We start from the raw sequence: 115,343 nt of genomic DNA on the forward strand, positions 1-115,343 counted from the left end.
GCCGCCGTCTGGCCGAAGGTCTTGAAATCCCAGAATGGTTCAGCTTCCCCGAGGTTGTGGCAGAACTGCGCAAAACCAAACCGCCGCGCAGCCAGCAGGGCTTCACCGTTTTCTTCACCGGTTTCTCGGGCTCGGGCAAATCCACCATCGCCAACGCGCTTATGGTCAAGCTGATGGAGATGGGTGGCCGTCCGGTCACGCTGCTGGATGGTGACATCGTTCGTAAGAACCTGTCGTCGGAACTGGGTTTCTCGAAAGAACACCGCGACCTGAACATTCGCCGCATCGGCTATGTGGCCTCCGAGATCACCAAAAACGGCGGCATCGCCATCTGTGCGCCCATCGCGCCTTATGCCACCACCCGCCGGGCAGTGCGCGAAGACATCGAACAGTTCGGTGCCTTCTGCGAGGTCCACGTTGCGACCAGCATCGAGGAATGCGAACGCCGCGACCGTAAGGGTCTGTATAAGCTAGCGCGAGAAGGCAAGATCAAAGAGTTCACCGGCATCTCGGACCCTTACGACGTGCCGCAGAACCCTGAGCTGTCCGTCGAGACCGAGAATGTCGACGTCGACAACTGCGCCCATCAGGTGCTGCTCAAGCTGGAAAGCATGGGCCTGATCGCAGCGTCCTAAGTTCTGTAAATAATTGATGAACGGCCTCCGACTCTCGGGGGCCGTTTTTCATTGGGTGCGATTGACATCACCTGCTTCTGTTGATGCAGTTGCAGGACATGATCAGGCCAACCCCTAACCTGCCCACCATTGCCAGTTTCTGGTTCGGCTCTGACCTCAGCTGGCTGGAGGCGCTGTGCATCCAATCCTATCTGGACCGCGGGCATCCATTCGTCCTTTACACTGCGCATCCGGTCAACGGCATTCCCAAAGGGGTCGAAGAGCGCCCCGCCAGCGACATACTCTGGCCCGCACCGTTTGAGTTACGCGCCGAGGACAGGCTGGGCGTTGCCGTGTTTTCAGATATCTTTCGGCTGCACCTGATGCAGAAAACGGACTTTGTATGGGTCGATCTCGACGCTTATTGCGTGAAACCTTTCGACTTTCAGACGCCGTTTGTTTTCGGCCAATCGCACACCGGCAACTACCCGACTGGCGTGCTGCGTCTGCCGCGCGGCTCTGAAACCCTGTCACGAATGTTGGAATTCGTGACGTCCGACAACCCAACCCAGCCCTGGCGCGGCGCTCGGATGCACAGGCTCAACCGACAGCGCGTCCGAAACGGTGAGACCTGGGGGATCGAGACGCTGCCCTGGGGCAGTTCCGGCCCCAAGGCTTTTGAGTTCTTTCTAAGTCAAACCGGCGAATGCAGGCATGCGCTGCAGGCCGACATGTTCTATCCGTTGACGCCGAAAGAGCTGCGGAAGCTGCACGATCCCCGCGTCCCCACGACAGAGATCGAACGGGACGGCGTTCATTCAGTACACATATATGGCCATCAGAAACGCGTGATGGCGCAGAGCTTAGGCGGCCTGCCTGTAGTCGGATCTTACTTGCAGAGGCTGTGCAACCGGCACAGCATTGATCCCACCGCCAATCCGATTTTGCCCATAGGATGGTTGGCACCAAAGGATTAAACCGCAGGTCTGACCGAAGTTTACTCGGGCAGATCAACTTGGCCGCGCATCAAAACGTGACCAAAACCGGCGACCTTAATGCCCGTCATCGCGTCAGCCGGACCAACCCGCGTAACGGTGGCCTGGCCAGGCCGGCCCATGTCATGACCCTGTTCGGCAATGAAACTATCCTTTGGCATCAGCCCGTATTTCCACAGGTAAGCCGCCATCGCACCGGTCGCCGACCCGGTGAAGGGGTCTTCGGGCGGGCTGGGCGGGGCCATCAGCAGGCGCGAGAACGTGTCGCCCGCCTCGGTCGCACCCTTGAGCGTCACAAGAAAGGGTTCGGCCATGTCCGACCCCGAGACCCCGGCTTTGGCCGCAACATCGCGCAACACCTCAATATCCAACCTCGCCGCGCGCAGGGCGACGTGATCGCGTAAAACGGTGATGCAGAATGGCAAGCCGGTCGACACGAATTGCGGCGGCGAGATGATCCCGTCTTCGGGCAGGTTGATGGCGGCAGCGACCAGATCAGTGGGGACAAGGTTGCCAAATTGCGGCGCGACCTGTGTCATCTCGATCTCATCCCCGTTCAGGCGGATCGTTACAATCCCCGCACCTGTCTCCAACGTCAGTGTATCGCCTTCAAACAGCCCGCGTGACTGCATCGCCGCGACGGTGGCAATTGTCGGATGCCCGGCGAAGGGAATCTCGCGGCTGGCAAGGAAATAGCGCACCCGAATATCGGCCACATCCGAAGGCCCGGTAAAGGTGCATTCGACCAGAGAGGTTTCTCGCACATAGGCCATGCAGGTCTCTTCGGACAGAGCTGCTCCGCCATGCACCACGGCGCAGCCGTTACCGCCAAAGGCGCGGTCGCTAAAGGCGTCTACCCAGTCAAAGTCAAACCAGCTCATGTCTTGCCCCTTTTCGATATGCGAACCACTTTAGGTCCGCATATCTCGCCTGCGGGGCGGCAGATGTCACGGAGAATTCACGTGACTTAGTGTACGGCCACCGGAGAAAAATCGTGCTCGCGCGCCAGCACAAAGGCCAGCTTGCGGTCGGCGACCAGCGCCAGTTGCTGACCATCCGAGTCATGGACTGCATAAAGCTGATCGAGATCACCTGCCTGTTCACGCACTTCCCGAGGCAGATCAGCAACGTCTACAGCTTTGACATAGACGATCCGATCACCTTCGGCGTTCAGTTCAATCGGTGTATTCATAGCTCTTACCCCTTTCTTATGTTGATCGTTTGCACCACGGTTTCCGGCACGGCGCGGGTCAGATCCACATGCAGCAGACCGTTTTCCATGATCGCCTCGCCCACCTCGACACCGTCGGCCAGCACGAACATGCGCTGAAACTGACGCGCCGCGATGCCACGGTGCAGGAAAATACGCCCCTCGCTGTCGTCGCGTTGACGGCCCCGGATCACCAGTTGGCGATCCTCGATGGTGATCGCCAGATCCTCTTCCGCGAACCCAGCTACGGCCAGAGTGATGCGGTACGAAAAGTCCGAGGTCTGTTCGATGTTATAGGGCGGGTATCCTTCGTTGCCAGCCTTTGCAGACCGCTCCAGAAGGCGTTCCAACTGCTCGAACCCCAAAAGATGCGGGTATGAGCCAAGAGTAAGTTTTGACACGTATTTTCGTCCTTTATTGCCAAAGCGACGTGTGGTGCGGCCCCATTCTGGCAGCCGCGTAGAATAGAATATGGGAATATGCAGGGATGTCCACAAGGTCTGGCCGGATAAACCCTGACACACTATCTTGTGTGACAAGCACCACAAAAGGCACTGAGTCGCACATGAACGCGCCCACCGATCTTTCGATGAAAACAGACGAGGTTTTGCGGGTTGAACTGGAGGTTTTCCGCCGCCAGCACCGTGATCTGGACGAGGCGATTGAGGCACTGCAATCCACCGGAACCGCCGATCAACTGACGATCAAGCGGCTGAAAAAGCAGAAATTGCGACTGAAGGACATCATTCGCCTGATCGAAGACCGTTTGACCCCTGATATCATTGCCTGACGCATTGCCACGAAGTTCGATTTGGCTATAGTGCGCGCTCTTTCGAACGGCAGGGACGCAAGCGGATGAGCGATGTGAAAGTGGGGATCATCATGGGCAGTCAGTCGGACTGGCCTACGATGAAAGAAGCCGCAAATATTCTGGATGAACTGGGCATTGCGTATGAAAAACGCATCGTCTCGGCGCATCGCACCCCGGATCGCTTGTGGGAGTATGGCAAAACCGCCGCATCGCGCGGGCTGCATGTGATCATTGCGGGGGCCGGAGGGGCCGCGCACTTGCCCGGCATGATGGCCTCGAAAACACGGGTGCCGGTGATCGGCGTTCCGGTGCAGACGCGGGCGCTGTCGGGTGTCGACTCTCTGTATTCCATTGTGCAGATGCCCAAAGGGTTTCCTGTGGCGACCATGGCGATTGGTTCGGCAGGTGGCGCAAATGCGGGTCTGATGGCGGCTGGAATTCTGGCTTTGCAGGACGACGCTCTGGCGCAGCGGCTGGACGCGTGGCGCGAGGCGCTTTCGGCCTCGATCCCCGAGGAGCCTGTCGATGAGTGAAGCACTGAAACCCGGCGCAAGGATCGGAATTCTCGGCGGCGGACAGCTGGGCCGTATGTTGTCGGTTGCAGCCGCGCGTCTGGGATTTGTGACCCATATCTATGAGCCCGGCGCCAACCCGCCCGCAGGTCAGGTGGCCGACCGTGTAACCACGGCGGCCTATGACGATGCTGAGGCGCTGAAGGCTTTTGCCGAGTCGGTCGACGTCATCACATATGAATTTGAGAACATCCCGACCGAGGCGCTGGATATTCTCGAAGCCCACCGCCCGATCCGCCCGGGGCGTGAGGCTCTGCGTGTCAGTCAGGATCGCCTGACCGAAAAGACCTTTTTGCAAGAGCTCGGCCTGCAAACCGCGCCCTTTGCCGACATCACCGATCTAGACAGCCTGAACGCAGCGATTGAACAGATCGGCACGCCCGGCATCCTGAAAACCCGCCGTTTTGGTTATGACGGCAAGGGACAGGCCCGGCTGCGCGCGCCCGAGGACGCCGAGGCCGCGCTGGCCGATATGGCGGGCGCTCCGGCGATCCTTGAAGGGTTTGTGGATTTCAGCCACGAGGTCTCGATTATCGCGACGCGGGGGCTGGACGGTCAGGTTGCCTGTTTCGACCCCGGTGAGAACGTACACCGCGACGGCATCCTGCACACCACGACGGTCCCTGCCCGATTGCGCCCGGCACAGCGCACCGATGCGGTGCTACTGGCGGCCAATATTCTGAACGCGCTGAACTATGTTGGTGTCATGGGTGTTGAGCTTTTTGTCACCTCCGGCGGGCTGATTGTGAACGAAATCGCGCCGCGGGTGCATAACTCTGGCCATTGGACCCAGAATGGCTGCGCGGTGGATCAGTTTGAACAGCATATCCGCGCGGTGACCGGATGGCCTTTGGGTGACGGCCAGCGGCATTCGGATGTGGTAATGGAGAATCTGATCGGCGCAGACATGGACCGCGTACCCGAACTGGCGCAAGAGCGTGATGTAGCCTTGCATCTGTATGGCAAAGCCGAGGTCAAATCAGGCCGCAAGATGGGCCATTTCAACCGCATAGCGCGCTAGGGAACATCGTACATGCGCGCGGGATCGCTCAGTTGACGAACCGCGTGGCGATGTCTCCGGCCATGTAACTAACGCGCCCACCCGCCAGTGTGGCAGAGACGCGGTGGGATTTTGCGTCGAGGATCACCAGATCGGCGCGTTGGCCGGGTGCCAGCGTGCCCCGATCCTGCAACCCCAGCACCCCTGCAGGACCCGAAGACACCAGAGCCCACGCATCTGCCAGATCAAGCAGGCCCGAGCGGGCTATCATCAAAGCAGCGCGGCGTGGACTGGGATAGTGATAGTCCGAAGCCAGCGCGTCGCAATACCCCATCGCGATCAGGTCCAGCGCGCTGGCATTTCCCTTGTGCGACCCGCCACGCACGACGTTGGGTGAGCCAAGGATGATATGATCTCCGGCGGTACGTGCGGCCTCGGCGGCCTCAAGGGTTTCGGGGAATTCCGAAATTTGCGCCCCACGTGCGCGCCACTCTGCGCGGGTTTCAGCGGTGCCGTCATCATGACTGCCCAAACGGATGCCCTGCGCGGTAAGGGTTGCGCATAGTGCGTCCAGTGCGGCTGGAACTTCAGCACGACGGGCGTGCATGGATAGCAGCATGTCGAAATGTTTGTCAGGGTTTCGCCCAGCCTTCAGGGCCTGACCTGTAAGACGGGGCGGCTTGCGACCTTCTGCCAGCCGATCATGCGGAAGGTGGTCATTGAACACCACATATGGCACGCACCATTCAGCGATGCGCTGAGGCAGGCCCGCGTAATCATCCAGCATATGCGTCTCGAACCGCAATTGCGGCATCAGGTCGGTGACAACGTGATCCCTGACCGACGCAATCGCACCGAACACCTGTTCGGCGAATTCGGGGCCGCGCACGCCGCCTTCCCAGCTGTGGAACTGGGCCAGAACGGCGGTGGTGATGCCATTGGCGGCAAGTTCAGCCTCGACTGAGAGGATGCCCTCTTCCATCTGTTTCATCGCCCCACGGCGCGGCGCGATGTGGCGTTCAAACCCGTCGCCATGCAGGTCGATTATGCCAGGCAGCACAAGATAGCCCGACAGGTCTATGGTCCGCCCACTACGCCCGGATTGGACAACCCCTTCCGCCAGCGACAGGTCAGCCGGTACAAGGCCTTGCTCTGGCAAAAGCACATCTGCACCGGTCAGGGTCAGATCCAATGCAGTCATTGGGTCGGCTCCGATGCGGGTTCCGAGCAATCCTGCCCGATGCAAATCTCGTCAATAATATCCAACACACCGTCCAGCCAGGTGATCTGGGGATCGAACTGCCCGAATTCTATGAAGTGCAGCGCTTGCGCCATCACCCGCGGGTTGTTCATCATGAAGGTGTGGGTCACAGGCAGGACAATGTGATCCTTCATACCCTCGACCTTTGTGGTTTCGACCGAGACCTTCCCATCATCCTTGCCGTCAATGATCGACGAAAACACCGGATTCAACGAGTTCTTGCCCGCAATCACGCCCAGCTCGAAATCCACGGGTGGGAGTTGCCGTGGAATGCCCTCGGGACCAGTACCCAGCGCCTGCCCGGCAGGGCCGTGCAGCATGCCGAACACCTCATAAGCGCCCAGCTCATCCACCAACTGACTGCCCTGATTGGGCGGACCAAGCATGACGACGCGGCCCAGATTCTCAGGGTGATGGTCCTGCAGCCAATACCGCAACAGGATGCCGCCCATCGAATGCGCCACCACGTTTACCGTGTCGCCACCACACGCTGCAAACGCGCCCGGCAGGGTCCGATCGGCCAACTCGGGAATGGGCAGATCTGTCGACGGATAGCCTGGACGCACCACGGTGTAGTCGTGCGCTTTGAACAATTGCTCCATCACCGTGAAGGAGGCTTCGGTGCGTGCGAGACCGTGCAACAGCACTACACATTTCGCGTGGGCCGCGACCGGGACGAGCAACAAGAAAAGGGCGAGCAGGTATCTCATAGCCGCCAGATAAAGCCTAACCAGAACCGATTAAACCCCCTGACGCGGTTTCAGCCGCAGAACGGCCAGAGCAATGCCCCCAAGAACCAACACGGTACCAAGGATCAGGCGTAGATTGATGGCTTCGCCCAAAATGGCAACCCCTCCGGCGATGGCGATAATCGGGACGCTCAGTTGAACAACTGCCGCTGTGGCGGGCGCCAGCTGCGGCAGGACGCGGTACCAAAGCGCGTATCCCAGACCTGATGTAACACCGCCAGACAAGGTCGCCAGAGCATATCCGGCCAGCGACATATGCCACTCAATCCCTGTTGCGAACAAAGCCAGCGCTGTTATCGGCAAGGCAACCACAAAGTTGGCCGCCGTTCCGGCCAGCGCATCCGGCTCGAACCGGCCCACCAGAGTATAGATCGCCCAGCCAATCCCCGCCGCTACCATCAGCGCGGCTCCAACCGGATTGACCTGCACCGCGCCCGACGGCCAAAGCACATATGCCAACCCTGCCAGAGCAATCACGGCACCGCTGGCCTGACGAACCTGCGGCATATTCCCTGCAATCGACGTGACCGTGAACATGGCGATCTGCACAACACCGAACAGGATCAGCGCGCCAAGCCCGGCATCCAATGTCAGATATGCCACTGAGAACCCGATCATATAGAGCGACAATGCCCCTGCCCCCGCGATGCGGCGACGGCTCAACAATGGCAAGTGTCCGCCACGCAACCAGACCAGAAACGCCAAAACCAAAGCCCCTGCCAAAACCCGGACGACGGCAAAACCGGCGGGATCACTGGCGCCGCTGTCAATAGCCAGACGGTTCAGGATCGAATTCGCCGCAAAGGCGCACATGGTCAGGGCGGTCAGCAGAAACAATCTCATATCAACCGCATAACCCGATCCGCATGGTTTGCACACTCACATTCCTGCGCCATGCGCCATAGGCTTCTTCTATTCCAAAGTTCCTCTGCCAGAGGCATAGGCGCATAGCAGCTATTCAAAACGAAACGGGGCCGCCCAAAGGCGACCCCGCTATTCTTACCACTAGGCGTGGGCCGATTACATCATGCCGCCCATGCCGCCCATGTCGGGCATGCCGCCTGCAGCAGGCGCATCTTTCTGCGGCTTGTCAGCAACCATTGCTTCGGTGGTGACCAGCAGGCCAGCAACCGATGCCGCATCTTCCAGAGCGGTACGGACAACTTTGGCCGGGTCAATCACGCCGAACGAGAACATGTCGCCATATTCTTCGGTCTGCGCGTTGAAGCCGAATGCTGCGTCGCCGCTTTCGCGAACCTTGCCAGCAACAACCGCACCGTCGACACCTGCGTTCTCGGCGATCTGGCGCAGAGGTGCTTCGATTGCCTTACGAACGATGTTGATGCCTGCGTTCTGGTCAGCGTTTGCGCCTTCCAGAGTTTCCAGTGCTTTACCGGCCTGAACCAGAGCAACACCACCGCCGACGACAACGCCTTCCTGCACAGCAGCGCGGGTCGCGTTCAGAGCATCGTCCACACGGTCCTTACGCTCTTTCACTTCAACTTCGGTCATGCCGCCGACGCGGATCACGGCAACACCACCTGCCAGTTTGGCAACGCGCTCTTGCAGCTTCTCACGGTCGTAATCCGACGAGGTTTCTTCGATCTGAGTGCGGATCTGAGCAACACGTGCTTCGATCTCGGCTTTCTCGCCTGCACCGTCAACGATGGTGGTTTCGTCTTTGGTGATCTCGATCTTCTTGGCGGTGCCCAGCATGTCCATGGTGACGGACTCAAGCTTCATACCCAGATCTTCCGAGATGACCTGACCACCAGTCAGGATCGCGATGTCCTGCAGCATGGCTTTGCGGCGATCGCCGAAGCCCGGTGCTTTGACAGCAGCAATTTTCAGGCCGCCGCGCAGTTTGTTGACAACCAGAGTTGCCAGCGCTTCGCCTTCAACATCTTCCGCGATGATCAGCAGAGGTTTCTGCGACTGGATCACCTGTTCCAGAAGCGGAACCATCGGCTGCAGCGAGGACAGTTTCTTTTCGTGCAGCAGGATCATGCAATCGTCGAGTTCTGCGATCATCTTGTCTGCGTTGGTGACGAAGTAAGGCGACAGGTAGCCGCGGTCGAACTGCATACCTTCGACAACATCGGTCTCGGTTTCCAGACCTTTGTTTTCTTCGACGGTGATAACGCCTTCGTTGCCAACCTTCTGCATCGCGTCTGCGATCTGCTGGCCGATTTCGGCTTCGCCGTTGGCCGAGATGGTGCCAACCTGAGCAACTTCGGCCGAGTCTTTGACTTCGCGCGACGCGTCTTTGATGCCTTCAACAACCTTGGCGGTCGCCAGGTCGATGCCGCGCTTCAGGTCCATCGGGTTCAGGCCCGCTGCAACCTGCTTCAGACCTTCGCGAACGATGGCTTGAGCCAGAACGGTTGCGGTGGTGGTGCCGTCGCCGGCTTCGTCATTGGTGCGGCTGGCGACTTCTTTCACCATCTGCGCGCCCATGTTTTCGAACTTGTCTTCCAGTTCGATTTCCTTGGCAACCGAAACACCGTCTTTGGTGATGCGCGGCGCGCCGAAGGATTTATCCAGAACCACGTTGCGGCCTTTGGGGCCCAGGGTCACTTTAACAGCATCGGCCAGGATGTTTACGCCTGCCAGCATGCGGTTACGGGCATCGGTGTCGAACTTGACGTCCTTTGCAGCCATGTCGTTTCTCCTTGAGAAATAAGTTTGGAATGAAGATCAGAAGAAGCGCGACGGCTTACTCGATGATCCCCATGATGTCGCTTTCTTTCATCATCAGCAGCTCTTCGCCGTCGACCTGAACCTCGGTGCCCGACCATTTGCCGAACAGGATCTTGTCGCCAGCTTTAACAGCCATTGCGATCAGCTCGCCGCTGTCCTTGCGCGCGCCTTCGCCGGTTGCGACGACTTCGCCTTCGCTGGGCTTTTCTTTTGCGCTGTCAGGAATGATCAGGCCGCCTGCGGTTTTCTCTTCGCTTTCGGTACGGCGAACCAGCACACGGTCATGAAGCGGTTTCAATGCCATCTTTGTAGCTCCTTGGGCTCAAAGTTTATCTATCCTCCCCTCGCCTTCCGACGAGGCGTTAGCACTCGGAGTGTGTGAGTGATAACGACGCATAGCTAGGGAGTTCAAATCCCCGAGTCAACAAGCTGTGATGGATTTTTTGGCAATCAGCGTCAGACAGGCTGCTCCCAGCTGTAGGCCCAGTGTTTCAAACCCTCTTGCCCGGCTTCGGTCAGGCCATAGACGCCCTTTTCAACCTTGTCGAACCACCCGTAGTGATTGTCACGCATCAGGCGCGTGGCCTCAGCGACTCCGGTTGCCTTTGCCACCTCGGACCCTTTGGTGGCACCGCATTCCGCCAGATGAGCCGCGCATTTCAACGCGTCCTGCCGATAGGCCGTGACAATCCCGTGCCGGGTTGCTCCGCCTGCGTTGGGGTCGCCCTGCAACCGGTCGAACTCTCGCAGCAACCGCGCCGCGCGAGCCTTCTCTTTGCGTGGGGCATAGGGTCCGGGATCGCACTGCACCTCGACCGTACCGTCCGCACGCACCGTGATCAGGCCAAGCCCCAGACGTCGGCACAGGGCAAGATTGTCTTTCAAAGCCCGTCGGGCGGTGCGTCCCTTGGGTTTGCAAACAGCGATATAAACCTGATCGGTGATTTTCAGCCGAGTGATGGCCTGATGGAACAATGCCAGTGAAAACCGAAGCTTAAGCTCGACAATCACTGGCTCATCTTCACCGCGCACGGCCACGATATCGGCCGGACCGACCTCGCCTTTGACGGTATAGCCCTGACGCTCTAACAGCGCCTTAATGGGCGGATAAAGATCCTGCTCACGCTCCATGGCTTCATGCTAGGGAAATTGCTGTGGAATGCCAGACACAGTTGCAACCGCCCTGTCCCTCGCCGCTTGCACCCATGCCTTTGCCACGGCAAGGTCGCACCATATTCCAATTGCAAGTTCAACCGGTGGCCCTGATGCGTTTTCTGTTCTTCCTTTTCTCTTTACTGCTGCCCATCAGCGCCCACGCCGCGTGCGAGGGGCAGGATTTGCGGGCGAACCTGACGCCGGAAATTCAATCCGAACTGCAAGCGGCCATTGCCAACACTCCGTTCACCGAGGGCAATCACTGGATCGCAACCAAAGACGACGCCGTCCTGCACCTGATCGGAACTCTGCACACCAGCGATCCGCGTATGGGCGCCGTGGTCAAACGCCTGACGCCAGTCCTGAGCGAAGCCGACGCCTTCTATTTTGAAGTGACGCAAGACGAAATAAAGGCGTTCGAGCAGAGTCTGGCAAAGGACATGAGCCCGGTCATGATCACATCCGGCCCGACCCTGATCGAACTGATGCCCGAAGAGGACTGGGCCGCCCTCTCTAGCGGACTGGCCGATCGTGGTATTCCCAGCTGGATGGCCGCGAAAATGCGCCCATGGTTCCTGAGCATGATGCTGGGCATCCCACCCTGCATGACCCAGGACCCGGATGCCGACTATGGAATGGACGCGCGCCTGACCGATATGGCCAATGAATATGACATTCCGCAGCACTCGCTTGAACAGGTCGAGGATCTGATGACCATGTTCAACAGCCACCCGATTGAGAAACAGGTGCAGTCCCTCGTCCGCATGGCCGACGCCTTTGCTGGCAGCGAAGACCAGCTTGCCACCATGGCCAACGCCTATATCGAGGAACAACATGGTCAGATTATTCAACTCGCACGTTTGCAGGGCCGTGAAACCTCGGGCTTATCGCAAGAGATTTTTGACGAGGAATGGGACGGGTTCGAGAACCAGCTGCTGATTGAACGCAACAACAACTGGATGAAGCACATTCTGAACATTCAGGACCAAACCGCAGTTATCGCGGTCGGGGCCGGACATCTGAGCGATGAGCACGGTTTGCTGAACCAATTGCAGTCGGCGGGCTACACGCTGACCCGTGCTCCGTTCTGACCAATCGGGCGATCTCAGACCAACCGTCGCAGCGTGATCACTGCCGGGTGACAACCCCGGCAGACCGACCTATAAGGCGCGCAAATCTACCATCCTCAGGACGCTGACATGACAACCCTAGTTTTTGGCCACAAATCCCCCGATACCGACTCCACAGGCTCGCCGATCCTGTGGTCCTGGTATCTGAACGAAGTCAAAGGCGAACAGGCCGAGCCTGTTCTGTTGGGCGAACCCAACACCGAAGCCGCTTTCATGCTGGAAAACTGGGATCTGCCCAAGCCGCGCATCCTTGGCGATCTGGCCGCAGACACTCCGGTGGTGATCGTGGACACCAACAACCCGGCCGAGCTGCCTGCCAATATCAACGACGCTGATATCCGCGCCATCATCGACCACCACAAGCTGGTTGGCGGGATTGAGACCAAAGGCCCGATCGACATCACCGTGCGCCCTCTGGCCTGTACCGCAACCATCATGGTCGACCTGATGGGCGATGACGCCGCCAAGATGCCCGACGCCATCAAAGGCGCGGCACTGACCTGCATCCTGTCCGACACGCTGGAATTCCGCTCGCCCACCACCACCGCGCATGACCGCGAAGTGGCCGAAAAGCTGGCGGCGGAACTGGAACTGGATATCTCGGCCTATGCGGCAGAAATGTTCGCAGCGAAATCGGACGTATCCTCGTTCTCGGATGCCGAACTGATCCGCATGGACAGCAAGGAATACGAAGTCGACGGCACCAAGTTCCGCGTTTCGGTTCTGGAAACCACTGCACCGGGCGTTGTGCTGGACCGCAAGGCCAGCCTGGCGGACTCGATGGTTGATGTTGCCAAGGAAGACGGCGTCGATCAGGTTCTGCTGTTCGTGGTCGACATCCTGAACGAAGAAGCCACCCTGCTGGTGCCGAACGATCTGGTGAAGGGCGTTGCCGAGAAGAGCTTTGGCGCATCCGTCGACGGCGATGCCGTTGTCCTGCCCGGCGTCATGAGCCGCAAAAAACAGATCATCCCGAACCTTAAGGTCTGATCAATACACAACTGCTTTTAAAAGGCGTCCGGTTTGGCCGCCTTTTTCCTTTTTCCGAGGCTCTGGAAAATCGGCTCAAGCTCTGCCATAGCCTTGGCAATACGCAGTCCTGTGCCGAAAGAGACCCAATGACCCAGATCATCCATTCGCTTTCAGAAGTATCCGACCGTTACAAAGCACTGTTCGTCGATCTTTGGGGCTGCGTCCACAATGGCATCACAGCGTTCCCCGAGGCCGTCGCTGCATTGCAGGATTACCGCGCGCGGGGCGGGGTTGTTGTTTTGGTCACAAATTCTCCGAAACCGCGCGCTGGCGTGGCCGTGCAGTTAGGCCAGTTCAATGTGCCGGCTGACGCCTATGACACCATCGCCACCAGCGGAGATTCCGCGCGGTCCGCGATGTTCCGCGGGGCCGTCGGTCACAAGGTCTATTTCATGGGGGAGTGGCAGCGCGACGCCGGTTTCTTCGAGCCTCTAAAAATACTGCATCACCCGATCCATATCGAACGAGTCCCTCTGGATGAGGCCGAGGGCATCGTCTGCTGTGGCCCGTTTGATCCGATGGCGGACCCTGCGGTGAACCGCCCGGATTTCCTATATGCCAAGCAGAAGGGCATGAAACTGCTCTGTGCGAACCCTGACATTGTGGTCGACCGGGGCGAGGTTCGGGAATGGTGTGCTGGCGCTCTGGCAAAGCTTTACACCGAGATGGGTGGTGAAAGCCTGTATTTCGGCAAACCGCATCCGCCGATCTATGATCTGGCGCGCCGCCGGTTGCAGGAACTGGGTCACGACATCCCCGATGGCGACATTCTGGTGATCGGAGATGGCCCGCATACCGACATTCTGGGCGGTATGGGAGAAGGGATTGATTCTCTGTTCATCTCGGGTGGATTGGCGGCCGCAGAAACAAAAACTGAGCACCATCCGCACCACGAATCCCTAACCGATTATATCGCAAGGGAAAATATCAATCCCACGTATACAATTGGCCGCCTTCGCTAAGCAGAAAAGGCTTGATTTTCTGCGCTTGCGAAGTAATAAAGTTGCCGAACAGGGGTAACTTTGATTGTTTTGTTGCCCAACGGATTTAAGTGAGGGCGACATGTTGGACAATCTTCCGCGCGGCACGATCTGTATCGAGGACATCGAGATGGGCATGACCCGTTACCTGCGCAAAGTGGTGACGGACGAGGATATCGAGATGTTCGCTCAGGTCTCAACCGACCGGAATCCGGTGCATCTGGATGACGACTATGCCCGCGACACGATCTTCGAGGGGCGCATCGCGCATGGCATGCTGACGGCAGGTCTGATCTCGGCCGTGATCGGCGAACAACTACCGGGTCACGGCACGGTCTATATGGGCCAATCGCTCAAGTTCCTCGCTCCCGTGCGCCCTGGCGACATGGTCTATGCCGAGGTCAAGGTGATCGACATTGATTTTGCCAAGCGTCGCGTGAAGCTGGATTGCCACTGCGCCGTTGACGGCAAAAAGGTTCTGATCGGCGAAGCGATGGTTCTGGCACCATCACGCAAGTTCGACTGATCTACGTGAAAATTAAGTCAAAAGGCGCCCGTTCGGCGCCATTTTTGTTTGATGCCCGCATATCACTCACGTCGCCACTGAGGCCCATCAGGTTTTGCGTGTACGCTTGCGCCCCTTCAAAGCACCGGATTCCATTATGATTTCAGAAACCAAGTGTTCGCGCCGGTAGGCCATAACATGCACCCCTGAAACCCCGGCGATTTCCTGAATCTGCTGGATCAGCTCAACGCATATTTTCTTACCCTCGTCGGCTGACTTGTCAGCTTTCTCCATCCGTTCAATGACCGTATCCGGAATGTGAACTCCGGGCACATTGCTGCGCATCCATCGCGCTGCACGTGCCGATGCAATCGGACCAACCCCTGCGATTATGAAAACCTTTTTGTCCAAACCGCTATCCCGCACCCGAGTCATGAATTTTTCAAACAGCGGAATGTCATAGATATAGTTGGTCTGAATATACTCTGCCCCGGCCTCAACCTTCTTTGCCAGCCGGTCCGGACGCCAGTCATAAGGCGGAATGCAGGGGTTCTCTGCCGCCCCCAGAAACAGTTGCGGTGGACGTGTGATCTTGCGACCGGACAGAAACGTTCCGTGGTCGCGCATGGTTCGAATAGTGCGCAACAACGTAAGTGAGTCAAAATCGAACACCGGCTTAGCCCCGGGCTGGTCTCCGACGCCAACGCCGTCTCCCGTCAGGCATAAAACATTGCTAACACCCAGAGCAGCCGCCCCCAGCACATCGCCTTGAATTGCGATCCGGTTCCGGTCGCGGCAGGAGATCTGATAGACCGGCGAATATCCCGCCCGTGTCAGTAGCGCGCAAATCCCGATCGACGACATATGACAGTTGGCCCCCGAAGCGTCGGTCGCATTGATTGCATCTGCCACTTCGCCCAGAGGCTGCGCGGCCTGGAACACATCCTCTGGATCGGCGCTGTCGGGTGGGTTCAATTCTGCTGTCACCGCAAAACGGCCCGAGCGCAAGACCCTCTCTAACCGACTGTGCGACACGTATCCCTCGGGCACCGGGACATAGCCTGTGGCTTCTACTTCACCATGTCGCGTATCGCTCATTTCTTCAGTTCCCGGTTCACCGCGTTAGGCGGTTCGGCGGCCAGTGGCGCAGCGGACGGTTCGTTCTTGCGTGCCTCGGGAAACGCCTGAGCCAGCGTCTCGCGCGCTGCATCCCGGGCCTTGCGTTCTTTCGCCGCGATTTCCCGACTGACCCGCAGCCAAGAGGACGAGCCGCGCAATGTATGCTCAACCGGCGGCAACACTTCCTTTATCTTGTCAGATCCGTCGCGCATTCGACTGGCCCCGTCCCACGCCAAGGCCCAAACGCATTTCATGTCGGGCTTCACTTCGCAGAACTCGCCGGGCCTCACGCCGCCGCATGGGCCGTTGCGCAATTGCTTCGGGCAGTTCATCGGGCAGGACATTCCGGTCGAAGACAAAACGCATTGTCCGCACATTTTGCAGTCGAACAACAGAGTCTTCACACCTTTTTCGACCAACGCAATGGGGCGTTCCACGCGGTTGTACCCGATTTTTGCGAATACCGGATCCAGCGCGACCATGCCCCGTTCGACACACTTGTATATCCACTCGAAAGAACGGGCATGGCGTATCGCGAACAATCGCAATCTGTACACAGCTATGCCTCCTTTGCCGGGTTCCCCTGAACCGCGTCAGGTTCCCAACCCGGAACACCGCGTTCCCGTAGGTCAGGCTTTCAGTCTACACTTAGAATTTTTTTGAACTCAAGCAGTTGTCGGCAATCAGAATTCACGGTCGACGCTGCCCAATCGGGAAGCGGTTGTTGGTATGTGTGCTCCAGCATCGTCAAAATTCATTCTGACGCTTGAACATGTTCCCCAGCCCCGCTACGCAAACCCTCATGCGCATCATCCGGGATTTTCAATTCACCGAGCCTCAGGACCGCGGCGCCAGTGTGGCGATCGGGAATTTTGACGGCGTTCACATCGGCCACCAGTCGGTGATCGAACTGGCGCGGAAGGCCGCGCCCGACGCACCGCTGGGGGTGTTGACCTTTGAGCCGCACCCGCGCGAGTACTTTGCCCCCGACACCCCGCCCTTTCGCCTGATGCGCGGCAACGCGCGTGCGCACCGTTTGGAAAAGCTGGGGGTTCAGAAACTGTACGAACTGCCCTTCAACGCCGCTCTGGCAGGGCTGACACCGGACGAGTTCGCCCGCAACGTTATCTGCGACGGCCTGGGCCTGTCGCATGTGGTCGTCGGAGCCGATTTTTGTTTCGGCAAAGGCCGCAGTGGCACGGCTGAGGACATGGTTCGATTTGGGCAAGAGATGGGCTTTGGCGTCACGATTGCGCCGCTGATGGAGCGGTCCGAGAATGTTGTGTCCTCTACTGCGATCCGTACTGCGCTTACCGAGGGTCGCCCCCACGACGCCGCCTCAATGCTGGGTCACTGGCACCGGATCGAAGGCGAAGTGATCGGCGGGGAACAGCGCGGGCGCGAGCTGGGCTTTCCAACCGCAAATATGTCAATCGAAGGACTGCACCCGCCGAAATTCGGCGTCTACGCGGTGCTGGTTGATGTATTGGACGGCCCGCATCAGGGCAGCTACCACGGGGCGGCCTCGGTCGGCACGCGGCCGATGTTTAATGGCGAAGTGCCCAATATCGAAACCTTCCTGTTCGATTTTTCAGGCGACCTTTATGGCTCCACCCTATCTGTCGGGCTGGTTGAGTACCTTCGCCCCGAAATGACCTTTGATGGTCTGGACGGCCTGATCGCGCAGATGGACGCTGATTGCGACAAGGCCCGCGCCCGGCTGGCAGCGGTATGACCACAGACCCGATTGACCGCAACGGCCTAAGCGCGCGTTTCTGGGAGCGCAAGCCGCTGACCAAGATGAACCAGCGCGAATGGGAAGCGCTGTGCGACGGCTGCGGCAAATGCTGTCTGAACAAGCTGGAGGATGAGGACACCGGCGAAGTCGCCCTCACCTGCGTCGCTTGCCGCCTGCTGGACGATGAAAGCTGCCGCTGCACGCAATACGACATCCGTCACCAATTCGTGCCGGAATGTATCGTGATGAAGCCCGATAACATCGACGACCACGCCTATTGGCTGCCGCAAACCTGCGCCTATCGTCTGCTGTGGGAAGGGAAACCTCTTTACGACTGGCACCCTTTGATATCTGGTACGCCGGACAGCGTGCATGCCGCCGGAGTCTCGGTTCAGGGACGCACGGTGTCTGAGTTCGAAACCCCCATGGAAGAGTGGGAAGACTATATAATCGAGGAGCCCAACTGATGTACTTCGCCTCTGACAATTCCGGCCCGGTTCACCCGCAAGTCATGGCCGCATTGAACGAAGCCAATCAGGGGTATCAGATGGCCTACGGGGCCGACACTCTGATGAACGAGGTGCGGGATCGCATTCGTGGTATTTTTGAGGCTCCGGGCGCAGCGGTATATCTGGTGGCCACAGGGACGGCAGCCAACGTGCTGGCGCTGTCGACGCTGACAAACCCGTGGGAGACGATCTTTTGCTCTCCGGTCGCGCATATCCACGAAGATGAGTGCAACGCGCCGGAATTCTACAGCGGTGCAAAGCTGACGCTTGTTCCGGGCGACGACAAGATGGACCCCGAAGCCTTGCGTCGGTCGATTCTGGCCGAGGAAACTCGTGGCGTGCATGGCCCGCAGCGCGGCCCTGTGTCGATCACGCAGGTGACCGAACGCGGCTCAGTCTATTCGCTGGGCGAGTTGCAGGCACTGTGCGGTGTGGCGAAGGAATACAACCTGCCCGTCCATCTGGATGGCGCGCGGTTAACCAATGCGCTTGTCGCGCTGGACTGTTCCCCGGCTGAGATGACCTGGAAATCGGGTGTGGACGCGGTCAGCTTTGGCGGTACCAAGAACGGACTCATGGGGGTTGAGGCGGTCGTCTTCTTTGACGAAGCCAAAGCCTGGGAATTCGAGCTGCGCCGCAAGCGCGGTGCGCATCTGTTTTCGAAACACCGATACCTGTCCGCCCAGATGGCAGCTTATCTGAAAGACGACCTGTGGCTGCAAATGGCCCGCCAAGCAAACGACAACTGCGCGCGTCTGGTTGATGGTCTGCGTGCCAAAGGCGCGTCCTTTCTGCATGAACCGCAGGCCAATATGGTCTTTGCTGAGTTTTCCCGCGCCCGGCACAAACAATTGCACGAGGCCGGAGCGGTCTATCACCTATGGGGCGCTGAATTGAACGGGGCAGATGACGAAGAACCCCTCGCCTGCCGCCTCGTCTGTGACTGGTCGATCAGCGCAGACGATATCGACCAGTTCCTCGCCCTGCTTTAAGCGCCCTTCATAGTGGCCAGATGCCGGTCCAGATCGTCCAGTCGATCCTGTCCCCAGAACCTCTGATCATCTTCGGTGATGTAGAACGGCGCGCCAAAGACGCCGCGGTCCACAGCCTCTTCCAGATTGGCGGCATAGGTTTCGGCTCCGACCAGCAGTCCACTATCGGCGAGGCTGGGATCAAAACCCGCTTGCGTCAGGCAATCGCGGATCACTTCATCCTGCGCGATGTCCTTTTCCTCGGCCCAGCAGGCGCGCAGGAAGGATTGGACCAGTTTGCCCACATCGCCAGATCCATCCTTGACTGCCGCAATCACCGCGTATGAAGACGGCGCCATATTCGTCGGCCAATGCGCCGGTTGCAGGTTGAACGGCAGCCCCAGCGTGCCGGACTGCCGCACCAATTCCTGCGCACGGTACTCAATCCGGGATTTGTGCCGATCCTTGGGCGGAGTGCCCCCGGTGCGCGCAAACAGCGCCATGATGTCCAGCGGTTTGTAGTTGATTGTTGCGCCATGTTTGGCCGCGATTTCTTCCAGCCTGGACCCTGCCAGATATGTGAATGGCGAGAGTGTCGCAAAATAGTAATCAATGTCGGCCATGAGCACTTTTCTCCGCTGCAAAATCTTTGCTGGACGGTAAGGCCATGCTAAGCGGTGTCAACATCACGAATCTGTCACATTTGCCATTGCTGCCCGGGGACCTTCAGCCGATGCCGACACTCAACGAACCCAAGCTTATCGCTGGGAACGCAAACCTTCCGCTTGCCGAATCCATTGCCCGCCGACTGAGCCTGTATCGGGGCATTGATCAGGGTCTGGTCGATGCACGGGTCGAACGATTCAACGACGGCGAGATTTTCGTCGAAGTGTTCGAGAATGTTCGGGGCGAGGATATGTTCATCGTTCAGCCGACTTCGAACCCGGCCAATGACAACCTGATGGAGCTGTTGATCATCGCCGACGCTTTGCGCCGGTCGTCGGCTCAGCGTATCACTGCTGTAATTCCCTATTTCGGCTATGCCCGTCAGGATCGCCGCACCAAGGCGCGCACGCCCATTTCCGCCAAACTGGTCGCTAACATGCTGACCGGAGCGGGAATTGAACGGGTTCTGACCATGGACCTGCACGCTGCCCAGATTCAGGGTTTCTTTGATATCCCGGTGGACAACCTCTACGCCTCGCCAATCTTTGCCTTGGATGTGAAACATCAGTTCAAGGATAGTCTGGATGAGATCATGGTCGTCTCGCCCGACGTCGGCGGTGTGGCCCGGGCCCGCGAACTGGCCAAACGTATCAATGCCCCCCTTTCGATCGTGGACAAGCGCCGCGAAAAGGCGGGTGAAGTGGCTGAGATGACCGTGATCGGCAATGTCAAAGACAAGATCTGTCTGATCGTCGACGACATGTGCGACACCGCCGGAACGCTCTGCAAAGCGGCTCAGGTTCTGCTGGATAACGGCGCCAAAGAGGTCCACTCGTACATCACTCACGGCGTCATGAGCGGCCCCGCGGTCGAGCGTGTGACGAACTCGGTCATGAAGTCTCTGGTTTTGACCGATACGATCCAACCAACGCCCGAGATCAACAAGGCCAAGAACATCCGCATCGTTCCGACCGCTCCGATCTTTACGCAGGCGATCCTGAACATCTGGAACGGCACCAGCGTGTCCTCGCTGTTCGAGGACAAGACCCTGACGCCGATCTACGAATCCATGTACCACATGGACTGATCCCAACGGGTGGCCCAATCGGACCGCCCTATCCAATCTCAGACATAAAGGCAGGACGTTTCCGTGACCGCCAGCAAACGCATTGTTCTCTCCAGCGACCACGCAGCCATCGAACTGCGTCAGGCCGTGGCCAATCACATCGCCGCTCAGGGGTGGGACGTGGTCGATATCGGCCCCACCACCCCGGAAAGCACGCATTACCCCCTGCACGGCAAGGCTGCTGCCGAAGCGATTGCCTCGGGCGATTGCGCCCTTGGGATTGTGCTGTGCGGCACCGGTCAGGGTATCATGATGGCGGCCAACAAAGTGCCCGGTATCCGCTGCGGCGTGTGTTCCGATACGTTCTCGGCCCGGATGATCCGCCAGCACAACAACGCCAACATGCTGTCCATCGGGGCCCGCGTTGTTGGTGAAGGTACTGCGCTGGATATTGTTGATGCGTTTCTGGGGGCCGAATTCGAAGGTGGCCGCCACGCAACCCGCGTCGATATGATTGAACCGCAAGACAACTAAAGCGCCCCGGTCAATGGTTCCTCATCGAAAAGGCAGGGTATTGATACCCTGCCCTTGAGCTGCGTTATTCGGTACCCCTGAAACGTTTCGGAACGCGCCGGAACAACAGAACACTCAGAATCCCCCATACCCCCAGTGGCTTTGAGTTTATCTCTGCACCGACATCATTGTCATAATCTTCGGTTGAAAACTCATACCGTTCTATCTCGCGGATGTTTGAGAAACGTGTTCCTGCGACAGCCTGCCGGACTGTTTGTTCCGCAAGATCAAAATCTGTGACAACGAACCCAAAATTCACCTCGCCTGACCCGATTTCTGCACCGGACCATTCCCCAAGCCCCGCGTCCAACAAAGCCTGTTCGATATGCTCCATCGCTGCATTTCGGAAGTCCAGCGCCTTGGAAATAGAGGGGCTTCCGTTGGTGATACCGGGGACCTCTGAGATGTCGTAATAGATTTCGATGCTCTTGTCGGTCATACCACTAAAATTCCTATGTTATGGCGACCCTGCCTGCTTACCGGCACACAGCCGCTAAGAAATATTCCAATCATCGGCATGCGCCACTTCTCCGATCGCGGTCCACGCCACCCGAATGCGGGCAATGCGGGTATCGGACCAGGTGCGGAAAATCGCGTTGAACCCTTCGGCGGTGATACTCTCGGCCTGAACCTCGGCACGCAGGGCCGATGTGGTGTCGACATCCCACAGAGATATGCCAATCTGCACCACCGGGGGCGTTCTGAACCCCTCTTTAAACCGGATTTCTGTGCGACGCTCGCGGGGGCCTTCCCCGGTCCACATGTCGCCGCCGTTGCCGAATTCAGAAAACAGGACGGCCTCGCCCTGATCAATACCAATGGGATGGGTTTGAAACGTCTTCATACTTGTCATCTGTATAATAATGAATGCAGCCTATCCCCAAGCCTGGGCGAAATCACGACAAAAAAACGGCCCCGCAGGACGGAGCCATTTTAAATGATCTAATTACAACAAGCCGTTACAGGCTCATATGCGTTCCCAAGGCTTCCATGTCGGCCAACAGCTTGGCGGCGTCGTCAACGATGGTTTGGTCATCGCCTTCTTTTGCCGCCTCGTGCGAGGCGCGCGCTTCGGCGATCAGGTCATCCAGATGCGACCGGGTCACTTCGGCAACCGGAATGGCCTTTTCGGCCAGAACCGACAGGCCATCGCCGTTGATCTGAGCAAACCCACCGGTCACCAGATACTCGCTGGCGCCTGCGGGTGCTTCGACCTTCAGGATGCCCGGACGCAGCGTGGTAATCGTGGGGGCATGATCGGGCATCGCCGTCATGTCCCCGTCCGCGCCGGGTAGCTGGACCGCGGTGGCCTCAAGCGAAGCTAGGCTCCGCTCGGGGCTGACGAGGTCGAATTGCATTGTGTTTGCCATCAGGGATACTCCTTAGGCGGCTTCTGCGGCCATCTTCTCGGCTTTGGCGATCACGTCGTCGATGCCGCCAACCATCAGGAAGGCCGCTTCGGGCAGGTGATCGTATTCGCCAGCCACAACAGCTTTGAACGATGCGATGGTCACGTCCAGAGGAACCTGAACGCCCGGCGAACCGGTGAAGACTTCGGCCACGTCGAACGGCTGAGACAGGAAGCGCTCGATCTTACGGGCACGGGCAACGGTCAGTTTGTCTTCTTCCGACAGTTCGTCCATGCCGAGGATGGCGATGATGTCCTGCAGCGACTTGTAGCGCTGGAGGATCTGCTGAACGTCGGTCGCAACCTTGTAGTGCTCTTCACCAACGATGGCCGGGTCGAGCAGACGCGAGGTCGAGTCGAGCGGGTCAACCGCAGGGTAGATACCCTTTTCCGAGATCGCACGGTTAAGAACGGTAGTCGCGTCCAAGTGGGCGAACGAAGTTGCCGGCGCGGGGTCGGTAAGGTCGTCCGCAGGCACGTAAATCGCCTGAACCGAGGTGATCGAGCCCGACTTGGTCGAGGTGATGCGTTCCTGCAGGGCGCCCATGTCGGTGGCCAGTGTCGGCTGGTAGCCCACCGCCGAAGGAATACGACCCAGCAGAGCCGAAACCTCGGAACCCGCCTGCGTGAAGCGGAAGATGTTGTCGACGAAGAACAGAACGTCGGTACCGGATTGGTCACGGAACTGCTCGGCCAGGGTCAGACCGGTCAGAGCAACACGCGCACGCGCTCCGGGAGGTTCGTTCATCTGACCGTAAACCAGGGCCACCTGCGATTCCGACAGGTTGTCAGGCTTGATAACGTTCGATTCGATCATCTCGTGGTACAGGTCGTTCCCTTCACGGGTCCGTTCACCAACACCCGCGAACACGGAAAAGCCCGAGTGCACTTTTGCGATGTTGTTGATCAGTTCCATGATCAGAACGGTTTTACCAACGCCGGCACCGCCGAACAGGCCGATCTTACCGCCTTTGGCGTAAGGGGCCAGCAGGTCAACAACCTTGATGCCGGTGACCAGGATTTCCGACTCGGTCGACTGTTCGTCGAACTCGGGTGCGGGCTGGTGGATCGCGCGGGCCTCTGATGCTTCTACCGGGCCTTTTTCGTCAATCGGCTCGCCGACAACGTTCAGGATGCGGCCCAGAGTTGCGTTACCAACCGGAACCGAGATCGGTGCGCCGGTGTCGGTAACAACTTCGCCACGGACCAGACCTTCGGTCGCGTCCATCGCGATGGTGCGGACGGTGTTTTCACCCAGGTGCTGAGCAACTTCCAACACCAGGCGTTTGCCGTTGTTGGTGGTTTCCAGCGCGTTCAGAATTTCAGGCAACTGATCTTCGAACTGCACGTCAACGACGGCCCCGATGATCTGTGTGACTTTGCCTTTTGCATTCGCCATGTTTCGTCTCCGGTTTTCTTACAGCGCTTCGGCGCCGGAAATAATTTCAATCAGCTCGTTGGTGATCACGGCCTGACGCGAGCGGTTGAACTGGATCGTCAGCTTGTCGATCATCTCACCCGCGTTGCGTGTCGCGTTGTCCATCGCGGACATCCGTGCACCCTGTTCAGACGCCCCGTTTTCGAGCAGAGCCGAGAAGATCGCGGTTGCAACCCCCTTGGGCAGCAGGTCGGCCAGAATGGCCTCTTCGCTGGGCTCGTAGTCGAAAATGGCACCGCTATCGTCACCTGCCGCTTCGTCCTCGAACGAGGCGGGAATGACCTGCTGTGCCGTCGGGATCTGGGTCACAACGTTGACGAACTTCGAGTAGAAGATCGTGGCAACGTCGAACTCACCCGCATCGAAGCGAGACAGGACGTCCTTCGCGATGTCCTGCGCATTGGTGTAGCCAATACGTTTGACTTCGCTCAGGTCGACATGACCGACGAACAAGTCGCCCAGATCACGCTTGATCGCGTCACGGCCTTTTTTGCCAACGGTCAGAATTTTGACCGTCTTGCCTTTGCCGCGCAGCTCTTCCGCTTTGGCGCGGGCAAGCTTGGCGATGTTCGCGTTGAAGCCGCCACACAGGCCGCGTTCAGCTGTCATCACAACCAGCAGATGGACATCATCACTGCCCGTACCACGGAGCAGCTTGGGGGCGCTGTCGCTGCCCCCGACCGAAGCCGCCAGCCCCGCCATCACGGCATTGAACCGCTCGGCATAGGGGCGCGAGGCTTCGGCAGATTCCTGGGCGCGGCGCAGTTTTGCTGCCGCGACCATCTGCATGGCCTTGGTGATCTTGCGGGTCGATTTGACCGACTCGATCCTGTTTTTAAGGTCCTTCAGACTAGGCATCGGAACCTCCTATCAAGCGAAGGTCGCGGCGTATTCGTCGATCGCTGCCTTGATCTTGTCGGACGCGTCACCTTTGATCTTGGGGTCTTCGTCGGTGAGCCATGTCAGCAGGTCAGCGTGCTTACCGCGCAGGTGCGCCAGCAGACCGGCCTCGTAGCGGCCAACATCCGATACGTCGATCTTGTCGAGGTAACCGTTGGTGCCCGCGAAGATGACGCAGACGATTTCCGCGTTGGTCAGCGGCGAGTACTGCGGCTGTTTCATCAGCTCGGTCAGACGCGCACCACGGTTCAGCAGCTGCTGAGTTGCGGCGTCGAGGTCCGAACCAAACTGCGCAAACGCAGCCATTTCGCGGTACTGAGCCAGTTCCAGTTTAACCGGGCCAGCAACAGATTTCATCGCGTTGGTCTGAGCCGAGGAGCCCACACGCGAAACCGACAGACCGGTGTTCACAGCAGGACGGATGCCCTGGTAGAACAGTTCGGTTTCCAGGAAGATTTGGCCGTCGGTGATCGAGATCACGTTGGTCGGAATAAACGCCGAAACGTCACCACCTTGGGTTTCGATAACCGGCAGAGCGGTCAGCGAGCCTGCGCCGAAGTCTTCGTTCAGCTTCGCCGAACGTTCCAGCAGACGGGAGTGGAGGTAGAAAACGTCACCCGGGTAAGCTTCACGTCCGGGCGGACGGCGCAGCAGCAGGGACATCTGACGATACGAAACGGCCTGTTTCGACAGGTCATCATAGATGATCAGCGCGTGGCGGCCATTGTCACGGAAGTACTCGGCCATCGCAGTCGCGGCGTAAGGCGCCAGGAACTGCATCGGAGCCGGGTCGGACGCGGTCGCGGCAACAACGATCGAGTATTCAATCGCGCCGGACTCTTCCAGTTTCTTCACCAGCTGCGCAACGGTCGAACGCTTCTGACCAACCGCAACGTAAACGCAGTACAGTTTCTTCGACTCGTCGTCGCCTGCTGCGTCGTTGTAGGTTTTCTGGTTCAGGATGGTGTCCAGCGCCACGGCGGTTTTACCGGTCTGACGGTCACCAATGATCAGTTCCCGCTGGCCACGGCCAATCGGGATCATCGCGTCAACCGATTTCAGGCCGGTTGCCATCGGCTCGTGAACTGATTTACGCGGGATGATGCCCGGTGCTTTAACGTCTGCAACGCCACGCTTGGTTGCGTTGATCGGACCTTTGCCGTCCAGCGGGTTGCCCAGACCGTCAACAACGCGGCCCAGAAGTTCGTCACCAATCGGAACGTCCACGATCGAGTTGGTGCGCTTAACAGTGTCACCTTCTTTGATGTCACGGTCGGAACCGAAGATAACGACACCTACGTTGTCGCTTTCCAGGTTCAGCGCCATGCCCATGATGCCGCCGGGGAATTCGACCATTTCACCCGCTTGCACGTTGTCCAGGCCGTATACACGGGCAATCCCGTCACCGACGCTCAGCACGCGGCCGATCTCGGCCACTTCGGCTTCCTGACCAAAATTCTTGATCTGGTCCTTCAGGATTGCAGAAATCTCTGCAGCTTGGATTCCCATTTATCCGACCTCTTTCATTGCATTCTGTAGGGAGTTCAGCTTCGAACGGATCGAACTGTCGATCATTTTCGAGCCCACTTTAACGACAAGACCGCCGATGAGGCTTTCATCCACGGTCGCATTGATTGTCACGGTCTTGCCCACACGCTCGGACAGCGTCTTGGACAGTTTTTCCAGTTGTGTCTTGGTCAGCGCCTTGGCCGAGGCGACATCGGCGGTCACTTCGCCGCGCTCTTCGGCCAGCATGTCGCGCAGAACCTGCACCAGCTGAGGAACCACGAACAGGCGGCGCTTCTGCGCCATCAGACCCAGCGTGTTGCGCAGGATCGCGTGCAGACCCATTTTGTCAGCGACTGCTGTAATGGCGCTTTCCTGTTCAGCGCGCGAAACCAGCGGCGATGCAATCAGGTCGCGCAGCTCGGCGCTTTCGCCCAGTGCTGCTGCCAGATCATTGATGCCGGATTCCAGACCTGCGAGGTCATTATTCTCTTTGGCGATCTCGAAGATCGCAGTGGCATAGCGCTCGGCGATGCCTGTGGAAATCGAAGCTGGTTCGGACACGTCCACCCTTCCGATATTTGAGGCCCCGATTTTGGGTAGCGGCCGCTACCTTGGGGCGTGAGGAAACCCCGTCCGTTTAGGGCGGGGATCAAAATCACCGGGGATGTAGCAGAGCCGAACTCAGCTAGCAATATATTATCAAGGGAAGGACTTTATCCACAAATTGTTTAATTTCAATTGGTTACACCGGGTGCGACCCTTTTGTCCGATTGGCGGAGGTGAAAAATGTTACCAAAGTGCAGGTTTTTGCGATTCCTGTGACCATTTTCCCGCATTTTCACAGGCGAACACCGCATGTCTCAGGCAGGCTTCAACAACCCGTCCAGCGCTTTGATCGGACGGCGCTGAGTGTCCTTGGTGACACTGCCGCTTGGGGGGCGGATATGTTTCGTGACCTCGACCATCAGAACGCCTCCAGCCATGACGGTCGGGATCCGTTGACCGGTTTTCTCGATCAGACTGCCGGATTTCAGCCAGAACCGCCGAAACGACGGCGGCAGGTAAAGTGCCGAACAATGGTTTTCGGGTCTGAAATGATGTTCCTTCAGCTGATGTTCCAACTGCGAGGCGGAATAGGGTCGCCCAAAGCCAAAGGGCGTTTTGTCCGTCCGCGACCAAAGACCCGCACGATGAGGCACAACAAACAGCGCCCTGCCCCCTGGTCCCAATACTCTCCAGCATTCGTCCAGCAACTGATTTGGCCTGCTCGACGTCTCAAGCCCGTGCATCACCACCAGCTTGTCCACATGCCCGGTTTCTATTGGCCACATGGTTTCTTCTGTCAGAACTGAGACATTGGGCATCCCGGCAGGCCATGGCATAACCCCCTGAGGGCCGGGCATCAGGCCAATCACCCGGCGCGCATCGACCAGATAGGGACGCAGCAACGGCACTGCAAAGCCAAATCCCGCAACCGTTTGTCCTTTGGCTTCCGGCCACAATTCGGTCAGCCGCCCACGGATCGCCGCCTGCGCCGCACGGCCCAGCGTGCTGCGGTAGTAGAAATTCCTCAGATCCTGCACATCAAGATGCATTGCGGACACCCGGTCAATCGGCTTAGCTGAGCGCAGTCTAGCAACGAAAGGGCAAAAGGCCATGCCTCTTGAGATCGTTACCATCCCATGTCTCAGTGATAACTACGCTTTTCTGGCGCATGATGCCGCCAGTGGCCAGACCGCTTTGGTCGACGCCCCCGAACCAGGCCCGATTCTCGAGGCCCTGGATGCGCGCGCCTGGACCCTTAGCCACGTGCTGCTGACGCATCATCACTGGGATCACGTGGATGGTCTGGCCGGTATTCTTGAAAAACACCCCGCCAAGGTTATCGGTGCCGCCGCCGACGCGTATCGCCTGCCACCGCTGGATCAGCAGGTGTCAGAAGGCGATGTCTTCGAGATCGGAAGCGAACCGGTTCAGGTGATGGATGTGTCCGGGCATACGGTCGGCCATATCGCATTCTATATGCCGCAAAGCCACGCGGTGTTCACTGCCGACAGCCTGATGGCGCTGGGATGTGGTCGCCTGTTTGAAGGAACCCCTGCCCAAATGTGGGAGTCGCTGAGCAAATTGGCCGCGCTGCCTGACGAAACAATTGTCTACTCGGGCCACGAATATACACAGTCCAACGCAAAATTCGCCATTACCGTCGATCCGGACAACCCGGCACTAAAACAACGCATCGCAGATATCGAAAGCGCAAGGGCCGCCGGAACACCTACGGTACCGTCGTCTCTGGCGCTGGAAAAAGCGACAAACCCCTTCCTACGCGCGGAAAATCCCGAAATTCAGGCCCATCTTAGCATGGAAAACGCCCCCGCAGCTGATGTATTTGCCGAAATCCGGGCTAGAAAAGACCGATTCTAGTGCTTATTTGCCACCCCTCACGGCCACGGTCACAGGAAATGTGACTGTCAAGTGAAAGAAAACCCTTGAAGCCGGGCCACGATCAACCAAACTCTAATAGTATGAGGACATGGTTGGATTGGGGTTCCGGCCGAAGCCTGCCCCCGTTCCGACCCAAGACAGAGGAGCACCCGCGTGCCTTCATTCTCGAGCACATTAGAACAAGCCATTCACGCGGCCTTGGCGGCTGCGAATGAACGGCGCCATGAATTCGCAACGCTGGAACATCTGCTTCTGGCGCTGCTGGAAGAACCTGACGCCATTCGCGTGATGAAAGCGTGCAGCGTCGATCTGGACGAACTGCGCAGCACCTTGGTCGAATTCATTGACGAAGACCTGTCCAATCTGGTGACAGATATCGACGGGTCCGAAGCGGTGCCAACCGCAGCCTTCCAACGCGTGATCCAGCGCGCCGCGATCCACGTGCAAAGCTCGGGCCGGACCGAAGTGACCGGTGCCAATGTGCTGGTCGCGATCTTTGCCGAACGCGAAAGCAACGCGGCCTATTTCCTGCAAGAACAGGACATGACCCGCTATGATGCTGTGAACTTCATCGCCCATGGTGTGGCGAAGGATCCGGCCTATGGCGAAAACCGCTCGGTTTCGGGGGCGGATCAGGTCGAGGATGAGGTGCAGCCTGCCGCCAGTGAGGGCGAGCAGAAGGAAAGCGCGCTCAGCAAGTATTGCGTAGACCTGAACGCCAAATCCCGTGCAGGCGATGTTGACCCGCTGATCGGTCGCGCCGACGAGGTTGAGCGCTGCATTCAAGTTCTGTGCCGCCGCCGTAAGAACAACCCGCTGTTGGTGGGTGATCCGGGCGTGGGCAAAACCGCCATCGCCGAAGGTCTGGCCCATAAGATCGTGGCCGGAGAAGCACCCGACGTGCTGTCTGAGACAACGATCTACTCGCTGGACATGGGTGCTCTGCTGGCCGGAACCCGCTATCGCGGTGATTTCGAGGAGCGGCTGAAAGCGGTCGTGACCGAGTTGGAAGATCACCCTGACGCGGTGCTGTTTATCGACGAAATTCACACCGTGATCGGTGCCGGAGCTACGTCCGGCGGTGCGATGGATGCGTCGAACCTGCTGAAGCCTGCGCTTCAGGGGGGCAAGCTGCGCACCATGGGCTCGACCACTTACAAAGAGTTCCGTCAGCATTTCGAAAAAGACCGCGCGCTCAGCCGCCGGTTCCAGAAGATCGACGTGAATGAGCCTTCGGTTGAGGACAGCGTGAAAATCCTGCGCGGCCTGAAGCCGTATTTCGAGGAGCATCACGAGATCAAGTACACAGCCGACGCCATCAAAACGGCGGTGGAGCTGGCGGCACGCTATATCAACGACCGCAAACTGCCGGACAAAGCCATCGACGTGATTGATGAGGCTGGTGCCGCACAGCATCTGGTCGCGGAAAGCAAGCGTCGCAAGACCATCGGTGTCAAAGAGATCGAGGCCGTCGTTGCCAAGATCGCACGCATCCCGCCGAAGAACGTCACCAAAGACGATGCCGAGGTTCTGAAAGACCTCGAGGCCTCGCTGAAACGGGTGGTATTTGGTCAGGATGACGCCATCGTGGCGCTGTCCAGCGCGATCAAACTGGCCCGCGCCGGTCTGCGCGAACCTGAAAAACCCATCGGTAACTACCTGTTCGCAGGCCCAACCGGCGTGGGTAAAACCGAAGTCGCGAAACAGCTGGCGGATACGCTTGGGGTTGAACTGCTGCGTTTTGACATGTCCGAGTACATGGAGAAACACGCAGTTTCCCGACTGATCGGTGCGCCTCCGGGCTATGTCGGGTTCGATCAGGGCGGCCTGCTGACGGACGGCGTCGACCAGCATCCGCATTGCGTGCTGCTGCTGGATGAGATCGAAAAAGCCCACCCCGACGTGTTCAACATCCTGTTGCAGGTGATGGATCATGGCGAGCTGACCGATCACAACGGACGCACGGTGAATTTCCGCAACGTGGTGCTGATCATGACTTCGAACGCGGGCGCGCAGGAACAGGCTAAGGCCGCCATCGGCTTTGCCCGTGACCGTCGCGAAGGCGAAGACACCGCCGCGATCGAGCGCACCTTTACGCCGGAATTCCGCAATCGTCTGGATGCGGTGATCTCGTTCGCGCCGCTGCCGAAAGAGGTTATTCTTCAAGTGGTTGAAAAGTTCGTTCTGCAACTGGAAGCCCAATTGCTGGATCGCAACGTGACCATCGACCTGACGCCCAAAGCCGCCGAGTGGCTGGCCGACAAAGGGTATGACGACAAGATGGGCGCCCGCCCATTGGGCCGCGTCATTCAGGAGCACATCAAAAAGCCGCTGGCCGAGGAACTTCTGTTCGGCAAGCTGGCCAAGGGTGGTGTGGTGCGCGTCTCGGTCAAGAAAGGCGAATTGGACCTGCAAATCTTCGGCCCCGATCAGCCGCGCATTCCGGGGGATAAACCTCCGCTGCTGACGGCAGACTAAGTGCCTGTCAAAGACATTTCAAAGCCCGCCGGTAAACTGGCGGGCTTTTTTGATTGCTTCACACCATCCCGTAAAGGAGCAGCAGAATGCGCAAGATCGGAGCGTTGATTTTCCCGGGCTTCGAGTTGCTGGATGTGTTTGGACCCGTGGAGATGTTCGGCCTTCTCGATCAGGACTTTACGCTTGAGCTTGTGGCCGAAGATGCAGGGCCGGTCGCAAGCAATCAGGGGCCTAGAGCTTTCGCCGAAAAATCGATTGAAGATGCCGCAACCTACGACATCCTGTTTGTCCCCGGCGGTGCCGGAACCCGCCGGGAAGTGAACAACGCGCTGTTACTGGATTGGATAGCACGCAGTTCTGAACGCGCGGACTATACGCTCAGCGTCTGTACCGGCAGCGCCCTTTTGGCAAAAGCAGGCGTGTTGAACGGACGGTGCGCCACAACCAACAAAGCCGCGTTTGCATGGGTGTGTGAACAGGGGCCACAGGTCGACTGGGTTCCGCGGGCACGATGGGTCGAGGATGGTCCCTTCCTGACTTCGTCAGGCGTCTCGGCTGGCATGGATATGGCGCTAGGAGCTATCGCGCTGATGCACGGCGAGGACAAGGCCGAACAAGTGGCCAAATGGTGCGAGTACACGTGGCACCGAAACAAAAACGAAGACCCGTTTGCCCGCATTCACGGGTTGGTCTGATGACCAGCGTTTAGCGCTCGGTCAGTTTCAGTTCGATCCGACGGTTCTGAGCGCGGGCTTCGGGTGTATCGGCTGGGTTGACGGGTTGGAATTCTCCAAATCCGTTGGCCGCCAACCGGTTCGGCGGGATACCCAGCGCCTCGACCATATAGCGCACCACTGACAGCGCCCTGCCCTGGCTCAGCTCCCAATTGTCCCGATAACGTCCGGACCCGGCGAGCGGTACGTTGTCCGTGTGACCGTCCACCCGGATCACCCAGTTCAAACCTTCGGGGATTTCCGCTGCAACACTGCGCAGGATGTTCGCTACCTTTGCGACCTCCAGCTGACCGACCGGCGACAAAACGGCCGATCCGGTATCGAACAGAACCTCGGACGAGAACACGAACCGGTCACCTTCGATCCGAACACCTTCTTCATCGCCCAGTACGTCGCGCAAACGCCCAAAGAACTCTGACCGATAGCGTTGCAAATCCTCGGCCTGCGCGGTCAATTCCTCGTTCTGACCTGACAGTGCCTCGGCCTCAGCCTCAAGACGGGCGCGTTCGGCCTCTTCCAACAGACGACGGCGGCGTTCTTCCGACGCCGCACGGGCCAGCGCCGCGTTCAGGTCCTGACCCAGCGTCTGAATCCGTATGTCAGAGGCGGCATTGCGTTCCTCATAGTCATCCAGCAGCGCCTGTAGCCCGCCCAGTTGCTGGCGCAGCGCCGCCAACTGTTGGTTAAGCAACGCGGTTTCACGCTGTGCCTTTTCGGAAATCGCCTGCTCATCCGACAGCGTGTCGCGCGCCAGCGCCAACAAGGCCGCGCGTTCTTCGGCCAGCGAGCGTTGCTCAGACGCTTCGGCCTGGGCCTCGGTCTGACCAGCCAGAGCGGCCTCAAGCTGAGCTTTCAATTCCTCTGGGTTCAGATCGCCGAACCGACGTTCCAGTTCTGCTTGGGCAGCCTGCGCTGCGGCCAGCAGGGTCAGCGTGTCTTCGGCCTGTTTGCGCTGCGCCTCCAGCGCAAGCGTCATGGCAGTTAGTTCAGCATCCGCATTCTGCAACCTATTGCGCAGGTTCTCAGCGGCGGCGGCTTCGGCCAGTTTGGCGGCCTCTTCCGCGCTCAACTGCTCCTGCAATTCGGAAATCTGAGCGGTTTGCGCCGCGTCGCTGTCTTCCAGATCGGCGACCAATGCCTCCAGTGCTTCACGCTGAGCGGCGGCCAGACGGGCGGCTTCGGTCTGTGCGTCGATTTCGGCCCGGCTTTGTGCCAGTACCAGATTCAACGCGTCCTGTTCGCTCAGCAGTTCATCGCGCCGGGTTTCCAGATCAGCGATTGCACTACGCGACCGTTCCTGATCCAGCAAAAGCGCGGCAACCTGATCTTCGAAATTAGAAACTTGTATCTGCGACTGGACGAGTTCGGATTCCACCTGCGACAGGGTCGAGTTCAGCACGCCCAAACGCGCCTGCAACCGACTGTTTTCCCGTTCTTCCAACCCCAACGCCCCGGCCAATGCCGCGACCTCATCGGACAAGGCGGTAAGTTCGTCCTCTTGCCCGGAAATGGTTTCGCGCAGCACGAACTGCACCACCATAAAGATGGTCAGCACGAAGGTCAGCACCATCAGCAACCCGGTCATCGCATCCACGAAACCGGGCCAGACCGAACCCTGGAACCGCTGACCTGTGCGACGGGAAAGGGCCATACCTTACTCTCCTTCCGGAGCGGTGCGTACTGCGCCTCGGGGCAATGTCAGAGCTTTGACCAGCAATTCGATATCCTTACGCAGTTCGCTCATGCTTTCCTGACGACCGGCCGAGATTTCTTCGAGGATACGCAGCAACTGTACGTCCATCGACCGCAGGCGCATACGGCTTTCGGCGTCGATTCCTTCGCCCGCGCCATGTTCGCGCATATGTTCCAGCAGAGCGTCCTGCCCCAATGCGACACGTTCCAGCGCCCCTGTGACGGCATCATTGTCGGACTGGCGCTGGTTCATCTCACCGATGGAATCCGCCAACTGACCCAGACGCGACGACACCGCCGCACGGTCGGCTTCTTGCGCGGAAAACAAGTCTTGCAATGCGTTCATCTGCTCGGACATTGCATCCAAAACTGGCGTCAAAACCGCCAGTTCCGCGCCCCCCTCATCACTGGCGGCAAATCCAACACGAGTGATCGAGGACAGCCATTCCTCAAGCTCACGGTAAAACCGGTTTTGGCCGTGGCTTGCGAACAGCTCGAGCAGGCCAACAATCAGCGATCCAGCCAGACCCAACAGCGAGGACCCAAACGCCACACCCATACCTTGCAACTGTGCCTCAAGCCCCGTCATCAGGCGGTTGAAGACAGCCAGACCCTCTTCGCCTTCTTGCGGGTTGAGGCTGCGGATGGTGTCGACAATGGCCGGAACAGTGGTGGCCAGCCCGAAGAACGTGCCCAAAAGGCCCAGGTAAATCAGGACGTTGGTGATATAGCGCGTGATCTCGCGCTCTTCCTCGACCCGTTCGGCGACCGAATCCAAAATGGATCGGGTTGAGGTCGAACTGATCTGCGACCGCGCGCCCCTTTCACGCAGAAGCGACGCCAGCGGGGCCAGCAATTGCGGTGTGCGCGCGTCTTCTCGGACCACGCCACCGACAAATGCTTCGATCCAGCGAACCGAGCCGATCAGCTGTGTCACCTGATGGAAACAAGCAAATACGCCGATCACGAAAACCAACAGGATAAAGCCGTTCAGATAAGGGTTGGCGTAGAAAACCGGCAGAACATAGGGCAGTGCCATAAAGACCCCGAACCCCGCCAAACCAATCGCGACCAGCATCGTAACGATCTGACGAATGGGTTGCGAGAAATGCGGTCTCGCGCCCTGATGTGCCTGCGCCATGCGCGTGTTTCCCGGTTCTGTCCTGCTCTGCGCCGAATCTAGCGAATATCCGCCGGTGACGCCAAGGGTTTATGCGGTAATGTCACGCACTCGTTGCGCCAACCACTCAAGATCGGGATCACGCAGGTCGATATCGGCCAGATGTTCGGCTGTATTATAGAGGTACTCGGTGTTCGGCCCACGCCCGCCGACGGCATGCGCGATGATCTGGGCCTGTTCCTCCAACGGCATGCCGCCACAATACTGCACGTGATCTGCGTCGATCACATAGGTCACCGCGTTGATCACTTCGCCGCTGTCCAGATGCACGTCCAGCATCTTTTCGACATAGGCCGACGAAATAAGCTCACGCTCACGCAATTCGTGCAAGGTGCGGTCTTCGTGACCGGCCTCAACGGCCAGCGCCAGGCCTGTGCAGTGTGCCTCGATCTGCTCGTCCAGTGCCAAAACCAGACCGGGGTGATCCTCGGTCCCGCGGTGGTGGATAGAACTCATGCAAAACGACCGGGCATAGCCGTGCAGCGTGGCGCGTTCGCTGCGGGCCACCGGAAAGCCCGGATTCCACAGCAGCGATCCATATCCGAAAACCCACATCGTCATAGCACTGGTCCTTGCCCGTTTGGGCCTATAAACATCAAATCCGAGGTGGGAAAAAGGGCGAACTGCCATGCGCGGCCTAATACGAGTTGTCATTTTCATAGGTGTGATCTGGAGCGCTTATTGGTTCGTCGCCGGCTTCGGATTACGGAACGCGATCACTGCGTGGTTTGATGCACAACAGGATCGGGGTTGGCAGGCCGAATTTTCCGACGTCGAAACCGCCGGGTATCCGCTGCATCACATGACCCGCCTGAACAGCCCCGCGCTGGCCGATCCCGTCACTGGAACCGCCTGGAGCGCCGATTGGATCGAGTTCCAAAGCCCCGCGATCTGGCCCGGACGGCAGGTGTTGCGGTTTGCCGATACTCCGCAACGCCTGTCCTACTACGACCAGACGGCCACGATTGAGGCCACCGACTTGCAGGCGGAACTGCAACTACAGCCGGGCGTGGCGCTGGTATTGGAAAAGATGGCGCTGACAGCCGGACCATGGTCGGTCACCGATGAGGCCGGGGCTCTGGCTGGCGGCGACACCTTGGCGCTTGTGATGGAACAGACCTCCACACCCGAGGCTTATGCGATCAGCGCCCGCGCGGATGGCTTCACCCCCGGCGACGACCTGCGAGAGCTGATGCGCTCGGCCACAACTCTGCCGCAGGCGTTTGAGACACTGGAACTGGACATGACGGCGACGTTCGACAAGGCGTGGGACCGGTCGGCGCTGGAAGAAAGCCGTCCGCAGCCTGTAAAGATTGATCTGCGATTGGCCGAGATGAAATGGGGTGCGCTGCGCCTGTTCGCAGCCGGTAAACTGGACGTTGACCAGCAAGGCATCCCAACCGGCGAGATTGCGGTCAAGGCCGAGAACTGGCGCGACATGATCGCCATGGCCAACGCCGCAGGTGCCCTGCCCGATCAGGCGGTTGATCCCGTGACACGGGCGCTGAACTTCATGGCTGGCCTGGGCGGCAACCCCAACGCGCTGGATTTACAGCTGAATTTCCGCGACGGGTTTGTTGCGTTGGGGCCGCTGCCCCTTGGCCCTGCGCCGCGCTTGATCTTGCGCTAACGGCAGTAAGGTCCGCTGCGGTGCCGGGCGGTATCCAGATGGAAGTGGTCCCGGTGAAATCGGTCCGAGTTTGGCCCCAGCACCGTTCCGAACGGACCGCAGGCTCCGCGCCAGATCTTTTTTAATTGCCTTTGCGAGGGGTTCTTTCGCCAGCCACTCAGCACCGTCACAACCTCACCGTCGGCCATTTTAAAGCCCGAAATATCAATCGCTCGGCCCTTGCCATGTTCGGAAATCCGCGCGCCCTTCTGATTGTTCCGGGTTCGGCAAGCATAGTGTGCGGCGACCTGTAACTCGATAACCGGTCCGCGTCGCTTGAAGGTCGGCTTGACCGTCTTATCGACCCATTTGTTCAGCGCGATCGCGGTGCCGCAATCCATCGTCGACGGACGGCTGAGAGCCACTCCAGACACTGACGTGATCTGTACCGCGTCCTTGATCCCGCAAGCCTTGATCCGGCCGGGAACTCTGCCCACGGGCTTGCCCTGAATATCAATATCTCCGCAAACCGAGGTTTTGCGCAGCTTGCGCTTTTTGAACAGCACCTGAAGCTCAGCAGACTTCGGACGCAGATACGGCCTGAGCGGTGAATGCCCGCTCAGGGCGGACAAGTCAGAAGGGCGCACGGCGGCGGCTGACACCTGCGCCAACGCGGGGCGCAGCCGGGGACGGATCGGGTCGACAAAAGCCAAAACTGGCGCGGCAGAGGGCCGCGTCACCGGAACCAAAGATGTTTCAACTGGCGCTGCGTCAGACAATGTGGCACAGGCCGCAAGGCAGCCGACCAACAGAAACTGCCATCGGCGCATCATGAAGGCGCCTTACCGCGACCAAAGTCGGGCGCATCGGTATCCTGACCTGCATCAATGATCCCACGTCGGATCGCGCGCGTGCGGGTAAAATAGTCGTACAGATGTTCGCCGTCACCCGTGCGGATGGCCCTTTGCAGGGCAAACAGCTCTTCCGTGAACCGGCCCAGAATTTCCAGCGTTGCATCCTTGTTGGTCAAGAACACGTCGCGCCACATCGTCGGATCCGAGGCCGCAATCCGCGTGAAATCCCGGAAACCGGCGGCGGAATATTTGATGACCTCGCTATCGGTGACGCGCCGCAAATCGTCGGCCACACCGACCATCGTATAGGCGATCAGGTGCGGTGCATGGGATGTCACCGCCAAAACCAGATCGTGGTGATCCGCATCCATCTCATCGACATTTGCGCCCATGCCTTCCCACAACGCGCGCAGGTGGGCGATAGCGTCCGGGTCAGTCCCGTCGACCGGCACCAACAGGCACCAGCGGTTGTCATAAAGTTCCGCGAAGCCCGACTCGGGGCCGGAATGTTCTGTCCCGGCCAGCGGGTGCGCCGGGATGAAATGCACACCTTCTGGGATATGGGGCGAGACCGCCTGTATCACGTGGCGCTTGACCGAGCCTACATCCGTCACCGTTGCGCCCGGTTTCAACATCGGAGCAATATCTGCTGCCACCGCACCCATTGCGCCAACGGGGACACAAAGCACCACCAGATCGGCCCCCTCGACCGCCTCTTGCGCGGTGTCGCACACACGGTCACACAGACCAATCCGGCGGGCGGTTTCGCGAGTCGCCTCGGACCGGGCATAGCCTGTGACCTCGCCCGCAAGACCTGCGCGTTTGATGGCCCAATACATAGAGGACGCAATCAGGCCCAACCCGATCAGCGCGACGCGGTCGTAAACCTGGCTCATGCGGCACCTCCTTTAAACGCCGTAATCGCGGCGACTACTCGGCGACAGGCCTCTTCATCTCCCACCGTAATCCGCAGGGCATTCGGCAAGTTGTAACCCGCCACGCGGCGAACAATCAGCCCTTGGGTCTTAAGGTAATCGTCACAAGCCTCGGCCTCGGCCTGATCGGCAAATCGGGCAAGGATGAAGTTGGTACAGGACGCATCCGACGGGACATCGATCTTGGCCAACTCATCCGACAACCACACCCGAAGACGGGCGTTCTCGGCCTGACAGAAAGACAGGAATTCCACATCCTTCACCGCAGCCTCTGCCGCAGCCAAAGCGGTCAGAGACAGGTTGAAGGGCTGCCGCACCCGGTTCAGCACGTCGATGATCTGCTGCGAGGCATAGCCCCAGCCAACACGCATTCCGCCCAGACCGTAGACCTTGGAAAACGTCCGCGTCATGATCACATTGTCGAACCGATCCACCAGCGATGCGCCGCCGTCGAACCCGTCGACGAACTCGGCATAAGCGCCATCAATCACCATCAGGCAGGTCTGCGGCAGCGCTTCGGCCAGTCGCACCAGTTCCGCCTCGGGTATCATGGTCGAGGTCGGGTTGCCCGGATTGGTCACGAACACGATCCGGGTTTGACCAGTGACAGCGGCAAGGATGTTGTCCACATCCACATGCCGGTCGCGTTCTGCCACCATCACAGGCGTCGCACCGGCCATTCGCGCGATGATCGGATACATCGAAAAACCATGCTCGGTATAGATTACCTCATCCCCTGGCCCCGCATAGGCCTGAGCGATGAATTGCAGCACCTCATCACTACCAACGCCACAGATGATCCGCGCGGGGTCCAGCCCGTGGCGCGCACCAATCGCGGCCCGTAATGGGGCATGGTCGGTGCTGGGGTATCGATGCAGAGTCGCGGCACTTTCGCGAACCGCCTCAATCGCCTTGGGGCTGGGACCAAATGGGTTTTCGTTCGAACTCAGCTTGATCACATGCTCGACCCCGGCCACATGCGACTGGCCGCCCTGATAGAGCGCGATGTCCATAATGCCGGGTTGAGGGGTGATCTTGTTCATAAGAGGCTCCGTTGATTGGAGCCTCTCATACCTGTCTCAACGGGTTGAGAAAAGCGGCAATTCCGTCACGCCGCCTTGAAGCGGGCGGTCGCCGGGTCGGCGCTGTAAAACGGCGCGAACTCTTCGGTCCGGCGGGACAGGTCGTTGACGCTGTCGATGATGAACTGAACCGTCTCCTCACTCATCAGATAAGAAAAGTTCAGTCGCACCCAACCGGGTTTCTTCATCTCTTCTCCGGCGGACAGCGCGGCATGCAACTCATCTGACGTTTCGCGGTCAATCCCCAACAGACGATGCGCGTACGGCCCGGCACAGGCACACCCGCCCCGCGCCTGAATACCAAAGATGTCGCTCAGCATCCGGGTGAACAATTGCTGATGCACCGGCTGACCGGAATTGTCCCGCACAAGGAAAGAGTAGATCGGCAAACGGTGTGGGTTCTCTGTACCCAACAAGGTCAGGTTGGGATTGTCGCCCCACCCTTCTAACGCCATGCGGTTGTATTGCGCCTCGCGACGAGCAATCTCGTCGGTACCGACTACATCCTTGACGATGAATGCCAGCGCCGCGCGGATGTCACCGATCACGTTGGGCGTTCCGGCCTCTTCCCGCGTCGCCAGATCCTCGCTATAGTCGTGCCGCCACGGCGAGACGAAACTGACCGTACCACCGCCAGGCCAGCTGGGGCATGTGCGCTGCACCGCGTTCTGGTTGACGATCAGCACACCAGACGCACCCGGCCCACCCGGAAACTTGTGCGGAGACACAACGATCGCATCCTTACGCGCATCCTCTGGTCCCATATCCATCGGCAGATACGGCCCACCGCCTGCGTAATCCCAAACCGAAACCGCCCCATGCGCCTTGAGCATCCGTGTGATCGGGTCAGGGTCGGTGATGATCCCGGTCACGTTCGACGCCGCCGAGAAGGATCCAATGATCAGATCGGCCGCGGCATGGTCGATCAAGGCCCGCTCCAGCGCGGCCATGTCAACACCACCCTCAGCAGCTTCGGGGATTTCAATCACCCGCGCGCTGCTTTCCCGCCACGGCAGAATGTTCGAGTGATGCTCATACGGCCCGAGCAAAACAACCGGCCGGTCAGCCGCATCCACGCCCAACAAACTGACCAGCCGGTTCAGACCCGCAGTGGCGCCAGACCCGGTAAAGATCACCGCGTCCTCTCCCCTCGCACCAACGATGCGGGCAATCTCAGCGCGCGCTTCGCGGCGCAATCGCGTCATGTAAGAACCGCAATAGGAGGCCTCGGTGTGGCTGTTCGCATAGAAGGGCAGCACCTCATTGGCTACAAAATCCTCAACCTGCCTCAGCGCACGGCCCGAAGCGACGTAATCCGCGTAAACCAGCGGCACGTCCCCATGCAGACCCGGGATCAGAACATTCTCTCCGATCAGCCCGTCACGCAGACGTGAATTGCGAGTGGTGGTTTGGATGTCGGCGCGAAAATTGGACAGGGTCATGGTAAAGGCTCCGTATTGCCCATCCAATATGATTGAGATATAGCGTGAAAACTTCACCTTTATTTGCTGATTTTTCCCTAATTTTGTGTCATATGACTTCTTATGAGCGAAAAAATAGATCAGATTGACACGCGCATCCTGAAAGAACTTCAACAGGACGCCACCTTGTCGCAACGCGAACTGGCCGACCGGGTTGGCCTATCGCAGAACGCCTGCTGGCGGCGACTGAAGGCGCTGAACGACAACGGCGTGCTCCTTGGCTCCACGGCACGGATCGCGCGCGAAAAACTGGGGCTAAGCCTTGTGGTCTTTGTCATGCTGCGCACCCGGCACCACTCGGCCGAATGGTTACAAGCCTTTCGCAGCCATGTTTTGACCATCCCTGAAGTGGTGGATTTCCACCGGATCGGCGGCGATTATGACTATCAGCTAAAGGTGGTCACGCAGGACATGGCATCCTACGACAAGGTCTATCAGCGCCTGATCGAAAAGGTCGAGCTGGACAGCGTCACGTCTTACTTCGCCATGGAAGCAATTGCCGAAGGGCGCCCTCTCCCGCTCTGATCCGTTCTTCATCTGGCCAAAAATACCTCGGGGGAAGCGCGGCCTGCCGCGATTGGGGGCAGAGCCCCCACCCAACAAAAAAGACCGCACCAGAATGGTGCGGCCCTTTGAATTTCCAGCGTCGGCGAAGATTAGTTCTTCGCGTAGAATTCGACGACCAGGTTCGGTTCCATCATAACCGGGTACGGCACATCGCTGAGGCCCGGTGCGCGCACGAAGGTCGCGGTCATTTTCGAGTGGTCGGCGTCGATGTAGTCAGGAACATCACGCTCGGCCAGAGCAACAGCTTCCAGAACAACAGCCAGTTGCTTGGACTTGTCACGAACTTCGATCACGTCGCCTTCTTTGACACGGTAGCTGGGGATGTTGACCCGCTTGCCGTTCACTTTGACGTGGCCGTGGTTCACGAACTGACGTGCCGCAAACACGGTCGGAACGAACTTGGCGCGGTAGACAACGGCGTCCAGACGGCGCTCCAGCAGACCGATCAGGTTTTCACCGGTGTCGCCTTTGACACGCTCGGCTTCGGCGTAGATGCGGCGGAACTGCTTCTCGGTCAGGTCACCGTAGTAGCCTTTCAGCTTCTGCTTGGCGCGCAGCTGCAAACCGAAGTCCGACAGTTTGCCCTTGCGGCGCTGACCGTGCTGGCCGGGGCCGTATTCACGACGGTTGATCGGGGATTTCGGACGACCCCAGATGTTTTCGCCCATCCGGCGGTCGATTTTGTACTTGGCAGACGTGCGTTTGGTCACGGCTGATCTCCTTCGTTTAAGTCGAGGCCCCAAGGGCCACTATGAAGGGCGTTGTCCTCTTGAGGCCTCCCCCATGACAGGCATCCCCTTGCGGGGGCCACCAACACCAATGAAGCCGCGCTTATATCCGCGAAACTGGCAGAGTCAACACGGCTCACCACGTGATTAACAGAAATTACGCGCCAATGGCTCGATTGCAGATTAGTCTGCCCAGTTCCCGGCTGCCACTGCAGACAAATGATCCGGGTCATCCATGCTCAAAGCCGGTTTCGATCGAACCGGGAAGGCAATCACGGTCTCATCTGCCAAAACAGCATCATCGCTCTGCCGAACCATTTCGACAATCTCGCTGATCCAAAAGTCCTGATCCCGCTCCGGACACTCGCCTTCGAATACCAGCATGGGCGCAGATTCGCCCGAATGGGGAAACAACGTCGCGGTGAATTCCTGCGCGCCGTTCGTCAAAACAACCGCACCGCTGGCATCCTCGGATTGCTCGGTAAGGCGCATATGATGTCCAAGGGTCCGGGCAAGACACGTAACCGCTCCGCCCGCTTTTTCCTGAACCTGTTCGCCTATCTCAGCCAGAAAACGCTTTTGTCCACGCCAGGACCAGGCAGCGCCGATCACAAGTGACGACAGAGGAGCCCCCTCTAGTCCGTCAATTTCTGTCTGATTCCATAGTATAGCTACACGACCGCTTTGTCCGGCTCTCATTATACCGCTCGCACCCTTAAACCCATCACTGCTCACTGAGCCCGTCTTATCAATGTAAATTGAGGCGGAAAAGAGACGTTAATACAACATTAACAAAAATGTTGCCCAGAAGATTCAGGACCAACGCGCCAGCGCGCCCACTTCACGGAAACGTGACCATAGTTTGCTCCTGAAACGCCAGGCAATCGAGACCCAAGCCAACGCTTTCATCCCTTGCCGCAAAGGCCGCCTGCGTTGACGGTGCGAGACCTGCTGCCTCGAAACTGGATTGGGTTTGACTTTTTGGCTAACCTGCCACCCAAGCTAGGGAGGTTAGGCATTGGAACGGCGCCTCACGGCGATTGTTGCAGCAGACGTAGTGGGCTACAGCCGCCTCATTCGGGAAAATGAAGCAGGCACTCTGGCGTCCATTAAGGCACATCGCGAAGACCTGATTGAACCCATCGTCACTGCCCGAAGAGGGCGCATAGTCAAATTGATGGGCGATGGTCTTTTGATCGAATTTGCCAGTGCCGTCGAAGCGGTGCAATGCGCGATAGAGTTCCAACACTTCATCAGCCTGAAAAACAAAGACATCCCGGACAAAAACCAAATTCACTACCGAATTGGGATCAACGTCGGTGACATTGTTGTAGAGGGCGATGACATCTACGGGGACGGAGTAAACGTTGCTTCACGGTTAGAAGGCCTGGCCGTTCCCGATGGCATCTACATGACAGCCAGCGTATTTGATCAGGTTAAGGACAAGCTCGACCTTAATATCCAAGACCTTGGGCTGCACGAAGTTAAAAACATCTCAGAACCCATTCGTGTTTTCAGCCTGTTGTTGGATGACAAAGCATTAGCTCTCGTCACGGCTATTACCCGTCCCGTAACATCGGCGCGTCGCACTGGGTTGATCGCCACCGTTGTCGCTGTTGCAGTGTTAGTTGCAGGGGTGGTCCTGTGGCACACCTGGAACGCATCGGGCCAGTCATCCGATACGGCGGATACCACCGCCGTCCCGCTGATTGGTAAACCCTCGATAGCGGTTCTGGCGTTCGACAATTTGAACAGTGATCCGGCGAAAGACTATCTCAGCGACAGCTTCAGTGAAAACATCATCACTGCGCTCTCCCGATTCGTCGACTTCTTCGTAATCTCGCGCAATTCGACGTTTACCTACAAGGACCAGCCGGTAAAGGTACAGCAAGTGGCCGAGGAACTGGGGGTTCGCTACGTTGTCGAGGGCAGCATCCAAATAGCCGGGGAAAAGCTGCGCGTCACAGCCCAATTGATCGACGCAACAAACGGTAAACACCTTTGGGCAGAAAGCTACGACCGAAGCCTTAAGGACATTTTCGCTGTTCAGGACGAAGTTACGCGCACCATCGCCCTGACTCTCAATGAGAACATCGACCTGGCCGAGTATGACCGGCTAGAGCATCAACCCACTCACAATCTGAGCGCATACGAGCTTTTTAAACGCGCGCAGGAACAGTCGTTCAAATTCACGAAAGAAGGCAACATCCTTGCAATGAAGTTGAGCGAGAAAGCGATCAAGCTCGACCCAAATTTTGCAAACGCCTACATCGAACTCGCCTGGGCCCATAACTTTGGCTACCGGTGGGGATGGACAGAAATCACGCCACGTGAAGAGTCTTTAGATCTCGCATTTGAAATGGCCAGGAAAGCAATAGAACTGGAGCCATACAATTTCAAAGCCCACCAGGTTCTGGCAAGCATCACAGTGCAAACTGGCGATCTCGAGAAGGCAGCAACTATTTTCGAAAAGGCGATATCGTTAAACCCAAATTCGGCACAGGTACTGGCCGATTCCATTGACCCTCTGGTCTATAGCGGCAGGGCCGAAGAAGCCGTGGAACGGATGAAAGCTGCAATACGCCTCAATCCACATCATCCGGATTGGTATCTGTGGAATCTGGGCTGGGCCCAGTACTTTGCCGAGGACTACGAAGGAGCGCTCACTTCAATCGAGGGGATGAACGAGGTTCCGGATCGCCTCAGACGCACTCTTGCTCCGATTTTGCTGAGGTTAGGACGGGATGACGAGGCGCGCGCCGTCATCGGTGACTTCCTCGAGGACAATCTCGACTATGACATCCAAGAAGCCAAGGCCGCGCCGTTCACCGACAAAGAGTTCCATGACCGCTGGTTAAATGACTTGCGAGCATTAGGCGTTCCGGAAAATGCGCCTCCCTGATCGGGGGTATGCCGGGTTGTTTGAATTGGACATCCAAATCAAATGCCTTGTACATCTACATCAAATTCGCAGACCCGTTACCTTTCACAAATTAGCAGCCACCATGAATTCTCGGCGCTGGCCTCACTAAACTGCGCGGTCAGCTGGATGTGTTATGCTGCTCAGCCGATGAGATTGATGGTGGGCCTCCGGGACCAAAGGGCTGGTCTATGCAAAACCAAAAGAAACGAACCAAGGGGCCACTGAAGGAAACGCTTTTGGCGATATGCAAAAAAACTGTGCAGGCACTCCACCATCCGCAAAATTTAGCTGATAAATTGTGCTACCCGGCAGCCTGACGCAGAGTTTCCTAACCCCGGAGTTGTGATCAATGAAGCTTGGGATCAGTTGAGTTCCCATGAAACAACATCTGACTGTCGTTGTGGTCGAGCAGAACCAGGAACGCGCATTCGAGATTGTAGACGCACTGAAAGAGTCCGGAGATATAGACGTCATTGCGATTGGCAGTGTTTCCGGGCTGGCACGTCAGATCGCGACGCATAGCCCAGACATTGTGCTCATCGATATCGACAATCCCTCGCGCGATATGCTGGAGGAGTTGACCGTCGCATCGGGTCCGTTGGAGCGACCGGTTGCAATGTTCGTGTCGGGCGCCGCTGGAGGACTGGCCAAAGCAGCCGTTGAGGCTGGCATGTCTGCCTATGTTGTCGACGGCCTTCAGGCCGATCGGATCAAGCCCGTCATGGACATCGCAATCACGCGGTTTCAGATGCTGCGTCAGATGCGCGTTGAATTGGAAGAAACGCGTCGCGCGCTGGAAGAACGCAAGCTGATCGACCGAGCCAAAGGTCTGATCATGAGGGCCAAGAACCTTCAAGAAGATGAAGCCTATGCCCTGCTGCGAAAAACCGCGATGAACCAGAACCGGCGCGTGGCTGATGTGGCCGAGGCTCTTGTGACCGCGTCGGGGTTGCTGTCATGAGAACAGTTGCCCTGCCCGTCGCCTATATGCCGCTGGTTGACGCTGCCCCTTTAATCGTCGCGCATGAGATGGGATTCGATAGCGCCGAAGGCATCTCGCTTGACCTGCGGCCCGCTCCGTCGTGGTCATCATTGCGGGATATGCTCGCCTTTGGCCATGTCGATGCTGCGCATTTGCTTTCTCCGGTCCCTGTGGCAATGGCGTTGGGATTGGGCGGTATCGCGACGCCTCTGTCTGCCGTCTCTGTCCTGTCCCTGAATGGCAACGTCATCGGTATCGGGACCAAACTGGCACAGCGGTTGGAGGATTTGGGATATGCGTTCGACTTTTCGGATGCCCAGGCCGCCGGGGCCGCATTAGCGCAGGCTGCTGGTGAGGTTCTTGTTTTCGGCGTTCCGTTTCCATTTTCGATGCACGTTGAATTGCTGCGCTATTGGGTTGCGAGAACGAAGCTTGCATCGAAACAAGTTGAAATCCGCACCGTCCCGCCACCCTTGATGGCACAGGCTCTGGCCAGCGGAGAGATTGATGCATTCTGCGTAGGTGAACCATGGGGATCATTCTCGGTCGACGACAATGTCGGTAGCTTGCTGCTGCCCGGTCGGGCGATATGGACCTGCGCACCAGAAAAAGTATTGGCCGTCAGGACCGATTGGGCCGAAACCGAGCCCCACCTGCTGGGAAGTCTGATGCGGGCGGTTTGGCGTGCAGGGCGGTGGCTGTCCAACCCAGACAGCCGAACAACCGCGTCAGAGATGCTGTCGCGCAAAACGTATCTCAATGTCCCACCCGAGTTGATCGACCGCGCCCTGATGGGCGAGTTCACGATCTCTGCCCGCGGAGAGCAGCGCCATATGAACGGGTTTGTCGATTTCTTTGACGGTGCCGCGACCTTCCCCTGGCGCAGTCAGGCGAAATGGATCGCACATCAACTCGCGCTGCGAAATGGTTTGGACACTGGTGCAGCAGAGCGTCAAGCGGCGAATGTTTTCCGCAGCGACCTTTATCGCCGGGAACTACAAGGATTAGACGCTGAGACGCCCGGCGCATCCGAAAAGCTTGAGGGGGCGTTGACCGAACCAATGGCAGTTGCCTCAACGACGGGCAGCTTGATTCTGCCGCAAAACATGTTCTTTGACCGGCGCATTTTCGAGCCGACCGGATGAGTCTGCACATTTTTTTTGCACTGCAGCATTGAGTCGTGCTGCAATGCAGAAAATTTGAGGTCTAAACGCTAAAAATTGATGACGGGCCAGTGTTTGACTGGCTTAATCAAGTCATCGGCAGGCAACGAAGCCCACCGAAAGAATTCGCCCAAGTGTTTGGGCACCTCACAAGAGCAAAGCCGCTCGACCACCCGCCAACTCCTCCCGGCGGTGTGTGTCGGCGGCTTTTTTTGTTTGCCCAAGGGGTTGGGCTGAACCGAAAGGGATCGAGATGAAAAAGCTTCTTTTAGGCCTCGCTGCGACAACGGCGTTTGTGTCTCCTGCACTAGCCGAACTGGAACTGGAAAAAGACGAGCTGACCTTTGGCTTTATCAAACTGACCGACATGGCCCCGTTGGCTGTCGCTTATGAGAATGGGTACTTTCTGGACGAAGGCCTGTTCGTGACGCTGGAAGCGCAAGCCAACTGGAAAGTGCTGCTGGACGGCGTGATCGACGGGCAGTTGGACGGCGCACATATGCTGGCCGGTCAGCCGCTTGCGGCAACCATCGGCTACGGGACCGAAGCCCACATCATCACGCCATTTTCCATGGATCTGAACGGCAACGGCATCACCGTTTCCAACGAGGTATGGGAGGAGATGAAGCCGAACATCCCCAAGATGGAGGATGGCCGTCCGCAGCACCCGGTCAGCGCGGAGGCGCTTGCTCCGGTGGTCGAGAAATACAAGTCCGAAGGCAAGCCCTTCAACATGGGCATGGTCTTCCCGGTTTCGACCCATAATTACGAACTGCGCTACTGGCTGGCAGCCGGTGGGCTGCATCCCGGATACTACAGCCCGGACAATGTGACCGGTCAGATTGGGGCGGACGTGTTCCTGTCCGTGACCCCTCCTCCGCAGATGCCCGCGACGCTCGAGGCCGGTACGATTTATGGCTATTGCGTGGGTGAGCCGTGGAACCAGCAGGCCGTGTTCAAGGGCATCGGCGTTCCGGTCATCACCGATTATGAGCTGTGGAAGAACAACCCCGAAAAGGTCTTTGGCCTGAATGCCGAGTTCGCTGAACAATACCCCAACACCACTTTGGCTGTGACCAAAGCGCTGATCCGCGCTGCGATCTGGCTGGATGAAAATGACAATGCCAACCGCCCCGAGGCTGTCGAAATCCTCAGCCGCGCCGAATATGTGGGCGCGGATTATGACGTGATCGCCAACTCGATGACCGGCACCTTCGAATACGAGAAGGGCGACAAGCGCGAAGTCCCAGATTTCAATGTATTCTTCCGCTATAACGCGACCTACCCGTTCTATTCGGACGCTGTCTGGTACCTGACCCAGATGCGCCGCTGGGGGCAGATTGCCGAAGCCAAGCCCGACAGCTGGTATGACGAGGTCGCCAAGTCCGTCTACAAGCCCGAGATCTATCTTGAAGCAGCGCGCCTGCTGGTCGACGAAGGTTTGGCGAATGAGGCCGACTTCCCTTGGGAAAGCGATGGTTACAAAGCGCCGACCCCGGCCGAGGATATCATCGACGGCATCGCCTATGACGGCCGCACTCCCAACGCCTATCTCGAAAGCCTGTCCATCGGTCTGAAGGGCGATCAGAAGATCGTCGGCTCGGACGTGCAAGGCTAATCCCGAAACGCCGCGCCCGGCATCGGTCGGGCGCGGGCCTCAACGTGCCCCGCCATTGCAAGGACGCATCAGATGACAACGGTCGATCCCGAATTTAATGCAGACGCCGCCCGAGAGGCGCGACGCGCCCGCCTGTTCACCCGTATCAACGCTGCCGACAAATGGTTCCAGGTTCTGGGCCTCAGGTGGGCCACCCCGGTCCTAAAAGCCGCCGCTGGGGACAATCCCCGCGCCCAGATGACTGAGATCTGGCGGCTACTGGTCGTCCCTCTGCTGTCGATCTGCGCCTTCCTGTTGCTGTGGGCGACACTGGCCCCGAAAGTGCAAACCTCTCTGGGTGCAGTCCCCGGACCGGCTCAGGTCTGGGAAGAAATGATCAACCTCAACGAAGACGCGCAGGCCAAAGCCGCCAAACGCGCCAAGTTCGAGGCAATGGTCGAGAAACGAAACCAAAAGCTGATCGACGCGGGCCGCGCGGATGAGGTCAAGCAAGTCGCCTACACCGGTGCTCCGTCCTACTACCAGCAAATCTGGACCTCGATCAAAACCGTGTTCTTCGGGTTCCTGATTGCGACCGTTGTGGCCGTGCCTTTGGGGATCGCTGCGGGATTGTCTCCGACCGCTAATGCCGCGTTGAACCCGCTGATCCAGATATTCAAACCGGTCTCACCGCTGGCATGGTTGCCCATCGTCACCATGATCGTTTCGGCGGTTTATGTGACCAATGACGGCTGGTTCGCCAAGTCCTTCCTGATCTCGGCCATCACCGTGACGCTCTGTTCGCTGTGGCCCACGCTGATCAACACATCATTGGGCGTGGCGTCCATCGACAAGGACTTGGTGAACGTCTCTAAAGTTTTGAAAATGAACACTTATACCAAGATCACCAAGCTGGTGCTGCCCTCGGCCCTGCCGCTGATCTTCACCGGCTTACGTCTGTCGCTGGGCGTCGGCTGGATGGTTCTGATCGCGGCGGAAATGCTGGCGCAGAACCCCGGTCTGGGCAAATTCGTCTGGGATGAGTTTCAGAACGGTTCATCCAGTTCGCTCGCCAAGATAATGGTTGCGGTCTTCACCATCGGCATCATCGGCTTCCTGCTGGACCGGGTGATGTACGCGCTGCAATCCCTCTTTACCTTCACGAACAACCGGTGAGCGCAATGAGCATTCTAAGCTTCAAGAACGCCTCGAAATCCTTTGGCGAGGGCACCGCGCGCACGGATGTGCTGAAAGGCATCGATCTGGACGTGCAAGAGGGTGAGTTTCTGGTGATCCTCGGTTTCTCGGGCACCGGCAAGACCACCCTGATCAACCTGATGGCGGGGCTTGATAGCCCGACCAGCGGAGAGGTCACATTCAAAGGCGCCCCGATCAAAGGCCCCGGCCCCGAGCGTGGCGTGATCTTCCAGAACTATTCGCTGATGCCGTGGCTGACGGTTAGCGGCAATGTGGGGCTGGCGGTTGATACGGTCTTCCCAAGCCTCAGCAAAGCCGAGAAGGCCGAGAAGGTCGCGCATTACGTCAAGATGGTTGGCCTCAGCCACGCCGCAACGCGCCGCCCGGCAGAACTGTCCGGCGGGATGCGACAGCGGGTCAATGTGGCGCGCGCTTTGTCAATGAACCCCGAGGTTCTGCTGCTGGATGAGCCTTTATCGGCGCTTGACGCGCTCACCCGCGCCAATCTGGCGGACGAGATCGAGCATATCTGGGAAGCTGACAAGAAAACCTGCGTTCTGATCACGAATGATGTGGACGAGGCGATCATTCTGGCCGACCGGATCATTGCCCTGAACCCAGATGGCACGCTGGGGCATGAGTTCAGGGTGTCGATCCCGCGCCCGCGCGAACGCGGGGCGATGAACAACGATGAGACGTTCAAGCGCCTGCGTGCCGACGTCACCAAATACCTGATGGATGTGGGAATCGAGGCCAAGGTTGAAGGCTCTCGCATCCTGCCCGACATCACACCAATCCATGGCGTACCCACGGCGGTGGCCGAGGCGCAGAAGGGGATGATTCAGGACCGTTTCCTCGACTTCTCGCAACTGCACAAGGTTTATCCTACGCCCAAGGGTCCGCTGACCGTCGTCGAGGACTTCGACTTGAAGATCGACAAAGGCGAGTTCATCTCGCTGATCGGTCATTCTGGCTGCGGCAAGTCCACGGTTTTGACAATGGCCGCCGGGCTGAACGAAATCTCGAAAGGCGCGATCAAGCTGGATGGTCGCCATGTCGAGGGGGCCGATCCTGAGCGCGCCGTTGTGTTCCAGTCACCCAACCTGTTCCCGTGGCTCAGCGCCAAAGAGAATGTCGCGATTGGTGTCGACAAGGTCTATCCCAAGGCGAGCATCTCCGAGCGTCAGGATGTCGTTGAATACTATCTGGAACGCGTTGGTCTGGCCGATGCGATGGACAAATCTGCAAGCGATTTGTCGAACGGTATGAAGCAACGCGTCGGCATCGCACGCGCGTTTGCTCTGTCTCCCAAGCTTCTGCTGCTGGATGAACCGTTTGGAATGCTCGACAGCCTGACGCGTTGGGAATTGCAGGAAGTCCTGATGGAGGTCTGGTCCCGCACCAAGGTCACCGCGATCTGCGTAACCCACGACGTGGATGAGGCAATCCTGCTGGCCGACCGCGTGGTGATGATGACCAACGGCCCGCAGGCGACGATCGGTAAGATCACCAAAGTCGACCTGCCTCGGCCCCGGACCCGTAAAGCGTTGTTGGAGCACCCGGATTACTACGCCTACCGGCAAGAAGTCCTGGATTTCCTCGAAGAATACGAACACGGCGCCAAGCCCAAAACGCCCGCCCCCAAGGCGATAGCAGCGGAGTGAAATCATGAAGCAAAGACTTGTTGTCATAGGCGCAGGCATGGCCTCTGGTCGGGTGCTGGAACACTTGACCGACGCCGCGCCGGATGCGTTCGACATCACCCTGTTCAACGCCGAGCCGCGCGGAAACTACAACCGCATCATGCTAAGCCCGGTGCTGTCGGGTGAGAAGACCTATGAAGAGATCGTCACCCATGACGACACCTGGTATACCGAACGTGGCATCGACTGCCGCTTTGGCGAAAAGGTCGCAAAAATCGACCGCGAGATGAAGGTGGTCGAGGGTGAGAACGGCCACGTTCCATACGACAAGCTGGTGATCGCCACCGGGTCTAACCCGTTTATCATCCCCTTGCCCGGTCATGATCTGGACGGCGTCATCGCCTATCGCGATTTGGAAGATACCCAGCGGATGATGGGCATGAGCCCGGACAACAAAGTGGTCGTGATCGGCGGCGGCTTGCTGGGGCTTGAGGCCGCTGCGGGCATGGCCGCGCATGGCGTTGACGTTACCGTAGTGCATATCATGGGCCACTTGATGGAGCGTCAACTGGACGAAGCAGCCGGGTATCTGCTGAAGAAATCGCTGGAAGACAAAGGCATCAAGATTTGCTTGCAGGCGAACTCCAAAGAAATCCTTGGGGAAGGCGGCAAGGTTCGTGCTCTCTTGCTGGATGACGGCACCGAACTGCCCTGTGATCTGCTGGTCATGGCCGTGGGTATCCGCCCGAACACGGCACTGGCGCAAGAGGCCGGTCTGGCGAACGGGCGCGGTATCCATGTGGATGACCAGATGTTGACTTCGGACGCGGATGTCTACGCGGTAGGTGAGTGCGTCGAACATGATGGAGAGGTTTTTGGCCTCGTCGCCCCACTGTATGACCAAGCGACAGTCGCAGCGCAGTCGTTGTTGGCGGAAGACGCTGCATTCGCGCAGAAAACCCTTTCTACTAAGTTGAAAGTCACTGGCTGCGACCTGTTCAGCGCAGGAGATTTCGCCGACGGGCCGGGGCGCGAGGATATCGTATTCCGCGACCCCTCGCGCGGGGTCTACAAGAGGCTCGTCATCGAAGAGGATCGGCTGGTCGGCGCGGTCATGTATGGCGACACTACCGATGGCAGCTGGTTCTTTGGTCTGATCAAGGACGGTACCAGCATCGAAGACATGCGTGAGACGCTGATCTTCGGCCCGGCCTATCAGGGGGGCGACACTGCGGACCCTCTCTCAGCCGTTGCAGCATTGCCGCCTGAGGCGGAGATTTGCGGCTGCAACGGCGTATGCAAGGGCGAGATTGTCGAGGCGATCAACTCAGGTGCCAGCGATCTGGGCGCGGTGCGCGCCGGCACCAAGGCCAGCGCGTCCTGTGGAACCTGCACGGGGCTGGTCGAGCAGGTCTTGCAAGTCACTCTGGGCGACGACTTCCAGATGCCAGCGGCGCAACCGATCTGCGGTTGCACCGACTTGACGCATGAGGATGTGCGTCGTCTGATCAAGGGTCAGGAATTGAAAAGTCAGGCCGCAGTCTGGCAAGAGCTGGGATGGACAACGCCCAACGGCTGCCATGTCTGCCGTCCTGCGATCAACTACTATCTGCTGGCGGATTGGCCGCTGGAGTATCAGGACGACCCGCAAAGCCGGTTCGTAAACGAGCGCAAGCACGCCAACATCCAGAAGGACGGCACGTTCAGCGTCGTGCCGCGCATGTGGGGCGGGATCACCACGCCCGAAGAACTGCGCGCCATCGCGGACGCCGCCGACAAGTACGACGTGCCAACCGTCAAAGTCACCGGCGGCCAGCGCATCGACCTGTTGGGCGTGAAGGGCGAGGACCTGCCTGCGATCTGGTCGGATCTGAACAAGGCGGGTCTGGTCTCGGGCCACGCCTATTCCAAGGGCCTGCGGACGGTCAAAACCTGTGTTGGCACCGATCATTGCCGGTTCGGCACGCAAGACAGCACCGGCCTTGGCATCAAGCTTGAAAAAATTCTGTGGGGATCATGGACGCCGCATAAGCTAAAGCTCGCCGTGTCGGGCTGCCCTCGCAACTGTGCCGAGGCGACCTGCAAGGATATCGGTGTGGTCTGCGTAGATTCCGGCTACCAGATCAGCATCGGCGGGGCCGCAGGCATGGACGTCAAAGAGACCGAATTGCTCTGTCAGGTTTCCACCGAAGACGAAGCGGTTGAGGTGGTGATGGCCGTCACCCAAGCCTATCGCGAAGGCGGCAAGTATCTGGATCGCCTGTATAAATGGTTGGGCAAGGTCGGCATGGACTGGGTCAAAGCGCAAATCGTCGAGGACCTTGAAAACCGCGCCGCTTTGGTCGCCCGGTTCGAGCTATCGCAGAGCATCTACCGCAAAGACCCCTGGGCCGAACACGTCAAAGAAAAAGCGCAGTCCTACGCGCCGATTGCAGATTTCACACTGGAGGCCGCGGAATGAGCTGGATCGACATCGGACATATCGACGAAGTGCCCTTGCGCGGGGCGCGGTTGGTGAAAACCCATATCGGCTGCATCGCCGTCTTTCGCACTGCCGAGGCGGAAGTCTACGCCGCGACCAATAGCTGCCCACATAAAGGCGGCCCATTGTCCGAGGGCATCGTCCACGGCCAGTCGGTCACCTGCCCTCTGCACAATTGGGTCTTTGACTTGAACACGGGCGAAGCTCAGGGCTCGGATGATGGCCGCATCACCACCTATCCCGTGCGCCTTGAAGACGGTCGTATCCTGCTGGACGACAGCGCCGTGGCGCGACGGAGCGCTGCCTGATGGACGGAACCGGCTTGCCCGAGGTTCGCTCGACTTGCGCTTATTGCGGCGTCGGTTGCGGTGTTCTGCTGCGCCCGGACGGGGCCGGCGGGCTAGCGGTGCGAGGAGACCCGGATCACCCAGCGAACCACGGGCGTTTGTGCTCGAAGGGGCTGGCCTTGGGCGAAACTGTGGGGCTGGAGCATCGGCTGCTGGCCCCGCGTGCCTTTGGCCAAGACACCAGTTGGGACCACGCGCTGCAACTGGTCGCCGACCGGTTTACCGCCGCGATCAAAACCCACGGGCCGGACAGCGTGGCCTTCTATGTCTCGGGCCAGTTGCTGACCGAGGACTATTACGTCGCCAACAAGCTGATGAAGGGCTTTATTGGCTCGGCCAATATCGACACCAATTCGCGGCTCTGCATGGCCTCGACCGTGGCAGGACATAAACGCGCGTTTGGCACGGATACGGTTCCCGGAACCTATGAAGACCTCGATCACGCCGATCTTGTGGTGCTTGTCGGATCGAACCTGGCATGGTGCCATCCGGTTCTCTACCAACGTGTGCTCGCCGCGCGGCAGGCGCGCGGAACAAAGATCGTTGTCATTGACCCACGCCGCACGGCCAGCTGCGATCAGGCAGACTTGCATCTGGCGCTGAAGCCGGGCAGCGATGTGGCCCTGTTCAACCGCCTGCTGACTAGAATTCACGAAGGCGGGCATATTGACCCGACATTTCTGAACCGCACCAACGGGTTCCAAGAGGCGCTGGTTGCAGCGCAACAGAATGATCCCAAGGCGACAGGCCTGACCACCGACGAAATCGAGCGTTTCTGCGATCTGTGGACCGGGACCGAGCGCGTTGTGACCATCTTCAGTCAGGGTGTGAACCAGTCTTCAAGCGGGACGGACAAGGTGAACGCGATCCTGAATTGCCATCTGGCCACGGGCCGGATCGGACGCGAAGGTATGGGTCCGTTCTCGGTGACCGGTCAACCCAATGCCATGGGTGGGCGCGAAGTTGGCGGCCTTGCCAATATGCTGGCCTGCCATTTGGATATCGAAAACGAAGATCATCGCAACGCCGTGCAGAACTTCTGGAACGCTCCGTTTATTCCCCATTCGCAGGGGCTGAAAGCGGTCGACCTGTTTCAGGCCATCGAGGATGGGAAGATCAAAGCACTGTGGGTCATCCACACCAACCCGGCGGCCACCATGCCAGACGCTGACCGCGTGCGGGCGGCTATGAAAAATTGCCCTTTCACCGTAGTGAGCGATCTGACGGACCGCACCGACACTGCGCGTCTGGCAGATGTTTTGCTGCCCGCAGCTGGCTGGGCTGAAAAAAATGGAACTGTCACCAACTCGGACCGCACACTCAGCAGGCAGCGCGCAGTACTGACACCGCCGGGGCTGGCCCGAGCAGATTGGGATATCCTCGCCGATGTGGGACGTCGTATGGGCTGGACCGAGGCGTTCAGCTACGACTCTCCGGCGCAGATCTTTCGTGAATACGCCGCGATGTCCTCGCTTGCGAAATCCTTTGGCAAAGACTTCGACATCTCGGGGTTCTCGGACATTACCGAGGATGAGTACGCGGAACTGGCCCCAACACGGTGGCCGGTGATTTCGGATGCTTCGGGTGAACGGTTCTTTTCCGACGGGTCGTTCTTTCACCCTGACGGCAAAGCACGTTTCGTTCCGGTAAATCACCGACCACCCTTAGCCAAAACATCGGCGCAATATCCGTTTCTTTTGAACACAGGGCGAAACCGCGACCAGTGGCATACGATGACGCGATCCGGTTTGTCGCCGCGCCTGTCCGCCCATCTGGCCGAACCCTTCGTGGACATGAACCCCAATGACGCCGCTCGCCTGAACCTCAACCCCGCTGATCTGGTCGAGATAACCAGCTCTGTCGGACGAGGGATTTTTCGCCTTCGCATAACCGACATGGTTGCGCCCGGTCAGGTATTTGCGCCGATTCACTGGACGGGCGAAACAGCTCCGTCCGCCCGCGTAGATGCCCTGATCCCGAGTGTCACTGATCCGATCTCAGGACAGCCGGAAAGCAAGGCAACGGCAGTATCTATTCGCCGTATGAAGGCGGCGTGGTACGGCTTCGCGGTTTCGTGCAAAGCGGCTGCGCCAAAGGCCGAATACTGGGCCACAGCCAGGACGGATAAAGGATACCGGACCGAACTGGCAGGCTATCAGTCCGTTGAAAACTGGGAAGCGACAGCGCGAGACTGGTTTGGACTGCCCAATGCACCGGCCACTACAGCCGAAGACCCAAAGCGCGGCGGCTTCAGAATTGCGTTTTCTGACGGCCAGCATCTTTTGGCCGCCTTGTATGTCTCTCCCGAGCCGGTGACATTGATGCGGGACTATGTTGCAACACTCCCCGACGTCGCGCCACAGCAGGTTCTGTCCGGTCGTTCATCTGCTGCTGCAGAAGATTGCGGACCGATCGTCTGTTCCTGTTTCGGAGTCGGGCTGAGAACGATCATCCGCGCGATTCACGACAAACGTTTGATCAGTGTGGACGATATCGGGAATGCACTTCAGGCTGGAACGAATTGCGGCTCATGCCGGCCAGAGTTAGCTGATCTAGTTCATGCGCATTCGAAACTTTTTCACCAGGATTCGGAAAGCGTGTCTTAACGTTACTATCGACAATCTATCATTAAAAGCCAGACATGCTGAAGCTTTGCCACTGCCTCGGAAGCAGTGGCAAAGCTTTGATGTTCATTCGCGCACTTCGCCCCGTTTTGAACAGAGGGTGTGTAGTGGGTCAAAAACGCCCTCTGAAACCAAAACACGTCTGCGCGATCCGAGTGTGCCTCGAACTTGCCGATAGCCATCACGATCTTGCGCTCTTCAACATGGCAATCGACAGTAAGCTCCGCGGCTGCGATCTGATAAAGATGAAGGTGGCCGATGTCATGTCATCGGGTCAGATCAAGGAACGGTCTTCGGTCCTTCAATGCAAGACACAGAAGCCCGTACGCTTTGAGATATCCGAAGGCACGCGAGCCTTGGTCGAGAAGTGGATGCAAGAAGAGCTGATGGTCGTCTCGGAGTCCCTTTGGCCCGGCCGATTTCATGAACGCCCGCTCATCTCGACACGCCAATATGCACGCATTGTTCGAGACTGGGTCAAGTCGATCGGTCTCGAGGCGAGCGCTTACGGCACCCATTCAATGAGGCGCACGAAAGTTGCCCATATCTTCAAGAAAACTGGAACCCTCAGAGCAGTTCAACTCTTGCTGGGCCATACTAAGAAGGACAGTACAGTCCGGTATCCCCGTGTTGAGTTTGAGGATGCACCTTCCATCGCCGAAGCCATTGATACTAAACGCTAAAGGGCAGCCCTCGCGTGCGGCTCAATCCGACCGTTCAACCCTGTTTACCGTCGCTACGGTGCGGCCTGTTAGAGGAGGCATTCGCTGCAGGTGTTCGCTTTCAATTGGCGCGGAATGCAAAACCGCAGACAGAGTTGCTGCCTGATATCATGTAGGCCAAATTAGCGAATAGCATGTTTATTTCTGACCCTTCTCAGAGCTTGAAGTATTTTGGCTAACCGGTACACGTGACATCAAACTCAGCAGCTCGCCTGGCGTCTTTTTCAAAGAACTTCACCTGACCGCTTGCGCCTTTGAATACTCCAGTGCCGCCGACAACTGCCAATTGAGTTTCGAAATGGGGCACGGAGTCGGGACTGCTCGGGGCTGGGTAGGAGCCAGAGTAGATCAGTTGGTTGCTGTCGATTGTTAGGTAAGCGTTAACGATAAGCTGGGTTTTGCCCTCACTTGCGCCAGGCGCTATCAGCGTCGTGACGTTTTGCGTACCGATGACCTGTCCATCTTCACTGAAAACCGTGACGTGCCCAAGCGCAGTATCTCCGATGCTGTCGCCACCAGACTTTATTTTTAAGTCCTCCAAGTAGACAGTAAACTGGCCGCATTCTGGAGCGTTGTCAGCGGAAGCTGGAAGAGCAACGGCGAGCAAGAACGGTACGGCAAGAAAACGCATTTTTGGTACTCCGACATAGATTACAAAGGCTTGGCGAACTAAACTCCAGATTACTTTAGCAAGCGCTGTAAATAGGTGTGATTGAGGCTGCTTGGGATCGATGCTTGATCATCGTTTCTTAAGCTCAATCGTCAACAACCAGATCTCAAAGGCGTATTTGCCTGCCCCATTTCTGATAAACGTTTTAAAACGGTCGTAAAACTCGTTCAGATTTGCTTCGGTCGCTTGGTCAGTTTCGCCGCGTAACAAGGATTGCCTGAAGGTGGACACGGTGAAAGAGCGAACAAAGCCCGTATAGCTTTTTTCGTACTCTTGGGGCGCATTGATCTGGTCTGCAAAGATATCCTCCGGGTTTTGCTGAGCCGGAGCTACCTCTGCTCTTTCGATCAAAAAGCCATCTGCCAATTCCTTGTTGCGTTGAAAGGGCTCAAGCGCCTCTTCCCTAGACATAAACCAGATTGGCATAATGAAGTCGCGAAGCGCATGCTCAGATATCAACCCGTCGTTCACCATCGTTTCGGCAACGTTGTACATCGCGCGGTAAGTATGTCGGCCAGAACTGCAAATTCCATTGACCTCGCCCGCATCAGCAATTGTCCCCAGCGTCGAGACCATAAGCCTGCAGCCACTTCGCAACTCTCGAAGTCGCAAGGTTAGGAAGCTTTCCCAGTCTCGTTGCGCTTGTCTTTTGAGCTCCAGGCGAGCTTCTCCCTGCAAATCTGCGAACCAAAGCGTGCCCTTTGAAGAGATTACGGGCTGTGTGCTGAGCCAATGGCTCGCCCCAAACGAAGTCCCGACGTCAATGGAAGATGCCGGTGCAGCCATCGAGAAAAAACTACCCACACTTGCAACAGGGCGAATACTGGAAGAGAGGTTGGCGTATCCGTCCTGACCAGCAGCACAGTCGAATAGCGTATTCCAATCGTTTTCCGCCTGATCGACATGGTGAACAAAGATGGAGCGACCCGGATAGCGGTCCACAAAGGACTTTACGGCAGGCTTGACCGACAAGATCGCGTTAGATCCTGTGCCACAGCCATAGTCCGCGATGTGTATTTCGTCTGATGAGGGCAGAACCTTATCGGCCATCTCCCGAATATCTTCTGCGCGAGATTGAATAGAATGCCTTTGCGGGAGGGAATTTCCTGCATAGTCTATCATTCCCTCAGTAGGACTGTTCCTATCGTCCATTCAATCCTCGCACGAGTAATTGGGGCGGCAGCTAGAGCCGATAGTATACATTGATTGTTGCGCAAAATCGATGATTTGCCTGACCCATAACCGCGAACGCCGCCCACCCGGCAGCCATTTGATGCGAACAGCAATCACCCCATTGCCCTCTGATCCGCAACCGGCTTGCGGGACATATTGGCAAACGCTACGTTGACCTGAGGCCGTTCCGAGGCGGCCCCCTGGTCCGCGGAAAGCTGTCATCGGCACCTCGCACAGAATGTGTGACAACCACATCGGTTTCTCAGCCCGGATTAGCGGACCGTCGGGCAGTGGAGGGAAGACCGATGACCAAATCACTCGATCAACTGCGCCGTGATGCCAAGGCTTTAGGCAAAGCTCTGACAGAAGGCGACAAAGGCGCCATACTTCGCGTCCATGGCATTGTAGCGCCCCCCGCAAACGGTGGCTACAAACACGCGGATTGTCTACATGTCATCGCGCGCGAGACTGGATACGCTTCTTGGCCGGCATTGAAACTTGCCGTTGAAACACAAGGCATGGATCGCGCGCAGAAACAAGGACGGCTGCGTTGGGCGCTTTATAACGGCTCGAACGAGACGATCAAGCATTTGCTTGCAGATGAGCCGGACCTCGCCGACGGTCAGGTGCCTCTTCTTGTCGCTCTCTACGACGTGGCCGCAATGCGAAAAGTCCTGGCGCAGGATGCCGGTGCCGCGACGCGCGAATACCCTCCGCGGCGACCAATCTGCCATCTGGCGTATTCGAAATACATCAAGACAGCGCCTGAGAAAGAACCCGAGATGCTCGCCATGGCGGAATTGCTTGTCGAACACGGGGCAGACGTAAATGACAGTTTTGCATTCGACCCCGAGACAGATCACCGCTTGTCCGCGCTCTACGGCGCCATCGGCCATGCAGACAACATGCCTTTGGCAAGGTGGCTGTTGGAGCATGGGGCAAATCCCGACGACAATGAATCCCTCTACCATTCCACCGAACTCGGTCATACCGAAGGTCTTCGTTTGTTGCTGGAACATGGGGCAAACCCGAAGGGCACAAATGCACTGCCGAGGGCGATTGACTTCAACAGCACCGATGCAGTCCGGCTGTTGCTGGAACACGGCGCTGATCCCAATGAAGGCGTCAATCCTCATCCGTCGGGTGAACCTTCCTTGGTGATCCCCGCCTTGCATCAGGCGGCACGGCGTTTGGCTTCGGGCGAGATCGCTCAGCTTTTGTTGGAGCATGGCGCGAACCCAAATGCTGTTAGCCGCGGCCACTCTCCCTATGCCTTTGCCCGCATCTTCGGAAACAGGGATGTTGCGTCGGTACTGAAGCGCGCAGGTGCGTCCACACAGTTGACGTTGATTGAAGAACAACTGGCACGGGCAGCCGACGGAACGCCACAGGAGGACGACCAGATTGACATGAAAGCCCTGTCGCAAGAGATGAGGTTTCTTCTTTGCCGCCTCGTCTGGCGCGAAGGAACCCTGCCTCACATGCAACGTCTGGTCGAGATTGGCTTTGACCCAAATCTGCCGGACGAGATGGGAATGCCGCCCCTGCACCTTGCTGGTTGGGAAGGAATGCCCGACGTCATGTTGTATTTTCTGGACCAGAACCCGGACCTCGACCACACAAATGCCTACGGAGGGACACTGCTATCAACGATCGTTCACGGATCCGAAAATTGCCCACATAAGGCACATCGCCATCACATTGATTGTGCGCGTCTGGCACTGGAGCAAGGTGTGGCGCTTCCTAGAAACACCTCACAATTCGCAACCGTTCCCGAGATGTCCGCGTTTCTTGCTGATTGGGCGGAAGCGCATCCCCTGCAAGTGACGGAACATGGAGTCGTTTAAGGCGAGAAATGTTTGCGCCAGACGCACGAGCTGGCGCAGCCAGATTGACTAACGGTTGACCTTCATCGGCAGGATCGGCCCCCAAGGCGTCTGCTGCGCAGGACCAAATGCAGAGAATCCCACCTTTTTATAAGCCGCGATCGCGCGTACATTTTCTGGGTGCGGATCTGTTGCGACGACCGGGACACCTGCGGCGAACAATCTTTTCAGATGCTCTGAAATGAAGGCCGGTCCGTGACCTCGCCCGATCATATCTGGCTCACCAATGAACTGATCGATTCCCCGAGAACCCGGTGGAAGGGAGAAGAAATGATGATCCTCCCAACCGTGAACTGTGTAGTCCTGGATATATGCAAATGGGCGTTCCGCAAGCGAAACGATCCATCGTTGGACTCGCGCGTCTTCCAAGTCTCTGTTTGTGCTTGGCTCATTGGAATCCCACCATTCGCGAACATGTGGGTGCGATTGCCATGCCGAAATCATCGCAAGATCAGCCGATGTCATCTTGCAAAATGCATATCGGTTGGGCGTAAGCATGGGAAAAGGTAGCAAACAGGGGGCGGTTGTTTAAGGCCACATGCCAATCCCTTGGGACGTGGAACGAAGCCTTAAGGACCAATGGTTTGTTTTGCGCTGCTGCGTCTCGCCGCTGCATCTACGTGACGTGAAGAATCGACACAGAAATAGGGGCTTATTTTGTTGAAAAACTCTTCCTTGATCGGTGTTTGAACTGCTGATTCAATTCTTCCAATGGGCGGGAGGATTGGCGATGATGGGACCGAGGCAGGAAGCGCAATCGTCGCTGTTCTATGAGTTCTCATTGGAGAACCACATTCCCAACGATCACTTGCTTCGATCTATTGATCGCTTTGTTGATCTGAGCAGCATTCGAGCGCATCTCGCGGATTTCTACAGCCACACCGGTCGTCCATCGGTTGATCCTGAACTGCTGATCTGGATGCTGCTGGTCGGCTATTGCTTCGGCATTCGGTCAGAACGCCGTCTGTGCGAAGAGGTGCATCTGAACCTGGCATATCGATGGTTCTGCCGCCTCGATCTGAATGAGCGTATCCCGGATCACTCGACCTTCTCCAAGAACCGGCATGGACGCTTCCGCGAGAGCGAACTTCTGCGTCATCTGTTCGAGACGACTGTCGCGCGGTGCATCGAAGAAGGTCTCGTCAGCGGCCAGTGCATGGCAGTAGATGCCAGCCTGATTGAGGCCGATGCAAACAAACAGAACTCAACGCCAAAGGAAGAATGGGATGCATCAACCATCGATCCAGAAGATGCGCCTCGCGCGGTCCGCGAATATCTCGACACTCTGGATGAGGCGGCTTTCGGAGCTGCGAGTAAGGTGCAGCCCAAGTTCACCTCGCATTCTGATCCTGCCAGCCAATGGACGGCAACACGCAAAGGTCCTGCTTTCTTCAGCTATTCCGACAACTACCTGATCGACACCGACCATGGGGTGATAGTCGACGTGGAAGGCCCCAGATCAATCCGGCAAGCAGAGGTCGGATCGACCAAGACGATGCTGGACCGCGTGAAAGCGAAGTTCGATCTACATCCGGAGCGCCTGATCGCGGACACCGCCTATGACGCCGGGCCGCTCTTGGGCTGGTTGGTCGGTCGCAAGATCGCCCCGCACATTCCGGTCTTCGATAAGTCCGGGCGCTACGACGGAACCTGGACCCGTGCGGACTTCGAATGGGACGCCGGGAACGATCAGTACATTTGCCCTGAGGGCCAGGAACTCAAGCAGTTCCGCCGCAACTATTCTGACCCAAACCGAGGGCCAACTGGCAAGGGCACGGCCCGCTACCGCGCCCTGAAAGACGTTTGCGAGGCCTGTCCATCAAAAGCCAAATGCTGCCCTAATGCCGAAGCGCGCAAAATCACCCGCGAAGAGCACGAAGACGCTCGCCAGGTCGCTCGCGAGATCGCCAAAACACGCCAATATGAGATCTCAATGAAACTCAGGAAGAAGGTCGAGATGCTCTTTGCACACCTCAAGCGCATTCTCGGGTTGGGCCGCCTCCGATTACGTGGCCCATGTGGTGCAAATGACGAATTCCTCCTCGCCGCAACCGCCCAGAACCTTCGCAAACTGGCAAAGATCTTTCCTGCACCGCAGCAAACACGCAAAGCCTGATCAGAAAGGCGTTCGTGCTCTGTTCAAAGAACCGCTTTCTGCGTCAGCACACGTTATTTCTCAACAGAATCCGCGGACAGCTGCCATCCCCTGCACCTGCACCTGCAAAGAGTAGGCGTCGTCTGGGCGGAGCGAATATTTGGTTTGAGCCATGACTGCCAAATTAGTTGGACCATCAGAAAGGCATGCATTGTCGAGATTTCGTGACATCCGTTAGACTGCTAGCAGGAGGGTCCTATGCAGCGCCGACTCGCCGCGATCATGGCTGCTGATGTCGTTGGGTATTCGTCGTTGATGGGCAACGACGAGGCAGGGGTAATGTCCGCTCTCAAAACTCTGCGTTCAGAGATTTTTGATCCCGCAATTGCAAGACATCACGGGCGCCTCGTCAAGTTGATGGGGGATGGTGCTCTTGTCGAATTCGCTTCGGTGGTCGATGCCGTAAACTGTGGCGTCGATATCCAGAGGACAATGGCTGAGGCTGCTCCAGCCCTCGCCAACGGGTCGCGGTTGCAACTTAGGATCGGGATAAACCTCGGTGATGTAATGATTGCTGATGGGGACCTCTATGGAGACGGGGTGAATGTTGCTTCCCGCATCGAAAGTCTGGCGGACCCAGGTGGTGTTGCGGTGTCTGAGAGTGTCGCGCATCAGGCAACGGGCAAGGTAGATGCCGGATTTGACGATCTCGGTCTAAAAAACCTGAAAAACATCGCTGAACCGGTTCGGGTTTTCCGCGTCATGCCTGTTAGAGCGCCCGCCTCTGAACAGCGATCAAACAAGCTGCGCCTGATGACCGGTGCATCGGTGCTGGTTGGTCTGGGCGTTGCGGGTTTGTTAACGTGGTGGATCAGCTTTGGTCCCGAGCCGCCCGACGCCCTGACCTTTGATGAAGCCGCTTTGTTGACAGAGCCAACAGGTCCGACCATTGCGGTTCTGCCATTTCAAAACCTTAGCAATACGGACGCCCGCGATTTATTGGCTGTAGGCATTGGTGAAGACATTATTGTTGAGCTGGGGAGCTACCAGGACCTCAACGTCCTATCCCGCCAATCCACCCATTCCGTCCGGGCCGAGGAAAGTGACCCGCGCAGTATCCGGCAGAAATTCGGTGCAGACTACGTGCTGGAAGGTACTGTCCGGCAGGTTGCAGATCGTCTGCGTGTGACAGCGCGACTTATAGACACAAGCTCGGGGCTTCAGGTCTGGTCGGACGCGTATGACGAAAGCCTCACGACTTCTAATATTCTGGACGTTCAGCTGAACGTTACCGAAAAAGTGGCCTCGGCTGTGGGTGACGCGGGCGGGGCGATCAAGCGCATTCACGCAGGTCATGCGCGCGCGAAACCTCCGGAACATCTGTCGTCTTATGAATGTTCTCTGCTGCGGGTTGGCTTTCTGAACCGACGGGACATGCAAGAGCGCGTCCGCGGCTGTATCCTGCGGGTTGTCGAAGACGAACCCGAATATTGGCGCGGGTGGGCGCAATTGGCCGAGGCACTGTTAACAGATGTGAAGCTTTTCACCGGGCTGTATCCAGGGACGCAGGACGAGAAAATTCAACGCGCGGAAAAGGCAGCGCGGAACGCGGTGTCGCTGAACCCATATTCTGCGCGCGCTCACTTCCTTTTGGCGCTTGTGCTTCAGATTCAGCGTGACCTTGACGGGTTCTTCTCGTCCGCCGAAACAGCGCTTGCATTGGGGACAGATCGGTATCTGCAGGGGCAGATCGGATACGAGTTCATTTGGTCCGGGCGTCTGGAACTGGGCGCGGCTCTTGTCGAGAACGCAATTGCACTGGACCCAAATGCAGCAGACCCAAACTGGTATCAGTCACTGGCCGAGTATCATTTCCTGAACGAAGATTATGAAACAGCGCTGAGCACCTATCGCAAGGGGGCTCAGCCGGACACTTGGTGGTCGGTGTCAATCGAGGTTGCAATTTTGGCTGAACTGGGTCCGCGCGAGGCAGCCATTTCCGCGCGGGACAGGCTAAACAAAATTCGTCCAGGGATAAAAATTGCTGACATTGTCTGGATGTATCGGCGCTTTGCGCGCCCGGATGAACACATTCTGCCTTTCGTGGAAGCCTACAGAGCTGTGGAAATGCCAGAGGGACGGTTTGCCCCGCTTGAGGAAAGTGGAGGCTGACCGACAGGGCGCGGTAAGGCTTAGGGTGGCGCCAAGTCTGGTACCTATTCTTATTCGGGCACGCCCGCTCTTTGCAGGCTCGCCAGCCAGATCCGTCGGTTTTCGGGGTGGTTCTTTGAACCAGCGAATTGCCTGCGCATCGCGGAGATTGACAATTTGGGGTTAATCTCCAGTGCTGCGTTGACTGCCTTCTGCGCATCTTCTTGCCTGTCCATCTCGGCAAGAGTGGCCGCGCTTAGCAGGTAATGGAACAAGCGCCATGTATTGCTTGTTGCGACCGCCCCCAACTGCCGGGCAGCGTCCAACGCCTCTTCGTAGCGCTCCAGGTGAAAAAGGATATGGCCTTGGTAGAAGTACATGTTTTGCAACATCGGATCGCGCGGGCTTAGCCGAATTGCCATCTCTATCTCGGGCAGGGCGCGGTCCTGCATGCGGAACCAGTCATAGGTATGCGCCAATTCCAGCCGTATACGCGCATCATTGGGGTTGAGCGCGACAGCGCGTTCGAGATTTGCGATTGCTGGATCGGCCTCTCCGGTAAAGCGGTAGATATAGCCAAGGGCCGCATGTGCCTGCGCGTCCTGATCGTCCAGTTCAATTGCTCGCTTGGCCGCCTCTGTCGCGGCAATCAACGTGTCCTGAGGGGTATCCGACCACTGAAAAAAGAATATCGTTCCCAGCGCGCGGGCCAACAGGCTGTGTGCTGCCGCGAATTCCGGATCGGCTGCGATGGCAGACTGTGCAAACGTCACCGCGTCTTGCTGGGCCTCTTGCGAAAACACGGCCTGCCGCGCCCGACCGCGCAAATACAGATCCCAAGCCCCCATGTCTTCGGTCGGCTTCTCCTGCGATCGTGCTTCGCCGGACTGATATATCTCAGGCAACAACTGGCCGGCGATGGCCCGGCTGATCTCGTCTTGAACGTCAAAGACATCCGTTACCTGACGATCAAAAACCTCGGCCCAGATGGTTTCGGCGCTGTCGACATCAATAAGTTCTCCGCTGACGCGCATCTGACCATCTGCGCGGCGGACGCTGCCGCGGACAACATAGCCAACCCCAAGGTCGCGCGCGATTTCGATCGGGGTTGCCTGATCCTTCGCGTAAGAGAACATCGTCGCGCTGGACACAACGAACAATTCCCGGTTGCGCGACAGATGCGCGATCAGGTCGTCGGTGAGACCATCGACGAAGTACTGACCCGTTCTTTCGTCTCCGATATTGTCAAACTGTACAACGGCCAAAGAGGGTTTCCCGGTGTCCGGCAATCGCTGCCGATCGGCAAATATGGAGAGCGACAGCATGGCGATTGCCAAAGGCAACAGAATTCCCGCAACAAGAACGCCGCGTTTGGGCGCCTGGGAAATGTGCTCAGGCAGTTCATCCGTTGCAACCGGTGCCACAAATTGGAACCCGCGCTTTGGAAAGGTCTTGATGTAGTCCGAGCTTGCCGCAGTGTCGCCCAAGGCCCTGCGCACGGACCGGATTCGCGTGTTCAGGGCCGCATCAGTAATCGCGGCCCCGTCCCAGATCTCATCAATAATCTCTTGCTTGCTGACAATCCTGTCTCGGTTCCTGACAAGAAATTCCAGCAATTGCAGGGCCTGAGGTTCCAGAGCGACCGGTTCGCCACAGCGGTTCAATCCCTGTGTCGGATCAAGTTGGAACTCCAAAAAACGGTACATACTGAAACCTACACTCCGCCATGTCCTTGGCTCAACGAAGTTTGCGGATTGTCAGATGAATGTCAGAAAAAATCAGCTTCCGATCAAGCCCAGCGCGTTCGCCAGGCGTAGCGTTTTAAGGGGTTAGCGCTCCATAGCATTACCCAAAGCAAAAAGGAGACACGGTATGGCACAACTAAAAACACTTAGCATTGCGGCCGCAGTCGCTCTGGCGGGAAGCACTGCATTCGCTGAAACGGATCTTGAGGCGGCATTGGATAACGGTGCCGAGCGCCTCAATGCCGATCAGATCGCAGAGTTGCTGATCGGAAATACTGTCACTGCAACATCCGGAGACAAGAGGTTTCGCTTTTTCTATGACCCGAACAATGTCGTGAGCGGAGAGCTTACGAATGGTGGCTGGAATGGTGTTGGCGCATTTGCCATCACCGACACAGATAAGGTTTGCGTTTCCATGGCCGCCGACAAGGGGCGCTTTCGCTGTATGACAGTGCTGCGTGTCGGGGACACGGTCCAGAAGTTCAGTGCCGACGGAAAGCGCACTTTCGAGTTGCACAGCTTTGAACCGTCTACCGGCCTTTGAATTTCGGTTTCATTCTGGTTCTGACGCTGAATCTGCCATTTTTCCTCATTCAGAAAAATGGCAGCTACGAAGACAAGGATGGTACGGTCGCAAACACATTGGTCGACCCAGATTAGATCTCAGGCCCTTCGAACCGAGCTTGATGATTCTGTTGTCAAAGTCACTTACACAGATGTCTATGGAACGGGATTTCCAGAATTCGAATACACACTGATTGCTCAAAATATCATCCTTCAATGATGATTAGCCCTCGAATTTAGATAGCTGCAAGGATGCGAAGGGCTATTACGGAATCAAGTGTATTCGTTAGAGGCGAACTCTGCCCACCTAACGAAAGTTCAGTTCGGTGATCTTCGGACTCAGGTCACCTGGTGACCTTCACCTGTCAAAAGTTTGCGACAAAGCCCGATGCGGCGCTGTTCTCAAAGGACCAAAACTGGCTTTGAGCACAAAGGCCCCGCACAGTCTCTGCGCGGGGTCCTTCAATCTCTGATCTTTGACTTAGTTCCCAGCCGAAACCGAACCGATCGACCAGAACATCGTCTCGCCCGAGGCATCGTCGACGCCGTCATTGTCGGTCATCACAAACGCCTCGCCCGAGGGCAGGATGGCCAGACCTTCGATCTTGTCCAGAACGTAACCTCCGGTCGAGGTCAGGTCGGGCAGCAGGTCGCGGACCTCTTGCTTGCTGACCACTGGCAGCTCGCCGCCCAGTGGAGCCGGGATCATTTCGGAGAGTGGGATGCGGTAGATCTTTTTGGTCACCGCACGGTGGTCATGCTGGTTGTCGCGCTCGATGACATAGACATGATCCCCGAAGGCCGCGATTTCCGACAGGCCGACCCAACCTGTTTCGGGGTCCGCTTTGGGATAGTGCACGGCGCCCCATTCCTTGGTGTCCAGATTATAGGCGACCAGCTTTACGTGGTTTTCCGGGTCGTCTTTCCATTCGCGCTGAATGGCCATCCACAGGGTGTCACCAATCTTGGTGATGCCTTCGAAACCAAAGCGTTTCTCAACCGCCATCAGTTCCGACGGCAGGCCGATCTCGCCCTTGCGATCCTTGATTTTGCCCTCGGCAGAGACTTGGTAGATCGCGTGCGGGATGACGCGGTCGGTGCGGCCTTCCGATGCGACATAGAAGCCGCCCTCGCCGTCCAGCGTGATGCCTTCCAGGTCCAGCTTTTGTGCCGGGCTGCCGTCCTGACGGTGGATGCGGATCACGTCGACGATGCGGGCGGGTTGCTGGCTGGGGTCGATCTTGAAGATCGAAGGCTGGAAGCCATAGAAGCTGTCATTGACCGCATAGATCATGCCGTCTTCGTCAGCCACTAGACCGGACAAGGCACCCCATCCGATCAACTCATCCGCGCCTTCCGAAGTCAGGTGCGGGTAAGCGGCGGGGGCGTCCTGATATTCGAAGATCGAGACATGCGCGCGCGGGCCGCCATCTTCGATCAGGTCTTTTTCGTTGGCCGAGATCAGCAGGTTACGGTCAGGGATCGCCACATAACCTTCTGGGCCAACGCCCGAGGGCAGCAGTTGCTTCAGCACCGGGTTCGACGGATCGGTGGCGTCATAGACACCAACGACCGAGGCACGCTCGGTCCCGACAAAGATCATCGGCGTGCCGCCAAAGGTGGCTGCGGTCACGCTTTCCGGCTCAACCCCTTTGCTGTCCGAGCGTTTATCCGGGTAGTGCCCGATCTGGATGATAGCTTTCTCGAACTCGGTGCCGTTCTCGTAAACAACGGTGCCGTCCTTGTGAAAGATCGTCCAACCGCGCGAACCGCCCTCATAGTCGCCTTCATTGGCGGTGGCGAAGTGGTTGTCGTCGATCCATTTCACCGCGTCCGGCTCACGCAGGCGGCCCGGCTGGCTTTCGGTAAAGATCAGCGCGCCGCGCTCGTCGGTGGCGTCGATGCCTTCCAGATCAACCGCGCCTGCCGAGAAATGGCTGACCACGTTGCCGTCTTTGTCGACAACCGCGATGTGGTTGTTCTCTTGTAAGGTAACGACGGTTTCACCCAGAGCGTTGATATCGACGAACTCAGGCTCAGGGTCGGTCGGGGCAATGTCTGCCAGACCGGTCAGTGAGGCCATCTTCATACCCGCGCACTCCAGCGCGCCGTCTTTTAGCGGCACCAGAGCCAGCGACCCGGCGGGCAGTTGCGGGATGATGCCGTCATTCAGGTCTTCGTCGCGTTCATTTTCAATCGCAACAGCAACAAAGCTACCATCAGGGGCAATGGCGACGCTGTCAGGCTGACCGCCCAGATCGCAAGCACCGGTTTCAGCCTTGCCTACAATATCGACCGAGATCAGCTTGCCCGACGGCGCGGTGTAGCTTTCCGAGGTGTTCACGCCCACAAAAGCTGTCGCGCCAACGATCCCCACGGATGTCGGCTCACCGCCAACCTCCATCGCGCTCAAAGGTGCAGGATTCGCGGGGTCGGTGATATCGACCATACCGATCACGCCCAGCGGGCTGTCGGTGTAAACCAGCGTCATCCCATCCGCGGTCGCTGCAATGATCTCGGGCGAGGTCTCACGGCTGGTGTCGGCCCCCTCGGCCATGTTCTTGACGACGGGGAAGGATGCAATTCGGTTGAAGTTCATCTCTGCCACAGCCTGACCGGCGGTCAGGGCAAGGGCAGATGTCAGGCAGACAAAGCGCAATGACATCGTTTGGTGTCCTCTCTCAATTGGATGAAAGTGGGATGGCCATGGATGGTTGCGATTTTGTGACGGTTTGGATTCAGTTTGATGACAAGCTTGAAAAGTGGGATGGGTATCCCGATCAGACAGGACCGTGTCCTCGGCGGCGTTTACGGGCTGCACCGTGCTTGTCAAATCAGCATTGGCTCGCCCCCTCCCGCCTTCGCCACGTGGCAGATTAGCAGAAACAGGCAGCTTCGCCGTCTGAGCTGCAAATCAATCCTGATTTTCCAAGTAGGAAGGCAGATCCAACCATTTCCCGAGCTTTTTTACGCAAGTTTTGGGTTACATTCTTCAATCCCAAGTCAAAATGAAGTTGCGACGCTAGACTGTTACGGCTTGCAACAATTGATCGCGCGTCACGTCTTCCCTGGTACCGTTAATCAGGACTTCTCCACGTCGCAACGCGATAAATCTATCGGCAAGATCATAGGCAAAGTCAAAATACTGCTCCACCAAGATGATCGCCATTCCGCTCGTCGTTCTGAGGTGCCGGATGACGTCGCCTATCTGCTGGATGATGTTGGGCTGAATACCTTCGGTCGGCTCGTCCAACAGAAGCAGGCGTGGGCGCGTGATCAGTGCCCGTGCGATTGCCAGTTGTTGTTGCTGACCGCCAGAAAGGTCACCACCGCGCCGGTTTTGCATTTGCTTGAGAACCGGAAACATATCAAAGATTTCGCCCGGAATGAAATGCTCACTGGCCGGCAGGCAGGAGAACCCCGTTTCAAGATTTTCGCGAACCGTGAGCAAGGGGAATATTTCACGACCTTGCGGAACATACGCCACGCCTTTCCAGGCCATTTGATGAGCAGGCAGGACGCTCAAAGGTTCCCCATCCAGTTCCAGATGGCCATCCGAACGCGGATGCGCCCCCGAGATCGCCTTCATCAGGCTGGTTTTCCCGACACCATTGGTCCCCATGACGCAAGTCACTTCTCCTTGCCTGGCTTCCATGGATATCCCGTTGAGGATTTGCGAATGCCCATAGTGCAAAGTCAGATCGGTCAGTTTCAGCATTGCTTAGCGCCCCAGATAAACGTCAATGACGTCCTGATTGGACGTCACGTGATCAAGACTGCCTTCAGCCAAGACAGACCCTTCGTGCAAAACCGTGACTTTGCAATTCAGACGTCGGACAAACTCCATATCGTGTTCCACCACGACAACGGCGCGGGTTCTGGCGGCCTGAACCAGCAAATCGGTTGTGTGTTCGCGCTCTTGTGGTGTCATACCGGCGGCAGGTTCGTCGACCAGCAAGAGCCGCGGCTCTTGGGCCAGCAGCATGCCGATTTCCAGCCACTGCTTTTGACCGTGGCTCAGTTCGCCAGCCTTACGGAACAGTTCGCCAAAAAGGCCAATTTCAGCAGCCAGGTCTTCGACCTTCTTCAAATCCCCCTTGGAAGGGCGATAGAAAAGCACGCCAGTCCAACCGCGGTTGTTCTTGAGCGCCATCAGCAGGTTTTCTTGGACATTCTGATCTTCAAAAACAGTTGGCTTTTGAAATTTCCGCCCGATGCCCGCCTGCGCGATCTTTGCCTCGCTCATCCGTAGCAGCGAGACGGATTTCTCTCCCCAGATGACACGCCCTTCATCGGGCCGGGTTTTACCTGTGATGATATCCATGAAGGTGGTCTTGCCGGCCCCGTTCGGGCCGATCACGGCGCGCAATTCAGCCTCACCAATCTGGAAGGACAGGTTGTTGATGGCACGAAACCCGTCAAAATTCACCGAAACACCGCTGACTTCCAAAAGAGTGCTCATTCTGTGGCCTCCTTTTCGCGCAGTGACCCATCATCGGGTCCAAGATTCGCACCATGGCGCTGGGGCGCACGGCGGTTGGTCCAAAGGTCGAACAACCCTCCGATCCCTTGCGGTGCAAACAGAGTGACCAGTACGAAGGACACGCCCAGCAGCACCTGCCACCAATCGACCCATTTGATCGTGTAGAAGCCCAGCGAGATGTCCGGCGCCTGCCCTCCGGTGAACCAAGTGCTGAGCAGGCTAACGAACGCTGCACCCATGACCGCGCCATACAGGCGGCCGCGCCCGCCGATGGCGACCCAGACAGCCAGATAGATCGAGGCGATCGGAGCCATCTCCTCGGGGTTGATGATGCCTGCCTGCGGGTAGTAGAGCGCTCCCGCGATGGCGGCGATACAGGCGGTTAGGGTGAAAACGGCCAGTTTGTAGACCTCGACCGAGTAACCGAGGAACCGCACCCGCGCCTCGTTATCGCGGATACCGCGGATGACCGAGCCGAACTTGCCAGACACGATCCACGCAGCGAGGATATAGCCCAGCCCCAGCGCCAGTGCTGAGGCCCAGAGGAACCAGATCGACACCACGTCCTGTGAGGCGGTCACGCCGGGCAGGTTCTGTAGGCCCGATAGGCCATTGTTACCGCGCAATCCGCTGTCGTTCTGGAACAGGTAGAGCGCCAGCGCCAGCGTCATGGCCTGTGTCAGGATCGACAGGTATACACCCGTCACCCGGCTGCGGAAGGCCAGCCAGCCGAAGATCAGCGCCAGCAGGCCGGAGACCAGCACGATCAGGATCAGTTGCAGCGCCAGGCTGTGGGAGAAAGCCCAGATCAGCGGGAATTCTGACGATCCAACGACGCCGAAAATCTGCGTGCCGATGGCATCAACGACCTCGGACGGGGTCGGGGGAATTTCGGTTTGTGCAAGCGACTCGACCACGATCAGCCGCGTGCGTTCATACATCAGCCACATGCCGATCATGTAGCCGCCCAGCCCGAAGAAGGCGAAGTGACCAAGCGACAGAATGCCGGTGAAGCCCCAGACCAGATCCATCGCCACGGCGATCAGGCACAGGCACAGGGTTTTGCCCAGGGTTTTGACGAAGCTGGTTGAGATCATGCCGATCCCGAACCCTTCGGAAAGGATGGTGACACACAAGGTGAACAGCGCCAAGATGGCCAGAAAGACCAGTACCGAGGGGTTCTTGGCAACAAAACTGCGGTCCATGGTTCAATCCCCCGCCGCGCGGCCTTTGAGGGCGATGATGCCCCTTGGCCGGAACTGGATGAAAATGATGATGAAGATGATCATGTAGGTTTGGGCCGCCAGCGTGTTCGACGGGTTCATCCACTCGATCCCCTTTTGCAGGAAGCCGATCATCCCGGCCCCGGCCAGCGCACCCCAGATGTTCCCTACGCCGCCGACAACCACGGTCATGAAGCTTTGTACGATGTAATCGTTGCCCAAATCCGATGTGACTTTGGCGAAGAGGCCAATCGCAACCCCAGCTATGCCAGCGATGCCCGAGCCGAGACCAAAGGTCAGCATATTCACCCGACCCGGATTGATGCCCATTGACGCTGCCATGCGTGGGTTCTGCGTTACGGCACGCATCTCAAGCCCCAACCGTGTACGCTTCATGATGTAGAGGAACAGTGCCAGAAAGATCAGCGCCAACACGAAGATAGCAATTCGGATATAGCTGATCGAGACCACGTCGTTCAGCACCCACGCGCCATTCAGCCAGCCGGGAGCGGTCAGCGGTCGAGCCTGCGTGCCAAAAATGTTTTTGGCCAACTGTTGCAGCGCAATCGAGATGCCGAAGGTCGCCAACAGTGTCTCCAGCGGGCGGGCATAGAGCCAGCGGATCACCAGCCGCTCCATCGCGACGCCCATGGCGAAGGTCACGGCAAAGGCCATCGGGATCGCCACGATGATCGAAAGCGTATGGTCAGGGATGAACTGCTGCACCACGTAGCCAGTGTAAGCGCCCATCATGATGAACTCGCCATGGGCCATGTTGATTACGCCCATTACGCCGAAGGTGATTGCCAGACCGATGGCGGCGAGGAAATAGATCGACGCCAATGAGATCGCGTCCAGCGTCAGATCGAGCGTCTGGTTCAAGCCGACCTTCAGCTCAATCTGTTCCAGCGCCTTTTCGGCGGCGGCTGTGACTTCGGGTGAGGGTTCCGAATAAGTTTCAAAGAACACATGAGAGTCCAGCGCCGCGTCGATCTGGGCCTGAGTGATGAACGCTGGCACTGTCCCGGCCTCAGCCAGCGCTGCATAAGCCTTCGCACGGGCGGCGTCGGTATTCAATTGTGCTACCGGGATACCACCCACACGGCCCACCTCGATATTGGTGGCCAGCGCGGCGCGGATATCTTCTGAAGAGGTGAGAGCAGGAACGAGGTCATTCGCAATCAATAGATCGTATGCCTCGGTCTCGCTGAAGGTGGACGCGCCGGGGTCCAGAACCGCCGCAACATTCACATCTGTCGGCAACTCGGCAGCTGCCTGCCGTTTGGTGACGACCAGAGGGTTCAGCGCCGCCCGAACATCGACGCTCAGATCGCCGGACATTTCTTCAATGGCCGTCACACGGGCCGCTGTATCTTCGTCATACCCAATCGTCAGCAACCGTTCGAGCCGCTGCTTCTGCGCCTTCATCTCGGCATCTGGCTCATCCTCAATCGAAGCGCGCAAAGGCTCCAGCAACGCACCCTCGGGATCGCGCTGTATGGATTGCAGCGCCGCTTGACGTTTCGCACGATCCGGGTCGGTCAGTTGGAACTGGACCAAAGCCGTTCCAATCATCGAGCGGATGCCGCTATTGGGTTTCAACTGCTTCAGATCGGATTTCTCGAACGTGCCAATGACCTCCCCGGTATCGAAGTCGGTCAATTCATACGACCGCCCTTCACCTTTCTGGCCAGAAAAGAACAGACCGTCCGACTTGCGCATCCACATGTCCTTGGCGGCCCATGTTTCAAGCATCACCTGCGCTTGCGGCAACCCGCTCGATGCTATCGCATCAATTGCCGGTTTGATCGTCTTGCGCGAGCTTTTGGCGATGATCTCCTGATGCTCTTGCAGGATCGGTTGCAGACTGGCCTCTTGCGCATTGGCAGTCAGGCAGGCGCACAGGATTGCGAGGCCCGCAAGGAAAAGTCGTACCATGTGGTGAAACCCGAGTGTATTGAGAGCAAGGCGGGCGAACAAACCCGCCTTGCATGTCGGTTAGTAGTTCGACAGTGTCTGAACGCAGGTTTTGGTCTCGGTGTTGTACATACCGCAACCCAGCTCTTTCCAATCGGACACCAGCACCGCCGATTCCGGAAGGAAATCGGTCCAGGCGTCACCCGGCACAACATCGGTTTCGCTGATGATGTCGAACTGACCGTCTTCCTGAATCTCACCGATCAGAACCGGCTTGGCCAAATGGTGGTTCGGCAGCATCACTGCGGTGCCACCGGTCAGGTTCGGGAATTCCTGCCCGTACATCGCGGCGCGCACGGCGTCGACTTCGGTCGAGCCAGCCTCGGTCGCCGCGTTCACCCACATGTTGAAGCCGATGTAATGCGCCTCCATCGGGTCGTTGGTCACGCGGTCATCACCCATAGTCGCTTTCCAGGTGTCCACGAATTCCGCGTTGGCTTCTGTATCTGCCGACTGGAAGTAGTTCCAAGCGGCGAGGTGACCGACGAGGTTCGTGGTATCCAGACCGGACAGCTCCTCCTCACCGACCGAGAAGGCCACGACCGGAATGTCATCCGCTGAAACACCTGCGGCAGCCAGTTCCTTGTAGAAACCAATATTCGCGTCACCGTTGATCGTTGAGATCACGCCAACCTTTTTACCATCCGCGCCCAGCGCAACCACATCCGCCACGATCTTGGACCAGTCGGAATGACCAAATGGGGTGTAGTTCACAAAGATATCCGCCTCAGCGATCCCCTTCTGCTTCAGATAGCTTTCCAGGATATTGTTGGTGGTCCTGGGGTAAACATAGTCCGTGCCGAGCAGAGCGAATTTCTCGACTCCCAGTTCATCCAGGAAATAGTCGGTCGCCGGGATTGCCTGCTGGTTCGGGGCCGCGCCGGTGTAGAACACGTTTTTCGATGACTCTTCGCCCTCGTACTGGACCGGATAGAACAGCAGGCCATTCAACTCCTCAATCACCGGCAGAACCGACTTTCGGCTGACCGAGGTCCAGTTGCCGAAAATCACATCCACCTCATGCACGGTCAGCAACTCACGCGCTTTTTCGGCAAACAGAGGCCAGTCCGAGGCCGGGTCGACCACAACCGCCTCAAGCTGTTTGCCCAGCAGGCCACCTTTGGCGTTTTGCTGGTCGATCAGCATCAGCATGGTGTCTTTCAGCGTGGTTTCTGAGATTGCCATCGTGCCCGATAGCGAGTGCAGTACGCCAACTTTAATCGTGTCTTCAGCCGAAAACGCGGCGGTGGCCAAGGCAGCAAAGACAACCGATCCGGCGAGCGTTGATTTGAGCGAATTCATGTATTCCTCCTGACGGGGCCGGGAGAGAGGGCTTGCGCAATGGCGCACTCTTCTTCTACCTGATCCCCGCAACTGTTGTTGCGTTCCGTGTGGCGGTTGTGTTCGAGGTCCAATTCGCGCAGCCGTCACACACCCCCGGTTTGTTTCCGCGGTGGCACCCATACGGTTTCTGCATTGCAGCAAACTTGGCAACTTACCTTCGACCCAATTCTGGAAATCGGTGAGGTCTGCTTATTTTTTCAGCTAAGCGGGACGTCTCCGTCTAAAATTTAGCCATACGAAGCGGAAATAGGCAGTTTCCGACACCGTAGATTAGAGTTCCGACGCCTCACCAGAGAAACAAGAGGCACCAACCGATGCTCTAAAGGTGCCTGATTACCCAAGTTGCCAACATATTGCCCGCTTGCAGTGCAATGCCGCCTCGTGCTGCTGGCGCCGTCAGCCTGAGCACCAAACAATTGGGTCACAGGACCGTGCTGGACAAGTTTCGCCAGTCTGGCTCATTTAAGTGCCTGTTTCCTAGGACCACGACGTCTGACCTTGATGCGGTTCTTCTGAACACGGCAGGTGGAGTGACCGGAGGCGATACATTCCGATTTTCCGGCAAGGCCGCAGAAGGCACCGCACTGACTTTGACAACACAAGCCTGCGAGAGGGCTTACAAGGCGCAACCCGACGAATGCGGCCAGATTACCAATCACCTGACAGTTGAGGCCGGAGCACGGCTGAACTGGTTGCCGCAAGAGACCATTCTGTTCAATGGCAGTGCTTTGGACCGCCGCCTCAGGATAGAAATGGCACCGGATGCCGAGGTGTTAATGGTCGAGCCGCTGGTCTTCGGGCGCGCGGCCATGGGCGAGACGCTGACCGACATCCGCCTGCGCGATCAGATCGAGATTTGGAGCGCAGGGGCGCTGGCGTTTCTGGATACGATACGGTTCTCGGGGAATTGGCACTCTCACCTCTCAAAGCCACATGTTGCAGATGGCGCGGGTGCGATGGCGCTGATCGTCTTTGCGTCGAAAGCCGCCGAAGCTCATCTGGATTCCATTCGCAAAATGCTACCCGATACTGCCGGCGCAACCGTGATCCAAAAGGACCTGCTGGTCGCCCGCGTTCTGGCAGAGAACAGCTTTGCCCTGCGCCGCACATTGATGCCGGTTCTGCGCAGGCTGAACAAAGATACCCTACCCCGATGCTGGATGCTCTGACATGAACCTGACACCGCGTGAAAAAGACAAATTGTTGGTCGCCATGGCCGCCGAAGTCGCCCGCAAACGGCTGGACCGCGGCGTCAAGCTGAACCACCCCGAGGCTATCGCCCTGATCACCGACGCCGTGGTCGAAGGCGCGCGCGATGGCCGGTCAGTTGCCGACATGATGCAGGCCGGGGCTGAAGTGATCACCCGCGACCAATGCATGGAAGGCGTATCCGAAATGATCCACGAGGTGCAGGTCGAAGCCACCTTCCCGGATGGCACCAAGCTTGTGACTGTCCATAACCCTATTCGCTAACCATCAGAGGAGTTCCCAATGTACCGCATGCTGTTTCCCGCTCTTATTCTGGCTGGCCCTGCCATGGCCCATTCGGACACCCATGTTCACGCCCATGGCAGCGATTATACCCTGCTCGCAGCTGGGCTGGCATTGATCGCGGTTATCGCCGTCACAGTGATAATGAAACTGCCAAAATGATCCCGGGTGAGATCATACCCGCCGAGGGTTCACTGACGCTCAACGCGGGGCGCAGCAGTCGTCTTGTTGTGGTCGCCAATACAGGTGATCGACCCGTGCAGGTGGGCAGCCACTACCATTTCGCCGAAGCAAACTCCGCCTTGGATTTCGATCGCTATGCAGCTTTAGGGATGCGTTTGGACATCCCGGCAGGTACTGCCGTGCGATTTGAGCCGGGTCAGACTCGCGAGGTTATTCTGGTGCCTTATGACGGGCGCCGCCACATCTACGGTTTCAATATGCATATCATGGGGGCTCTGAAAGATGCCGGGCAAGATCAGCCGGAGTGACTATGCCTCCATGTTCGGCCCCACGGTCGGCGACAAAGTACGATTGGCAGATACCGATCTGATCATCGAAGTCGAGAAAGATCTGATCGTTGAGCGCGCAACCGCTGCGCGTTTCAGCGAAACCGGCCACCGCGAAGACGTCTATGGCGAAGAGGTCAAGTTCGGCGGTGGCAAAGTCATTCGCGATGGTATGGGGCAATCTCAGGTTACCCGCGCTGAAGGGGCGGTGGATACGGTGATCACCAACGCGCTGATCGTCGATCACTCCGGCATCTACAAAGCGGATGTGGGGTTGAAAGACGGCCGTATCGCCAAGATCGGCAAATCCGGAAACCCTGACACGCAGCCCGGTGTGGACATCATCATCGGCCCTGGCACCGAGATCATTGCGGGCGAAGGTCGCATTCTGACCGCAGGCGGATTCGATAGCCACATCCATTTCATATGCCCACAACAGATCGAAGACGCGCTGCATTCCGGCCTGACTACAATGCTGGGCGGCGGCACCGGTCCGGCGCATGGAACGTTGGCGACCACCTGCACCCCCGGTCCCTGGCATATCGGGCGGATGTTGCAGGCGGCGGATGCCTTTCCCATGAATCTGGCCTTTGCGGGTAAGGGCAACGCCTCGCTGCCCGCAGCACTTGAGGAACAGGTCAAGGCCGGAGCCTGCGCCCTGAAACTGCACGAGGATTGGGGAACTACCCCTGCCGCCATTGACTGCTGCCTCTCGGTGGCAGACGCGATGGATGTGCAGGTTATGATCCACACCGACACGCTTAATGAATCAGGCTTTGTCGAAAACACCGTGGCCGCCATGAAAGGCCGCACGATCCATGCCTTCCACACCGAAGGCGCTGGCGGAGGCCACGCACCGGACATCATCAAGATCTGCGGTGAGAACCATGTTCTGCCGTCCTCAACCAACCCGACGAGGCCTTTCACCGTCAACACGGTTGAAGAGCACTTGGACATGCTGATGGTCTGCCACCACCTCGACAAATCCATCCCCGAGGACGTGGCCTTTGCCGAAAGCCGTATCCGGCGCGAAACCATCGCCGCCGAGGATATCCTGCACGACATGGGCGCATTCAGCATCATCGCGTCTGACAGTCAGGCCATGGGCCGGGTCGGAGAGGTTTTGATCCGCACGTGGCAAACCGCTGACAAGATGAAGAAACAGCGCGGGCGATTGGCGGAGGAAACCGGCGACAACGACAATCTGCGCGTCCGTCGGTACATCGCAAAATACACCATCAACCCTGCCATTGCACATGGCCTGAGCCACGAGATTGGCAGTATCGAGGAAGGTAAACGCGCCGACCTCGTCCTGTGGAACCCCGCCTTTTTCGGTGTGAAGCCCGAGATGGTTCTGTTGGGCGGCACCATAGCCTGCGCGCAGATGGGCGATCCCAACGCGTCGATCCCTACACCGCAGCCGGTTTATAGCCGCCCGATGTTTGGCGCTTACGGTCGGTCAGTGGAAAACTCGGCGATCACATTTATCTCGGAAGCGGCCCATGCGGACGGTATCGGTGATACACTGGGATTGGCAAAGCAGACCGTCGCCGCCCAAAACACACGAGAAATTGGCAAGCAAGATCTTCTGCTGAACAACGCGACGCCGCATGTCGAAATTGACCCGGAAACCTATGAGGTCCGGGCAGATGGCGAACTGCTGACCTGCCAACCCGCCGAAACGCTGCCAATGGCGCAACGATACTTTTTATTCTGATTAAATAATGTGCTGCGTTGCGGCACGTGCAAGACAGAAATGACCAAACACGCTCTACTAAGTGAGGCCGACATGACAAATATTAGACCCCATGGGAGGACCACCGTTTACGAGGGTTCAAATGGCACACTCAGCAACACAGACAAACTCACGCTATTCGCTGCCCGGTCTGATCGCATCCATCGGGTCATCCATCTACTCGGCTTTGATCAGCGTGGCCCAAGCCCAATCGCGTGTCCGGCAGGTCGAATTCCTGCAATCGCTCAGCGACGAAGAGCTGAAAAACCGTGGGCTGACGCGCGAACGGATCGTGCACCGGGTCTTTGCGGATTCAATCTGGCTCTGATCATTCCCCTTGCAGAGGAGGCGATGGTATGACCGCCCTGCTCTGCACTGCCCGCCAGTATTCGGATCACACGCACGGCGATCCGACAGACTGCTTGTTTTTGACATATGATGACCGCTTTTTGCGCCGCAAAGTTCTGACCTGTGAAAGTGGTGAGCAGATTCTCATCGATCTGGCACAAACGACTTCTTTGAACCACGGCGGCGCGTTAACTCTGGATGACGGTCGCGAAGTGGAAATACAAGCTGCACCTGAAGCATTGCTGGAGGTCACCGCCCCGGACCTGACGCGCATCGCATGGCATATCGGCAATCGCCATACGCCGTGCCAGATCGAAAAGGATCGCCTGTTGATCCAGGTCGATCACGTTATCAGAGACATGCTGCTCAAAATCGGGGCCGCCGTGCGAGAGGTGCATGAGCCGTTCACCCCCGAAGGCGGGGCCTATGGCCACGGCAGGACCCATGGCCACACCCACTGACGCCGATGTCCTGACGCTGACCCAATGGTTGTCCCCGGCCTATCCAGTGGGCGGATTTGCCTATTCTCACGGGCTTGAGGCTGCGATTGACCACGGAACTGTCGCGAATTCTCAGGACACCTATGCCTGGATTTCAGATGTGCTGGAACATGGCTCTGGGTGGAATGATGCTTTGTTCGTTGTCGCGGCATTTCATGCGCAGGACAAAGATGAACTGATCAACGTCGATGTCACGGCGCGGGCTTTTTGCGCGACATCCGAAAGGCTCATGGAAACCGAGCTACTGGGCCAGGCATTCGGAAAAATCACCAATGGCGTCTGGGAATTAGATCTTGGACAGTTCACTTATCCTGTCTCGATTGGACAGGCCGCAAGGCAACAAAACCTTCCCTTGCTGCTGACGACCAAATTGTTTCTGCAAGCATTCGCAAGCAACCTTGTCGCATGTGCAACGCGTCTTGTGCCACTGGGACAAACCGATGCTCAGAGGTTGATCCGCCAGCTGACGCCACTGTGTGCCCAGATTGCTGAAAGAGCACAAACGGAAAGTTTGGACGCGTTAAGCTCTACAGCGTTTTTGGCGGACATCGCATCCATGAAACACGAAACACAATATTCGAGGATATTCCGCACATGACGAGTATGAACGGCCCGCTGCGCGTAGGTATTGGAGGCCCGGTAGGCGCCGGAAAAACCACTTTAACCGCTGCCTTGTCCGAAGCGCTGCGCGATGTCTGCTCGGTAGGGGTTATTACCAACGACATCTATACGCAGGAGGATGCCGAAGCGCTGATGCGCATGCAGGTCCTGCCGCAGGACAGGATCATCGGCGTCGAAACGGGCGGTTGCCCGCATACAGCAATTCGCGAAGACGCCTCGATCAATTTGGCCGCCGTCGCCGAGATGCAGACACGTCATCCGGATCTCGATGTGGTTTTGATTGAAAGCGGAGGCGACAATCTATCGGCCACATTCAGCCCGGAACTGGCGGATTTGACTATCTACGTGATTGATGTCGCCGCAGGTGAGGAAATCCCCAGGAAAGGCGGGCCGGCGATTACGAAATCGGACATCCTTGTAATCAACAAGACCGACCTTGCGCCGCATGTTGGTGCTTCGCTGGAGGTTATGGAACGTGATGCGAAAAGGATGCGAAAAGGACGGCCATTCTTATTCTCGTCACTTCGTCACCGAAGTGGTGTCGACGCGATTGTGGATCTGCTTGTGAAAGGCGGAGGTCTAGAGTTTTCGAAAGCGAGTTAGTCCTCGCTGACGCAGAGACCAAGCCGAAAGTGCGGGAATTATCGAGAGATACACCAAAAGCAAAAAAACGCCTTCAGGAAGCGTTGCCTTCCTTCGCGATCTTAAATCTTGTTCTTGTACCCACGGCCTCCGCCACTATTGCAGTTGCAAAATATCCGGAACGCACAGTTTTCTTTTTGCTGGCATTTTATCCGCACCATCCGATCGCTTCAGTCGTTTCGGGCCGTCTTTGACCTTGATATTCGGCTTAGCCAGTGGGCCCTTTAAGGTCACTGGCCAGGGGCTTTTTGAAAGAGGTTCGCCAATCTTGCGGGGCTGCAAATTTAAATCCAGGACCTTGCCCGCCACATTAACACCGCCAAAGACAACAACTTGGACATGGTCTGTTTCCAAAGTGGTTTGTTTCGTCGAAATACTTCCATTGGAAATACTGATCGGCGCACGCAAACACACAATTGGAGCAACCTTTTGCTTTTCTTTAGTAAACACCCAAGGCAGCACCCCGAGCCCGGCCAGGTCCAAAAGCTGCGTCTCGATCGAGCCATCACGCATCGAAACAGTGGCATTGCCGCTCATGCTGTTGGCAAAATGCTTGGGTGAATCGGTTCCTCCTGTCACCGAAAAATCTGCAAAGATCGTGCCGCTTGCGCCCTTTTTGAAGTTCAGGCTGTGAAGAATATCATCCAGCTGCCAGCCACCTGCTTTGCCGCTCAACGTAAGCAAATGCGCGTCGTTCGACAGATCCATTTGCGCGCTGACGTCGAAATGAGCGCCTCCGTATTCAAACTTCACAGGGCCGGCCTTGAGCTTATTTTCATTAAGCGTCAGTTCACTCTGCAAACTGCTGACGCCTTTGGCCCCTTCGATATGTCGAAAATCAATATCAACATCCATATTCACACCGGACAAGAGAATTGAACGCCCGATAGGTTTAAGCGTCACGTCTCTTAGAGGACCTGTGCTTTCGGCTTCTTGATTGGCGTCTGCGTCGTCGGGCTCTGAACCGCCAATCTTTCGCAACTGTGCGGCGGCCTGAACGATGGTTCGGATCTGATCTATCTTTATCAGGTCACTCTCTATCGAACCCCGCAGTACAGGATCACTGGTTGCATCATCAAGATCGGCCGCAATTTGCAGAACCGAGTCTGCGACCTCGACACTGGCGCTCGCGTTCCAATCGGTGCCTTCGCTGACGAGGTCGATTTCCAGATGAGCCTGCCCGGTTTCAACGCGTTCAAGCGACAGGGCTTCCAGCAGGTCCGCCCCGGACGGAACGTCGACGTCAATTGCCAAATCCAGATTCTCGAATTTGAGGACATTTTTAACGGTACCGTGCACCTCAAGGTTCCAGACTTCGGTTTCGCTTGTCTGGCCATCCAAATTGGTCAGCGAAAGTTCATTGATGTCGCCATTCAAATGAAAATCGCCGGAAAACCTGCCAAGTTGATCATCCGGGCCCAGCAGCTCTGGTGAGATCAAGCTGCTTGCTGGTATGTCCATCAACCCTTCGGCCGATATGCCCTGCAATTGGAGGGCATCATCGACCGAGCCGTTCAAAATGATAAACGGGTTGGCGGGGTTTCCAATTCTCAAGTTGATGTTCCCGACCCTTAAGGCACCTTCGGGCGTTCTGGAAAGCTCGGAAAACTTGATCGGCGGTGGCCCTTCACCAGAGGTGTCCAACGTGAACCCGTTGGTTTTAATAACCATTTTCCGTTGCGGGACCTGACCGGATACACTGTCGATGACCATGTCGACTGCGATGAGTTTCAGATCATACCGTGATGCTGCCGGGGCTGGTTCAGCATCTTCAGGGTACAAACGTATGCGGGTTGTCAGCGATACGTCTTCCGGGTTTCCCAACTCTCCGATTTGGCCCGTCAGCGAGAGGCTTTGCCCGCCTTCCAGTTCCGTCAAAACACTCAGGTCATCAATACGGGCAACGCCGTCGACCGCTTTGAATGTTGCACCAATGCTCCCTGTGCCTTCCAAAACCCGGTTGAGTTTCAGGATATCGAGAAGCTGGCCGAGTTCGGCGACCTCTATCGTCGCCTTCACTTGCAGCCCGTTCTCTTGGGCAACTTCTTCGGCAGCAATGGAAATTTCCTCGAAATTCACGGCCACCTGAAACGGGTCTTGCGCTGGGAATATCCCGTTCAGGTCAAAGGGTTCTCCATTCACTGAACCGGTCCCTACTGCTGTTACAACCCCGCTCTTTTCATCACGCGCCAAATGCAGTTCAGGAAGCTGCAAATCCAGCTCAAGCCCGTTAAAGTCGTTCCGATAGAGAACCGTAATATCGGTCAGGTCAATTTTGTGATCCGCTACAATTCCAGACGCAGGCAGCTTTGGAGTTTCGTCAGGTTTCTCGGCGTCAACATCTTTTTGGGAAACGGGTTTCCAATTTCCAACGCCGTCTTTGTCCGTGATCAGGTTCAGGTGAACACCCGTAACGGACAGATTACTCAGCGAAAGCTCACTGTTCCAAAGGTCGCGCGCGGACACGTTGAACTCGAGTTTGTCGATTGCCGCTAGATCCGCTTCGGTCTTGGTCGAACCGGGCAATACCAGCCCCGCGGCTGACACTTGCAGTTGCCGGCCAAAGCCTAGGCTGACTTCATCTTCTATTATGACCTCCTGACCAAGTTTCTTGGAGATCAGGTTTTCAACGAAACCAATCCTAAATGAATTGAACAACGCAGAGGACAGGAAAAGCCAAGCCGCAACAAAAGTTACAAACGCGACAGCGCAACAAACCATTACGCCTATTGTTATGTACCGCACGCATTTCTCCTGAGGTTCTGATTCATGTCTGGGGCAGCCTAAACCATTTAAGCATGGTGGCAGTGGAATTTATGATCCGTTGTTTTCCTGAACCTGATTGATCCCGGCTGTGCAACTGACATCTCCAAAACATTTGCTCGCTTTGTGCTGTGGTCCCTGTTTCACATAGGTCGTTAGAGGCGAGTTGTATCGGTCTCGAACGTACACTTTGCTTTAGCTTTCTCAACGGCGACTCGACCCGTCACCCAATCCGTTGACAGCCAGACCCTCTCGATTTCATACATTCATATAATTACTGCTATATGTGAATTCTTCCAATGATGAGGACACAATGAACTCACTGACCAGAATAACACGAGGGATAGGCGTCGCTTTTAAGGACGGTAGAGTGAAAGGCCTTCTGGCCTTCACAGTCGGAATGATTTTGTGGGCTTCAGTCTTTTACCACTTCGTCGAAGGTTGGAGTTGGCTCGACTCAATCTACTTCTCTGTCGTTACAATTTCGACCGTAGGGTTTGGTGACTTTTCACCTGAGACCGCGGCTGGGAAAATCTTCACGATGGTTTACATCATCGTGGGCCTCGGTGTCTTCGTTACAGCGGCGACTACGGTGGCAGATACAATCTTGTCCCAAGACGACGAAAAAGCAGACCAATAGATATCCGTTAATCTAGCCAAACCAAATTCGTGCACAGGCGTGAGTCTGTTTGCGCTTCTAAAGCCGTGGAGCGGATTCATTTGTGTCTTCAAGCCCATAGGTGATCACCCCAATCTCAAAAAAATATACATATTATGTTTTTTGAGTATAATATTCAGAAAACATATCCAGGGGGATGGAATGGAAAAGACTCAAGACGCCAAGATTGTCGATCTAGCGATACGATTGCTGTTTCTCGGACTATTTCTCTATAGCGCACTGGTCATGGTGGCCCCGCTCGCAAGTGTGGTCATCTGGGCAACGATCCTTTGCGTGGCGCTCTATCCGGTGTTTGATTGGCTGCAATCGAAATTGGGAGGGCGAAAGAAGCTTGCAGCGACGATCTTGGTTTTGTTGGGCCTTGTTCTGACCCTGGGGCCAGTCGCAACTGCGGTTTCCGGTGCCGCAGAACTTGGTTCAGATTTTGCGGAACAGGCCGACAAAGGCGAATTGAAAATTCCCCCAGCGCCAGAAGGTATCAAGGAATTACCACTGATCGGCGGGAAAATTGCTGATGTCTGGGGCATGTTCGAGCGGAATCTGGACGGTGCGCTTGCAAAATACGGTGCGCAAATCCTTGAGATCACCAAGTCCCTTTTTGGAAAGGTTTTGGGGATCGGAATTGGGCTTCTTGGCCTTGCCCTGTCGGTATTGATAATGGGCGCTCTGTTCAGCCCCGGGCCAAATATGGTTCAGGGTCTTCAGCGCTTTGCCAACCGGGTCTTCGCACCGCGTGGTGGTGAATTCGTTACGCTGGCGGGCGCAACGATCCGAAATGTGACAAAGGGTGTCATCGGCGTTGCGGCCATTCAAGCCGTCGTCGTTTGGATACTGTTGGTTCTGTTTGGGATAGGCTCGGCTGCTACGTTGGCGTTTATCTGCCTGATCCTCTCGATCATCCAGATTGGACCCGGCTTGGTGCTTTTGCCTGTGATCATCTACGCATGGAGTTCCATGTCCGGAGGTGCCGCTTTGATCTTCACCATACTGGCCATTCCCGTGACCATAATGGACAGCTTTCTGCGCCCGGTTTTCATCTCAAAAGGCCTTGAAACGCCGATGCTTGTGATCCTCATCGGGGTTCTCGGAGGCATGATGGCCTATGGCTTGATCGGCATTTTCATGGGGCCGGTATTGTTTGCTGTCTTCTATGAGTTGTTCAAAGTCTGGATTGACGCGGCACCGGAAACCGAAAATGCCGCTGAAGGAGCGGCAAAATGAGGAAGACGATCTGGTCGACACTGGCCGTCATACTCATCTTTCTCATTTGGTATCTGGTCGCTGACCGCAAGACACCGTTCACAGGTAACGCCAGAGTAAAAGCCGTGGCGACCCAGATCGTTCCGCAGGTCACTGGTACCGTGACCGAGGTTCTCGTTGAAAACGGTCAGGTGGTTTCGGCCGGGGATGTTCTGGTTCGGATTGATGCCAGGCCTTACGAAATTGAGCGTGACAAAGCCGAAGCTGATCTCGAGGCAGCCACTCAGGAGGTGGGCGCATCGTCAGCAGAAGTAAGCGCTGCGCAGGCCAAACTGGCAAGGGCGCAGAGTGATCTCGACACGATGCGCCTTCAGACAGAGCGTGTGTTTGCGCTCGAAAAGAAAGGGCTGATTGCCGTCTCAAAGGCAGATGATGCTCGAGGGCAGTTGGCAGAGTCCGAGGCGAATTTTGAGAACGCTAAAGCGGATCTGGAAAAAGCAAAACAAAGGCTCGGTGACGATGGGATTGAAAACCCGAAGATCCAGCGCGCGTTGGCGGCCTTGGCCGATGCAGAATTGAACCTTGAATGGACTGAACTGCGTGCTCCGGCGACGGGCGTCATCTCCAACTTGCTGATAGCCCCCGGAACGTACGCGCGATCCGGCCAGGATCTATTGACGTTTCTGGATGCAACGGACGTCTGGATCGAGGCGTATTTTACCGAGAACAACCTGGGAAGAGCCTCGGTAGGGTCTCCAGTTGATGTGGTGTTGGATATGCATCCCGGTAAGATTGTTCCGGGCGTCATTGAGAGCTTTAGTGCCGCTGTTTCTTTGAGCGGCGGTGATGAGCCTGGGCAATTGGCGAGCGCACCAAGCACCAAAGGATTTTTGCGCGAGCCTGAAAGGTTCCCGGTCAGGATCATTTTACCCGGTTATGAAGCTGGAAGTGCCGAAGATGATCTTCGCTTTCAGCTGAACGGGCAGGCCGATGTGATCATGTATCTAAGCGACAACTCGCTGCTGAACCTCGTTGGCCGTACCTACATACGCTTGGTTTCAATTCTGTCCTATGCGTACTGAGGACCAACGCTCTGTCATCCGGCTTGCGCTGGGTGTTACCGGCGTCTTTGCCTTGGGTCTGTTTCTTGGATGGCCGCTTGCTGTTGTAGGGGCAGTGTTCACTGCCCTTTTTCTGCAAGCACCTGCGGCGTTGTCTTTGGCGGCGTTTGGTAAGCTGTTTGTTTTCTCAATTGGATTGATGTTCATTTCATTCCTGGTGTCGTCAATCTTCTCACCATATCCACTTGTTTTTCTCATTCTGGTGGCCATCGGAATAATCTTGTCTTTCATGTGGTCAGTTTCTGGGGCCGGAGTATTGCCGGGTGTCATCGCCCTCATGGGTGCATTGATGATCCCGAACCTGGTTTTGCAATCACAGGACCTGGCTTTGGTGCTCGTGTACTGGATACCGCTGAATCTGCTGTTTGCAGGCTTTGTATCGACGCTGATGTTCGTGCTAATACCCGCCGAACCTCAGACGGCCGCCCAGAAAAAAGCCGCAACGTCGCCAGACTTCGACCCACATCGCCGCATAGTCAGGATGTCGCTTGTTACTGTTCCTTTTGCCATGGCGTTCTTTGTTTCCGGCGCATCCGCATTACTGGTTCTGTTTTTTGTCGCCCTGCTGAGCCAGCAACTCGCGGCGATGCCCGCCGCGGGTAAAACCGTCGCAAAAGCAATGCTGACGGCAAACCTTCTCGGGGCGGCAGTCTCCATCATTTGTTACGAAGTAAACGTCATAGCTCCGGTTATTCTCACCCCTATTCTGCTGTGTTTTTTCTTTTGCCTGTCCCTCGGAGCACTTGGAAAATCACAAGCCCCACTCGCCGCCGCCGCCGGCTCGGCCATCACCACCGCACTGATTGTATATGGGGGTTCGGTTGCACCGTTTTCAGACGAGGCCGACGTCAAGAGCATCATTCGCGTTGTTCAAGTTGCCAGCGCCGCTTTTTTTGTAATCATCGCTTATGTCGTGGTGGATGAATTCTGGCCAGAAAAGCAGCGTCAGACGACTTAGTGACGTTAGTTTCCACCGAAATCAGCAGAATTCCCAGTCTGACCACGTCTACTCCGAGTATTTGTGCCGAAGGGCGTCAGTTTTGTTCCCCTTAGTTCATGGTGTAAAAGTCAAATTCAACTGATGCTCAACATTGGGGGTGCCTTCTGATGTCGAACGTCCACTGCTTTTCCGGTCAAACTATGACGGTTGGGTCAGGTTCCGTCCGGCAGGTCTCTGATTGCGAGGCATTGATGTCAGAACCTCAGAACGACCGTCTATTGCACAGAGTGAGGCAGCAGTAACTTCGCTACAAACCGGATGTCGGGGCTTACTTTTCACGCTTTTTATCTCGCTTCTGATGCAGAGCGAAAACAGCTAAGAAAATGATCTGCTACCTGACGTTCTTCGTACTACCATTCAAAGACTGTTGGAGAAGTCATGCAGGTTGTTTGGTTCAAACGCGATCTGAGAGTGCAGGACAATACTGCCCTGAATCAGGCCTCTCGCGTTGGGCCAGTGTTACCGCTCTACGTTGTTGAAACTGAGCTATGGCAACAGGCTGATGCCTCAGCGCGGCACTGGGCCTTTGTCGCAGAAACGCTCGCTGAATTGCGTAAGGACCTTGGCAAATTAGGGCAGCCGCTTGTTATACGCCTGGGTCCAATTCGATCTGTTCTTTCCGACCTTAAGGCACAAGGTCTGCTCGAGGCTCTTTGGTCGCATGAGGAAACCGGCAATCACTGGACCTATCAGCGCGATCTTCAGGTTGCTGCGTGGTGCCGGGATCAAGGCATTCCGTGGATCGAAGTGCAAAATCATGGCGTATTTCGAAAGCTCAAATCGCGCGACGGTTGGGCAGCGCGTTGGGACAAATTTATGGACCTGCCCACCACGCGCCCCACTCCGCTGGCCCCAATCGAGGTTGAACTTGGCCCGATCCCAACAAGACGCGACCTTGGTGTGCCGGATGACAAGTGCGACGGGCGTCAAATTGGGGGAAGGCGCGCGGGCCAGGAGAGGCTAAACAGCTTTTTGACCCAACGCGGCGAGCGGTATCAGCGCGCCATGTCTAGCCCTGTTGAGGGCACCAAAGCATGTTCGCGACTATGCAGACCAAATACAGCATGATTGTTTGCCTGCAGCGTAGCGCAGGCTCGACAAAGGCAGAACACTCAAAAATAAGACGCCGCGCATACATCCGATTTGCCAACAATTGGGCTGCAATTCCACTCTAACGGCCTAGAGACTCTTTTTTGCCATCAGAATATGAACGGCACAGGCAGTGATAGATGAACGTTAGATGAACGAGCAAATGTTACTTTCGCAGCCCGTCGCTCACTATTCGCAAAGAGCGCCTCGTTTTGTGAATTACCAATCATGGCGCATCAAGCGATTGCCTGCTGCGAAACGTAAGCAGTCTTTGTTCCCGGCCTAACTAATAGCAGACTTGTCGGCAAAATGTATGATCGCTGTGATCGGACGAATGAGCGAACCGAGCCCGAAGCTGAAACCGCCTCGCGCTGGACCCACCGGATAGCATTATTGATAACTCAGAACCTGCAAATCAATCGATCAAATCTAAATTTTCATTCAACAAAACCGAGAAACGGGTTTGAGAAAGTTACAACCAACTTTGCGATCTGTGCGCTGATCATTTAAAAAATATCAGAGATACATCTGTTCGCCTCTGATCGATGACATGTGTTGCACATCGGAAAGCTATGTCTCCGCGAGCATTTGCCGTTACAGGAAATTCCACAGCTCGGCGGTGGCCAGTTCAGCTTCGAAATCGACAACAAATGGGGTATCTGTCCCTTCCACAACAATAACGTTTTCAATGTCGTACACCATCAAGCCTAACGCCTCGTAGTAAGTGCCTCCGCACATTTCGAATGCGGTCAATTCCACCGCTGCATCCTCGACGCGTATGATCAGGGTGTCCTCGCCCGAACCGCCATAGAAACAGTCCATTTCATCCGCATCACGCCCAAGAAGGTTGTCTTCAGTGAAGATGAAAACGTCATCTCCCTCACCGCCAAATGCCAGATCAGATCCTGCACCGTCAATCAGCAGATCTGATCCAGATCCGCCAAAGACACGATCATCACCGGACCCGTCTGCCAGAATATCGCGTCCCGAGTTGCCGCAGAGAAGGTCGCGGCCAGACCCCCCGGCCAAAAGGTCGTTGCCTGTCCCGCCAATCGCTCGATCATCGCCCAATCCCGCAATGGCCACGTCATTGCCTGCGCCTAAGTCAAGAAAGTCATTTCCCGCGCGCGCCAGAACCAGATCATCACCAGCGCTGCCCAGAATGCACTCATATTCAGCCGAACCAACTTGCACATGCGATGTCAGGCTTTCGGCCTGAAAGACCGCCAGAATTTCGTGCAATTCTGTCGTTGGATGCACTGGATCGTAGAACGCGATTTGATCGTGCGGTATGCCCAAAACCGCCGGATTTGGCCCCTCAGAACCCAATTGCCCCAACAAAACGGGATCGGCAAAAGTCTTGAAGCCGAAACTCTCGAAATCGGCTGCAATTTCCTCCCACATTGCGCCAAATTCCACGATCACTACATCTACGCCGAGAAGTTCGAGCAGTCCCGCCCCTTCGACAAGCGTTGCATTATACGACTCCAGAAGGACCGAAGACAAAAGTTGCTCCTCCGGGGATTGTCCGGATGTGGTTGGCAAAACACTAAGCGAAGGCAGGGTATTGAATATAATCGTTCCGACACCCGAAGCAGCCAGAACGGCCGAGCTCTGCAACGTGGCGATCGCTGTGTCCGCGCCAAATTTAACGCCTTCCACCACAGCAGTAAGGGAGGAGGTAGGGGCGAAATTGCCAAAATCGTTGACGCCTATCAGAACAGATGCAGCCGTAGCTGATAAGTCGGTCCCGGCAGTGTCTTGAACAAACCTTTCAACCTGCGCGACAAAATCGACCCGAAACGCCAGATCGTCTGGCAGCGCATCAGGTCTGATCAAGCCGGTATCTGCCAGGACATCGCTAATGGTCCGATCGGTCAGAGCCTGCGCATCCCCGACCGCGAGGTTTATGGCGTCGACACTCAACAAACCGGGCACGATATCAGCATATACATCGCCGTTCGAAAACTGCTGGTCGTACCCAAGCTGCACGGGAGGTAATCCGAACAATGCCACGGAAGAGCTTGCGCCAAAGAATATACCGCTGTCAGTGAAGCTGTCCCCGAAGAAAACAATCTTGTCGAAGTTGGGTTGTCCAAGCATTTTACTCTCCTCATACAGGTTGAGTTTTCGTGCCTTAAACAACCTAAGGTAGTTCATAATATCCAAAATCAACCCAATGCTATACTTGTTCTAAAACTGTCAGATTGTCCTCCTCGCCTGAGTCTGTTCACTTTACTTCTGGCTTCAGATCTTTCACATCTGCCTCAGAAACGCTTGCTCCTTGAAAGTGGTGAAATTGCGTCGAAGAAGCAATTTGCTGAGTTCAGGATGCATTGAAATCCGCTGCGCGCGGTGGTTCACCGCTCAAAACGCTGCGGTGGTATGGGTGATCTGTGTTGCCTAACTGACGATCAGATGCCAAATTTAGCCCTTTATGGTTGTTCTTGCCTCAGTCAAGACGGTCGCGAACGCGTTTCTAACCAAAGCGGTTGTGTCAAAACCAAATGCTGCTGATGTGTTTAACAATGTTTGCACAATCGGGTCTTTGAACCCGGCAATTCCTCGCAGGTCGAGATCAGAATACGGGCGGTAATCGATACGAAAAGAGTTTGCCCGGACCCACGTGAACTCAGCCCTGACAAAGCAGAAGTGCTGAAATCGACAATGAACTGACCGGCGATTTGTTACAAAATACGCCATTGTCGCGCTGCGAAGAGCTGATTGTTCCATGTCGCATTCAACTCTGCATCCGCCGTAGTGCGATCGCCTTTGGTACGGGCGGTCAAAGCGATCGAAACCTCAGCCGTTCCGTCAGGCCGTTCGAATCCCATCTTGTGACGTACACTTGTCTGTTGATCAACGACATCTGAGGTCTCCAGACTGTGCGTTATGCTGGTTTCATAACTGAAAGTAGTTTCTGTCTGGGCGAAAGTCGCTTTCAGAAGCGGTTGATGCCAGCCTATCTCAATCCTGTTTCCAGTCGTCTGGGTCCAGCGAGACAGAGGGTCAGCTGCACAGGTGGAATGCCGCTTCTGCTCAGGCAGGTCTTGTGCCGGGGGCAGTGGTTTAGACAAGTCTACGGGCTCATGGGGTAAAACAGGCAAATGCAGCGTCGCGTGTTTTATCTGTATGTCCAAGGCCGGTGATTTTGCGTGAAGAAGAGGCCAGTAAGATGAAGACAAAGCCAGTCGCAGGCTGTGTCCCTTGCGCACGCAATAGGCCGTTGAATGAAGTCGGATCTTCCCATTGAATTCACCAGCTTTCGCCGCTGACGGGGTACGATCCAAATTCTCATCAAGCGACAGGTTTCTAACGCCGAAACTGACACGTGCAGCGACCCCTTCTGGGTTCACGTCGCTGAGTCTTGCGATGATCTGCGCCAGTTCGTCGCCGGACTCGCTGCGCAGAGCCAGTGTTACTGAACCGTAAATTATGATGTCCTGAACCAAAGGAGCCGTTTCGAAGACCAATGACCGGGCATCGTCTTCGGTTTGATCAAGAGGCAGCCCGCCGGGGCGGCCAAAATACCCTGTTTCCCCGGCGGCCTGCCCGACGGCCGAGTCTGTGGGAACCCTCCATGGTGCAGTGCCGTCGCTGGATTTCAGCGTGGACAAGTCCCAATCCTGCATTATGCTTTCCTGCGAGGCTGGCCCGCTTTGCGCCCATCTCCCGGTTCTTTGGGCCAAACTGTCGCCCGGCCTGTCGAATTCGCGCATCCAGACCCGCAGGCGGGGCCAGTCCGGCGTGTCAGGCCGATCCGATTTCAGCCAATGATCCCACCACTCCAGCGCCAGCTTTTGAAAGCCGATGGCAGGCCCCGGGCTACCATGGTCGGGATAATGGTGCCCCCACGGACCAACGACCCCCCAGACCAGATCGGGGCGGGCATCAACCAGAGACATGACAGAATTGGAGTAGCGATCGCTCCATCCGCCGACTGACAGGATCGGAACCGAAAGGGCGTCAGCGGTATGAATAACCGAGCCGTGGCGCCAATAGTCACCGCGGCCATCCTCGCGCAACCAGTTTTCCAAAGGAAACGTCAGATTGTCGATCCGTTCTTTCCAAAGCGATTTCCATTCCGGCCCGACATTCAACGACGGCGGAGACGCCAGGATTGAAGGAAGTGTTGCCCCCCATTCGAACGTATCCGAAAGAACGCAACCGCCCATATAATGGATATCGTCCTCAAATCGGTCATGCGTGGCACAGACCGCTATTGCCGCCTTCAACGGTGCGGGCGCATCGACGCTTGCCTGGAGAGATGCGGTCCCACCCCAAGACGTGCCGAACATGCCCACGCGGCCATTGCACCAGGGTTGTGTAGCCAACCATTCGATCACGTGCCGCGCATCGTCCAGTTCTGCCGGTGCGTACATATCCGGCATGTGCCCTTCGCTATCCCCTGATCCCCGCATATCCACGCGGATACATGCGTAGCCATGGGCGGCAAAATAGGGATGGTTCCTCTCATCCCGTGCGCGAACCATGTCGGTCTTGCGATAGGGTATGTACTCCAGAATGGCGGGCACAGGCGCTCGAGTCACAGGGCGCCACAACCGTGCGGCCAGGCGCACGCCATCGGACATTGTGATCCACAGATGATCCGTCTCCGACACCCCGAAAGGGTATTCTGGTTGGCCTGTCATAATGATCCGCCGCATGCATTTGGTGTTTGTTCCACTTCTGCAAATCTAGATCGAACTTGCAATATGGATGCCTTATTCGATTAAAAATAGAATTTGACTCTAAAATTCTAGTATGATTTCAATTTTGATAGAGTTTAGCCGCTCAGATCATTTCGGAGAGCCGCATGCCATCTGACAACGTCGTCGCTTTGCCATCCGCAATATCCTCGCTGGGCAGTGAGGTTCGGCAATTGCGCAAAGCCCGCCAGCTGACGCTCAAACAATTAAGCGAAGAGGCGGGCATTTCGCTTAGCCACGTGTCGGCGATTGAGCGCGGTGTCTCCAAGCCTTCGGTTGATGTGTTGCAGGCTATCGCCAGCGCACTCAGCGTCACGCCAGATTGGTTTTTTGCCCGCCGGGCCGGGGCCGGTCCGATGGAACAGGCCTTTGTCGTGCGCGCCCAGAACCGTCGGGCGCTGAATACTCTCTACGGTCAGGACGCGGCTGAGTTGGGTTACACCGATCACTTGCTGTCCAGCTCGATCGGCGGGCAGTTTTATATGGGCATGGCCGTCTATGCACCGCATTCGGAGCGCCCCGAGGACCCTTTGCAAAAACACGAAGGCGAAGAGCACGGGCTGGTTTTGGAAGGCGAGCTGGAAATGCAGATCGGGGATGAGTTCATCACCCTGCGCGCCGGGGACAGCTACAGCTTTGACGCACGTATCCCGCACCATGCCCGCAATCGGACGGATCAGGTGTGCCGTTTGATCTGGGCGGTCTCACCGGTCGTCATTCCAAAGGATGTCGTCGCACCGCAGGCGTCTGACAGGGAAACCTCTTCATGAGTCGCGACGCTCTGTTGCAACCCTATCAGCTGAAGCACCTGACCCTGAAAAACAGGATCATGACCACCAGTCATGAACCCGCCTATCCAGAAGACGGAATGCCCAAGGAACGCTATCGCGCCTATCACGAAATGCGTGCAAAAGCGGGCGTTGCTATGACGATGACTGCGGGTTCGGCAACCGTCAGCCGTGACAGCCCGCCGGTGTTCAACAACATCCTCGCCTACAAGGATGAGGTCGTGCGCTGGATGGGCGAGCTGACCGACGCCTGCCACGCCCATGGCTGCGCGGTGATGATCCAGCTGACCCATCTGGGACGACGTACCGGTTGGAACAAGGGAGACTGGCTGCCCTCTGTTTCCCCCTCGCATTCCCGCGAACCGGCGCATCGGGCCTTTCCAAAAAAGATGGAAGATTTCGACATCGAGCGGATCGTGACCGACTATGCCGATGCGGCTGAACGCATGCAGGCTGCTGGCTTGGACGGGATCGAATTGCAGGCTTACGGGCACTTGCTGGACCAGTTCTGGTCGCCGCTGACCAACACGATGGACGCGCCGTTCGGAGGAGATCTCGACAACCGGCTGCGCTTTGGCTTCATGGTTCTGGATGCAATCCGCGACCGCGTGGGGCCTGAGTTCATCGTCGGCGTCCGTTACACCGCCGATGAAGTCGAAAAGGGCGGCATCACCGAGGAAGAAGGGCTCGAGATCGCGCGTAGGCTGCGTGACAGCGGTCAGGTGGATTTCCTGAATGTCATTCGCGGGCGCATTCACACCGATCCTGCCATGACGGATGTGATCCCGGTGCAGGGCATGAAAAGCGCACCGCATCTGGATTTCGCCGGTCGAGTGCGGGCTGAGATCGGAATGCCGACCTTTCACGCCTCGCGCATCCCTGACGTGGCAACCGCGCGACATGCGGTGGCCGCGGGTCTTTTAGATATGGTTGGGATGACCCGCGCGCATATGGCCGATCCGATGATCGTGCCCAAGATTCAAGCCGGACAGGAAGATGACATCCGGCCCTGTGTCGGCGCGACCTATTGCCTCGACCGCATCTATCAAGCTGGCGAAGCGCTGTGCATCCACAACGCCGCCACGGGGCGCGAATTGTCGATGCCGCATGTCATCCCCGCCGCCGCCACACGCCGCCGCGCGGTTATCGTCGGCGCAGGCCCCGGCGGGCTAGAGGCGGCGCGCGTTGCCGCCGAACGTGGCCATGACGTCACCGTTCTGGAAGCCGCCCCCGAACCCGGCGGGCAAGTGCGTCTGACTGCGCAATCCAAGCGCCGTGCCGAGATGATCGGGATCATCGACTGGCGTATGGCACAATGTGCTGCGCGGGACGTCCGGTTTCAGTTCAACACTTATGCCGAGGTCAGTGACGTGACCGCGCTGTCGCCGGATATGGTCGTGATTGCGACCGGGGGCCTACCAGGCACAACGATCCTCGATTCGGGTAAAGAACTGGCGGTGTCCGCCTGGGATATCCTGTCCGGCGATGTGCAGCCGGGCGAAAACGTGCTGATCTATGACGATGCAGGGGATCACCCGGCCCTTATGGCCGCCGAGGTCATCGCCGCCTCCGGCGCAAGGGTCGAGGTCATGACCCGTGACCGTAGCTTTGCGCCCGAAGTCATGGCGATGAATCTGGTGCCCTATATGCGCTCGTTGCAGAAAACCGGAGCCGTGTTCACTGTCACCCGGACTCTGAAGGCGATCGAAAAGACAGGCAATCAGTTGCAGGCCCACATCGGCACCGACTATTCGGATCTGGTCGAAAAAAGGGAATATGATCAGGTGGTTGTCAATCAGGGCACGCTGCCTCTGGACGATCTCTACTTTGACCTCAAACCTCTGTCGCGCAATCGCGGGGCCATGGATCACGATGCACTTGTCTCGGGCTCAGGTCACCTGTTCCCGCTTAAAAATCCCGAGGCGGGATTTGATCTGTATCGCATCGGAGACGCCGTGTCCGCGCGCAACATTCACGCCGCCATATACGACGCCCTAAGGCACGGTATTCGGTGGTAGGGGACATGCGAAACTGAAATTTGGACAAGGCGAGAAATCGTCAATACGGGAAAAATGAACAAAAATTCTTGCGGATAAGAAAAGTTGCCGTAACATTCTTTAATCACCTAGCGACCGAAGGGAGGATTCGTGAGCCAGGGCACATCTAAGAAACACTCCCGCGCTGCCAGCGAAGAGGGCCTTGCCGCCTTCGGTGCCGAGGTGCGTCAGCTGCGCAAAGCCCGCCAGATGACACTGGCCGAGCTTGCAACCAGCAGCGGTGTTTCGATCAGCCATCTCAGCGCGATCGAGCGCGGAACTGTTAGCGCGTCGCTCAACAAGATTTCACGCATTGCCGATGCTCTTGGCGTCCCTGAAGAATGGTTTTTCAACCACCGCCCCGGCTCGGGCCCGTTGGAGCGCGCCTATGTCGTGCGTCAGTCCAACCGTCGAAATCTGAACTTGCTGTATGACGAACCCATCGAGCAATCTGGCTATGCGGATCAGTTGCTATCCAGTTCAATTGGCGGCGGGTTCTGTTTGGGCGTCTCAGACTACCGCCCCTATTCCGAACAGGTCGTAGACCAGTACTTTTCGCGCGATGGCGAAATGCATGGGGTCATTCTTGACGGTGAGCTGGAACTGGTGCTTGAGGACGAAACCGTCACCTTGCGCACTGGGGACAGTTTCAGCTTTCCCGGAGAAATTCTGCACGTCCTGCGTAACGTAACCGATCAACCCGCGCGCATGATCTGGGTGAACTCACCCGTGATCATTCCAAGATTCTCAGCGCTTGGCGCTGATGAGCAACTGCCACAGTCACACAAGAAAAAGAACGGATAACGCCAGCTGGCACCTGAAGTCGCGGGCACGCCTGCCCGCAAGCAACCAAACCGGACAGATGCCCGGAGACGAAGACAAACAGGGAGTAAGCAAATGAGTTCGATTTTCAAAGGGGACGTTTCCAGACGGTCCGTATTAGCCGGAGCCGGAGCCTTGGGTGCAGCCAGTCTGGCATTCCCACATATGGCCGTCAGCGCCGATGGCTCGGTCCTAACCATTCGGTCTTATAGCGATTTACAAGTGCTGGACCCCGCATTCTGGCTAGCGCTGCCCGAGGCCGATATCATGCGGTCGATCTATGCCCCACTGGTGTCAAACCAACAAGGCGATGAATGGAACTGGCGGCCGGTTGCTGTCGAAAGCATCGAACAGTTGGACGACCTGACCATCGCATTCAAACTACGCGACAATATTGGGTTTACCGATGGCTTCGGCCAGATGACCGCCGATGATGTGAAGTTCTCGATTGAGCGCATCGCCGATCCGGCCAATGAAAGCCCCTATGCCGGGGACTGGAGCGCCCTGAAAGAGGTTGAAGTCAAAGACAATCTCTCGGGTCTGATCCACCTGAAAAACAAGTTCGTGCCGCTTTGGACGACCACACTGCCGACGCCCGCGTCTTGTATCGTTTCGCGCAAAGCGGTCGACGAAATCGGCGGCAAGATCGGGGCCGAGCCGGTGGCGCAATCCGGTCAGTACATTCTGACCGAATGGGTTCCCAAACAGAAAACCGTTCTGAAGCGTAACCCGGACTGGGCCTATGAGCCGGGCGGGTATGAAGAAATCCACATCCTGCCCATCGAGGATCCCTCGACCGCCGAGCTGGGATTTGAGGCGGGCGATCTGGACTACACCTGGACCTCGGTGTCCTCGCTGCCGCGTCTCAAGGAAAATCCGCCCGCGGGATCAATTGTCGAGGAAAAACCCTCATTGGCCTATGTCTGGCTGGGCATGAACCACGACAACGAAGCACTGAAAGACGTTCGCATCCGCCGTGCCATTCAGCACGCGATTGATCGTCAGACCGTGGTTGATGCGGCCTATTTCGGCGCCGCCGCCGTGGGCAACGGCATCATCGCACCGGGCCTGCCGGGCAGCCGGGATAGTGTGACTTATGACTACGACCCGGATAAAGCCCGCGAATTGCTGGCCGAAGCGGGTGCGGAAGGCATGACGGTCACTCTGGATATCCTGAACCAGTCCGAACGTCTGACAGCGGCTCAGGTCATTCAGGCCAATCTGGCCGATGTCGGCATCACCTGTGAGATCAAGCAGAATGACAGTGGCACATTCTGGACGCTGGGTTCCAAGGACGGTGACTATTTCATGGACCTGCAACTGGTGCTCAGCCGGTTCTCAATGAACCCTGACCCAAGTTGGGCGACCGTCTGGTTCACGCCGGAACAGGTTGGCGTCTGGAACTGGGAGCGCTTCAACAACGAAGAATACAAGGCGCTGCACGAAGAAGGTCTGGTCGAAAGCGATCCGGCCAAGCGTGATGAGATCTACAAGAAAATGCAGGGTCTCATGGATGAAAGCGGCTGCTATGTCTTCCTGACACATGAGGTGGTCGGCCTGATCCACAAGGACACGGTCAACCCGGGCCTCAAACCGAATGGCGAGCCGCTGCTGCCGCTGTTCAAACCCGCCTGATCCACGCAAACGGGCGGCGCATGACCGCCGCCCGCACGGCCTTTTTGGGGGGCGCGTATGCTGAGCTATTTTATCAAACGGCTTGGACTGGCCGCGGCGATCGTGTCAGTCGCCATGTTCCTGCTGTTTTGCATGATCTACCTGATCCCCGGCGACCCAGCCTCGGTCGCATTGGGGCCTCGAGCGACCGAGGAAATGCGCGCCGCCCTGCGCGAGAAAATGGGGTTGAACCAGCCGGTTCTGGTTCAGTTCTGGAACTTCTACATCGGGGCATGGACGGGCGATCTGGGGGACGAGGTTCTGTCGGGCCGTCCCGTTACCACGGTCGTGTTCGAACAACTGCCCTACACGCTGGCTCTGATCGTCGGCGGTATCACGTGGTCGGTGGCTCTGGGCATTCCGCTGGGCTGCTGGGCGGCGGTCAGCCGCGGCAGCTGGGCCGATCGGATCGTTGGCATCCTGTCCGTTGCCGTGATCGCGGTGCCATCCTTTGTGATCGCGATCTATGCGCTACTGATCTTTGCCGTCGAACTGCGCTGGCTGCCCGCCATCGGCGCGGGCGAGCCGGGCAATCTGGGCGATCAACTTACCCATCTGATCCTTCCGTCTCTGGCAGTTGGTCTGGGCTGGGTCGGCTATATCGCCCGCATGGTTCGCGCCTCGATGCTCGAAGTGCTTGAGGCCAGCCATATCCGCACCGCGCGCGCCTTTGGCCTGCCGGATCGGACGATCACCTACCGTTACGCCCTGTCGATTGCGATCCTGCCCACGGTCACCTTGCTGGGCGTGGGCATCGGCCAGATGTTGTCCTCGGCTGTCTTTGCCGAGATCGTCTTTGCCCGCCCCGGCGTCGGCAAGCTGGTCTATGACGCCATCCTGACTCGCAATTTCCCCATCGTGACAGGCACCGTCCTGATCACAACCGTCCTGTTCGTTCTGCTCAACCTATTGGCAGACCTCATTATCGGAGCTTTGGATCCCCGTGTCAGAAGCAGTTTCTAACCCCGCCCCCGGGCGCATGGCCGAGCTGTGGCGCCCGATCCGCAAAATCCTGCGCGAACCGTTGGGTGCGCTCGGATTGTTCCTGGTGTTGTTCGTGATCTTTGGTGCCGTCTTCGCAGATCTACTCACCAGCTGGGACCCGACCAAGATCAACCCGCGTGACCGGTTCCAAGGTCCTAGCGCTCAGCACCTTATGGGTACCGACCAGTTGGGCCGAGACCTGTTCGCCCGAGTGCTGCATGGCGGACGGATCGCGTTGTTTGTCGCTCTGGTCTCGACCGCAGTGTCGCTGGTGATCGGCATCATTCTGGGCCTGATCGCGGGCTACGGGCCGCGTTGGCTGGACAACCTGATGATCCTGCTGTTCGATGCGATGAAGAGCTTTCCCACTGTGATGCTGGCCCTTGCACTGGTGACGCTGATGGGCCCCTCGCTGACCGCCGTGATGGTTGTTGTCGTTCTGGTCACCGTGCCCGGTTATGCACGGATTATCCGAACCCAGACCATTGCCTTGAAAACCTCGGAATATGTCACCGCTGCGCAAAGCATGGGCGCGTCCTCGGCACGTATACTGCGCGTGCACATTCTGCCGAATGTAATCGGACCGCTGGTTATCCTCGCGTCGATGGACATCCCGGTCGTCATCGGGATTGAGGCGGGGATGAGCTTTCTGGGCCTCGGCGTGCGCCCTCCGACCCCAAGTTGGGGCTCGATCCTGAACGACGGGTTCACCAATATCCGCGATACTGCCTGGATCGCGATTGCGGGCGGTGTTCCGATCATTATCACCACGCTGGGCTTTACCTTCCTGGGTGAGACGCTGCGGGACGTGTTCGATCCCCGGCTGAAAGGACGCTGATGACCACGCTGCGCATAGACAACCTGAACGTCAGCTTCTCAACCGAGGCAGGCCCGTTGCACGCCTTGAAAAACGTGAGCTTCGATGTGCCGGAAAACCGGATCGTTGGGATCGTGGGCGAATCCGGCTGCGGCAAGTCTACGCTGATCAACGCCATTCTGGGCCTGCTGGCCGACAATGGCAGCATCGACAGCGGCTCAATCCTGTTCGAAGGGCAGGATGAGCTGACCACTCTGCCCCCGTCGCGCATGCGTGATCTGCGCGGCCCCCGTATCGCCACCGTGTTTCAGGACCCGATGGGCGCGCTGAACCCGGTGATCTCGGTCGGCAAGCAGATGCTGAATATTCAGTATCGCTCATCCCTGTCGAAAGAGGAAAAGCTTAACCGCGCGGTCGAAATGCTGGAACTTGTCCGCATCCCCGACGCCCGCGCGGCGCTGGCGCGCTATCCGCACCAGTTCTCGGGCGGGATGAAGCAACGCATCGCAATAGCCATGGCCCTAATGATGGAGCCTGCCCTGCTGATCGCGGACGAACCTACGACGGCTCTGGATGCGACGCTGGAAGTGACGACGATCGAGCTACTCAAGGACCTGCAGCAAAAGATCGGCTGCTCGGTCATGTTCATCTCGCACCATCTGGGTGTGATTGCCGAGCTGTGTGACGACGTTGTGGTCATGTATGCGGGCGAAGTGGTGGAGCGCGGCACCGTCCGGCAGATATTCCAGGATCCACGCCACCCCTACACGGCGCGGCTGCTGGAATGCGACCCGGCGCGGCAAAGCGAGCGCACCCGGCATCTGCCGACGATCCCCGGAGAAATCCCCGATCTGCGCGCGCGGCCTGCGGGCTGCATCTTTGCCAACCGCTGCGACCGAGTGAGTGACGCGTGCTCGGCCCCGCCACCCGACAAGGACATCGGAGACGGCCATATCGCCCGCTGCTTTGTCGCAGACATCCCAGCAGAAACCGGAGTGACGGCATGAGCAGCGATCCCATTCTCAAGGTCGAAGATGTTCAGGTGTCTTTTCCGGTTGGGGGGCTGGGGCGCCGCAGCGCAATCCTTGGCGTGGCTGGCGTGAGCTTTGAGGTAAATCGGGGCGAAACATTTGCCCTGGTCGGCGAAAGTGGCTCCGGCAAAACAACGCTGGCCCGTGCCGTGAACGGCTTGCAGGAGATCAGCGCCGGAACCATCACTTTTGAGGACCAGCGTATCGACGAGCTGGACCGAAAGGCAATGAAGCCGGTGCGCAAACGCATGTCGATGATGTTTCAGGATCCCGTGGGGTCTCTCTCGCCTCGCATGACCGTCGGCGATCTGGTGACGGAACCGTTCCGCATCCACGGGATCGAAGGCCGTAATTTGCGCGAAGAAGCCGCGCGACTGCTGACCTTGGTGGGTTTGCCGACAAGTTTCGCCTCGCGCTTTCCGCATCAGCTGTCTGGTGGGCAGGCCCGACGGGTCGGCGTGGCGCGGGCCATTGCGTTGGACCCCACGTTGATCATCGCGGACGAACCTACGGCGGGTCTTGACGTTTCGGTGCAAGGCGAAGTTCTGAACCTGTTGAACGACCTGCGCGAGCGGTTGGGCCTGGCGATGGTGATCATCACGCACAACCTGCACGTGGTGCACCACGTGGCGGACAGGACTGCGGTGATGTATCTGGGCCGCTTCGTCGAGGCCGGAGATACCGAAGAGGTGTTCAGCGCGCCGCAACACCCCTATACGGCGGCGCTTCTGTCAGCCAACCCCGAGCCTGACCCGGATAAGACCCATGACCGGATCACGCTGCCTGCCGAAGTCCCCTCATTGTTGGCCCGCCCATCGGGATGCGAGTTCCACACGCGCTGCCCCTGGGCGCAATCACGATGCAGTGTGGATGCGCCTGAACGGCAGGTTACCGATGGACGGGCAGTTGCCTGTCATTTCCCTCTCGAACCCGGTGCCCGCCCGCCGGACATGGAAGAAAAGGCCGCATCATGAGTGCCATCGAGGTCATTGAAACCGTCTGGATTCCCATGCCTGACGGGACGAAACTCGCCGCGCGGCTCTGGCTGCCGGAAACGACCAAAACCTCTCCGTTGCCCTGTATTCTGGAATACATCCCCTATCGCCGCCGGGATCGCACGCGCATGCGCGACGAGAGCATGCACCCGTATTTTGCGGCTGCCGGATACGCCTCGATCCGCGTCGACATCCGGGGGTACGGCGACAGTGAAGGCGTGGCCGAGGACGAATACTCGCATCAGGAAATTCAGGACGGCCATGACATCATTCAATGGATAGCCGATCAGGATTGGTGCGACGGAAATGTCGGCATGTTTGGCAAAAGTTGGGGGGCCTATAACGCGTTTCAGGTCGCGGCGACCCGGCCCCCGGCGCTGAAAGCTATTGCCCCGGTGATGGGCACGGATGATCGCTGGCGCGAGGATATTCACTTTTATGGCGGCTGTCTGGCCAATGATAATTTCTGGTGGGGCTCGATCATGCAGCTCTATAATGCGATGCCCCCCGACCCCCAGATCGTCGGTGCCGATCGCTGGATCGACATTTGGCGCGAGCGGCTGTCAGGCGCGAAATTCTGGCCGGCAATGTGGCTGGAACATCAGACACATGACGAGATGTGGCGACGCGGCTCGATCTGCGAAAACTACGCGGATGTTGAGGTTCCGGTGTATTTCTTCGGCGGCTGGATGGACCTGTATCGGGACACGCCCTTCCGCATTGCCGAGCATCTCAAAGGTCCGGTGAAAATCTTGATGGGACCTTGGGCGCACCTTTATCCTCATGAGGGTATCCCTGGACCAAAAGCCGATTTTGTCGGCGAGGTTATCCGGTTTTGGGACCATTGGTTGAAGGGGACAGACACTGGCCTGATGGATGAACCCCCGCTGCGGTTTTTCTTGCAAGACAGCGCGACCCCCTCGGGAACCCATCTGCAACGCACGGGGCGCTGGATCGAGGAACCCTCTTGGCCGTCGCCCAATGTGTCCGAGCAGACACTCTGGCTGAACGATCAGACGCTGGACGAAACGACACAGGCCGGGGCTGGGATGTCGATCCGCTCGCCGCAAACCTTCGGAGCAGCTGCGGGCGATATGTGCTCGTTCGCCATCCCCGGTGATATGGCTACGGATTGCAGGATTGATGCCGGGGGTGCTTTGCAGTTCAAGGGGGCACCCCTGGCTGAACCGCTGGAGTTGTTGGGTCAGCCCAGCGTTGACCTAACGGTGTCCGCTGACCAACCACAGGGGTTTGTCGCCGCGCTACTAGTGGATGAGGCACCGGACGGCGCGCAAACGCTGATCGCGCGGGGGTTTTGCAACCTCAACCACCGCGACAGCGACACCCAACCTACGCCGATCACGTCCGGCGAAGACATGACCGTTACGGTTCCTATGTATGGAACCGGCTACCGGGTGCCAGCAGGTCACCGCATCACGCTGCAAATCGCCTCAACCTATTGGCCGGTTCTGTGGCCCGCGCCGCAGCCCGTAACGCTTACAATCCGACCTGGCACATCCCGTTTAATCCTGCCAGTGCGAACCCAGCCTGAAGGCAACGCTGAACCGCGTCCGCTGCCCGAACCCGAGCCTCCCACAGTTGCCCCGCGAAAAACCCATGTTCGCAGTGGCTCGATGGAGCGCTCGGTCCACACGGACCTGACAAACGGCGAGATGACCCATCGGTTCTTTCTGGATGGCGGTGTTTTTGGACCGGTCGGCGATTTCCGTCTTGATGACATCGGAACGGTACTCAGCGATGTGTCAGACCGGCGCTACACGATCCACCCCGGCGACCCCTTGTCAGCCGTCGCCTCCATGGAACAAACCGCCGGTTTCGACCGCGACGACTGGTCCGCAAAAATCTGGACCTATTCTGAGCAAAGGGCAACGGCGACAGAGTTTCACCTGATCTCACGCCTCAAGGCCTGGTCGGACGAAGAGCTCATTTTCGAAGAAGAAGAGACCCACATCATTCCCCGCAACGGGATGTAACGCGCCCCCGCGGCCATAGGAGCCTTCCAATGTCAGCTTTCCCTGAATTTGGGCCAAAAGCAGAAACACATCAATTGACCATCGGCGGCGTCACCATGCGGGTTGTGGTGGAAGGGGATGGGCCGCCAATCGTGTTCGTCCCCGGCGGCGATCAGACAGCTGAGGCCTATTCCGAGCAGTTTGCACGCCTGTCCAACAATTTTAAATGCATCACCTATGATCCACGGGGGGCGGGAGAGACGCAGTCGCCCCCTCCGCCTTGGACGATGCATGATTACGCGGCGGATTGCGCGGCGGTGATTGACGCTTTCTCCGGTGGGCAGGCTACTGTTTGTGGTTTGTCGCTGGGCGGACTGGTCACGCAGCAAACCGCGATAGACTTCCCCAATAAGGTGCGGCTGGCCATTCCGATGGGCACCTCGGCCTATATCGACGGGTTCACCCGCGACTGGATGCAGGCCGAGATCGACCTGCGCAAGGATGGCATCACCCTGCCCGACTATTTTCTGGCCCCGCACTACGCCGTTTATGCATTCCCGGCCAAAGCGCTGCACGAGCCAGAGCTTTGGGTGCAGCTCAAGGCGTCCTATACCGAGCGTTTTCGGGATCGCGACCCGCAAGCGACGATTGATCAGTGGGAGGCCTGTCTGGAATTTGACTGCCGCGAGGGGTTAAAAACCTGCCCGGTTCCGATACATGTCATCGCCTTTTCCGAAGATGTTCAAACCGCTCCGGTCATGTGCAAAGTGGTTTCTGATCTTGCACCAAACGGCGTGTTCCACGAAATTCCCGGCTTGGGTCATGTTTCGATGACCCGCCACAAACCTGAAATCGTGGCGGCAAAACTGCGTGAGATTTTGACCGCCGAGTTGGTGCAGCAATAGGCGGCTGAAGGGTCAGATGAGAATTGCAATCGCGGGATTTCAGCACGAAACCAACACTTTCGTCGACACTCCAACACAGCTGAGCGACTTTGAGCGGGCCGACAGCTGGCCGGAATTGCTGTTGGGCCACGACGTATTGGACGTGACCCGCGGCATGAACCTACCCATCGCGGGGTTTGCAAAAGCTGCGTTGGCGGACGGGGTCGATGTGGTGCCCATCCTTTGGTGCTCGGCAGAACCGGGCGGCAAGGTCACTGATCACGCCTTTGACGACATTGCCGGGCGCGTCACCACTGCGCTTGCAGACATGACACCGCTGGATGGGGTCTATCTGGACCTACACGGCGCCATGGTCACAGAGTCCTGGGATGATGGCGAAGGAGAGCTTTTGTCGCGGATCAGACAGATCATCGGGCCAGACCTCCCGCTTGTTGCAAGCCTTGATATGCACGCCAATATCTCGGGGCAAATGGTGGGTCTGTCCGACGCGATAACTATTTTCCGCACCTATCCGCATCTCGACATGGCAGAAACAGGCGCACGGGCATACCGTATGATGCGCGACATCTGCGCAAACGGTCCGCCCGCAAAGGCGTGGCGGCAGGGCGAGTACCTGATCCCGCTGCACAGCCAGTATACCGAAGTGGACCCGGCCAAAACGCTTTATGCAGCGCTGGGTGCCTTCGACGGGCCGGGCGCGAGACTGGTTGAACTCGCCGTTGGATTTACCGCGGCAGATACCGCCGATTGTGGACCATCTGTCTTGGCTTACGGCGCTTCTCAGTCCGAGGCCGACACAATGGCAGAGCAGATTTTCGCAAAGCTGCAAACGGCGGAAACACAGTTCGACACCAGTTTGTTAACCCCAAAGGACGCCGTCGAAACCGCCCGAAAGGCAACCGGAGAGGGACCTGTTGTAATCGCGGATACGCAGGACAATCCCGGGGCCGGCGCATCGGCAGACACAACTGGTCTTCTGCGCGAGCTTGTGCGTCAGAATGCGCCGTCAACCATTCTCGGGCTGCTGCATGACCCGCAACTGGCTGCCAAGGCCCACGAACTGGGCGAAGGCGTTGAGTTCGAGGCCAAGATTGGCGGCAATGGTCCCGGCGACGCCCCTTACACTGCGCAGGTGCGAGTACATCAACTGAGTGACGGCCAATGCCGCTACACGGGTGAAATGTATGGCGGCGGTGTTGCAACGCTGGGCCCGTCGGTCGCGTTGCAGCTGACCGGAACGAAAATCCATGTCCTTGTCACCAGCATTCGAAATCAATGCCTGGATCTGGCACAATTGCGCTTGTTTGATCTAGAACCAACAGACGCACGCATACTATGTGTCAAAAGCACAGCCCACTTCCGCGCCGATTTCGAACCCATCGCGCAGAAGGTCCTGATATGCGCCGCGCCAGGGCAATTTCCATGTGAGCTCGCGGATGTCTGCTATACAAAGCTGCGCCCTGGGGTTCGTATAATCTAAAAATGACGGCCGCTGTTTCTATCACAATACCAAACCCGCCACGCAACTGCTTTGAAAGGTTAAGGCAATGTCAAACAAAGGATTGACGATCGGGATCGTTGGCGGCTCAGGTATGCTGGGGCGCGCGCTTGCACAGGCCGTTCTTCAATCCGCTCTTGTTCCACCCGGTCAGTTTTGGATTTCCAACCGCAGTGGGCATTCTGATCTTTCCGAACGGTTTCCGGGCGTCACAGTTACCAATAACAACCAAGAGCTTGCGGACGCATGCGACATAGTCGTGTTGTCTGTCCCGCCTGCGAACGTGGAGCAGATCAACCTGTCCTCCCCGGACAAGCTGGTGATCTCTGTCATGGCCGGAGTCACTTTGCATCGGTTGCACCACCTGACCGAATCCAATCGCGTCATTCGCGCCATGAGCAGCCCGGCGGCCAAGGACGGATTGGCCTATTCGCCATGGTGCGTCAGTGCCGACGTGTCGGAAATGGACCGCAAACAAACGATGGCATTCTTTGAGGCCTGCGGTCTCAGCGATCAGGTCGATACCGAAGCTCAGATTGACAGTTTCACGGCTATGACCGGTCCGGTTCCCGGCTTTGTCGCTTTGTTTGCCAAGGCTATGGTGGACTATGGCATAGCGCAGGGCATTCCAGATACCGTCGCGGACCGGGCTGTCCGTCAATTGTTTCTGGCGGCCGGAAAGATGATGTCCGAAGGTCCAATGTCTCCTGCCGATCACGTAGAAGAGATGATCAACTACGCGGGATCAACCGCGGCGGGTATGGAAGCCATGGTGAACCTTTCAGTTCCGGATCGCATCGCGGATGGGCTGGATGCGTCAGTGGCCTGGGTCAGAGAAATTAACTGATCAACGAGTATCGTAAATCTTGGTTACTCCGTACTGTCTAAGCAATTGAACCAAATGGGCCAGATCCCCTCATAGCTCAGGCGACCATCTGTTCCAATATCCCTGACGACAGACAGAAACTCAGTTGCTCTCTTTTGTAATTTAATCTGGAGAAAATCGCTCGAACTTGATCGTTAAACTGAGAATGCGATCGTCCTTGGCGAACCGAAATTACGTTAGCAGTTGGCTCGTTCTGGCCTGAGTGACAGATCCCGGCGAGAAATCAAAGCCTTCGTGTAATAATATGCGGCAAATGCCTCTCGGCGTCGTGTCTTGTAAGGTCTCGTCTTGACAGCGGTTTCACATGTCGTTCTGATGCCGAAGGGGAGAGCAAACAATGCACAGAGGCAGCGGCATATTTCTGAGCAAACACTTGATGTTAGATACGGACGGTTTTGAATTAATCCGGCAATCGGCACTAACAAAAGTTGACGCACGCTGCGTAAAGGCCGCTGCGTGACAGCTGTGATGAAGGCATATGTCCGGCATGTGGACCGCGCCAACAGGATGCTCGGGCGGGTCATCATGTATGGCATCTTCGTCATGATGGCGATCCTGCTGTATTCCTCAGTCTCCAAGACGTTCTTTGTCCCGTCGCTCTGGACCCTTGAAATGGCCCAGTTCGCCATGGTCGCCTACTACATGCTTGGCGGACCGTACGCGATGCAGATGGGCGCGAATGTGCGGATGGACCTGCTGTACGGGGAATGGAGCGACCGACGCAAAAGCCAGATCGATCTTATGACGGTGTTCTTCCTGATCATGTATCTGGCCTTTCTGTTATGGGGCGGCTGGGACAGTCTGATGTATTCGTTCCAATACGGGGGCGAACGGTCGTCGTCCGCTTGGCGACCCTATATCTGGCCCATCAAAACCATCATGGTCATTGGCATCTTTCTGATGCTGTTGCAGGCGATCTCGGAACTGTTCAAAGACATCTTGCGGCTACAAGGCCATGACATGGGCCCAAAGGATGACGAGCCCGTGCATATGGCTCCCGAGGACCTTGAAGGAGGACACCGCGGGTGAGTTACGAACTGATCGCCGCGCTCATGTTCTCGACCATGATGCTGATACTGCTGACCGGGCAGCGGGTCTTTGGGGCCATCGGGTTTGTCGCGGTGATCGCAGCGTTTTTCCTGTGGGGCGATCGGGGCGGGTATGATCTGGGCTTTGCAGCCGCGATCAAGGTGATGCGCTGGTATCCCTTGCTGACGCTGCCGATGTTCATCTTCATGGGCTATATCCTGTCCGAATCCCGGATTGCCGATGACCTTTACCGCATGTTCCACGTCTGGATGGGCGGCCTGTCCGGCGGGCTGGCCATCGGCACGATTGGTCTGATGGTGCTGATCTCGGCCATGAACGGGTTGTCCGTCGCGGGTATGGCCATCGGAGCGACCATCGCTCTGCCCGAATTGCTGCGCCGAAACTACGACAAGCGCATGGTCACGGGGGTCATACAAGCCGGATCCTCCTTGGGCATTCTTGTGCCGCCGTCGGTTGTCCTCGTCCTCTACGCCATGATCGCGCGCCAACCGGTCGGGCAGCTTTGGCTGGCAGGCGTCGTGCCCGGTTTGATGATGGCGACGCTGTTCATCATCTACATAGCAATCCGCTGCCGCCTGAACCCATCGCTCGGCCCAGTTATGAGCGCAGAAGAACGTGCGCAGGTCACGTGGGGCGAGAAGCTGCGCTTGCTGGGGGCTGGTCTGCTGCCCATCGGCATTTTTGCGGTGATGATGGTGCCGTTCGTGAACGGCTGGACTTCACTGGTCGAAAGCTCGGCCTTGGGGGCAATCGCAGCCTTTTTGGCAGCCGTACTGAAACGCCGCATGACGTGGCAGGTCTTTGAAACCTCGATCAAGCAGACGCTTGGGATCACCTGCATGTTCATGTGGATCATCCTGGCCGCCCTTGCTTTCGGCGCTGTGTTTGACGGCTTGGGTGCGGTCAAGGCGATTGAGAACCTGTTCACGGTGCAGCTGGGCCTGAACCCCTGGATCATCCTGATCCTGATGCAGCTGAGTTTTCTGGTAATGGGTACATTTCTTGATGACACTGCCATGCTGGTCATCGTCGCCCCGCTATACGTGCCGCTGGTCGGCGCGCTGGGGTTCGACCTGATCTGGTATGGCGTCCTTTATACGATTACCTGCCAGATCGCCTATATGACCCCGCCTTTCGGGTACAATTTGTTTTTGATGCGGGCCATGGCGCCGCCCGAAGTAACGATTGGAGATATCTATAGATCCATCATCCCCTTTGTGGCGGTGATGGCATTGGCTTTGGGGTTGGTAATGGCCTTCCCAGAGATCGCATTGTGGCTTCCGGGCATCGTCTACGGAAACTGAGCACGTAAAGAACGAGAAACCGGGTCAACCGGATCAAGTTCAATGAAAAGCACAGGAGAGGAAGACCATGACTACTAGACGTCGATTTTTGCGGACCGCTGCCTTGGCCGCGCCCGCGACGCTGGCCGCGCCGGCCATCGTTAAGGCTCAAGCCCCCATCAAATGGCGGTTTCAGACCTATGCCGGGGGCGCGTTGGGCGAGCATGTGACCAAGCCTGCAATCGATTACATCAACGCCAACGCCAATGGCGAGCTGGAGATCGAGTTGTTCTTCGCGGACCAGATCGTCCCCACGGGTGAACTGTTCCAGGCTCTGCAACGCGGCACGATCGACGGCGTACATTCCGATGACGACTCGATGGCATCGCCCACGCCGTTACGCGTGTTCGGCGGGTACTTCCCCTTTGCCACCAAGCATATTCTCGACGTGCCAGTGCTGTTCAACCAATACGGGCTGGCGGATATCTGGCGCGACGAATACGCAAAGGTCGGGGTTCAGTGGCTGTCCGCTGCAGGACAGGACCCCTGCAACTTCAACACCAAAAAGGAAATCACATCGGTTGCCGATCTGGATGGGCTGAAGCTCTATACCTTCCCGACAGCTGGTAGATTCCTGGCCAAGTTCGGCGTCGTGCCGGTTAACATTCCTTATGAAGACGCCGAGGTCGCGGTTCAGACCGGCGAGCTGGACGGCATGGCCTGGTCCGGCATTACCGAGGATTACACCGTGGGTTGGGCCGATGTGACCGACTATTTCCTGACCAACAACATTTCGGGCGCGTGGATCGGATCGTGGTTCGCCAATCAGGAGCGCTGGAACGAGCTTCCCGATCACCTCAAATCCATCGTGATGGCGGGCATTGAGGCCGGCCATACCTATCGCAACCAATGGTATTGGGGCGGCGAGGCGGCGCTGCGGGCCAATGGCGACAAGCTGGAGCTTCGATCCGTACCGCCATCCGAATGGGCTGAGGTCGAAAATGCAGCTAAAGAGTTCTGGGAAGAGATTGCTCAGGAAGGCGAAGTTCACGAGAAAATCGTTGGAATCTTCCGTGAATACAACGGCGTCATAAACCAGGCGGGTGTTCCCTACAACTTTGAATGAGCTAGCCGGAAGTGGCCTCTGCCCGAGGCCACTTCTCATTCATTAGTCACACACATTTGTTGCCGGGCGTTTTGTCAGGCCATTAGGGCTTTAGGCTCAGGACCCACTAGTTTCCCGGCGAAGACATGTATCATCGCCTAAAACAGCGGTTAGTGTGTCCGATCCTTTCTGGCTGATGGCTGCGCAGATGTCGCGCCTTTACTTCCTCTTCCCAAAGCAAAGTCGTTCAGCATTGATGACGCCCAAGATACTTGTTCGGCCTTTGATCATTTCCAAAACGCCTCACGGCAGCCCATCCAAGTAATCCTTCGCCGTACGAGCAAAGGCGTCAGGTTTTTAGCAAATTGCCATCAAGCTGTGGTCGGCTGGACAGAAGGATCAACACAAGGAACGACAGATTTAGTACGACATTGAACGGAGCGCCCACGAGTATGGACCCTGCGCTGTCTGTGCAAAACCATGTCCATGCCGAAATCTTTGCGACTTTGGAGGCCACGGCGGACGACACTGGCGCGACGTACGTTCCCAAAGCCCATTGCATACCTCCCAGCCCGGCAGTCAAACCCCCGGTGATTGCGAGCAACAACGGAGAGGGAACGGACAAATCAGTGGGAACGGAATGGATCGGCCAATAGGCCAATTTCAGAAAAAGATGCGCGAGAAAGTGCAATGCGGGTAGCGCGGTCAGTGCAAACAGAACCCCTGTGACGACCAAGACTCCGCCAGAAAGACGCATCGCAGATTGTTGTTGGGTCATGAGTCCCTCCTATAAAGACACGCCCTTCTTGCGCCTTTGCTCTGACGCAAAGCAATTACCTCAGAGGTAAGTGATTTCTGTTTCAGTGATTGCTAGTCTCGCCTCATGACTCCGTATCCCGGCTTGCTGAAAGAATGGCGTAAACGTCGAAGAATGAGCCAACTTGATTTGGCGATCGAGGCGGATGTCAGTGCACGTCACATATCTTTTCTGGAAACGGGACGATCCCGGCCCAGCCCGGATATGATCCTGCACTTGTGCGATGCTTTAGACATTCCTGTCGACACCCGAAATCAGATGATGCGCGCGGAAGGTTTTGCTGCGCGCTTTGCTGCGACACCCCTCGATGATGCAGCAATGGCACCAATCCGCGGCGCGGTCGATTGGACCCTGAAAAATCATGACCCTTATCCGGGAATAGTGTTGGATCGACTCTGGAGGCTAGTCAGTCTCAATAGACCTGCTGAGATTCTGTTTTCTCCGTTGGGGATTGAAAGGGGGCAAAGTCTGTTGTCGCTATTGACCAGTCCGACCATGGAAGGGCTTGTTGAGAACTGGTCAGAAGTGGCTCATCACACAATGCTGCGCCTGCGTTCCGAGAGCGCCAATGCGGGTGGGATACCAGAGTTGGAAGCCGCAGCGCGTGCGCTTGCGCCAAAGGCGAAAGCGCCGATTGATATTGCCTTCGGGCCTACCGTTCCGACGATCTACCGCTTTGGCGACCAACGTGTTTCGATGTTTGGCATCATCGCACAATTCAGCACGGTTGCGGACGTCACACTTGACGACCTGAAGATAGAACTCTTCTTCCCCTCCGACGACAACAGCGCCACTTTTCTCAAAGCTCTGTCTGATTGAGACCAAAGCCGAAGGAACTACACGCGGCCGACAGGCCTATGCGATCTGGACGCGGCTGGACTAATC

General features: G+C 57.4%; 106 protein-coding genes (1 of these 106 running past the window's edge). 64 read left to right on the forward strand and 42 right to left on the reverse strand.

Annotation, left to right across the window (positions count from 1 at the left end; genetic code table 11):
• Both ACOQOY_RS06740 and ACOQOY_RS06745 read left to right on the forward strand, forming a co-directional pair.
• A protein-coding gene (locus tag ACOQOY_RS06740) for a bifunctional sulfate adenylyltransferase/adenylylsulfate kinase (protein WP_420584697.1) crosses the window boundary here: on the forward strand, positions 1–635 show its 3' end. 1,084 nt of this gene lie to the left of the window's left edge; 635 of the gene's 1,719 nt are visible here — the last part of the coding sequence; its start codon lies off the left edge, out of view; its stop codon occupies positions 633–635.
• 98 nt (positions 636–733) lie between these two features.
• The gene (locus ACOQOY_RS06745; RefSeq protein WP_420584698.1) at positions 734–1,591 is read left to right on the forward strand and encodes a hypothetical protein; all 858 of its coding nucleotides are present in this window, start codon (positions 734–736) and stop codon (positions 1,589–1,591) included.
• A 20-nt stretch (positions 1,592–1,611) separates the two neighbouring features.
• Here ACOQOY_RS06745 and ACOQOY_RS06750 read toward each other — a convergent pair whose 3' ends face one another.
• The 3 genes from ACOQOY_RS06750 to ACOQOY_RS06760 form a co-directional block, all read right to left on the reverse strand.
• Positions 1,612–2,490 carry a PhzF family phenazine biosynthesis protein gene (locus ACOQOY_RS06750; RefSeq protein WP_420584699.1) on the reverse strand — a complete coding sequence of 293 codons (879 nt, stop codon included), beginning with the start codon at positions 2,488–2,490 and terminating at the stop codon, positions 1,612–1,614.
• A gap of 86 nt (positions 2,491–2,576) precedes the next feature.
• On the reverse strand, positions 2,577–2,801 hold the full coding sequence (locus tag ACOQOY_RS06755) for a DUF1150 family protein (protein WP_170325930.1): 225 nt from the start codon (positions 2,799–2,801) through the stop codon (positions 2,577–2,579).
• Positions 2,802–2,806: 5 nt separating this feature from the next.
• Positions 2,807–3,220 carry an Hsp20 family protein gene (locus ACOQOY_RS06760; RefSeq protein WP_420584700.1) on the reverse strand — a complete coding sequence of 138 codons (414 nt, stop codon included), beginning with the start codon at positions 3,218–3,220 and terminating at the stop codon, positions 2,807–2,809.
• 164 nt (positions 3,221–3,384) lie between these two features.
• Here ACOQOY_RS06760 and ACOQOY_RS06765 point away from each other — a divergent pair, with 164 nt between their 5' ends.
• The 3 genes from ACOQOY_RS06765 (at position 3,385) to ACOQOY_RS06775 (ending at position 5,223) form a co-directional block, all read left to right on the forward strand.
• Positions 3,385–3,609, forward strand: coding sequence for a YdcH family protein (locus tag ACOQOY_RS06765; RefSeq protein WP_058280035.1), 225 nt, complete (start codon positions 3,385–3,387; stop codon positions 3,607–3,609).
• Between the two features lie 65 nt (positions 3,610–3,674).
• A complete protein-coding gene (purE, locus tag ACOQOY_RS06770) occupies positions 3,675–4,163 on the forward strand; it encodes a 5-(carboxyamino)imidazole ribonucleotide mutase (protein ID WP_420584701.1) in 489 nt (162 codons plus the stop codon).
• A complete protein-coding gene (locus ACOQOY_RS06775) occupies positions 4,156–5,223 on the forward strand; it encodes a 5-(carboxyamino)imidazole ribonucleotide synthase (RefSeq protein WP_420584702.1) in 1,068 nt (355 codons plus the stop codon). Before purE ends, ACOQOY_RS06775 begins: the two co-directional genes overlap by 8 nt.
• Positions 5,224–5,251: 28 nt before the next feature.
• On the opposite strand, the gene ACOQOY_RS06780 is transcribed toward ACOQOY_RS06775, so the two are convergent.
• The 6 genes from ACOQOY_RS06780 to ACOQOY_RS06805 all read right to left on the reverse strand — a co-directional run bounded on the left by ACOQOY_RS06780 (position 5,252) and on the right by ACOQOY_RS06805 (position 11,043).
• Positions 5,252–6,403: an alpha-D-ribose 1-methylphosphonate 5-triphosphate diphosphatase gene (locus ACOQOY_RS06780; protein WP_420584703.1), complete on the reverse strand. Its 1,152-nt coding sequence runs from the start codon at positions 6,401–6,403 to the stop codon at positions 5,252–5,254.
• A complete protein-coding gene (locus ACOQOY_RS06785) occupies positions 6,400–7,173 on the reverse strand; it encodes an esterase/lipase family protein (protein ID WP_420584704.1) in 774 nt (257 codons plus the stop codon). Before ACOQOY_RS06785 ends, ACOQOY_RS06780 begins: the two co-directional genes overlap by 4 nt.
• A gap of 30 nt (positions 7,174–7,203) precedes the next feature.
• Positions 7,204–8,055, reverse strand: coding sequence for a DMT family transporter (locus ACOQOY_RS06790; protein WP_420584705.1), 852 nt, complete (start codon positions 8,053–8,055; stop codon positions 7,204–7,206).
• Between the two features lie 177 nt (positions 8,056–8,232).
• A complete protein-coding gene (groL, locus tag ACOQOY_RS06795) occupies positions 8,233–9,873 on the reverse strand; it encodes a chaperonin GroEL (RefSeq protein ID WP_420584706.1) in 1,641 nt (546 codons plus the stop codon).
• Positions 9,874–9,928: 55 nt separating this feature from the next.
• A complete protein-coding gene (groES, locus tag ACOQOY_RS06800) occupies positions 9,929–10,216 on the reverse strand; it encodes a co-chaperone GroES (protein WP_170352338.1) in 288 nt (95 codons plus the stop codon).
• Between the two features lie 152 nt (positions 10,217–10,368).
• Positions 10,369–11,043 carry a DUF2161 domain-containing phosphodiesterase gene (locus tag ACOQOY_RS06805; protein ID WP_420584707.1) on the reverse strand — a complete coding sequence of 225 codons (675 nt, stop codon included), beginning with the start codon at positions 11,041–11,043 and terminating at the stop codon, positions 10,369–10,371.
• A gap of 134 nt (positions 11,044–11,177) precedes the next feature.
• Between ACOQOY_RS06805 and ACOQOY_RS06810 the strand changes: the two genes are divergently transcribed.
• The 4 genes from ACOQOY_RS06810 to ACOQOY_RS06825 all read left to right on the forward strand — a co-directional run bounded on the left by ACOQOY_RS06810 (position 11,178) and on the right by ACOQOY_RS06825 (position 14,735).
• A complete protein-coding gene (locus ACOQOY_RS06810; RefSeq protein ID WP_420584708.1) occupies positions 11,178–12,158 on the forward strand; it encodes a TraB/GumN family protein in 981 nt (326 codons plus the stop codon).
• Positions 12,159–12,266: 108 nt separating this feature from the next.
• Positions 12,267–13,187 carry a manganese-dependent inorganic pyrophosphatase gene (locus ACOQOY_RS06815; RefSeq protein ID WP_420584709.1) on the forward strand — a complete coding sequence of 307 codons (921 nt, stop codon included), beginning with the start codon at positions 12,267–12,269 and terminating at the stop codon, positions 13,185–13,187.
• 128 nt (positions 13,188–13,315) lie between these two features.
• Entirely contained in the window at positions 13,316–14,191 is an 876-nt protein-coding gene (locus tag ACOQOY_RS06820; protein ID WP_420584710.1) for an HAD family hydrolase, read from the forward strand.
• Positions 14,192–14,291: 100 nt separating this feature from the next.
• The gene (locus ACOQOY_RS06825) at positions 14,292–14,735 is read left to right on the forward strand and encodes a MaoC family dehydratase (RefSeq protein WP_420584711.1); all 444 of its coding nucleotides are present in this window, start codon (positions 14,292–14,294) and stop codon (positions 14,733–14,735) included.
• 87 nt (positions 14,736–14,822) lie between these two features.
• On the opposite strand, the gene ACOQOY_RS06830 is transcribed toward ACOQOY_RS06825, so the two are convergent.
• Both ACOQOY_RS06830 and ACOQOY_RS06835 read right to left on the reverse strand, forming a co-directional pair.
• Positions 14,823–15,812: a methylenetetrahydrofolate reductase gene (locus ACOQOY_RS06830; RefSeq protein WP_420584712.1), complete on the reverse strand. Its 990-nt coding sequence runs from the start codon at positions 15,810–15,812 to the stop codon at positions 14,823–14,825.
• The gene (locus ACOQOY_RS06835; protein ID WP_420584713.1) at positions 15,809–16,315 is read right to left on the reverse strand and encodes a methylenetetrahydrofolate reductase C-terminal domain-containing protein; all 507 of its coding nucleotides are present in this window, start codon (positions 16,313–16,315) and stop codon (positions 15,809–15,811) included. Before ACOQOY_RS06835 ends, ACOQOY_RS06830 begins: the two co-directional genes overlap by 4 nt.
• Before the next feature lie 320 nt (positions 16,316–16,635).
• Here ACOQOY_RS06835 and ACOQOY_RS06840 point away from each other — a divergent pair, with 320 nt between their 5' ends.
• Genes ACOQOY_RS06840 through ACOQOY_RS06850 form a run of 3 tightly spaced genes read left to right on the forward strand, consistent with a single transcriptional unit; the run spans position 16,636 to position 19,072 of the window.
• A complete protein-coding gene (locus ACOQOY_RS06840) occupies positions 16,636–17,568 on the forward strand; it encodes a bifunctional riboflavin kinase/FAD synthetase (protein WP_420587221.1) in 933 nt (310 codons plus the stop codon).
• The gene (locus ACOQOY_RS06845; protein ID WP_420584714.1) at positions 17,565–18,038 is read left to right on the forward strand and encodes a YcgN family cysteine cluster protein; all 474 of its coding nucleotides are present in this window, start codon (positions 17,565–17,567) and stop codon (positions 18,036–18,038) included. The genes ACOQOY_RS06840 and ACOQOY_RS06845 overlap by 4 nt, the downstream gene beginning before the upstream one ends.
• Complete coding sequence (locus tag ACOQOY_RS06850; protein WP_420584715.1) at positions 18,038–19,072, forward strand: threonine aldolase family protein; 1,035 nt, start codon at positions 18,038–18,040, stop codon at positions 19,070–19,072. The genes ACOQOY_RS06845 and ACOQOY_RS06850 overlap by 1 nt, the downstream gene beginning before the upstream one ends.
• Here ACOQOY_RS06850 and ACOQOY_RS06855 read toward each other — a convergent pair.
• Positions 19,069–19,674 carry a 2-hydroxychromene-2-carboxylate isomerase gene (locus tag ACOQOY_RS06855; protein WP_420584716.1) on the reverse strand — a complete coding sequence of 202 codons (606 nt, stop codon included), beginning with the start codon at positions 19,672–19,674 and terminating at the stop codon, positions 19,069–19,071. The genes ACOQOY_RS06850 and ACOQOY_RS06855 overlap by 4 nt on opposite strands.
• A gap of 110 nt (positions 19,675–19,784) precedes the next feature.
• On the opposite strand from ACOQOY_RS06855, the gene ACOQOY_RS06860 reads away from it, so the two are divergent.
• Complete coding sequence (locus tag ACOQOY_RS06860; protein ID WP_420584717.1) at positions 19,785–20,804, forward strand: ribose-phosphate pyrophosphokinase; 1,020 nt, start codon at positions 19,785–19,787, stop codon at positions 20,802–20,804.
• Positions 20,805–20,867: 63 nt separating this feature from the next.
• Positions 20,868–21,317: a ribose 5-phosphate isomerase B gene (gene rpiB / locus ACOQOY_RS06865; RefSeq protein ID WP_420584718.1), complete on the forward strand. Its 450-nt coding sequence runs from the start codon at positions 20,868–20,870 to the stop codon at positions 21,315–21,317.
• 64 nt (positions 21,318–21,381) lie between these two features.
• Here the strand turns inward: rpiB and ACOQOY_RS06870 are convergent, their stop codons facing one another.
• From ACOQOY_RS06870 to ACOQOY_RS06905, 8 genes are all read right to left on the reverse strand, one after another.
• The gene (locus ACOQOY_RS06870) at positions 21,382–21,795 is read right to left on the reverse strand and encodes a hypothetical protein (protein WP_420584719.1); all 414 of its coding nucleotides are present in this window, start codon (positions 21,793–21,795) and stop codon (positions 21,382–21,384) included.
• Positions 21,796–21,849: 54 nt separating this feature from the next.
• Positions 21,850–22,200 (reverse strand): H-type lectin domain-containing protein, encoded by a 351-nt coding sequence (locus ACOQOY_RS06875; RefSeq protein ID WP_420584720.1) that lies wholly within the window; start codon positions 22,198–22,200, stop codon positions 21,850–21,852.
• A 115-nt stretch (positions 22,201–22,315) separates the two neighbouring features.
• On the reverse strand, positions 22,316–22,726 hold the full coding sequence (locus ACOQOY_RS06880; protein ID WP_420584721.1) for a F0F1 ATP synthase subunit epsilon: 411 nt from the start codon (positions 22,724–22,726) through the stop codon (positions 22,316–22,318).
• 12 nt (positions 22,727–22,738) lie between these two features.
• The gene (atpD, locus tag ACOQOY_RS06885) at positions 22,739–24,163 is read right to left on the reverse strand and encodes a F0F1 ATP synthase subunit beta (protein WP_420584722.1); all 1,425 of its coding nucleotides are present in this window, start codon (positions 24,161–24,163) and stop codon (positions 22,739–22,741) included.
• Positions 24,164–24,181: 18 nt separating this feature from the next.
• Positions 24,182–25,060: a F0F1 ATP synthase subunit gamma gene (locus ACOQOY_RS06890; RefSeq protein WP_420584723.1), complete on the reverse strand. Its 879-nt coding sequence runs from the start codon at positions 25,058–25,060 to the stop codon at positions 24,182–24,184.
• A gap of 12 nt (positions 25,061–25,072) precedes the next feature.
• On the reverse strand, positions 25,073–26,611 hold the full coding sequence (gene atpA, locus ACOQOY_RS06895) for a F0F1 ATP synthase subunit alpha (protein WP_420584724.1): 1,539 nt from the start codon (positions 26,609–26,611) through the stop codon (positions 25,073–25,075).
• Positions 26,612–27,172 (reverse strand): F0F1 ATP synthase subunit delta, encoded by a 561-nt coding sequence (locus ACOQOY_RS06900; RefSeq protein ID WP_420584725.1) that lies wholly within the window; start codon positions 27,170–27,172, stop codon positions 26,612–26,614. It lies immediately after the preceding gene.
• Positions 27,173–27,471: 299 nt separating this feature from the next.
• Positions 27,472–28,206: a methyltransferase domain-containing protein gene (locus tag ACOQOY_RS06905; RefSeq protein WP_420584726.1), complete on the reverse strand. Its 735-nt coding sequence runs from the start codon at positions 28,204–28,206 to the stop codon at positions 27,472–27,474.
• Between the two features lie 61 nt (positions 28,207–28,267).
• Between ACOQOY_RS06905 and gloB the strand changes: the two genes are divergently transcribed.
• From gloB to ACOQOY_RS06920, 3 genes are all read left to right on the forward strand, one after another.
• Entirely contained in the window at positions 28,268–29,035 is a 768-nt protein-coding gene (gloB, locus tag ACOQOY_RS06910) for a hydroxyacylglutathione hydrolase (protein WP_420584727.1), read from the forward strand.
• 174 nt (positions 29,036–29,209) lie between these two features.
• Positions 29,210–31,534, forward strand: coding sequence for an ATP-dependent Clp protease ATP-binding subunit ClpA (gene clpA / locus ACOQOY_RS06915; RefSeq protein ID WP_420584728.1), 2,325 nt, complete (start codon positions 29,210–29,212; stop codon positions 31,532–31,534).
• A gap of 86 nt (positions 31,535–31,620) precedes the next feature.
• A complete protein-coding gene (locus tag ACOQOY_RS06920; RefSeq protein WP_420584729.1) occupies positions 31,621–32,229 on the forward strand; it encodes a DJ-1/PfpI family protein in 609 nt (202 codons plus the stop codon).
• Positions 32,230–32,239: 10 nt separating this feature from the next.
• Here ACOQOY_RS06920 and ACOQOY_RS06925 read toward each other — a convergent pair whose 3' ends face one another.
• The 3 genes from ACOQOY_RS06925 to ACOQOY_RS06935 all read right to left on the reverse strand — a co-directional run bounded on the left by ACOQOY_RS06925 (position 32,240) and on the right by ACOQOY_RS06935 (position 35,701).
• Entirely contained in the window at positions 32,240–33,919 is a 1,680-nt protein-coding gene (locus ACOQOY_RS06925) for a peptidoglycan -binding protein (protein WP_420584730.1), read from the reverse strand.
• A gap of 3 nt (positions 33,920–33,922) precedes the next feature.
• Complete coding sequence (locus ACOQOY_RS06930; protein ID WP_420584731.1) at positions 33,923–35,101, reverse strand: biopolymer transporter ExbB; 1,179 nt, start codon at positions 35,099–35,101, stop codon at positions 33,923–33,925.
• Positions 35,102–35,170: 69 nt separating this feature from the next.
• Complete coding sequence (locus ACOQOY_RS06935) at positions 35,171–35,701, reverse strand: gamma-glutamylcyclotransferase (RefSeq protein ID WP_420584732.1); 531 nt, start codon at positions 35,699–35,701, stop codon at positions 35,171–35,173.
• A 67-nt stretch (positions 35,702–35,768) separates the two neighbouring features.
• Here ACOQOY_RS06935 and ACOQOY_RS06940 point away from each other — a divergent pair, with 67 nt between their 5' ends.
• The gene (locus ACOQOY_RS06940; RefSeq protein WP_420584733.1) at positions 35,769–36,770 is read left to right on the forward strand and encodes a DUF2125 domain-containing protein; all 1,002 of its coding nucleotides are present in this window, start codon (positions 35,769–35,771) and stop codon (positions 36,768–36,770) included.
• Here ACOQOY_RS06940 and ACOQOY_RS06945 read toward each other — a convergent pair.
• From ACOQOY_RS06945 to ACOQOY_RS06960, 4 genes are all read right to left on the reverse strand, one after another.
• Positions 36,767–37,582, reverse strand: coding sequence for an extensin family protein (locus ACOQOY_RS06945; protein ID WP_420584734.1), 816 nt, complete (start codon positions 37,580–37,582; stop codon positions 36,767–36,769). The genes ACOQOY_RS06940 and ACOQOY_RS06945 overlap by 4 nt on opposite strands.
• Complete coding sequence (locus ACOQOY_RS06950; RefSeq protein ID WP_420584735.1) at positions 37,579–38,499, reverse strand: prephenate/arogenate dehydrogenase family protein; 921 nt, start codon at positions 38,497–38,499, stop codon at positions 37,579–37,581. The genes ACOQOY_RS06945 and ACOQOY_RS06950 overlap by 4 nt, the downstream gene beginning before the upstream one ends.
• The gene (hisC, locus tag ACOQOY_RS06955) at positions 38,496–39,581 is read right to left on the reverse strand and encodes a histidinol-phosphate transaminase (protein ID WP_420584736.1); all 1,086 of its coding nucleotides are present in this window, start codon (positions 39,579–39,581) and stop codon (positions 38,496–38,498) included. The genes ACOQOY_RS06950 and hisC overlap by 4 nt, the downstream gene beginning before the upstream one ends.
• Positions 39,582–39,646: 65 nt before the next feature.
• On the reverse strand, positions 39,647–41,062 hold the full coding sequence (locus ACOQOY_RS06960; RefSeq protein WP_420584737.1) for an aminotransferase class V-fold PLP-dependent enzyme: 1,416 nt from the start codon (positions 41,060–41,062) through the stop codon (positions 39,647–39,649).
• 102 nt (positions 41,063–41,164) lie between these two features.
• Here ACOQOY_RS06960 and ACOQOY_RS06965 point away from each other — a divergent pair, with 102 nt between their 5' ends.
• On the forward strand, positions 41,165–41,626 hold the full coding sequence (locus tag ACOQOY_RS06965; RefSeq protein ID WP_420584738.1) for an Lrp/AsnC family transcriptional regulator: 462 nt from the start codon (positions 41,165–41,167) through the stop codon (positions 41,624–41,626).
• 131 nt (positions 41,627–41,757) lie between these two features.
• Here the strand turns inward: ACOQOY_RS06965 and rpsD are convergent, their stop codons facing one another.
• A complete protein-coding gene (gene rpsD, locus ACOQOY_RS06970) occupies positions 41,758–42,378 on the reverse strand; it encodes a 30S ribosomal protein S4 (RefSeq protein WP_170325974.1) in 621 nt (206 codons plus the stop codon).
• Between the two features lie 237 nt (positions 42,379–42,615).
• Between rpsD and ACOQOY_RS06975 the strand changes: the two genes are divergently transcribed.
• The 11 genes from ACOQOY_RS06975 (at position 42,616) to ACOQOY_RS07025 (ending at position 58,037) form a co-directional block, all read left to right on the forward strand.
• Positions 42,616–43,014 carry a hypothetical protein gene (locus ACOQOY_RS06975; RefSeq protein ID WP_420584739.1) on the forward strand — a complete coding sequence of 133 codons (399 nt, stop codon included), beginning with the start codon at positions 42,616–42,618 and terminating at the stop codon, positions 43,012–43,014.
• 400 nt (positions 43,015–43,414) lie between these two features.
• Positions 43,415–45,298 carry an adenylate/guanylate cyclase domain-containing protein gene (locus ACOQOY_RS06980; RefSeq protein ID WP_420584740.1) on the forward strand — a complete coding sequence of 628 codons (1,884 nt, stop codon included), beginning with the start codon at positions 43,415–43,417 and terminating at the stop codon, positions 45,296–45,298.
• A 397-nt stretch (positions 45,299–45,695) separates the two neighbouring features.
• Positions 45,696–46,280 (forward strand): ANTAR domain-containing response regulator, encoded by a 585-nt coding sequence (locus tag ACOQOY_RS06985; protein ID WP_420584741.1) that lies wholly within the window; start codon positions 45,696–45,698, stop codon positions 46,278–46,280.
• Positions 46,277–47,446, forward strand: coding sequence for an ABC transporter substrate-binding protein (locus tag ACOQOY_RS06990; protein WP_420584742.1), 1,170 nt, complete (start codon positions 46,277–46,279; stop codon positions 47,444–47,446). Before ACOQOY_RS06985 ends, ACOQOY_RS06990 begins: the two co-directional genes overlap by 4 nt.
• 271 nt (positions 47,447–47,717) lie before the next feature.
• On the forward strand, positions 47,718–49,082 hold the full coding sequence (locus ACOQOY_RS06995; protein WP_420584743.1) for a CmpA/NrtA family ABC transporter substrate-binding protein: 1,365 nt from the start codon (positions 47,718–47,720) through the stop codon (positions 49,080–49,082).
• 72 nt (positions 49,083–49,154) lie between these two features.
• Entirely contained in the window at positions 49,155–50,237 is a 1,083-nt protein-coding gene (locus tag ACOQOY_RS07000; RefSeq protein WP_420584744.1) for an ABC transporter permease, read from the forward strand.
• A 5-nt stretch (positions 50,238–50,242) separates the two neighbouring features.
• A complete protein-coding gene (locus tag ACOQOY_RS07005) occupies positions 50,243–51,922 on the forward strand; it encodes an ABC transporter ATP-binding protein (RefSeq protein WP_420584745.1) in 1,680 nt (559 codons plus the stop codon).
• 4 nt (positions 51,923–51,926) lie between these two features.
• A complete protein-coding gene (gene nirB, locus ACOQOY_RS07010) occupies positions 51,927–54,362 on the forward strand; it encodes a nitrite reductase large subunit NirB (RefSeq protein ID WP_420584746.1) in 2,436 nt (811 codons plus the stop codon).
• Entirely contained in the window at positions 54,359–54,691 is a 333-nt protein-coding gene (gene nirD, locus ACOQOY_RS07015) for a nitrite reductase small subunit NirD (protein ID WP_420584747.1), read from the forward strand. The genes nirB and nirD overlap by 4 nt, the downstream gene beginning before the upstream one ends.
• Positions 54,691–57,336 carry a molybdopterin-dependent oxidoreductase gene (locus ACOQOY_RS07020; RefSeq protein WP_420584748.1) on the forward strand — a complete coding sequence of 882 codons (2,646 nt, stop codon included), beginning with the start codon at positions 54,691–54,693 and terminating at the stop codon, positions 57,334–57,336. Before nirD ends, ACOQOY_RS07020 begins: the two co-directional genes overlap by 1 nt.
• Before the next feature lie 80 nt (positions 57,337–57,416).
• Complete coding sequence (locus tag ACOQOY_RS07025) at positions 57,417–58,037, forward strand: tyrosine-type recombinase/integrase (protein WP_420587222.1); 621 nt, start codon at positions 57,417–57,419, stop codon at positions 58,035–58,037.
• A gap of 214 nt (positions 58,038–58,251) precedes the next feature.
• Here the strand turns inward: ACOQOY_RS07025 and ACOQOY_RS07030 are convergent, their stop codons facing one another.
• Entirely contained in the window at positions 58,252–58,707 is a 456-nt protein-coding gene (locus ACOQOY_RS07030; RefSeq protein WP_420584749.1) for a hypothetical protein, read from the reverse strand.
• Positions 58,708–58,815: 108 nt separating this feature from the next.
• On the reverse strand, positions 58,816–59,796 hold the full coding sequence (locus ACOQOY_RS07035; protein ID WP_420584750.1) for a hypothetical protein: 981 nt from the start codon (positions 59,794–59,796) through the stop codon (positions 58,816–58,818).
• A gap of 428 nt (positions 59,797–60,224) precedes the next feature.
• On the opposite strand from ACOQOY_RS07035, the gene ACOQOY_RS07040 reads away from it, so the two are divergent.
• Positions 60,225–61,766, forward strand: a complete 1,542-nt coding sequence (locus ACOQOY_RS07040) for an ankyrin repeat domain-containing protein (RefSeq protein ID WP_420584751.1) — start codon at positions 60,225–60,227, stop codon at positions 61,764–61,766.
• 48 nt (positions 61,767–61,814) lie between these two features.
• On the opposite strand, the gene ACOQOY_RS07045 is transcribed toward ACOQOY_RS07040, so the two are convergent.
• Positions 61,815–62,270, reverse strand: coding sequence for a GNAT family N-acetyltransferase (locus tag ACOQOY_RS07045; RefSeq protein WP_420584752.1), 456 nt, complete (start codon positions 62,268–62,270; stop codon positions 61,815–61,817).
• Positions 62,271–62,535: 265 nt separating this feature from the next.
• Here ACOQOY_RS07045 and ACOQOY_RS07050 point away from each other — a divergent pair, with 265 nt between their 5' ends.
• Complete coding sequence (locus ACOQOY_RS07050; protein ID WP_420584753.1) at positions 62,536–63,921, forward strand: IS1182 family transposase; 1,386 nt, start codon at positions 62,536–62,538, stop codon at positions 63,919–63,921.
• 237 nt (positions 63,922–64,158) lie between these two features.
• A complete protein-coding gene (locus tag ACOQOY_RS07055; RefSeq protein WP_420584754.1) occupies positions 64,159–66,072 on the forward strand; it encodes an adenylate/guanylate cyclase domain-containing protein in 1,914 nt (637 codons plus the stop codon).
• A 50-nt stretch (positions 66,073–66,122) separates the two neighbouring features.
• Here ACOQOY_RS07055 and ACOQOY_RS07060 read toward each other — a convergent pair whose 3' ends face one another.
• A complete protein-coding gene (locus tag ACOQOY_RS07060) occupies positions 66,123–67,757 on the reverse strand; it encodes a winged helix-turn-helix domain-containing tetratricopeptide repeat protein (protein ID WP_420584755.1) in 1,635 nt (544 codons plus the stop codon).
• A gap of 166 nt (positions 67,758–67,923) precedes the next feature.
• On the opposite strand from ACOQOY_RS07060, the gene ACOQOY_RS07065 reads away from it, so the two are divergent.
• The gene (locus ACOQOY_RS07065) at positions 67,924–68,340 is read left to right on the forward strand and encodes a hypothetical protein (protein ID WP_420584756.1); all 417 of its coding nucleotides are present in this window, start codon (positions 67,924–67,926) and stop codon (positions 68,338–68,340) included.
• A 501-nt stretch (positions 68,341–68,841) separates the two neighbouring features.
• Here ACOQOY_RS07065 and ACOQOY_RS07070 read toward each other — a convergent pair.
• From ACOQOY_RS07070 to urtA, 6 genes are all read right to left on the reverse strand, one after another.
• Positions 68,842–71,025: an esterase-like activity of phytase family protein gene (locus tag ACOQOY_RS07070; RefSeq protein WP_420584757.1), complete on the reverse strand. Its 2,184-nt coding sequence runs from the start codon at positions 71,023–71,025 to the stop codon at positions 68,842–68,844.
• Between the two features lie 357 nt (positions 71,026–71,382).
• Positions 71,383–72,078, reverse strand: a complete 696-nt coding sequence (gene urtE / locus ACOQOY_RS07075; protein ID WP_420584758.1) for an urea ABC transporter ATP-binding subunit UrtE — start codon at positions 72,076–72,078, stop codon at positions 71,383–71,385.
• A gap of 3 nt (positions 72,079–72,081) precedes the next feature.
• Positions 72,082–72,822 carry an urea ABC transporter ATP-binding protein UrtD gene (gene urtD, locus ACOQOY_RS07080; protein ID WP_420584759.1) on the reverse strand — a complete coding sequence of 247 codons (741 nt, stop codon included), beginning with the start codon at positions 72,820–72,822 and terminating at the stop codon, positions 72,082–72,084.
• Positions 72,819–74,048: an urea ABC transporter permease subunit UrtC gene (gene urtC / locus ACOQOY_RS07085; protein WP_420584760.1), complete on the reverse strand. Its 1,230-nt coding sequence runs from the start codon at positions 74,046–74,048 to the stop codon at positions 72,819–72,821. Before urtC ends, urtD begins: the two co-directional genes overlap by 4 nt.
• A gap of 3 nt (positions 74,049–74,051) precedes the next feature.
• Entirely contained in the window at positions 74,052–76,004 is a 1,953-nt protein-coding gene (gene urtB / locus ACOQOY_RS07090; protein ID WP_420584761.1) for an urea ABC transporter permease subunit UrtB, read from the reverse strand.
• 60 nt (positions 76,005–76,064) lie between these two features.
• A complete protein-coding gene (urtA, locus tag ACOQOY_RS07095; RefSeq protein ID WP_420584762.1) occupies positions 76,065–77,345 on the reverse strand; it encodes an urea ABC transporter substrate-binding protein in 1,281 nt (426 codons plus the stop codon).
• Positions 77,346–77,818: 473 nt separating this feature from the next.
• Here urtA and ACOQOY_RS07100 point away from each other — a divergent pair, with 473 nt between their 5' ends.
• The 9 genes from ACOQOY_RS07100 to ureG all read left to right on the forward strand — a co-directional run bounded on the left by ACOQOY_RS07100 (position 77,819) and on the right by ureG (position 83,194).
• Entirely contained in the window at positions 77,819–78,556 is a 738-nt protein-coding gene (locus ACOQOY_RS07100) for an urease accessory protein UreD (protein ID WP_420584763.1), read from the forward strand.
• A gap of 1 nt (position 78,557) precedes the next feature.
• Complete coding sequence (locus tag ACOQOY_RS07105; RefSeq protein WP_420584764.1) at positions 78,558–78,860, forward strand: urease subunit gamma; 303 nt, start codon at positions 78,558–78,560, stop codon at positions 78,858–78,860.
• An 18-nt stretch (positions 78,861–78,878) separates the two neighbouring features.
• Positions 78,879–79,040, forward strand: a complete 162-nt coding sequence (locus ACOQOY_RS07110) for a hypothetical protein (protein ID WP_420584765.1) — start codon at positions 78,879–78,881, stop codon at positions 79,038–79,040.
• Positions 79,037–79,369 (forward strand): urease subunit beta, encoded by a 333-nt coding sequence (locus ACOQOY_RS07115; protein WP_170519451.1) that lies wholly within the window; start codon positions 79,037–79,039, stop codon positions 79,367–79,369. The genes ACOQOY_RS07110 and ACOQOY_RS07115 overlap by 4 nt, the downstream gene beginning before the upstream one ends.
• Complete coding sequence (gene ureC / locus ACOQOY_RS07120; RefSeq protein ID WP_420584766.1) at positions 79,344–81,104, forward strand: urease subunit alpha; 1,761 nt, start codon at positions 79,344–79,346, stop codon at positions 81,102–81,104. Before ACOQOY_RS07115 ends, ureC begins: the two co-directional genes overlap by 26 nt.
• Before the next feature lie 121 nt (positions 81,105–81,225).
• Positions 81,226–81,450, forward strand: coding sequence for a hypothetical protein (locus tag ACOQOY_RS07125; RefSeq protein WP_420584767.1), 225 nt, complete (start codon positions 81,226–81,228; stop codon positions 81,448–81,450).
• 28 nt (positions 81,451–81,478) lie between these two features.
• A complete protein-coding gene (gene ureE, locus ACOQOY_RS07130) occupies positions 81,479–81,931 on the forward strand; it encodes an urease accessory protein UreE (RefSeq protein WP_420584768.1) in 453 nt (150 codons plus the stop codon).
• The gene (locus ACOQOY_RS07135) at positions 81,915–82,568 is read left to right on the forward strand and encodes an urease accessory protein UreF (RefSeq protein WP_420584769.1); all 654 of its coding nucleotides are present in this window, start codon (positions 81,915–81,917) and stop codon (positions 82,566–82,568) included. Before ureE ends, ACOQOY_RS07135 begins: the two co-directional genes overlap by 17 nt.
• Positions 82,565–83,194, forward strand: a complete 630-nt coding sequence (gene ureG, locus ACOQOY_RS07140; protein WP_420584770.1) for an urease accessory protein UreG — start codon at positions 82,565–82,567, stop codon at positions 83,192–83,194. Before ACOQOY_RS07135 ends, ureG begins: the two co-directional genes overlap by 4 nt.
• A 135-nt stretch (positions 83,195–83,329) precedes the next feature.
• Here ureG and ACOQOY_RS07145 read toward each other — a convergent pair whose 3' ends face one another.
• Positions 83,330–85,978: an AsmA family protein gene (locus tag ACOQOY_RS07145; protein WP_420584771.1), complete on the reverse strand. Its 2,649-nt coding sequence runs from the start codon at positions 85,976–85,978 to the stop codon at positions 83,330–83,332.
• A 331-nt stretch (positions 85,979–86,309) separates the two neighbouring features.
• On the opposite strand from ACOQOY_RS07145, the gene ACOQOY_RS07150 reads away from it, so the two are divergent.
• The 5 genes from ACOQOY_RS07150 (at position 86,310) to ACOQOY_RS07170 (ending at position 91,064) form a co-directional block, all read left to right on the forward strand.
• Positions 86,310–86,636, forward strand: coding sequence for a potassium channel family protein (locus ACOQOY_RS07150; RefSeq protein WP_420584772.1), 327 nt, complete (start codon positions 86,310–86,312; stop codon positions 86,634–86,636).
• Positions 86,637–86,675: 39 nt separating this feature from the next.
• On the forward strand, positions 86,676–87,896 hold the full coding sequence (locus ACOQOY_RS07155) for an AI-2E family transporter (protein ID WP_420584773.1): 1,221 nt from the start codon (positions 86,676–86,678) through the stop codon (positions 87,894–87,896).
• Positions 87,893–88,957: an HlyD family secretion protein gene (locus tag ACOQOY_RS07160; RefSeq protein ID WP_420584774.1), complete on the forward strand. Its 1,065-nt coding sequence runs from the start codon at positions 87,893–87,895 to the stop codon at positions 88,955–88,957. Before ACOQOY_RS07155 ends, ACOQOY_RS07160 begins: the two co-directional genes overlap by 4 nt.
• On the forward strand, positions 88,947–89,954 hold the full coding sequence (locus tag ACOQOY_RS07165; protein WP_420584775.1) for a DUF2955 domain-containing protein: 1,008 nt from the start codon (positions 88,947–88,949) through the stop codon (positions 89,952–89,954). Before ACOQOY_RS07160 ends, ACOQOY_RS07165 begins: the two co-directional genes overlap by 11 nt.
• Positions 89,955–90,374: 420 nt before the next feature.
• Positions 90,375–91,064: a deoxyribodipyrimidine photo-lyase gene (locus tag ACOQOY_RS07170; RefSeq protein WP_420584776.1), complete on the forward strand. Its 690-nt coding sequence runs from the start codon at positions 90,375–90,377 to the stop codon at positions 91,062–91,064.
• A gap of 615 nt (positions 91,065–91,679) precedes the next feature.
• Here ACOQOY_RS07170 and ACOQOY_RS07175 read toward each other — a convergent pair.
• Both ACOQOY_RS07175 and ACOQOY_RS07180 read right to left on the reverse strand, forming a co-directional pair.
• The gene (locus tag ACOQOY_RS07175; RefSeq protein WP_420584777.1) at positions 91,680–93,188 is read right to left on the reverse strand and encodes an SGNH/GDSL hydrolase family protein; all 1,509 of its coding nucleotides are present in this window, start codon (positions 93,186–93,188) and stop codon (positions 91,680–91,682) included.
• Positions 93,189–93,772: 584 nt separating this feature from the next.
• Complete coding sequence (locus ACOQOY_RS07180) at positions 93,773–95,737, reverse strand: CocE/NonD family hydrolase (RefSeq protein ID WP_420584778.1); 1,965 nt, start codon at positions 95,735–95,737, stop codon at positions 93,773–93,775.
• Between the two features lie 164 nt (positions 95,738–95,901).
• On the opposite strand from ACOQOY_RS07180, the gene ACOQOY_RS07185 reads away from it, so the two are divergent.
• From ACOQOY_RS07185 to ACOQOY_RS07255, 15 genes are all read left to right on the forward strand, one after another.
• The gene (locus ACOQOY_RS07185; protein WP_420584779.1) at positions 95,902–96,564 is read left to right on the forward strand and encodes a helix-turn-helix domain-containing protein; all 663 of its coding nucleotides are present in this window, start codon (positions 95,902–95,904) and stop codon (positions 96,562–96,564) included.
• Entirely contained in the window at positions 96,561–98,600 is a 2,040-nt protein-coding gene (locus ACOQOY_RS07190; protein WP_420584780.1) for an FAD-dependent oxidoreductase, read from the forward strand. The genes ACOQOY_RS07185 and ACOQOY_RS07190 overlap by 4 nt, the downstream gene beginning before the upstream one ends.
• 129 nt (positions 98,601–98,729) lie before the next feature.
• Complete coding sequence (locus tag ACOQOY_RS07195) at positions 98,730–99,422, forward strand: helix-turn-helix domain-containing protein (RefSeq protein ID WP_420584781.1); 693 nt, start codon at positions 98,730–98,732, stop codon at positions 99,420–99,422.
• Between the two features lie 93 nt (positions 99,423–99,515).
• Positions 99,516–101,075, forward strand: a complete 1,560-nt coding sequence (locus ACOQOY_RS07200) for an ABC transporter substrate-binding protein (RefSeq protein WP_420584782.1) — start codon at positions 99,516–99,518, stop codon at positions 101,073–101,075.
• A 57-nt stretch (positions 101,076–101,132) separates the two neighbouring features.
• On the forward strand, positions 101,133–102,077 hold the full coding sequence (locus ACOQOY_RS07205) for an ABC transporter permease (protein WP_420584783.1): 945 nt from the start codon (positions 101,133–101,135) through the stop codon (positions 102,075–102,077).
• A complete protein-coding gene (locus tag ACOQOY_RS07210; protein ID WP_420584784.1) occupies positions 102,058–102,936 on the forward strand; it encodes an ABC transporter permease in 879 nt (292 codons plus the stop codon). Before ACOQOY_RS07205 ends, ACOQOY_RS07210 begins: the two co-directional genes overlap by 20 nt.
• On the forward strand, positions 102,936–103,922 hold the full coding sequence (locus tag ACOQOY_RS07215; protein ID WP_420584785.1) for an ABC transporter ATP-binding protein: 987 nt from the start codon (positions 102,936–102,938) through the stop codon (positions 103,920–103,922). The genes ACOQOY_RS07210 and ACOQOY_RS07215 overlap by 1 nt, the downstream gene beginning before the upstream one ends.
• A complete protein-coding gene (locus tag ACOQOY_RS07220) occupies positions 103,919–104,920 on the forward strand; it encodes an ABC transporter ATP-binding protein (RefSeq protein WP_420584786.1) in 1,002 nt (333 codons plus the stop codon). Before ACOQOY_RS07215 ends, ACOQOY_RS07220 begins: the two co-directional genes overlap by 4 nt.
• Complete coding sequence (locus ACOQOY_RS07225; protein WP_420584787.1) at positions 104,917–106,935, forward strand: CocE/NonD family hydrolase; 2,019 nt, start codon at positions 104,917–104,919, stop codon at positions 106,933–106,935. Before ACOQOY_RS07220 ends, ACOQOY_RS07225 begins: the two co-directional genes overlap by 4 nt.
• A gap of 29 nt (positions 106,936–106,964) precedes the next feature.
• On the forward strand, positions 106,965–107,819 hold the full coding sequence (locus ACOQOY_RS07230; RefSeq protein WP_420584788.1) for an alpha/beta fold hydrolase: 855 nt from the start codon (positions 106,965–106,967) through the stop codon (positions 107,817–107,819).
• A gap of 16 nt (positions 107,820–107,835) precedes the next feature.
• A complete protein-coding gene (locus tag ACOQOY_RS07235) occupies positions 107,836–109,299 on the forward strand; it encodes a M81 family metallopeptidase (protein WP_420584789.1) in 1,464 nt (487 codons plus the stop codon).
• A gap of 67 nt (positions 109,300–109,366) precedes the next feature.
• A complete protein-coding gene (locus ACOQOY_RS07240; protein WP_420584790.1) occupies positions 109,367–110,164 on the forward strand; it encodes a pyrroline-5-carboxylate reductase family protein in 798 nt (265 codons plus the stop codon).
• 507 nt (positions 110,165–110,671) lie between these two features.
• Positions 110,672–111,232, forward strand: a complete 561-nt coding sequence (locus ACOQOY_RS07245; RefSeq protein ID WP_420584791.1) for a TRAP transporter small permease subunit — start codon at positions 110,672–110,674, stop codon at positions 111,230–111,232.
• Entirely contained in the window at positions 111,229–112,557 is a 1,329-nt protein-coding gene (locus ACOQOY_RS07250) for a TRAP transporter large permease (RefSeq protein ID WP_420584792.1), read from the forward strand. Before ACOQOY_RS07245 ends, ACOQOY_RS07250 begins: the two co-directional genes overlap by 4 nt.
• 67 nt (positions 112,558–112,624) lie before the next feature.
• Positions 112,625–113,662: a TRAP transporter substrate-binding protein gene (locus ACOQOY_RS07255; protein WP_420584793.1), complete on the forward strand. Its 1,038-nt coding sequence runs from the start codon at positions 112,625–112,627 to the stop codon at positions 113,660–113,662.
• Between the two features lie 328 nt (positions 113,663–113,990).
• Here the strand turns inward: ACOQOY_RS07255 and ACOQOY_RS07260 are convergent, their stop codons facing one another.
• Positions 113,991–114,419 (reverse strand): hypothetical protein, encoded by a 429-nt coding sequence (locus tag ACOQOY_RS07260; protein ID WP_420584794.1) that lies wholly within the window; start codon positions 114,417–114,419, stop codon positions 113,991–113,993.
• A gap of 105 nt (positions 114,420–114,524) precedes the next feature.
• On the opposite strand from ACOQOY_RS07260, the gene ACOQOY_RS07265 reads away from it, so the two are divergent.
• Positions 114,525–115,277: a helix-turn-helix domain-containing protein gene (locus ACOQOY_RS07265; RefSeq protein ID WP_420584795.1), complete on the forward strand. Its 753-nt coding sequence runs from the start codon at positions 114,525–114,527 to the stop codon at positions 115,275–115,277.
• Positions 115,278–115,343 lie beyond the last annotated feature (66 nt).

The sequence above is a fragment of the Ruegeria sp. genome (assembly GCF_965221235.1).
GTDB lineage: Bacteria > Pseudomonadota > Alphaproteobacteria > Rhodobacterales > Rhodobacteraceae > Ruegeria.

Coding starts and splice junctions, on each gene's coding strand:
- ACOQOY_RS06820 (WP_420584710.1), top strand. CDS start 13,316: ATGACCCAGATCATCCATTCGCTTTCAGAAGTATCCGACCGTTACAAA.
- ACOQOY_RS07060 (WP_420584755.1), bottom strand. CDS start 67,757: ATGTACCGTTTTTTGGAGTTCCAACTTGATCCGACACAGGGATTGAAC.
- ACOQOY_RS07115 (WP_170519451.1), top strand. CDS start 79,037: ATGATCCCGGGTGAGATCATACCCGCCGAGGGTTCACTGACGCTCAAC.
- ACOQOY_RS06870 (WP_420584719.1), bottom strand. CDS start 21,795: ATGACCGACAAGAGCATCGAAATCTATTACGACATCTCAGAGGTCCCC.
- ACOQOY_RS07070 (WP_420584757.1), bottom strand. CDS start 71,025: ATGTCATTGCGCTTTGTCTGCCTGACATCTGCCCTTGCCCTGACCGCC.
- ACOQOY_RS06875 (WP_420584720.1), bottom strand. CDS start 22,200: ATGAAGACGTTTCAAACCCATCCCATTGGTATTGATCAGGGCGAGGCC.
- ACOQOY_RS07215 (WP_420584785.1), top strand. CDS start 102,936: ATGACCACGCTGCGCATAGACAACCTGAACGTCAGCTTCTCAACCGAG.
- ACOQOY_RS06850 (WP_420584715.1), top strand. CDS start 18,038: ATGTACTTCGCCTCTGACAATTCCGGCCCGGTTCACCCGCAAGTCATG.
- ACOQOY_RS06745 (WP_420584698.1), top strand. CDS start 734: ATGATCAGGCCAACCCCTAACCTGCCCACCATTGCCAGTTTCTGGTTC.
- ACOQOY_RS07005 (WP_420584745.1), top strand. CDS start 50,243: ATGAGCATTCTAAGCTTCAAGAACGCCTCGAAATCCTTTGGCGAGGGC.
- ACOQOY_RS07255 (WP_420584793.1), top strand. CDS start 112,625: ATGACTACTAGACGTCGATTTTTGCGGACCGCTGCCTTGGCCGCGCCC.
- ACOQOY_RS06950 (WP_420584735.1), bottom strand. CDS start 38,499: ATGAGCCAGGTTTACGACCGCGTCGCGCTGATCGGGTTGGGCCTGATT.
- ACOQOY_RS06845 (WP_420584714.1), top strand. CDS start 17,565: ATGACCACAGACCCGATTGACCGCAACGGCCTAAGCGCGCGTTTCTGG.
- ureE (WP_420584768.1), top strand. CDS start 81,479: ATGACCGCCCTGCTCTGCACTGCCCGCCAGTATTCGGATCACACGCAC.
- ACOQOY_RS06985 (WP_420584741.1), top strand. CDS start 45,696: ATGAAACAACATCTGACTGTCGTTGTGGTCGAGCAGAACCAGGAACGC.
- ACOQOY_RS06880 (WP_420584721.1), bottom strand. CDS start 22,726: ATGGCAAACACAATGCAATTCGACCTCGTCAGCCCCGAGCGGAGCCTA.
- ACOQOY_RS06990 (WP_420584742.1), top strand. CDS start 46,277: ATGAGAACAGTTGCCCTGCCCGTCGCCTATATGCCGCTGGTTGACGCT.
- ACOQOY_RS07165 (WP_420584775.1), top strand. CDS start 88,947: ATGCGTACTGAGGACCAACGCTCTGTCATCCGGCTTGCGCTGGGTGTT.
- ACOQOY_RS07105 (WP_420584764.1), top strand. CDS start 78,558: ATGAACCTGACACCGCGTGAAAAAGACAAATTGTTGGTCGCCATGGCC.
- ACOQOY_RS07175 (WP_420584777.1), bottom strand. CDS start 93,188: ATGCTTGGACAACCCAACTTCGACAAGATTGTTTTCTTCGGGGACAGC.
- ACOQOY_RS06810 (WP_420584708.1), top strand. CDS start 11,178: ATGCGTTTTCTGTTCTTCCTTTTCTCTTTACTGCTGCCCATCAGCGCC.
- ACOQOY_RS07265 (WP_420584795.1), top strand. CDS start 114,525: ATGACTCCGTATCCCGGCTTGCTGAAAGAATGGCGTAAACGTCGAAGA.
- ACOQOY_RS07025 (WP_420587222.1), top strand. CDS start 57,417: ATGTTCATTCGCGCACTTCGCCCCGTTTTGAACAGAGGGTGTGTAGTG.
- ACOQOY_RS06860 (WP_420584717.1), top strand. CDS start 19,785: ATGCCGACACTCAACGAACCCAAGCTTATCGCTGGGAACGCAAACCTT.
- ACOQOY_RS07235 (WP_420584789.1), top strand. CDS start 107,836: ATGAGAATTGCAATCGCGGGATTTCAGCACGAAACCAACACTTTCGTC.
- groES (WP_170352338.1), bottom strand. CDS start 10,216: ATGGCATTGAAACCGCTTCATGACCGTGTGCTGGTTCGCCGTACCGAA.
- gloB (WP_420584727.1), top strand. CDS start 28,268: ATGCCTCTTGAGATCGTTACCATCCCATGTCTCAGTGATAACTACGCT.
- hisC (WP_420584736.1), bottom strand. CDS start 39,581: ATGAACAAGATCACCCCTCAACCCGGCATTATGGACATCGCGCTCTAT.
- ACOQOY_RS06775 (WP_420584702.1), top strand. CDS start 4,156: ATGAGTGAAGCACTGAAACCCGGCGCAAGGATCGGAATTCTCGGCGGC.
- ACOQOY_RS07000 (WP_420584744.1), top strand. CDS start 49,155: ATGACAACGGTCGATCCCGAATTTAATGCAGACGCCGCCCGAGAGGCG.
- ACOQOY_RS07035 (WP_420584750.1), bottom strand. CDS start 59,796: ATGGCCGATAAGGTTCTGCCCTCATCAGACGAAATACACATCGCGGAC.
- ACOQOY_RS07045 (WP_420584752.1), bottom strand. CDS start 62,270: ATGACATCGGCTGATCTTGCGATGATTTCGGCATGGCAATCGCACCCA.
- urtA (WP_420584762.1), bottom strand. CDS start 77,345: ATGAATTCGCTCAAATCAACGCTCGCCGGATCGGTTGTCTTTGCTGCC.
- ACOQOY_RS07245 (WP_420584791.1), top strand. CDS start 110,672: ATGAAGGCATATGTCCGGCATGTGGACCGCGCCAACAGGATGCTCGGG.
- ACOQOY_RS07170 (WP_420584776.1), top strand. CDS start 90,375: ATGCAGGTTGTTTGGTTCAAACGCGATCTGAGAGTGCAGGACAATACT.
- ACOQOY_RS06780 (WP_420584703.1), bottom strand. CDS start 6,403: ATGACTGCATTGGATCTGACCCTGACCGGTGCAGATGTGCTTTTGCCA.
- ACOQOY_RS06765 (WP_058280035.1), top strand. CDS start 3,385: ATGAACGCGCCCACCGATCTTTCGATGAAAACAGACGAGGTTTTGCGG.
- ACOQOY_RS07135 (WP_420584769.1), top strand. CDS start 81,915: ATGGCCACACCCACTGACGCCGATGTCCTGACGCTGACCCAATGGTTG.
- ACOQOY_RS06960 (WP_420584737.1), bottom strand. CDS start 41,062: ATGACCCTGTCCAATTTTCGCGCCGACATCCAAACCACCACTCGCAAT.
- ACOQOY_RS07125 (WP_420584767.1), top strand. CDS start 81,226: ATGGCACACTCAGCAACACAGACAAACTCACGCTATTCGCTGCCCGGT.
- ACOQOY_RS06945 (WP_420584734.1), bottom strand. CDS start 37,582: ATGATGCGCCGATGGCAGTTTCTGTTGGTCGGCTGCCTTGCGGCCTGT.
- ACOQOY_RS07030 (WP_420584749.1), bottom strand. CDS start 58,707: ATGCGTTTTCTTGCCGTACCGTTCTTGCTCGCCGTTGCTCTTCCAGCT.
- ACOQOY_RS07205 (WP_420584783.1), top strand. CDS start 101,133: ATGCTGAGCTATTTTATCAAACGGCTTGGACTGGCCGCGGCGATCGTG.
- ACOQOY_RS07230 (WP_420584788.1), top strand. CDS start 106,965: ATGTCAGCTTTCCCTGAATTTGGGCCAAAAGCAGAAACACATCAATTG.
- ACOQOY_RS07040 (WP_420584751.1), top strand. CDS start 60,225: ATGACCAAATCACTCGATCAACTGCGCCGTGATGCCAAGGCTTTAGGC.
- ACOQOY_RS07020 (WP_420584748.1), top strand. CDS start 54,691: ATGGACGGAACCGGCTTGCCCGAGGTTCGCTCGACTTGCGCTTATTGC.
- ACOQOY_RS07180 (WP_420584778.1), bottom strand. CDS start 95,737: ATGACAGGCCAACCAGAATACCCTTTCGGGGTGTCGGAGACGGATCAT.
- ACOQOY_RS07220 (WP_420584786.1), top strand. CDS start 103,919: ATGAGCAGCGATCCCATTCTCAAGGTCGAAGATGTTCAGGTGTCTTTT.
- ACOQOY_RS06925 (WP_420584730.1), bottom strand. CDS start 33,919: ATGGCCCTTTCCCGTCGCACAGGTCAGCGGTTCCAGGGTTCGGTCTGG.
- ACOQOY_RS06785 (WP_420584704.1), bottom strand. CDS start 7,173: ATGAGATACCTGCTCGCCCTTTTCTTGTTGCTCGTCCCGGTCGCGGCC.
- ACOQOY_RS06935 (WP_420584732.1), bottom strand. CDS start 35,701: ATGACGATGTGGGTTTTCGGATATGGATCGCTGCTGTGGAATCCGGGC.
- ACOQOY_RS06940 (WP_420584733.1), top strand. CDS start 35,769: ATGCGCGGCCTAATACGAGTTGTCATTTTCATAGGTGTGATCTGGAGC.
- ACOQOY_RS06805 (WP_420584707.1), bottom strand. CDS start 11,043: ATGGAGCGTGAGCAGGATCTTTATCCGCCCATTAAGGCGCTGTTAGAG.
- ACOQOY_RS07050 (WP_420584753.1), top strand. CDS start 62,536: ATGATGGGACCGAGGCAGGAAGCGCAATCGTCGCTGTTCTATGAGTTC.
- ACOQOY_RS07190 (WP_420584780.1), top strand. CDS start 96,561: ATGAGTCGCGACGCTCTGTTGCAACCCTATCAGCTGAAGCACCTGACC.
- ACOQOY_RS07200 (WP_420584782.1), top strand. CDS start 99,516: ATGAGTTCGATTTTCAAAGGGGACGTTTCCAGACGGTCCGTATTAGCC.
- ACOQOY_RS07185 (WP_420584779.1), top strand. CDS start 95,902: ATGCCATCTGACAACGTCGTCGCTTTGCCATCCGCAATATCCTCGCTG.
- urtB (WP_420584761.1), bottom strand. CDS start 76,004: ATGGTACGACTTTTCCTTGCGGGCCTCGCAATCCTGTGCGCCTGCCTG.
- urtD (WP_420584759.1), bottom strand. CDS start 72,822: ATGAGCACTCTTTTGGAAGTCAGCGGTGTTTCGGTGAATTTTGACGGG.
- urtE (WP_420584758.1), bottom strand. CDS start 72,078: ATGCTGAAACTGACCGATCTGACTTTGCACTATGGGCATTCGCAAATC.
- ACOQOY_RS06790 (WP_420584705.1), bottom strand. CDS start 8,055: ATGAGATTGTTTCTGCTGACCGCCCTGACCATGTGCGCCTTTGCGGCG.
- purE (WP_420584701.1), top strand. CDS start 3,675: ATGAGCGATGTGAAAGTGGGGATCATCATGGGCAGTCAGTCGGACTGG.
- ACOQOY_RS07065 (WP_420584756.1), top strand. CDS start 67,924: ATGGCACAACTAAAAACACTTAGCATTGCGGCCGCAGTCGCTCTGGCG.
- ACOQOY_RS06750 (WP_420584699.1), bottom strand. CDS start 2,490: ATGAGCTGGTTTGACTTTGACTGGGTAGACGCCTTTAGCGACCGCGCC.
- ureG (WP_420584770.1), top strand. CDS start 82,565: ATGACGAGTATGAACGGCCCGCTGCGCGTAGGTATTGGAGGCCCGGTA.
- ACOQOY_RS06890 (WP_420584723.1), bottom strand. CDS start 25,060: ATGCCTAGTCTGAAGGACCTTAAAAACAGGATCGAGTCGGTCAAATCG.
- ACOQOY_RS06830 (WP_420584712.1), bottom strand. CDS start 15,812: ATGAGCGATACGCGACATGGTGAAGTAGAAGCCACAGGCTATGTCCCG.
- atpD (WP_420584722.1), bottom strand. CDS start 24,163: ATGGCGAATGCAAAAGGCAAAGTCACACAGATCATCGGGGCCGTCGTT.
- ACOQOY_RS06755 (WP_170325930.1), bottom strand. CDS start 2,801: ATGAATACACCGATTGAACTGAACGCCGAAGGTGATCGGATCGTCTAT.
- ACOQOY_RS06975 (WP_420584739.1), top strand. CDS start 42,616: ATGATCCGGGTCATCCATGCTCAAAGCCGGTTTCGATCGAACCGGGAA.
- ACOQOY_RS06825 (WP_420584711.1), top strand. CDS start 14,292: ATGTTGGACAATCTTCCGCGCGGCACGATCTGTATCGAGGACATCGAG.
- groL (WP_420584706.1), bottom strand. CDS start 9,873: ATGGCTGCAAAGGACGTCAAGTTCGACACCGATGCCCGTAACCGCATG.
- ACOQOY_RS06930 (WP_420584731.1), bottom strand. CDS start 35,101: ATGGCGCAGGCACATCAGGGCGCGAGACCGCATTTCTCGCAACCCATT.
- ACOQOY_RS07240 (WP_420584790.1), top strand. CDS start 109,367: ATGTCAAACAAAGGATTGACGATCGGGATCGTTGGCGGCTCAGGTATG.
- ACOQOY_RS07055 (WP_420584754.1), top strand. CDS start 64,159: ATGCAGCGCCGACTCGCCGCGATCATGGCTGCTGATGTCGTTGGGTAT.
- ACOQOY_RS06965 (WP_420584738.1), top strand. CDS start 41,165: ATGAGCGAAAAAATAGATCAGATTGACACGCGCATCCTGAAAGAACTT.
- urtC (WP_420584760.1), bottom strand. CDS start 74,048: ATGGACCGCAGTTTTGTTGCCAAGAACCCCTCGGTACTGGTCTTTCTG.
- ACOQOY_RS07260 (WP_420584794.1), bottom strand. CDS start 114,419: ATGACCCAACAACAATCTGCGATGCGTCTTTCTGGCGGAGTCTTGGTC.
- nirB (WP_420584746.1), top strand. CDS start 51,927: ATGAAGCAAAGACTTGTTGTCATAGGCGCAGGCATGGCCTCTGGTCGG.
- ACOQOY_RS06835 (WP_420584713.1), bottom strand. CDS start 16,315: ATGGTCGCGCTGGATCCGGTATTCGCAAAAATCGGGTACAACCGCGTG.
- ACOQOY_RS06815 (WP_420584709.1), top strand. CDS start 12,267: ATGACAACCCTAGTTTTTGGCCACAAATCCCCCGATACCGACTCCACA.
- ACOQOY_RS06995 (WP_420584743.1), top strand. CDS start 47,718: ATGAAAAAGCTTCTTTTAGGCCTCGCTGCGACAACGGCGTTTGTGTCT.
- ACOQOY_RS06920 (WP_420584729.1), top strand. CDS start 31,621: ATGCGCAAGATCGGAGCGTTGATTTTCCCGGGCTTCGAGTTGCTGGAT.
- nirD (WP_420584747.1), top strand. CDS start 54,359: ATGAGCTGGATCGACATCGGACATATCGACGAAGTGCCCTTGCGCGGG.
- ACOQOY_RS07110 (WP_420584765.1), top strand. CDS start 78,879: ATGTACCGCATGCTGTTTCCCGCTCTTATTCTGGCTGGCCCTGCCATG.
- ACOQOY_RS07225 (WP_420584787.1), top strand. CDS start 104,917: ATGAGTGCCATCGAGGTCATTGAAACCGTCTGGATTCCCATGCCTGAC.
- ACOQOY_RS06855 (WP_420584716.1), bottom strand. CDS start 19,674: ATGGCCGACATTGATTACTATTTTGCGACACTCTCGCCATTCACATAT.
- ACOQOY_RS07160 (WP_420584774.1), top strand. CDS start 87,893: ATGAGGAAGACGATCTGGTCGACACTGGCCGTCATACTCATCTTTCTC.
- atpA (WP_420584724.1), bottom strand. CDS start 26,611: ATGGGAATCCAAGCTGCAGAGATTTCTGCAATCCTGAAGGACCAGATC.
- ureC (WP_420584766.1), top strand. CDS start 79,344: ATGCCGGGCAAGATCAGCCGGAGTGACTATGCCTCCATGTTCGGCCCC.
- ACOQOY_RS06905 (WP_420584726.1), bottom strand. CDS start 28,206: ATGCATCTTGATGTGCAGGATCTGAGGAATTTCTACTACCGCAGCACG.
- ACOQOY_RS06840 (WP_420587221.1), top strand. CDS start 16,636: ATGCGCATCATCCGGGATTTTCAATTCACCGAGCCTCAGGACCGCGGC.
- ACOQOY_RS07150 (WP_420584772.1), top strand. CDS start 86,310: ATGAACTCACTGACCAGAATAACACGAGGGATAGGCGTCGCTTTTAAG.